The following is a 114,705-nucleotide window of genomic DNA, read 5'->3' on the forward strand; positions in this document are numbered from 1 at the left end:
CCGCGCCGACCAGGGTGGGCAGGGCGAGGCCCACGCCGATGCCGGTGACCATCATGCCGGGGAGGAAACCGCTCGCGTAGTGCGGCGCCGTGTCGAGCGCGACGGCCCACCAGGCGAGCCCGCAGCCGAACAGCAGGCAGCCGAGCGCCGCCGTGCGGCCCGCCCTGAACCTGCGGACGACCGGTCCCGAGAGGACGGCGAGCACGGGCACGACCAACGGCCCCGGCGCGATGGCGAGTCCGGTACGGATCGCCGAGTACCCCCACACCTGCTGGCACCAGAGCACCGAAGTCAGCAGCATCGCCGCGAACGCGACGGTGAAGAGCAGCGCGGCGAGGGTGGCGGTCGCGAAGACCCGGGAACGCAGCATCGGCAGTTCGACGACCGGGGCCGGGTGCCGGGCGGACCGTATCCAGAAGCCTGCGGCGAGAACGGCCGTCGCGATCAGCGGAACCAGGACCCCGGGCGAACTCCAGCCCCAGGCATCGGCCTTGACCAGGGCGAGCGCCAGCGCGGCGATCGCGAGGGTGAGCAGCACCGCCCCGACCAGGTCGGGGAAGGGGCCCTCGCGGTGCGGGCGGGCATCGGGCAGCAGCCGGGCGCCCGCGAGCAGCCCGATCACTCCGACCGGCACATTGACGAGGAAGACCCAGCGCCAGTCGGCTTCCACGAGCACGCCCCCGACCACCGGACCGAGGCCGGCCGCGATGCCGCCGATCGCCGCCCAGCTCCGGATGGCCCTGGGACGGCGCTCCGCCGGGGTGTTGACGAGCAGGAGTGCCAGGGACGTCGGCATGAGTGCGGCGGCTCCGGCGGCCTGCAGCGCCCGGGCGGCCACCAGCCAGCCGACGCCCGGGGCCACGGCACAGAGCGCGGAGGCGACGGTGAAGACCGCCAGCCCGAGGAGGAAGCCGCGGCGGTGACCGTACCGGTCGGCGAGCCTGCCCGCGACGACGAGCAGGGCGGCGAAGACGATCGCGTACGCGTTGAGCACCCAGGACAGCGAGGAGAGAGAGCTGCCGTCGAAGGCGTCGCCGAGCGCCGGGACCGCGACGTTGACGATGAACAGGTCGAGATTCACGACGAAGACACCGGCCGCGATGATCCAGACGGAGGCGCGGGATGCGGCGGCGGGAGGGGAAGCGGAAGGGGCCGGGGCGGCTCCGTGAGCAGCTGCCCGACCGACCCCGGAGGCGAGTGAGTTTGATTTTCCAACTGTCATGGCCGCAAGGTAGCGCCAGTGAGTTTGAGATGGCAACCTTGTGGTGATGAGTGCTGCACAGGAACCCCACGCCCCTACTGCCCCGACGGTCACGCTGCCCGGCCGGCCCTGCTCGGCCGCCGCCGCGCTGCACGTGGTGGGTGAGAAATGGGCGCTGCTCGCGGTGCGCGAGATCTTCTTCGGCAACCACCGGTTCGAGGCGATCGCCCGTAACACCGGCGCGCCCCGCGACCGTCTCGCGGCGCGGCTGCGCTCGCTGGAGCAGGCGGGAGTGGTCGAGCGGCGGCCCTACAACGAGCGCCCGCCGCGGTACGAGTACCACCTGACCGAATCCGGACGCGATCTCGCGCCGGTCATCCGGGCCCTGCTGGAGTGGGGCGACCGGTGGGTGCTGGAGGACCGGCCGGTGGTCATGGTCCACGAACCGGCCGCGGATGCCCGTACGCCCTGGGACGCCGGTATGCCCGGGGGTACGCAGTCGCCCGCGCACGCGCACGATCTCGATGCGGCGTGGATCTGCCGCACCTGCGGCGAGGAAGTCGTGATGAACACGCTGACGGTCGACGTCCGCGCCCCGGGATGGGACCGCTCGGGCCCCAGCGAGCCGAGCCCGTCCGACGTCTGAGTGCGAGGGCAGCGCCCGGGCGCGAGGCCGATACCGCGCAGTACGAGGTCGACGCCGCGCAGTACGAGGCCGATGCCTCAGTACGAGGCCGCAGGGGGCAGTGCGAGGCCGGCAGGGATCAGCCGACAGGGATCAATCGGCAGACAGGAGGGTCAGTACCGCTCGACGAGGTGCTCCCGGCCTGCCGGGGGCTCGTACGGCTCGGGCCAGAAGTCGGTGATCCCGCTGATCCGCCCCGTCGCGTCGAACACGAAGAAGTGGACGGCGGGCGACTCCTCGGCGCCGGCCGTGAAGCGCGTACGGACGGCTGCCTGCCGCCCCTCGCCATCGGCCACCACCCGCTCGACGCGGACCCGCCACTCCCCCGGGTACTCCCGGTTGAACCGCAGGTACCGCTCCTTCCCGCGAATGCGTTCGCGGGTCTGCGGCAGGTCGTACAACACTTCGTCGGCGAGCGTCGCGGCGAAGGCGTCCCAGTCGCGGGCGTCGGCCGCGCTCCAGTACGTCTCCACCACGGCGCGCAGATCGGCAGTCGTTGTCATGGTTCCGAGTCTGAACCCCACCACTGACAATCGGCTCCTGTTCAGGAATCGGCTGCCTTCGACGCCTTGATGGAGTACATCAGCGGGATGCGCGGCCGGTCCGCCGGGAAGCGGTAGAAGCCGTCGCTCTGCCGTTCCAGTGTCGGGAAGCGGGCGAAGAGCGAGGCGTCGTGCTCGTGCAGGAACTCGATCCGCAGCCCGGCGGCGGCCAGTGCCGACACCACCTCGCCGATCGGGTGCTGCCATTCGACGCTGCGGTTGTGGACGGTGGGCGCGTCGAAGTCCGCGTACGTGCCCGGCGTCTCGTCCACCCATGCGTCGCGGCTGAAGTAGTCGTGCTCGACCTTCGTCCCGGTGGCGTCGTCGAGGCAGTCCGTCATCGGATGGAATTCCGCGAGGTAGAGGAATCCGCCTGGCGCCACGAGCGATGCGGCGGTCTCGGCCCAGCGGCGGGTGTCGGGCAGCCAGTTCAGCGCGCCGATGCCGGTGTAGACGATGTCGTACGACGAGTCGGGGACGGCTTCCGCGGCGTCGTGGACGTCGGCCGCGACGAACGCCGCCCGGTCCTGGCCGAACCCGAGCTCGCGGGCCAGGGCGCGCGCGGTCTCGACGGCCGGTTCGGAGAAGTCCAGGCCGACGACCTGCGCCGCGCCGTGCCGGGCCCAGGAGAGGGTGTCGACGCCGATGTGGCACTGGAGGTGCAGCAACGACTTGCCCGTGACGTCCCCGACCTCGGTGAGTTCGAAATCGCGCAGGGCGTCCTTCCCGGCGCGGAACGATTCGAGGTCGTAGAAGTCGCTCGTGGCGTGTATCGGGACGCGCTCGTCCCAGTGCGCACGGTTTGCCTCGTGCCAGTCGGCAGGGGTCGGTACATGCATGACGGGAGGTTATCCACAGGCTGAGGACGAAGCGAACGGATTGTCGGCGTTCCGACGCAGAATGGGGGACATGACTGAGATCACTGGCCACACGACGGACCCTTCCGCCCAGGACCCCGCTGCCGCGGCGGCGGCCACTTCCGCACCGGAGTGGGAGCAGCGCTTCCGGGCGCCACGGGTGTCGTTGCCCGACTGGGCGGAGGACGCCCCCGACCGTGCGCTGTTCGTCTCCAACGCCACGGGTACGTACGAGCTGTACGCGTGGGACCGCGCCACCGGCGAGCAGCGCCAGGTGACCGACCGGCCGAACGGCACGACGGACGGGGTGCTGACGCCCGACGGGGAGTCGGTCTGGTGGTTCAGCGACACCGACGGCGACGAGTTCGGGGTGTGGATGCGCCAGCCGTTCCACGGCGGCCAGGACGGGCAGCCGGGTGACGAGCCGGCCACGCCCGGTCTCGGCGCTTCGTACCCGGCCGGGCTCGCGATCGGGCGGGACGGCACGGCGGTGGTCGGCCGCTCGACCGACGACGACGGGACGACGGTCCATGTCGTGCGGCCCGGTGCGGCTCCCGTGGAGATCTACCGCCACCGCGAGTCGGCGGGCGTCGGTGACCTCAGCCATGACGGGACGCTGATCGCCCTGGAGCACACCGAGCACGGCGATGCGATGCACTCCGCGCTGCGCGTGGTGCGGCCGGACGGGACGACGGTCGGCGAGCTGGACGACACCGAGGGCGGTACGAAGGAGCTGGGCCTGTCCGTGCTGGGCTTCGCCCCCGTGGCCGGGGATCCGAGGCTCCTGGTCGGACACCAGCGGCGGGGCCGCTGGGAGCCGATGATCTGGGATCCGACGACCGGCGCGGAGACGGAGCTCGCGATCGACCTGCCCGGCGATGTGGTCGCCGAGTGGTATCCGGACGCCTCCGCGCTGCTGGTGGTGCACGAGTTCGAGGCCCGCAGCGACCTGTGGCGGTACGAGCCGGAGGCGGGCGGCGCCCCCGTCCGGGTGGAGACCCCCGCGGGTTCGGTGTCGGGTGCCACGGCCCGGCCGGACGGCACGGTGGAGTACCTGTGGTCCTCGGCCGCGCAGCCGCCCGTCGTCCGGTCGACATCGGGTGCGGTGGTGCTCGATCCGCCCGGCCTGAAGGCGCCGGCGTCCGTTCCGGTGAAGGACGTGTGGGTGGACGGGCCCGGGGGCCGCGTCCACGCTCTCGTCCAGCGGCCGGCCGCCCCGGCGGAGGGGCCGTTCCCCACCGTCTTCGAGATCCACGGCGGCCCGACCTGGCACGACAGCGACGCCTTCGCCTCCGGCCCCGCCGCCTGGGTGGACCACGGCTACGCGGTCGTACGGGTCAACTACCGCGGTTCCACCGGCTACGGCCGTGCCTGGACGGACGCGCTCAAGCACCGGGTCGGCCTGATCGAGCTGGAGGACATCGCCGCGGTACGGGAGTGGGCGGTGAAGTCCGGCCTCGCGGACCCGGAGAGGCTGGTCCTGGCGGGCGGTTCCTGGGGTGGCTATCTGACTCTGCTCGGCCTCGGTACGCAGCCGGACGACTGGGCCCTCGGCCTGGCGGCGGTCCCGGTCGCCGACTACGTCACGGCGTATCACGACGAGATGGAGAACCTGAAGGCGATGGACCGCACGCTGCTGGGCGGTACGCCGGAGGAGGTCCCCGAGCGTTTCGAGGCGTCGTCCCCGCTGACGTACGTCGACGCGGTCCGGGCGCCGGTCTACATCTCGGCGGGCGTCAACGACCCGCGCTGCCCGATCCGCCAGGTCGAGAACTACGTCGACCGGCTGAAGGACCGGGACGCGGTGCACGAGGTGTACCGGTACGACGCGGGACACGGTTCGCTCGTCGTGGAGGAACGGATCAAGCAGGTCCGCCTGGAACTGGACTTCGCCCGGCGCCACCTGGCCACGGGGACGGACCCGTCCGCCGCGTAGCGGGCAGACCGACGGGCACCTGTTCCACCCCGCACGGGGACGAGGGCGGGTACGGATACGGGGCCAGGCACAGAGGCGGGAACGGATACGGGGGGCAGGTACAGGGGGCGGGAACGGGAACAGAGGCAGGAAGAGGAACAGGGCAGGACCGACGGCAGGACTGGGGCGGGAACCGGAACGGAGTCAGGGCCGAGGGCAGAGCCGGAGTCAGGAACGGAGTCAGGGCCGAGGGCAGAGCCGGAGTCAGGACCGGGGTCAGGGCCGAGGGCAGGGCCGGTGGCACGGTCGTCAGTCGGCACCCCGCTCCGGGCGGCCGGAGCGGGGACCGTACCGTGGAGGGGTGTACCGGTTCCTGCTGACCCCGCGATGGTGGGGGATCAACCTCTTCGTCGTGCTGGCCATCCCGTTCTGCGTGTTCATGGGCACCTGGCAGCTCGGCCGCTTCGAGGACCGCGTGCAGACGCACGACGCCGCCGAGAAGCAGCCCGCCCCCGGCACCAGGCCCGCCAAGCCGATCGACGAGCTGCTGCCCGTCGACACGGTGACCTCCGGCCGCCCCGCCACCGCCACCGGCCGGTACGCCGATCAGTTCCTGGTGCCCGGACGGAAGTTGGACGACAGGAGCGGCTTCTACGTCCTGGACATGCTCCGTACGGACAGCGGCAAGGCCCTGCCGGTGGTACGGGGCTGGCTGCCCGGCAAGCCCGGCCGGACCCCCGTGCCCGCCGCGCCGACCGGCAAGGTCACGGTGACCGGCGACCTGCAGGCGTCCGAGAACGCGGGCACCACGGGCGTCGAGACGACGGGCGGGCTCCCCGACGGCCAGTTGGGCATGATCAGCGCCGCGTCGCTGATCAACCTCGTCCCGTACGACGTCTACGACGCATGGGTGACGCTCCAGGACACGGGAGCCGGCGAGCTGCGTCCCGTACCGGCCGCCGCGGCGCAGGGCACCGGGCTCGATCTGAAGGCGTTCCAGAACCTCGGCTACACCGGTGAGTGGTTCGTCTTCGCCGGGTTCGTGCTCTTCATGTGGTTCCGGCTGGTCCGCCGCGAGGCCGAGGCGGCGCGCGACCTGCAACTGGGCCTGGTGGAGGAAGCAGCCGCCGCTCCTGAAACGGAGCCCGGCAAGGACCCTGTGAGTACGGGCACGGGCACAGGGACCGGCGCCGCCTGACGCGGACGACACGGACGACACGCGAGGGGCCCGCCGGATCGGTGATCGATCCGGCGGGCCCCTCGCGTCATGTCTCGGTCCGTCCCGCCCCGCCCCGCTCCCGCGTCATGTCGTGGGAGCCAGCACCCCGGTCCGGTAGATCGTGCCCGAGCAGGCGTTGGCGATCTTCGTCTCGGCGACCGGCGCCCCGGGCTCCGGCGTGTGCATCACCGCGACGCTGCCGTCCTGCGTACCGCCGCCGTCCTCGCTGCCGAACTGCGTGACCGTCTCCGACGTCCCGTCACCGCTCCCCGTACCGGCACCGGCCGCCGCCGCGCCACTCGCACCGCCCGCGTCGTCGGTCGGCGTCGGGCTCGGCGAGCCGCCGACGGTCGGGCAGGTGTCCTTGGGCACCCAGGCGAACTTCACCTCGTACGACATCGAAGGCTTCAGCAGCACCGTCTCCTGCTCCTGCGAGGGGTCGGGCAGTCCGGCCGCCGCATCGCCCGCGGTGTGCTGGACGACCGCGATCCGGGCCGGGTCGGCCGCACCGATCGCCTGGAAGTCCACGCTGCCGCTGCTGCTCACCGAGCAGTCCGTGCCGGAGACGTTGGAGATCCGGAAGGTGCCGTAGACCGTGCCGTCGGCACCGGCCGCACCGGTCTCGGCCGAGGCGACACCGAGCTGTCCCGGGTCGCAGGTCCGCATCGCGACCATCGCCGAGCCGGACGGGTCGGCGACCCCGCCGGACAGGTTGCCGTCGGCACCCTGGCCACGGCTGTCGGAGGGACTGCTCGTGCTGGTGGGATGGTTCCGGCCACCGTCGGCCTGCCCATCGGTGTTGCCGCTGCTGTTCTTCCCGCCGGACTGCGAGTCGGTGTCGGTGCCGTTGCCGCCCTGCGCCTGCTCGCCGTGTCCGGCTATCGCGGGGTTGGCGGCGTTCGAACCGTCGGAGTTCGCGACATGGACGAAGGCGGGAACCGCCGTGCCGATGAGCAGTGCCGCGGCCGCCAGTCCGACGACGGCCTGGCGTCGCTTGGCGCGCCGGGCGGGAACCGCGCGTTGCAGATGATCGAGCGTGCCGTCACTGGGCTCGATGTTCCGGACGGCGCCCTGCAGCATGCGGCGCAGTGCGACCTCGTCGAGATCCGCGCCGGCACCGGCGCCCGGGCCGGCATCCTGGCCGGTACCCGGACCGCCGTCCCGCCCGGCCCCAGAGCCGAAGAGGCTGCTCAGACTGCCGAGCTCGGCAGTCTCGCCGGTCTCGCCGGCCTCGGAAGCTCTGTCGCCCTCGGAAGCCCTACCAACCCCATCAGCCCGGCCACGGCCACCAGCCCCGCCAGCCCCATCAGCCCCGTCAGCTCCGGCCGCCCCAGCCGTTCCAGGGTCGTGGTTCACAATTCCGTTTCCAGTCCGGTCATTCCGACGCTCACGCCGATGCTCCCGTTCGGGACCGTTCCCGCCCTCGGGACCGTTCTCGTGCTCGGGACCGTTCTCGTACTCGCGCCGGCTCATCCCTGCGCCTCCATCACGACGCGCAGGGCCGCGATCCCGCGGGAGCCGTAGGCCTTGACCGAGCCCAGGGATATCCCGAGCGTCTCGGCCACCTGGACCTCCGTCATGTCCGCGAAGTAACGCAGCACCAGCACCTCCCGCTGGCGCCGTTGCAGCCCCCGCATCGCCTTGATCAGCGCGTCCCGCTCCAGTTGGTCGTACGCGCCCTCCTCCGCGCTCGCCATGTCCGGCATGGGCTTGGAGAGCAGCTTCAGCCCGAGGATGCGGCGGCGCAGCGCGGAGCGCGAGAGGTTGACGACGGTCTGGCGCAGATACGCGAGCGTCTTCTCCGGGTCACGCACCCGGTTGCGCGCCGAGTGCACCCGGATGAACGCCTCCTGCACCACGTCCTCGCAGGAGGCCGTGTCGTCCAGGAGCAGGGCCGCGAGCCCGAGCAGCGAGCGGTAGTGGGCCCGATAGGTCTCGGTGAGATGGTCGACCGTGGTTCCGGCAGCCACGCCCTCCTCAGCGCCCTCGCGCTGCGCGGGCAGCCGTGCGGGGCGCGCAGCGGGCATGGGCGCAATCACCGGCATACCGCCGGGTGCGCGGGGCCGTCGGAGCGGACGCACCGAAGCGCCGCGCAAGGGGCCCACCACCGTGATATCGAGAACCTCTGCCACGCCAGTTGGACACGTTTCCCCCCGTCAGGGTTGTACGCGCGCGGCACCGCGTTCGCCGCTGTGCGACATGCCCTCATACGTACCTGCACTTCCCCGGATACCCTGAATGCCCCGAATTTTTCGCCCCGCCGCGCCAGAGGTGACCGCATAGACGCGTAGTCCCCGGTCAGCGGTTGCAGCAGGCCGAAAGTCATCGTCGGATACCCCGACACCCCATCTCAAGAGGTTGAGACCTTCAACTTACTCACAGGACGTTCACAGAGAGGACAAAACAGGTTCGATCAGGACCTTGGGAACTCGGCGGCCACCGATTCGGCGATCTGCGCCACGTTCAGCGCCGCCCCCTTGCGGAGGTTGTCGCCGCAGACGAACAGCTCCAGGCCCCGGGGATCGTCCAGTGACCTGCGCACTCGTCCCACCCAGGTCGGATCGGTGCCGACCACGTCGGACGGTGTCGGGAAGTCTCCCGCCGCCGGGCTGTCGTAGAGCACCACGCCCGGGGCCGTCGCCAGGATCTCGTGGGCCCGGTCGACCTCGATCTCGTTCTCGAACCGGGCGTGCACGGACATCGAGTGCGTCGAGATGACGGGTACGTACACACAGGTCGCCGCGACCCGCAGGTCCGGCAGGTCCAGAACCTTGCGGCACTCCTCGCGGATCGCCAGTTCCTCGGAGGACCAGCCGTCCCCGGCCTCGGTCCCGGCCCAGGGCACCACGTTGAGGGCGACCGGGGCGGCGAAGGGGCTGCCCTCGGTGTCCCCCAGGGCCCTGCGTACGTCCCCCGGCTTCGTGCCCAGTTCCGTACCGGCGACCAGTGACAGCTGTTCGCGCAGCGCCGCGACACCGTCCCGGCCCGCCCCGCTCACCGCCTGGTAGGAGGAGACGACCAGTTCCTGCACGCCGAACTCGGCGTGCAGCGCCCCGACCGCGACGATCAGCGCGAGCGTCGTGCAGTTGGGGCTCGCGACGATGCCGCGTGGCCTGATCCTTACGGCGTGCGGATTGATTTCGGGCACGACCAGCGGAACGTCCGCGTCCAGCCGGAACGCGGCGGAGTCGTCGATGACGACCGCGCCCTTGGCGGCGGCGATCGGCGCCCACTGCGCGGACACCTCGTCGGGCACCAGGAACAGCGCCACGTCGACGCCGTCGAAGACGTCCTCGGCGAGCTGGAGGACCTCGCTCTCCTCACCGCGCACGACCAGCTTGCGGCCGGCCGAGCGCGGCGAGGCGATCAGCTTCACCTCGCCCCAGACATCCGCGTGCTGCGAGAGGATCTGGAGCATGACGCCGCCGATCGCCCCGGTCGCTCCGACGACCGCGAGCGAAGGGCGGCGCGCGGTCATCGGCCGGTGCCCCCGTAGACGACGGCCTCGTCGGAGTCGCTGTCGAGACCGAAGGCGGTGTGCACGGCGCGCACGGCCTCGATGACGTCGTCGGCGCGGGTGACCACCGAGATGCGGATCTCGGACGTCGAGATCAGCTCGATGTTCACTCCGGCGTCCGACAGCGCCTCGAAGAAGCCCGCCGTGACACCCGGGTTGGTCTTCATGCCGGCGCCGACCAGGGAGATCTTCGCGATCTGGTCGTCGTAGCGCAGCGACTCGAAGCCGATGGTGCCGCGGTTGCGCTCCAGGGCGTCGATGGCCTTGCGGCCCTCGGCCTTCGGCAGCGTGAACGAGATGTCGGTCAGACCGGTCGACGCGGCGGAGACGTTCTGCACCACCATGTCGATGTTGATCTCCGCGTTCGCGATGGTGCGGAAGATCGCGGCGGCCTCGCCCGGCTTGTCGGGAACGCCGACGACGGTGATCTTGGCCTCGGAGACGTCATGGGCGACTCCGGAGATGATCGCGTGCTCCACCTTCTGGTCCCCTTGCGGCTCGTTGCTGACCCAGGTTCCGCGCAGTCCGGAGAAGGACGAGCGGACGTGGATCGGAATGTTGTAGCGGCGTGCGTACTCCACGCACCGGTGCAGCAGGACCTTGGAGCCGGACGCGGCCAGCTCCAGCATGTCCTCGAAGGAGATCCAGTCGATCTTCCGGGCCTTCTTCACGACCCGCGGGTCGGCGGTGAAGACACCGTCCACATCGGTGTAGATCTCACAGACCTCGGCGTCCAGCGCGGCCGCGAGCGCGACGGCGGTGGTGTCGGACCCGCCGCGGCCGAGGGTGGTGATGTCCTTCTTGTCCTGGGACACACCCTGGAACCCCGCGACGATCGCGATGTTCCCCTCGTCCAGCGCCGTACGGATACGGCCCGGCGTCACATCGATGATGCGCGCTTTGTTGTGGACCGAGTCGGTGATGACGCCTGCCTGGCTGCCGGTGAACGACTGGGCCTCGTGGCCCAGGTTTTTGATCGCCATCGCCAGCAGGGCCATGGAGATCCGCTCTCCGGCGGTCAGCAGCATGTCGAACTCACGCCCGGCAGGGATCGGGGATACCTGCCCGGCGAGATCGATCAACTCGTCCGTCGTGTCGCCCATCGCTGACACCACGACAACCACCTGGTTGCCGTTCTTCTTGGCATCGACGATTCGCTTGGCGACGCGCTTGATGCCCTCGGCATCGGCTACGGAGGAGCCTCCGTACTTCTGCACGACAAGGCCCACGTGCGCTCCTCGCTCAGTCCATTACTGCGGTCGGCTCAGTTTAACGAGCAGTCCGGAATCGCCCCGCTGATACCACATGGTGAGATGTCCCGCTCAGCACGTGATCATCGGCGTGTCGCTCCGGACTGCTCGTACAGGTGTGCTGCCCGCCGAACGGGCTCGCATGCCCGATGTGGCCCAGCCCACACGACTGGCGGCCCGGCTCCACGATTCACCGGTCCCGCACCTCTAGCGTGAACCGGAACCCGACCATCCGCCCACCGGAGGCCCGCCATGCGCAAGCCGCTGCGCGCACTGCCCCTGCTCCTGGCCCTCGCCGCACTCACCCTGACCGCGTCCCCCGCCCGCGCGGGCGGCACCTGCTTCGCCACCCACGCCGACGCCCCGATCTACGCGGGCGCCAACCCCTGGACCGACATCGTGGGCTACCTGGACCCGGGCATCCCGGTGAACGCCACCCGCCAGGGCGCGGACGAGCTGTGGCGCGTATCGCGCACGGACAACGGCGCACCGCTGGGCTTCATGCGCGACGGCGACCTGCGGTGCGACGGCGGGTGAGAGCCCCCGAGAACAGCGAGACAGCTGGACAACGGGACGGCGGACGCGGGACAGCGCCTACTACACCTACTGCACCGGCCGCAGCCCCAGCGGTCCCGCGATCTCCTCGGCCATCACCCGGCCGGCCTCCTCGGCGAGGTCGTCGTCGAGGGTTTCGGTGTCGGTGTCCAGGCCGTCCAGCTCCTGGAGGGGCTGGTTGAGCCGGATGTGGGCGATCAGGGACTGGAGGGCGCGCAGGGTGGCGGAGGCGGTGGAGCCCCAGTTGGAGAAGTAGGAGAACTGCCACCACCACAGGGCCTCGGTGGTGCGGTCCTCCTCGTAGTGGGCCAGGCCGTGGCGCAGGTCGGTGACCAGGTCGGCCAGGTCGTCGGAGATCCGGGCCGGGACCGGGGCCTTGCGGGGCTCGTACGGGTCGAAGACCTCGGAGTAGACGTCGATCGGCTCCAGCAGGGCGGCGAACCGCTCGCGCAGCCCGTCTGCGTCCGGCTCCGCACCCAGGTCCGGCTCGTAGCGCTCGTCGGGGACGATGTCCTCGTACGCGCCGAGCCGGCCGCCCGCCAGCAGGAGCTGGGAGACCTGGAGCAGCAGGACGGGGACGGCCTCCTCGGGCTCCTCGACCTTGGACACCTCGGTCACCGCGACGATGAACGTCTTGATCTGGTCGGCGATCTGGACGGCGAAGTCGTCCGGGTCCTGCTTGACGGAGTTCAGCGTGGCGTCAGACATCGAGGGGACCTCCCGTGGGCACGGTCGCGAACGGTGAGTAGAACATAGCGTCGCTGAACGTAAAGCCGCCGTGAGTCGCGGGAACGGTCCTCGAAACGGTCACGGGAAGAACATCGGAAGACGTAAAGGCGTCACACATCGAGCAGGCGCCTCCCCTCGAAGGCGCGGCCCAGGGTGACCTCGTCCGCGTACTCCAGGTCGCCGCCGACCGGCAGGCCGCTGGCCAGTCTGGTGACCCGCAGGCCCATCGGCTTGACCATCCGCGCCAGGTACGTCGCGGTGGCCTCGCCCTCCAGGTTGGGGTCGGTCGCCAGGATCAGTTCCGTGATCGAACCGTCGGCGAGGCGGGCGAGCAGCTCGCGGATGCGCAGATCGTCCGGGCCGACGCCCTCGATCGGGCTGATCGCGCCGCCGAGCACGTGGTACCGGCCCCGGAACTCACGGGTCCGCTCGATCGCGACGACGTCCTTGGGCTCCTCGACCACGCAGATCACCGACGGGTCGCGGCGCGTGTCCCGGCAGATGTTGCACTGCTCCTGCTGGGCGACGTTGCCGCAGACCGAACAGAACCGGACCTTGTCCTTGACCTCCAGGAGGGCATGGGCGAGGCGCCGCACATCGGTCGGCTCGGCCTGAAGGATGTGGAAGGCGATCCGCTGCGCGCTCTTGGGACCGACGCCGGGCAGCCTGCCCAACTCGTCGATGAGGTCCTGAACCACGCCTTCGTACAACGGGAACGCCTTCCTTTCCTGTCCTTAGGGGCCGAGCCGGAGGATTCAGCGGGTCAGAAGGGGAGGCCGGGCATGCCGCCCAGGCCCTGGGCCAGCGGGCCCAGCTTCTGCTGCTGGAGCTGCTGCGCGTTCTCGTTCGCGGCCTGGACCGCGGCGACGACGAGGTCCGCGAGCGTCTCGGTGTCCTCCGGGTCGACGGCCTTCGGGTCGATCACCAGATTGCGGAGCTCTCCGGAACCGGTCACGGTCGCCTTCACGAGACCGCCACCCGCCTGACCCTCGACCTCGGTCCTGGCAAGTTCCTCCTGGGCCGCGGCGAGGTCCTGCTGCATCTTCTGGGCCTGCTGCAGCAGTTGCTGCATATTGGGCTGACCACCACCGGGAATCACGGTCACTCCTGGCAATTCGACGACAAAATGTTTCGGTACGCCGAGCCTACGTGGTCACCGGGCAGCTCGCCCCACCCACTGGCGCGCAACTCTTTCGAGTGAGTTTCAGGCAGCCCTTGCCAGCCTCCTATACCTGATCACAGGCCCCGCGCACCCGGGAAGACCGCGTTTTCTACCCCATGGCCCACCATTCGGCGGTAGGAAGGGCGTGCGCATCAGGTCACACAGGCACACCGGTCGTCACGCAAGGTTACCTACGCGGGACTGTCGGCCACGCCGGAGAGCAGTGAGCACCCCGCCGTCGAAACACGTCGCCGTTTCAGGCATCGCTACGCAGAATGCAGAGGAGTACCCGGTGAGTCAGCCGGAGATGCAGCCCGAAGGGCCGCCCCGCAACGAGCCCGGTCCGGCCGGCTCGGCCGGTTCCTCCGGTTCCTCCGGTTCGGGCTCCGGCGCACGCGGCCGGGATACCCGGGGCGGGGGCGGCCGGGGCGGGGATCTGACCGGTACGCCGTTCCCGCTCGGCGACTGGGGCGAACCCGCCGACCGCCTCGACGAGCTGTACCGCTGGGTCGAGACCGACGCGCTGCGCACCGCCGACTGGTACCTGAGCGACCGGGTGCGCAAGCGCCGCGGCGCCAGGGCGCTGCGGATCGGCACCGCCATCGGGACGGTCGCGGGCACCGCGCTGCCGTTGCTCGATCTGACCGGGGCGCTGCCCGGGGCGGCGGGCTGGGGCTATCTGTCGCTGCTGCTGGGTGCCGCGTGCATGGCGTGCGACCGGTACTTCGGCCTCACCTCCGGCTGGATAAGGAATCTCGCCACCGCCCAGGCCGTGCAGCGGCGCCTCCAGGTGCTGCAGTTCGACTGGGCGTCGGAGTGCGTACGGGAGGTGCTCGGCCCGACCGAGGGGACGGCCAGCGAGGCGGCCGAGCGGTGCCTGGGGGTGCTGCGGCGGTTCTCGGAGGACGTCACGGAGCTGGTGCGCACCGAGACCGCGGACTGGATGGTGGAGTTCCGGGCCGGGCCCGCGCCGATGGGGATGCAGGCGCTGTCCTCGGGCACCGGGAACAGCGGGCGTTCGGATCAGGGGGTGCTGTCGGGGCGGTTCCCGCTCCAGACGATGACCCGGCCGAACATGCCGCGCCAGCGCCCGCCGGAGTCACCGCGATGACCTCGCTGTGAACCCGGCGGCGCCCGGACGGCAGAGCAGCCGTCCGGGCGGCCTCGGCGCAGAAGTGCGACCTCGGCGCAGAAGGTCGGCCTCGGCACAGAAGTGCGACCTCGGCACAGAAGTGCGACCTCGGCACAGAAGGTCGGCCTCGGCACAGAAGCGCGGCTTCGGCCCAGAAGGGCGGCCTCGGCCCTAGCTGAAGATGATCATTGAGCCCTGGGCGAGGCTGCGGGTGGCCGCCGCGTGCAGGCCCAGCCAGACGTGCCGCTCGCGGGCAAACGGACTGTGGTCGTACGGGATCGGCGCCGCCGGTTCCTCCAGGGAGGTCGGTGCGGCGGGCGGCAGCGGGGCGGCCGGCGGGTTCGCCGGGTCGATGCCGATGGACGGGGCGACGTACTCCAGCTCCCGCAGCAGCCCGTGCGAGGAGCCGAGCGGGCCGCCGCCCGCCAGCAGGTCGTCGTTGGAGAGCGGGGCGGCGAAGTCCAGCGGGACGTACGCCCCGGCGTGGTCGTAGTGCCAGACCAGATGGGACTGCTGGGCCGTCGCCTCGAACATCTCCAGCAACTGCTCGTAGTCCCCGCCCAGTTCGCCGACCGGTGTGACGGCCAGTCCGCTGAGCTGGAGCAGGAAGGCGCGGCGCAGGAAGTGCAGGGCGTCGTAGTCGAAGCCCGCGACCGGGGCGACGTCGCCCGTCAGGCCCGGCATGTAGGCGTACACGGGGACGGGCGGCAGTCCGGCCTCGCCCAACGCGTTGTTGTAGACGGCTATTTCTTCGGCGAACGGATTGTCGGGGCTGTGGCACAGCACATCGACGAGGGGGACCAGCCACAGGTCACAGGCCACGAAGTCTCGCTCTCCCCTGGGTGCGCATGGAACGTTCGGGATGGTCGGGACAGCGTAATGCGGTGTGCGCGTTGCGCACAGTGGCCAGTACCGATGAGGGCCCTACGCCCCCGGTGCCCCGGGGTCCGGCTCCTGTCCGCCGCGCCCCGGATGTTCGAGCTCACCGACCGCGAGCCGGTCCGCCCAGTTCAGCGCGTGGGCGCTGTAGTCGTCCAGCACCGCGCGCACCGCGTCGTGGTCGCCGAGGGTGATCGCCGCGACCAGGTCCGGATGACCGTGCCAGAGCCAGTCCCGGGCCCGCGCGTCGTGGCGCAGGTACGGCACCGCGAACACCCAGGCCTGGACGCGCAGTCGGTGCAGGAAGTCGTTGATGTAGGCGTTGCCCACCAGGGTGCCCAGCTCGCGCCAGAACCGCAGGTCGTAGCCGATCAGGATGTCGAGGTCGCCGCCGAGCGCCGCGCGTGCGGCCTCCTGGGCCCTGCGGCGCACGGGGACCAGACAGTCGCGGTACCCGGTCAGTTGCGCGGTCGAGAGCGAGGGGCCGAAGAAGATGCCGCGGACGACTCCGTCGATGACCAGGCTGCGGGCCTCGACCAGCGACCGGTAGTCGGCGACGGTGAATTCCCGTACCCGGAAGCCCCGGTGCTGGTCGGATTCCAGCAGTCCCTGCGCGGAGAGGTCGAAGAGCGCCTCGCGCACCGGGGTCGCCGATACGCCGTACTGCTCGGCGATCTGCTTGACCGTGAATTCCCGGCCCGGTTGCAGACGCCCGGCAAGCACTTCGTCACGCAGCGCGTCCGCGATCTGCTGCCGCAGCGTGCTGCGGGTCACAGCTCCGCTCGCGCCCATGGCGCCCCTCCCCGTTTTTCGCTTCCGGTCACCTTAAGCCAGGGCCGCTGTGCCCGGATCCGGGCAGGGGAGGGGCGTCGTGCCGCGGGTGCGTGCTAGGCGGCCCGCGGCACCCGGGTCACGCTGTGTGCTCGTCCGCGACCGAGAGCGCCGCGTCGAGGGCCGCGAGGCCCTCCTTGGCCTCGGCCTCGGTGATGTTGCAGGCGGGGACTGCGTGTGTGCGGTTCATGTTGATGAAGGGCCACAGGCCGTTCTTCTTGGCCGCGGCACCGAAGGCCGCCATCGGCGCGTTGGCCTCGCCCGCCGCGTTGTACGGGACCAGCGGCTCGCGGGTCTCCTTGTTGCGGACCAGGTCCAGCGCCCAGAACGCGCCGAGGCCGCGGACCTCGCCGACCGACGGGTGGCGCTCGGCGAGCTCGCGCAGGCCGGGGCCGAGGACCGTCTCACCGATGTGCGCGGCGTTCTCGATGACCTTCTCGTCCTCCATCACATGGATGGTGGCGACGGCGGCGGCGCAGGCCAGCGGGTGACCGGAGTACGTGAGTCCGCCCGGGTAGGCGCGGGTCTCGAAGGTCGCGGCGATCTCGGCGGAGATCGCGACACCGCCGAGCGGCACGTAACCGGAGTTGACGCCCTTGGCGAAGGTCATCAGGTCCGGCACCACGTCGAAGTGGTCGGCGGCGAACCACTTGCCGGTGCGGCCGAAGCCGGCCATGACCTCGTCGAGGATGAAGACGATGCCGTACCGGTCGCAGATCTCGCGGACGCCCGCGAGGTAGCCGGGCGGCGGCATCATGATGCCCGCGGTGCCGGGGATGGTCTCCAGGATGATCGCGGCGATCGTGCCGGGGCCCTCGAAGGCGAGGGTGTCCTCCAGGTGCTGGAGTGCGCGGGCGCACTCCTCGGCCTCGGTCTCCGCGTGGAACGGCGAGCGGTAGAGGAACGGCGCCCAGAAGCGGACGACGCCCGCCGAGCCGTTGTCGGACGGCCAGCGGCGCGGGTCACCGGTCAGGTTGATCGCGGTGGAGGTGGCGCCGTGGTACGAGCGGTAGGCGGAGAGCACCTTCGTACGGCCGGTGTGCAGCCGGGCCATCCGGACGGCGTTCTCGACGGCCTCGGCCCCGCCGTTGGTGAAGAAGATCTTGTCCAGGTCGCCGGGGGTGCGCTCGGCGATGAGGCGTGCGGCCTCGGAGCGCGCCTCGATCGCGAACGCGGGGGCGAAGGTGGCGAGTTTGCCGGCCTGCTCCTGGATCGCGGCGACGACGGTGGGGTGCTGGTAGCCGATGTTGGTGTAGACGAGGCCGCTGGTGAAGTCCAGGTAGCGGTTGCCGTCGTAGTCCCAGAAGTACGCCCCCTCGGCGCCGGCGACGGCGAGCGGGTCGATCAGGCCCTGGGCGGACCAGGAGTGGAACACGTGCGCGCGGTCGGCGGCCTTCACGGCCGCGCCGGCAGCGGGGTCGACATGCGGGGCATGCGGGGCATGAGGGGTCATGCGGCGAGCGTAGGTCGTGCCGGGAGCCGCCCGACATGGCCACCTTGTATGGCATGGGGCCCTTCGCTGGGCAGGGTGTCGGGTTCCCGGCATACGGGGGCAGGCCCGGCCAAAGCCCGGGGCGGGGCGCCGGGCGGCTTCCGCGCGATACCGGCCGAAGCCCGCAACCGGCCCCGCCACGTGCTGCGTGGATCCCTATGATCGAGCGAGCCACGCCAGGCATCGCTCAGTTCGAACCCCGGGGAAGGACGTTCAGCGCCATGCAGAGCCTGACGCCACAGGATCCGCGTGCCATCGGCGCGTACCGGCTGCTGGGCCGTGTCGGCGCCGGCGGCATGGGCCAGGTCTATCTGGCCCGGTCCGACCGCGGCCGCACCGTAGCGATCAAGCTGGTACGGGGCGAACTCGCCGAGCAGCAGGAGTTCCGCGACCGCTTCCGCCACGAGGTACGGGCCGCCCGCCAGGTCGGGTCCGCCTGGACCGCCCCCGTGCTGGACGCCGACACCGAGGCCGCCGTGCCCTGGGTCGCCACCGGTTACGTCGCCGGGCCCTCCCTGCAGGCCACCGTCACCGGCCCGCGCACCCCCGTGGGGGTGGCCTCCGGAGCGTACGGTCCCCTCCCCGAGCGTTCGGTCCACATCCTGGGCTCCGGTCTCACCCACGCCCTCCAGGCGATCCACTCCGCCGGGCTCGTCCACCGCGACCTCAAGCCCTCCAACATCCTGCTGACGATCGACGGGCCGCGCGTCATCGACTTCGGCATCGCGCGGGCGCTGCACACGGTCTCCGACGGCGGCGTCACCCGCACCGGGGCCCTGGTCGGTTCGCCCGGCTTCATGTCGCCCGAGCAGGTGCGGGGCGAGCGGGTGACCCCGGCGTGCGACGTGTTCTGTCTCGGCTCGGTACTGGCGTACGCCTCGACCGGCCGGCTTCCGTTCGGGACGTCCGACAGCGGTGCGCACGCGCAGATGTTCCGGATCGCGCAGGAGGACCCGGACCTGACCGGTGTCCCCGTGGGCCTCGTCGAGTTGATCAGCGACTGCCTGCGGAAGGACCCGGCCGCCCGCCCGACGACGGACGAGCTCCTGGAGCGCCTGGCCGACAGCGACACGGCGGAACCCTGGCTCCCCGGCGCCCTCATAGCCCAACTCGGCCGCCACGCGGTCGAGTTGCTGGACTCCGAGGACCCGGAGGACCCGGAGGACTACCCGATCGCCCCGGCGCAGACGGCGCAGACGGCGCCCGTACCGGACCCGACTCCCCCGGCGCCCACGACGGCCGCCACGACCGCCGCACCCCCCACGGCCGCGCCCACCCACGTGCCCGCACCGGCACCCGGCTACGGCTACCCGCCCCACCCCGACCAGGGCTTCGGCGCCCAGCAGCCCCCAGCCCCCGCCGCCTACGGCTACCCGCAGCAGCCGTACCAGCCGCAGCAACACCAGCACCAGCAACCGGGATTCGGCCCCACGCCCCCGTACGGCCCGGCCTACCCCACCGCCCCGCAGCAGCCCGGCGCCGAACCGGCCCGCCGCCGACGAGGCTCCACCATCGCGCTGGTCGTCGTCGCCGTGCTCGTGGCCATAGGCGCGGGCGGATCCGTCTACGCACTCATGAACGGCAAGACGCCGGGCTCCACACCGGGCCCCACCGGCTCCCCGTCCACCAAGGACAACTCGACGGACTCCCCCACGACCGACGACCCGTCCTCGCCGGACCCCTCCTCCACCGAGGACAAGCAGAACGGCGACGGCCCCGTCCCGTCCGGCTACCTCGGCACCTGGTCGGGCTCCATCGAGAACGCGTCCGGTCGCTCCACCCGGAAGCTCGTCATCCAGCAGGGCACGGTCGGCCAGAGCGTCCTCACCCTCACCGCCGACGGCCCGCTCGACACCGGCGGCTCGTACCACTGTGTCTTCCAGGCCGATCTGACCGCGGAGCCGTCCTCGGGCGGCCCCATGGAGATCGGCCCCTCCACGGTCACGGTCGGCGAGCCCATGACGTCCTGCACCGCGGGCGGGGCCACCACGCTGACCCTGCTCCCGGACGGTTCGCTGCGCCGCACGAACAACGACAGCGGCGATCAGCTCACGTACACGAAGGTCGACTGATCACGCGCGACCAGCCCAGCAGGGCGGTCGCGGCGTGCAGCAGCAGAAGCGTGTGGACGAACCGGCCCGGCGTCGTGGGCGGGAAGTGCCAGGCCAGCGGCCAGGTCCGGCCGCTCAGCGCGGGGATCGGTACGTAACTGATCCGGCCCGCCGCCGCATTGAGCGGCGTCGCTCCCGCCGGCCACGGTCTGCCCTCCGTGCTCCCGTCCGGGACGAGGAAGTACACCGCCCGCCGCCCGTTCGCCTCCGCGACGACGGGGCCGGGCTCGCCACCCGCGATCGCCTCCATCAGCAGGGCCAGCCGACGCCCTTCTTCTCCGTCCACGCGTACGGCGTCGAATTGCACGCCCACTTTGCGCAGTTGAAATCCGGAGTACGGAATCCACTCAAGGTTCAGTTCACTTTTCGGCGCATTCACAGGACCAGTCTGACCCTTGTTGGTTACCGTTTTACGTGACTGACGAGGGGCGTCGCATACCCGTTGACCTGCGTGAACTGCCCTGAAACTCAGTCGAGTTCGGCGGGTCCGGGTAGTGACCGGTTGAGACCGGTTGAGTCGAAAAGGGATCGCAATGGCGCGAGCGGAGAACAAGGAAATGGCGAGTCCGACGGCCCGGTTGGTGGCCGAGGTGGCACGCACGATGCGCGGCAGTCGCGGGTGGACCCAGGAACAGTTGGGGGAAGAAATCGGCTACTCGGCGGCAGCAGTGAGCGCGATGGAAACATGCGCGCAACCTGCCAGTGACGACATGCTGGCGGCGCTGGAGCGGGTGCTCGGTGACAGCTCCCGCGTCTTCGAGGCGGCGCGGAAGTACATCCGGATGGAGAAGTATCCGGATGAGTTCAAGGCCTATGTGCCTCTGGAGCAGGCGGCAGTAAGAATCGAGCTGTACGCAATGGACTTCGTCCACGGGCTCTTCCAGACTGAGGCATACGCTCGGGCGCTCATCGGCGGAGGGTACCCCCCGCTCCCCGATGCACGAGTGACCGAACTCGTGGAAGCGCGAATGGCTCGCCAGGCCCTCTTTGATCGGGATCCGACGGCACTCATCCAGCTGGTACTGGAGGAGTCGGTGCTCACCCGGGTGTTCGGTGACAAGCAGATCATGCGCGAGCAGATGCGACACCTCGCCAAATGTGCCCGGCGTCGCAATGTCACGCTTCAGGTGCTGCCTTCGGACCCCGGCCCAGGCGGCGAATATGCCGGAGGACACGGCAGCTTGAACGTATTGGAGACCCCGGACCACCAGCACCTCGCCTACGTGGAGGTACAGGAGGAGAGCTGGCTACTCAGCGACCCGGCAAAGGTGAGCAGGTACGCCCAGCGCTGTGCGAAGATCCGGGCACAGGCCCTGAGTACTCGTGAATCGCTGAATTACATCGAGCGGTTGGCAGGAGATCAGCAATGAGCAGCACACCCCGTTGGTTCAAGTCCAGCTACAGCGACAGTGGCGGCGGCAACTGCATCGAAGTGGCCTTCGACTGGCACAAGTCCTCGTACAGCGCGGCCAACGGCGGCGACTGCATCGAGGTGGCCACCTGCCCCCACTCCGTTCACATCCGGGACTCCAAGATGCCCGAAGGCCCCACCTTCGCGGTCGCCCCCGATGCCTGGACGACGTTCCTCACCTGGGCGGACTGACGTTTCGCCGGGCCGGGGAGGCTTCCTGCCCCGGCCCCGCAAATGTGTAGGACCTGTGGACGCCATGACATACCCTGCGTTCGTGGGCCGCACCCCTCTCATCTCGGGTGCCAGGGCCCTCTCTTACCGTGGGGGTAAACCTTTTGCGTACGCGCAGAATCTCGGCCGCGACCTCGCTCGCGGTCCTCTTCAGCTCAGTGGTTCTGGTCGGCGGGGCGGCGAATCCGGCCGCCGCCGACTCCAGCAAGGTCCTTCCCGCCGCGTCGGTCGGCGACATCGTCGCGGACGGTGTGCACAAGCGGGTCTTCATCAGTGACCCGACCGGCGGCAAGGTGCTCGTCACCGACTACAACGGCGCGGTCGTCGGCACCATCGCGTCCCTGCCGGGTGTGACCGGCCTCGAACTCTCCGCCGACTCCGGCACGCTGTACGCCGCCGTGCCGGGCGTCGACGCGATCGTCACCATCGACACGGCCGGGCTCAAGGAGTCCGCCCGGTACGCGACCGGCGAGGGCACCGACCCGAAGCACCCGGCGCTGGCGGGCGGCAAGCTCTGGTTCGGGTACGGGGCGGCGGGCGAGGGCAACATCGGATCGCTCGACCTGTCCGGCGCCGAGCCGGTCGTCACCCTGGACCAGGACCAGGACCGCACCTGGTTCTCCGCGCCGACCCTGGCGTCCGCGCCCGGCGCACCGGGCACGCTGGCCGCCGGCATCGAGACGCAGAGCCCCGCGGAACTCGCGGTGTACGACGTCGCCTCGGGGACGGCCACCCGGACCGCGCACGCCTCCGTCGACGGCGGCAACATGCGCGACCTGGCGCTGAGCCCGGACGGCAAGCAGATCGTGGTGGCCAGCGCGGCCCCGCACCTGCACCAGGCGTACAACACGGCGGACCTCTCGCGGGGGGCCGCGTACCCGTCCACCTCGTACCCCAACGCGATCGACATCGCCCCGAACGGCACGGTCGCCGCGGGATCGTCCGCCTGGTACGACCCGGACGTCTACGTCTACAAGCCCGGCAGCACCACCAAGGCCGTCCGGACGTACGAGTTCCCCAACACCGGGAACAGCAGCGGCGCGGACACCCTGATGGACGCGGGGCTGGCCTGGGCGCCGGACACCAGCAGGTTGTTCGCGGTCACCGCGAACAGCCTGGGCGTCCGTTCGCTGCGGGTGCTCACCGACGCCGTGAAGTCCGCGAGCACCGTCACGGTCAACGCCCCGGCGAAGTCGGCGCTCAACAAGAAGATGACCGTCACGGGGCGGGTGAAGTCCGAGGGCGCGTTCCCGGCGGGCGCGAAGGCCACGATCACGCGCACCGACATCGAGTCGCCCAAGGGCAAGGCGCTTCCCGCGGTGGCGCTGAAGTCGGACGGCAGCTTCTCCTTCGCCGACACCCCGACCGCCGGCGGCCAGGTCACGTACAAGGTGTCGTACGCGGGCGACGCGACCCACTCCGCGGCCTCCGGCTCCGACAAGGTCGCCGTGCCCCGGACCGTCACCTCGCTGACCGTGAACCACAACAAGGCGCTGTACTCGTACGGCACCGACGTGACGTTCACGGCCCACCTCGGCAAGACGTACAAGAACCGCACCGTCGAGCTGTGGGTGGACCCGTTCGGCTCGGACAAGCCGAACAAGCTGGTGAAGACCGGCAAGGTCGACTCCAAGGGCAACCTGTCGACCAAGGTCGACATGGCCCGGGATACCACCGTCACCGCGGTCTTCAAGGGCGACGGCCGGTACACCTCGAAGAAGGTCACGTCGACCGCGTACGCCAAGGTGAAGGTCTCGACCTCCATCTCGAAGCAGTACAGGACGGCGAAGATCGGCAAGACGTCGTACCGGTACTTCCACAAGAAGACCGACCCGGTCTTCACGACGTCGATGACGTACTACAAGAACCGCTCGCACAAGCTGTCCCTGGAGCTGTACTACCAGGGCAAGTGGTACGACGCGGGCTCGCAGTACTTCAAGCTCGGCACCAGCGGGAAGTCCATCGTGACGCTGCAGGGCACCCACGACACGGGCTACCGGATGCGCGTCCGTGCCTCGTACGTCAACGGCACCTCGGGCGACACGGTGAACTCGACCACGCACGGCGCCTGGCAGTACTTCATCTTCACGAAGTAACCGCCCGGCGCCCCTGCCCCGCCCGCGCTACACCAGCGGCTTCGCCGACATCAGAAGGTGCTGGTGAGCGGGGCGGCCGCCGTCCGGCTGCGCGTCCCCGGCAGCCGGACGGCCGGTCACCATCGCCCGCTGCCCCGGTCCCATCAGCTCGAACCGGATCACGGGGGCGTCGAACGAGCCCAGCGCGTCCATCAGATACGCGGGGTTGAAGGCGACCGTCAGGTCCGCGGCGCCCTCCAGCACGGCGGGCAGGCGCTGGGAGGCGACGTCGTCCTCGTAGCCCGCCTGGAGCAGCACCGAGCCCTCGGAGAAGGCGAGTTGGAGCGGACTGCCGCCCTCCGCGACGACGGCCACCCGCTTGACGGCCTCGACCAGGGGCGCCCGGTCCGTCTCGGCGGTGACCGCGCCGGTCATCGTGAACAGCTTGTCGTGGCGCGGCAGCCGGCCGTCGAGCAGCCGCACCGTCGTACGCGTCCCGGCCTGCTCGAAACCGGCCGAACCGCCGTCCAGGGCCAGGCTGACCATGCCGCCCCGGCCGAAGGAGCGGGCGATCTCGGTGAGTCTGCGGGCGGAGACCACGACATCGGCCGAGACACCGTCCCGGCCAGGCTTCCAGGAGAGCGTGCGCACCGCGAAGCGGTAGCGGTCCGTGGCGGCGAGCGTCATCCGGTCGCCGTCCAGCGCCAGCCGGATGCCGGTCAGCGTCGGCAGCGTGTCGTCCCGGCCCGCCGCCACCGTCACATGGGCGACGGCCGCCGCGAACTCCTCCGCGTCCACCGCGCCGAGCACCTCCGGCAGCGACGGCAGGGACGGGTAGTCGTCGAACGGCAGCACCGAGAGGCCGAACCGGGCACCGTCACTCGCCAGCGAGAACCGCGAGCCCTCGACCGCGCACTCCACCACCTTCTCGGGCAGCACCTTGCAGACGTCGAGCAGCCGGCGGCCCATGACCAGCACCTTCCCGGCCCGTACGGTCTCCGCCGCCACCTCGATGTGGGCGGACGCCTCGTAGTCCAGCCCCGAGATGCTCAGCCGGCCGTCGGCCGCCTCCAGCAGCAGCCCGCCCAGCACGGGAACGGGCGAGCGCGTGGGCAGCACCCGGGCGGCCCAGGCCACGGCATCGGTCAGTGCGCTGCGCTCAATGCGGAATTCCATGGCGGCGGCCTCTCCCGGTCGACTCCGATCGCGGACGCGATCGCGAGCCGACACTAGGGGCCGCCACTGACAACGGAAGAAGTTGAACGGTTGCGGCCGACGCGACAGCGGCCACCCCCGTGAGCCGCTGCTGTCGCCCCCGTACCCCTCCCCCGAGGGTGCCGCAACCGTGTTCGGACTCTAGGTCTTCGGGTACGTACCCGAAAGCTTCAATTCGCACTGTGTGGACCGTCGTGGGTATCAGTCCGCACAATCAAACCGGTAGCCTTGATTCCGGTTTTTTGGCAGGCGATTCCGGTTTTCGGCAGGAGTGGAGGACTTGTGCGCGCGCGGGAACGGGCCGATGACGTACTGCGGATGTACCGGCTGGCCCGGTCCGGCGGATCCCAGAAGCTGCTGCACTGGGTGTCCGGCCGGGCAGCGGGCTGGGCCGGGCTGCTCGACGGGGACGGCACGGTGCTGCACGGCGTGACCCGGAGCCAGGACGGCACGGGTGTGGAGGCGGCCTCGCTGGCGCGCGAGTACGCGAAGAAGCTGCCGGGGCTCGACGCCCGCTCCTTCTCCTTCGACCGGGGCACGCACACCGCGCTGCTGTTCCCGCTGGACGGACCGCCGGACGCCGCCGCCCCGATCCTGGCCGTGGTCGCGCCCCACCCGCTGCCGGACGGGCTCGCCGTCCTGCTCGCCGACGTGGCGATGCCGCTCGCCATGTGCTGGGCGGCGGAGGCGGTGGAGCGCAAGCGGCGCCGCGTGGACCTCGCGGAGTCCCGCAGCCGGGAGGCGGTGCTGCATCTGCTCATGACGGGTCAGCTGTCCATCGCCCACCAGGTGGCGGGCGCGCTGAAGCCCAACCTGCCCGACCCCGTCCGGGTGTACGTCGTGGAGTGTCCGGCCGGCCGCCGGGACGAGGTGGCGCGGATCTGCACGGAGCTGTCCGGCGGCCGGTCCTGGATCGTCCGCTGCCCGGTGTACGCCCGCCATCTGATCCTCGTCGTGCCGGCCGACGCGGGCGTCGCCGAACAGCGGCTCGGCCTCCGGGTCGCCGGGGCGGTCACCGAGTGCGTCGCGGGGGTGAGCGAGGACGTCCCGCTGGCCGACACCGCGACCGGCTACCGCCAGGCGTTCCACGCGCTGGCCGTGGCCCGCGGGCTGCCCGCCCGGCACGCCCGCTTCGGCTCGGCGCCGGACCCGGCAGTGGCCGCCGGGGCGGCCGGGGCGCGGTGGGCGGACGAGCTGCTGCACCCGCTGCTCACGTATCTGCCGCGCCGCAGCCAGGACCCGGGCAGCCAGGAGCTCGCGGCGACGCTCACCTCCTGGCTGGCCTTCTCCTCGCACGCGACCCAGCATCTGAAGATCCACCGCAACACCCTGGCCGCCCGGCTCCGGCTGATCGGCGAGCTGCTCGGCCTGGACCTGAACCGGGTCGGTGACCAGGCCGCCCTCGACCTGGCCCTGCGGATCCGCGCCACCCCCACCGCGCCCGGCAGGACCGGCCGGGACCAGCGGGCGGCCCGGACGCCGCTCGGCCTGGACGACATCCTGGGCGGGCCGGCCGTACGGGAATGGGCGGCCCAGCAACTGCGCCCGCTCACCGGCCCAGGCCCGGCGAAGAGCTCCGCCGACCCGCGGGAGACCCTCCGTACCTGGCTGGAGTGCGAGGGCCACCTCGCCTCGTCCGCGCAGTCGTTGGGGATCTCGGTGCCGGGTGTCCGCAAACGCCTCACCCGGCTCGAATCGGTCCTGGGCCGTTCACTGCTCCAGACGCCCAGCGCCCGTTACGACCTGTGGCTCGCCTTCCGGGCCCTGGACCTCGCGGAGCCCGGCACCGCCCGCTGAACCCGAAAGGGGGCGCGTCCGGCCGGAGCCGGGCACGCCCCCGCCGGGTGGGGGACAGCGGGAGCCGCGGGTCAGCAGCTCAGGTTGGAACCGGGGGTGGTGCCGAGGATCTGCACGAACGCCTGGTAGCGGTCGATGCGGCTCTGGACCTGGGAGGGGTTGCCTCCGTTGCACTCCAGGGTGCCGTTGATGGAGCGGATGGTCTCGCCGAACCCGGCGCCGTTCACCATGGCGTTGTGGGCGGTCATCGTGCCGGGGCCGTTCTGGGTGTTCCAGTACCAGAGGCCGGTCTTCCAGGCGACCGAGGCATTCTGCTCGACCAGGTACGGGTTGCCCAGCAGGTCGATGCCGAGCGCGTCACCGGCGGCCTTGTAGTTGAAGTTCCAGCTGAGCTGGATCGGGCCGCGTCCGTAGTACGCGGCCTGGCCGGCCGGGCAGCCGTAGGGCTGGCTGCTGTCGCAGTAGTGCGGGTAGTTGGACGTGTTCTGCTCGACCACGTACACCAGACCGCCGGTCTCGTGGCTGACGTTGGCGAGGAACGCCGCCGCCTCCTGGCGCTTGACGGTGTCGCTGCCGGTGTTCGCGAAGCCCGGGTACGCGCTCAGGGCCGCGGTCAGCCCCTCGTACGTGTAGAACGAATTCCGGTTCGGGAACATCTGGTTGAACTGCGCCTCGCTGACGACGAAGCCGGACGGGGTGCCCGGGTCCGTGCCGCCGTCACCACAACTGCCCTGGTCCGCCCAGACGTCCGAGCTGCCGGGGGTCTCGTTCTGGGTCCACCACTTGGCGGTCCAGTTGTGCCCGTTGTAGGAGGCGGACCCGCCCCCGGTGTAGACGGACGAGGAGTTCCAGGGGGTCGCGCAGGCGGCCGCCGCGGCGGCGTTGGCGGCGGTGACCGCGGGGAGGAAGACGACCGTTGCGGCGACCGCGGCCAACGCGGTCAGCAGGCCCATGAAGCGCCTGATCATGCGATCACTCCTTCGGTGCGGCGCACCGGTCCGAGCGGTGCGCCGCCATGGGGGGTTGCCCGTCACTCAAGCGGCACTGGTCTGAACCTGTCAAGGTCTAGACCAAAAGAGCAGCCCGTGCAGGGAAGCATCCAGGGGCGCACGGACGGCGCATCATGCTCATCACGCGCATCGCGTGACGGCGTATGACGGCATTTGACGCCGCGTCAACAGGTCAGTCCGGAGCCCGGTGCCGTGCCGAGGACGGACGTGATCCGCTCGTACTTGGCCACCCGGGCCGCGACCGAGGCGGGGTTGCCGCCGTCGCACTCCAGGGCCCCGTTGAGCGAACGGATCGTCTCGCCGAAGCCCGCACCGCCGACCATCGCCTCGTGCGAGGTCATCGTGCCGGGGCCGTTCTGGGTGTTCCAGTACCAGAGCGCGGTCTGCCAGGCGACGGACGGATCCCGCTCGACGAGCCAGGGGTCGCCCAGCAGATCGAGACCGAGCGCGTCGCCCGCGGCCTTGTAGTTGAAGTTCCAGCTGAACATGATCGGGCCCCGGCCGTAGTACGCCTTCTGCCCGGCCGGGCAGCCGTACGGCCGGCTGTAGTCGCACTTGCGCCAGTAGTTGTCCTCGTTGATCTCCTTCACGTACTGGAGCCCTACCGACTCGAAGTCCGCGTGGGTCAGGAACGCCGCCGCCTCCCGGGCGCGGGTGGCAGGCGTGCCGGTGTTCGCGAAGCGCGGGTAGGCGTGCAGGGCGTCGATCAGCCCCTGGTACGTGTAGAAGGGGTTGCGGTCCGGGAAGATCTCGTCGAACTGCGCCTCACTGATGGCGAAGTCCGAGACCCCGCCCGTACAGGCCCCCCGGTCGTCCCAGACGCCCGTGGCGCCCGGATTCTCGTTCCGCGTCCACCACTTGGCCGTCCAGTTGCGGCCGTGGTGCGAGACCGTGCCGTCGGCCGTGTAGGCGGTCGACGCACTCCACAGGGGCGCGCACGGTGCGACCGGCCCGGTGGTGGCGGAGGCGGCGGGGGCGAGGGCGACCGTCGCGACGAGGGAACTCAGCACGACCAGAAGGCTCTTGATCCGTTTCAGCGCTGCTCACTCCTTCGACAGGGCACGCCGAACCCCTCGGCGGGCCGTCCGGATGTCCCGCCACTCAAGCCTCACTGGTCTGGACCTGTCAAGGTCTGGACCAGTCGGAGAACAACGGGCGAACACCACCCGACAGGACCCTCGGGCGCCCCCAACTCCCCGTGCCCCGTACGTACGGTGGCCGAAGGTTTCCTCAAGGGGGTGCGAGGACCGTGGAGTGGCTCAGCGCCGAGAACATCGTGGCCGTGGCGACCGCCGTACTGGGTGTCCTGGCCTCCGTCGGGGTGCTCTGGTACGAGCGCCGGGTGCCCCGCCGCAAGCGGATCGGCTACCGCGTCCAGATGGACACCCCGATCGGCAGCGAGGCGGGTCTGGGGCGGGCCAATGTGCGGCTCGGCCTCTTCGGCGAGACGCCGGACATGGACGATGCCACGCTCGTCCTGCTCCGGATCGAGAACGACGGCTCGCAGTCCATCGCCGACAACGACTACACCGGACGCGGACTCCACGGGCTGACCGCCGAGTTCACCGGCCGCACGGTCCACAGCGTCGCCGTCACGCACGCGCCCGGCGCCGACCATCTGATGGAGCACTTCACCCCGGACGGCGGGCTGCGCCAGAGCGGATCGCGGATCCGGCTGCCGCGCGTACCGCTCAACCGGGGCGAGCACTTCAAGCTGCTGGTGCTGCTCACCGGGGCGCCCGTGGACAGCCCCATCCGCATCGTCGGCGGCATCCAGGACGGCGAGGTCGGCCCCAACCGGGCGGTCCGCCCCGACGACAAGCCCCCGCTGTTCGGCCCGGCCGCCCGGCTGATCACCGTCGCGCTGACCGTCTGCGTCGTCACGCTGGCCTCGATCATCCTGGTGCGCGACGACACCCCGCCCCCGATGGGCTGCCGGCGCGGCACGCTGGTCGTGACCGGCTCCACCGCCTTCAGGCCGGCCCTGCTGGACCTGGCAAAGAAGTACGAGCGGGAGTGCGAGGGCGCCGACATCCGCGTGCAGGTGCACGGCAGCAACGCCGGGATACGGGACCTCGCGGACCGGGGCGCCGAGGCCGGGAGTTCCGGCGCCCCCGCCGTGATCGCCTTCTCCGACGGGCCCAGGCCGGACGGCTTCCCGCAGCTGCGCGAGAGCCGGGTCGCCGTCTCGCTCTTCCGCCTCGTCGTCAACGACCGGGTGGGGCTGAGGAATCTGAGCCTCACCGACGTCCGGCGGATCTACCGCGGCGAGATCCGCAACTGGAAGACCCTCGGCGGCCCCGACCTGCCCGTGCTCCTGGTCAGCCGGGACGCCAACTCCGGCACCCGCGAGGTCTTCCAGCGCCGCGTGCTCGGCCACAACGAACCGGCCCAGTCCTCCCGCGACTGCACCACCAAGGACGACGAGCGGGCCCGGGTGGTCCGCTGCGAGCTCGACTCCACCGAACAGGTCCTGGCCATGGTCGGCCGGCGCGACGGCGCGATCGGCTACAGCGAACTGCGCCTGGGCACGCCGCTGCGCGGCGCCCACCCGCTCGCCATCGACGCGGCCACCCCGTCCGCCGACACGATCGGCTCCAGCACGTACCCGTACCGCGAGATCGAGTACGCCTACACCTACGGCCGGCCGCCCACCGGCTCACTGACCGCCGGCTTCCTGGGCTACCTCACCCGGGGCGACGGCCAGGACGTGATCCGCGCCCGCGGCCACCTGCCGTGCGCGACGCCGGAGGCGCTGCGGATCTGCGGCGAGAGGTGAGCGCGCGAAGGGGCCGGGGCGGCTCTTGCGGGCCGCCCCGGCCCCTTCCTTCTGTCCTGCTTGCTTTCCCGCCTGCGGTCCCGCTTACAGGAAGGAGTTGATCTCGATGGTCTCGGTGCGGCCGGGGCCGACACCGATCGCGGAGATCGGGGCGCCGGACATCTCCTCCAGCGCCTTCACGTACGCCTGCGCGTTCTTCGGCAGGTCACCGAAGGTCTTGGCCTTCGTGATGTCCTCGGACCAGCCCGGCAGCATCTCGTAGACCGGCTTCGCGTGGTGGAAGTCGGTCTGGCTGTACGGGAGCTCCTCGACGCGCTTGCCGTCGATCTCGTACGCCACGCACACCGGGATCTGCTCCCAGCCGGTCAGCACGTCCAGCTTGGTGAGGAAGAAGTCGGTGAGACCGTTGACCCGGGTCGCGTACCGTGCGATCACCGCGTCGAACCAGCCGCAGCGACGGTCGCGGCCGGTGGTGACACCGCGCTCGCCACCGATCCGGCGCAGCGCCTCGCCGTCCTCGTCGAGCAGCTCCGTCGGGAACGGACCGGCGCCGACGCGGGTGGTGTACGCCTTGAGGATGCCGATGACCCGGCTGATCTTCGTCGGGCCCACGCCGGCACCGGTGCAGGCGCCGCCCGCGGTCGGGTTCGACGAGGTGACGAAGGGGTACGTGCCGTGGTCGACGTCGAGCAGCGTGCCCTGACCGCCCTCGAAGAGGACGACCTTGCCCGCGTCGATGGCGTCGTTCAGGATCAGCGTCGTGTCGGCGACGTAGGGCTTGATCTGCTCCGCGTACTGGAGCATCTCCTCGACGATCTTGCCGGACTCGATGGCACGGCGGTTGAAGACCTTGGCCAGGAGCTGGTTCTTCTGCTCCAGGGCCGCGTCGACCTTCTGTTCCAGGATCGACTCGTCGTAGAGGTCCTGGACGCGGATGCCCACTCGGTTGATCTTGTCGGCGTACGTCGGGCCGATGCCACGGCCGGTCGTGCCGATCTTGCGCTTCCCGAGGAACCGTTCCGTCACCTTGTCGATCGTGACGTTGTACGGGGTGATCAAATGGGCATTGCCGCTGATCAGCAGCTTGGACGTGTCCACGCCGCGGTCGTTCAGCCCACTCAGCTCGGAGAGCAGGACGGCCGGGTCGACGACGACACCGTTTCCGATGACCGGGGTACACCCCGGCGAAAGGATTCCGGAGGGGAGGAGATGCAGTGCGTACTTCTGGTCACCGACGACCACCGTATGGCCGGCGTTGTTGCCGCCTTGGTAGCGCACCACATAGTCCACGGATCCACCGAGGAGGTCGGTGGCCTTTCCCTTGCCCTCGTCACCCCACTGAGCACCGAGCAGCACAAGTGCGGGCACAGGCGTACACCCCTTCCGGGCGGGGCATGTCCAAGGTCAGGGGGCGTACGTAAACGTCGTACATGCCGTACGACGATGTACGACAAGGCCTGAACCGTCGAACCGGGTGCCCCGGAATAGACGAAGCCCCTGGCGCAATAGCGCAAGGGGCTCTTGCACCAAGATGCTACCCGAGGAAGGACCGAGGTGTCGGCTGCCCAGCCCCCCGGCGACGGTGCGCACCAGCTGCTGGTGGTCATCGACCCGGTCGCCCGCCGGACCGACGGCGAGTCCGTGCGTATCGCGAAGGACGTGCTGAGCGCCGGTTCGCACGCCAAGATCTGCCTGCCCGACGGGCCCGAGGAGTTCGCCAGGGCCCTGTCCCGCCGGGGTGGCCGGCGGCCGGTGGTGGTCGGCGACGACCGTGCGCTGCGGCGGGCGGTGGCCCAGCTGTACCGGGAGCGGGAGCCGGACGGGAGCGTGCTCTCGCTGATCCCGGTCGGCACCGCGGCCGCGCTGGAACTGGCCCATTCGCTCGGCGTGCCCACGGGGGCGGTGGCGGCGGCGCGCACCGCGCTGGACGGCGCCGTGCGCAGGCTCGACCTGCTGGTCGACGACAGCGACGGCGTGGTCCTGGGCGCGCTGCACATCCCGGCGCTGAGCACGCTGCCGGGCGCGGCGGCCGCGCACACGGGGGTCACGGCGGTCTGGGACACCTGCCGCAATCTGGTCCGCACCCTGGTCCGCCCCGCCCCGTCGGCACCAGCCACCCCGCCGCCCACGCACCGGCTGCGGATCGAGGCCGACGGGGTGCTGCTGAACGACCTGGACCACCCGGTCGAATCGGTGACGGTGACCTCGCGATGCGGTGACGGGGGCCTCGCGGAAGTAGTCATCCGCCCGCCTTCGGCCGATCCGGTGACGACGGAGGCGAAGGCCGTCACGGTCTCGGGCGCGGACTTCCGCTACCGGGCGGACATACAGGTCGGCGGCCCGGTCCGGACGAGGACGTGGACGGTGCGGGCGGGGGCCTGGGGGCTGATGCTGCCGGTGGCGGAAGGATGACGGGCGTGCTGCCGGTGGCGGAGGGATGACAGACGTGCTGCCGGTGGCGGAGGGATGCGGTACACCGTTGTCGTAGCCGTTGTGTGCGCGGTCATGGGGGCCGACACGGTCCCGGGCGCGCCGAGGGCCCTCGCGGTCCTGACCGGGATCGTGGGCGCCTACCGGGCCTGGCGGACGCTCACCTCGGGCATCCCGTCGGCGCGCCGGACGGCCCGTGCCGCCACTGCTCCGGAGCCCCGGACGCGGCGGTACGCGCTGCTGTTCGACGTGGGCGACGCGGCCGAGGGGGCCCTGCTGGTGATCTTCCCGGCCGAAGGGGCGGACGCGCTGCCGGAGGGGCTGGCGCGGATCGTGCCGGAGGGGCTGGCGCGGATCGTGCCGCCGGGGCCGGACAAGTGCCCCTGGGCGGGGCTGCCCGCGCCGACCGGGACCGTCGAGCTGCGCGGGTGGCCGGACGGGGAGCGGGTGGTCGTCGCCTGGATCGAGGGGCGGCCGTACTGGCCGCGGGACGTGTACCAGGACGTCGACCCGTCCGACCCCGAGGCCCTCGAAGCCGTGTCGGAGCTGCTCCCCGGCCCGATGTGACGGTCACATGGGGCGGTTTCCCCGGCCCTGTGTGACGGTCACACGGGGCGGTTCGGGAGGTCGAGCGTCTTGCGGTGCTCGTGCCAGCGGCCCATCATCCCGACCAGCTCCGCCTGCAGGAACTCGAAGAACGCCACCGTCTCGGCGATCCGGGCACCGGCCGGGGTGTCCTCGCCCAGGATGCGGACGCCCTCCTTCAGGGTGTTCTCCCAGCGGGTCAGCACCCGGTCCCGGCTGGCGAAGGTGGAGAACCAGACCTCGTCGATCAGGCGGTAGCGGTCGCGGCGCGAGCCCGGGTCGCGTTCGCGGCCGACCATGCTGACCTGTGTGAGGTAGCTGACCGCGCCGGACACGGCCGCCGGGCTGATCTGCAGCGCCACGGCGAGCTCCGCGGAGGTCATGGACCCGTCGTCGTCCGCGAGGAGCGCGGCGAAGACCCGGGACGCCATCCGCTGCATCCCCGCCTCGGTCATCTCGGACGCGAACCGCTCCACGAACCGTGACACGGCCTCCTCGTCACGCCCGGAGCGCGTGTTCTCTTCGGTCTCGCTGGTCATCGCCCGATCGTCTCCCCTGATTTCCGGCCCCCGGTCTTTCGGCCCTGCCGTGACATCAACTTTATACGCTTCCTTAACTTCACAAATTTGTGAAACTAGCGTAGCTTCAAAACATGACGAAGGCGATCACGGTGGCCGGACTGCACAAGTCGTTCGGCCGCACACACGCGCTGGACGGCCTCGACCTCACCGTCGAGACCGGCGAGGTCCACGGCTTCCTCGGGCCCAACGGATCCGGGAAGTCCACCACCATCCGGGTGCTGCTGGGGCTGCTGCGGGCCGACTCCGGCGCCGCCCAGCTGCTCGGCCGCGACCCGTGGCACGACGCGGTGGAGCTCCACCGAAAGGTGGCGTACGTCCCGGGTGACGTCACGCTGTGGCGCAATCTCTCCGGCGGCGAGGTGATCGACCTGTACGGGAGCCTGCGTGGCGGCCTCGACCGGACCCGGCGCGCCGACCTCGTCGACCGGTTCGAGCTCGACCCGACCAAGAAGGGGCGTACGTACTCCAAGGGCAACCGCCAGAAGGTCGCCCTGGTCGGCGCCTTCGCCTCCGATGTGGATCTGCTGATCCTCGACGAACCCACCAGCGGACTCGACCCGCTGATGGAGGAGGTCTTCCAGGACTGTGTGGCCGAGGAGCGTGCGCGCGGGCGGACGATCCTGCTCTCCAGCCACATCCTCAGCGAGGTCGAGACGCTCTGCGACCGGGTCAGCATCATCCGCCAGGGGCGGACGGTCGAGACGGGATCGCTCGCGGACATGCGCCACCTGACGCGTACGAACATCAGCGCCGAGCTGGCCGCCGCGCCCAACGGGCTCGCCCGGCTGCCCGGCGTCCACGACCTCGATGTGCAGGGCCTGCGGGTCACGCTCCAGGTCGACACGGACAAGCTGGACGCCGTCCTCAAGTCGCTCACCGCCTCTGGCGTACGGACGCTGACCAGCACTCCACCCACCCTGGAGGAGCTGTTCCTGCGCCACTACGCGTCGGACGCCACGGACGCCACGGACGCGTCGGACGCCACGGACGCCGCCGACAACGGCGAGGGTGCGGGGGTGGTGGCGCGATGACCGCCGTGACCATGACCACCCCGGCCGGTGCCCGGCGCCGGACCGGGGCCACGGCCGGGCAGCTCGCCGGGACGTGGCGGCTGCTGCGGCTGGCGCTGCGGCGCGACCGGATCATGATGCCGGTCTGGGTGCTCGTGCTCGGCGGCTCCTTCGCCTCCGTCGCCGGCTCCCTCACCTCGCTCTACGACACCGCCGGACAGCGCGCCGAGCTGGCCGCGTCGATGAACGGCAACAGCTCGCTCCGCGCCATGTACGGACCGGTCTTCGGCGACTCGGTCGGCGGGCTCGTGAGCTGGCGGATGGCCGCCTTCGGAGCGGTGCTGGCGGCCGTGATGAGCCTGATCGTCGTCGTCCGGCACACCCGGGAGGAAGAGGAGACCGGCCGTCAGGAGATGCTCTCCTCCGCGATGGTGGGGCGCCGCGCCCCGCTGACCGCCGCTCTGCTCGCCGCCGTGATCGCCAACGCGGCACTGGCGCTGGTCATCGCGGCGGGTCTGGCGGGATCGGGGGCGGGCGGTGCCGGGGCGGTGGCGCTCGCCCTGGCGGTCGCCGGGACGGGTGTGCTGTTCGCCTGCACGGCGGCGATCGCCGCACAGTTCACCGAGAGCGCCCGGCTCGCCAAGGGGGTCACGGCGGCGGTGATCGGTGCCGCGTTCGTCCTCAAGGCGGCGGGCGATTCGGCATCGGACGACGGCTCGTCCGTGCTGACCTGGCTCTCCCCCGTCGGCTGGGCGGAGAACGTCCGGGCGTACGCGGACGAGCGCTGGTGGGTGCTGCTCGTCTTCGCGGCGGCCGTCGCGGTGCAGGCCCTCCTGGCGTACGGGCTGGCCGGCCGGCGCGATGTCGGGATGAGCTTCCTGGCGACGAGACCGGGCCCCGCGCAGGGGCGGATCTCCACGGCGTTCGGGCTCGCGCTGCGGCTCCAGCGCGGTGCGCTGACCGGGTGGACGCTCTCCTTCGCGGTGGTCGGTGTCGCCTTCGGCGGGCTGACCGGCGGGGCGGCCGATCTCGTCGGCGACAACGCGAAGACCCGGGAGATCTTCGAGCGGATGGGCGGACAGGCCGGGCTGACCGACGCGTTCCTCGCCGCGATGGTCTCCGTGCTCGGGATGGTCGCGGCGCTGTACATCGTCGCGTCGGTGCTGCGGCTGCACGGCGAGGAGACCGGCGGGCGCGCCGAGCCGGTGCTGGCGGGCGGGGTGGGCCGGATCGGCTGGGCTGCCGGTCATCTGGTCATCGCGTTCGGCGGGGCGGCCCTGCTCATGACGGTCGGCGGCCTCGGCCTGGCCGTGGGCTACGGCCACGACCTCCCGGCCGTGCTGGGCGCGTCGCTGGTACAGCTGCCGGCGATCTGGCTGCTGGGCGGGGTGACGGTCCTGCTGTACGGGGCGTTCCCGAAGGCGGCGGTGGCGTCCTGGGGCGTCGCCGGAATCTGCCTGGCGCTGGGATGGCTCGGGCCCGCGGTGAACATGCCGCAGGCGGTGATGGACATATCGCCGTTCACGCACCTGCCGAAGCTGCCGGGCGGTACGGGAATGGAATGGGGCCCGGTGCTCGCGCTCACCGCCGTCGCGGTGGTGCTGGTCGGGGCCGGGGCGGTGGCACTGCGCAGGCGCGATGTCCAGACGTGACGGTGACGCGGGGGCGGGCGGGAGTGCCGGGAAAGTGCAACCTCACCGCGGTGTCCCCGCGTCACCTCGATCATGGAGAACCGAAAGGAAGCCGTCCGCGGGGTCGTGGGGTGCGCGGTCGTCGCCGCGGGCGGGGCCGCCGGGATGCTCGCCTGGGTGCCGTACGGCCGGCGTGGCATCCTCGGCTTCGAGGGCGAGTCGGAATGGGACGTGTTCTGGTTCGGGCTGCCCGTCATGGTGCTCGGCGGCATCGCGACCGGGCTCGTCCTCATCAACCTCGCGCGGCGGAAGTGGCGGCGGACCCTCGGGGCGACGGCGCTGCTCGCCGCTCTAGTCGGTGTCGGAATGGTCTTCGACGTGCTGGAGGACCCGTACACGTACTGCGAGATGGGGTGCTGAACGCGGAGGGCCCCGAGCGCCGGGCCCCGGCCCCGCCGCCCGACCCCGCCGCCTAGGCCCCCGGCCCCCGGCCGGCCCCGCTCACAGCTCCACGCGGAGTTCCTTCAGGCCCCTGATCACATAACCCGGGTTCCACTCCGGCTCGGCCGCCAGCCGCATCCCGGGGGCGCGGCGCAGCAGTTCCCCGAAGGACGCGGCCAGTTCGACCCGGGCCAGCGGGGCGCCCAGGCAGAAGTGGATGCCCGCGCCGAAGGTGATGTGCGGGTTGTCCTGCCGGGCCAGGTCCAGGGTGTCCGGGTCGTCGAAGCGGGCCGGGTCACGGTTGGCGGAACCGAAGAGCAGGGCCACCTCCGAGCCGCGCGGGATGACCGTGCCGTCGATCTCGATGTCGTCGAGGACCCAGCGCTCGAACATCTGCAACGGGGTGTCGTACCGCATCAGCTCCTCGACCGCCGTCGGCAGCAGCCCGTGATCGGCCCGCAGGGCCGCCAGCTGTTCGGGGTGGCGCAGCAGCGTCCACCAGCCGTTCACGGTGGTGTTGACGGTCGCCTCGTGGCCCGCGTTCAGCAGCAGCACACAGGTGGAGATCATCTCCTGTTCGCTCAGCCGCTCCCCCTCGTCGTGGGCGGCGATGAGCGCGGAGATCAGATCCGTACCGGGGTTCTTGCGCCGTTCCTCGATCAGCTCGCGCAGATACCCGGAGAAGTCGAGCGAGGCGCGGACGGCGGCGCGGGCGGTCTCCTCGGACGGGTTCAGTTCGAACATCCCGCAGATCGCCGCCGACCAGGGCCGCAGCGGGCCCCGGTCGGACTCCGGGATGCCGAGCATCTCGGCGATGACGGCCACCGGCAGCGGCTCCGCGACCGCCGTGAGCAGATCGCCGCCGCCCGCCTCGACGAAGGAGTCGACCAGCTCGGCGGCCAGCCGCCGCACGGTCGGGACGAGCTGCTCGACCGTACGCGGGGTGAACGCCTTGGAGACCAGGCGCCGGATCCGGGTGTGGTCGGGGGCCTCCAGATCGAGGAGCCCCTGCCCGTTGAGGGTGTGGAAGGGCTCGTGCCCGTCGGGCGGCGGGGTGCGGCCGAACTCCTCGTGGGTGAAGCGGTGCAGATACGTGCGGCCGAGGCGGCGGTCGCGCAGCAGCGCGGACACATCCGCGTGGTGCGGGACGAGCCACTGGTCGGTCGGCTCGAAGCGGTGCACCCGGCCGGTGGCGCGCAGTGCGGCGTAGGCGGGGTACGGGTCGGCGACGAAGGCCGGTGACCAGGGGTCGAAGGGGGCATCGGCCGCGGAACGGGGAGACGGGTGCATAGCCGGACGCTAACCGCATCCCCCGCCCACCGGCCACCCCTCAGGACGTTGTGACCAGGGACGCCCCGCTCAGGACGGCGTGACCGGGCCCGACCGCTCAGGACGGCGTGACCGGGCCCGAACGCTCAGGACAGCGTGACCGGGCCCGAACGCTCAGGACAGCGTGACCGGGCCCGGACGCTCAGGACGGCGTGACCAGCCGGGCCTCGTACGCGAAGACGGCCGCCTGGGTGCGGTCGCGCAGCCCGAGCTTCACCAGGATCCGGCTCACATGCGTCTTGATGGTGGACTCGGCGACCACCAGATGCGAGGCGATCTCGGCATTGGACCGGCCCTGCGCGATGAGGACGAGCACCTCCGTCTCACGCTCGGTGAGATCGCCGACCCGGGCCAGCGCGGGCGAGCGCGGGGCCTCCGCGAGCTTCGAGAACTCGTTGATCAGCCGCTTGGTCACGGTCGGCGCGAGCAGCGCCTCGCCCGCGGCCACCACCCGTACCCCGTCCGCGAGCTGGCGCGCCGAGGCGTCCTTGAGGAGGAAGCCGGACGCCCCGGCGCGCAGCGCCTGGTACACGTACTCGTCGAGGTCGAAGGTGGTCAGCACCAGGACCTTGGCGTCCGCGTCGGCGGCGACGATCTCGCGGGTGGCCTCGATGCCGTTGAGTTCCGGCATCCGGATGTCCATCAGGACCACATCGGGGCGCAGCGCCGCGACCTGTGCGATGGCCTGCCGGCCGTCGACGGCCTCGCCGACGACCTCGATCCCCGGCATGGCGTTGAGCAGCACCGAGAAGCCCTCGCGGACCATCATCTGGTCGTCCACGATCAGCACCCGGATGGACGGGACGGTGGGAGTGCTCATGCCAGGTCCGCCTGTTCCCGGGGCTCGGAACCGGCCTGTACGGGGATGAACACCGTGATCTCGTACCCGCCCTCGGTGGTCGCGTCGGCCGTCATGTTCCCGTCCAGCATCGCGACCCGCTCCCGCATCCCGGTGATCCCGTGACCGGCCCCCGGCGAGGGCTTCACCGGACCGGTGGGCGGCCCGTTGACGACGCGCAGACCGAGCCCGCCCAGCACATAGCCGATCTCCACCTTGGCGGTGGCGCCCGGTGCGTGCCGCAGCGTATTGCTGAGGGCCTCCTGAATGATCCGGTACGCCGACAGCTCGACGCCCTGCGGCAGTTCGCGCACCGCACCGGTGATGGTCTTCTCCGTCGGCAGGCCCGCCTCGCCGACATTGGCGAGGAGCCCGTCGAGCTGGGCGAGTGTCGGCTGCGGGGCGTCCGGCGCCTGGTAGTCCTCGGCCCGTACGACACCGAGGACCCGGCGCAGCTCGGTGAGGGCGGCGACGGCGTTCTCTCGGATCGTGACGAAGGCCTGCTCCAGCTCGGGCGGCGGATTCTCCACCCGGTACGGGGCGGCCTCGGCCTGGATCGCGACGACCGACATGTGGTGCGCGACCACGTCGTGCAGCTCACGGGCGATGGTGGTGCGCTCCTCCAGCAGCGTGCGCCGGTCGCGCTCGACGGCGGTCACGGTGCGCTGCACCGTCACCTCGCGCTCCGCGTCACGGCGGATCTGCACCATGGAGACCACCAACAGGGCGAACGCCGAGGTCAGGGCCATCCCGAAGGTGGTGGGACCGGGCCGCCAGACGAGGTACTCCATCGCCACACCGAGCAGTACGGTCAGACCCCACATCCAGGCGGCGGTGCGCCGATCGGTCCTGGCCGCGACGACGATCAGCACGACCAGATGCGCGAAGAACGTGACCGGCCCCCACGGCCACCCGCCCTCGCCGAACACCGCGGTCACCGGGGTCAGCAGCAGCGACAGCCAGAACGCGCCGACCGGCCTGACCAGCGTCATCAGCACGCTGATGGCCGGGAACAGCGCGACCAGCTGGGTGAGCGGATGGTGCGTCGAGGCGATCCCCAGCAGGAAGGTGATCAGCGCGACCAGCACCACGAACGCGTGCACGGCCCAGGTGGCGCGCTCCTGTACCCGCTTCGGCAGCCGGCGGATCACCGGCGCGTCGGTCCGCAGCCGGGGCAGCGGACGGTAGGCGAACGCATCGTGGAAGAGGGCCTGCCGGAGGCCGCCTATCGCCCCCGCCGCCAGCTGGAACTCCGGGCTTCTGCTCTTGGTCTCGGTCACGCTTCCACGTTAGGCGGCGCGCCGAACCCGGTCGTCAGCAGTGATACGGATTCCGGGCCGTCCATCGCAAGTACTACGGACTCCGCCGAGCGGCCGGACCCGCGCTCACCAGGCGAGTTGTGCGAGCTCCTCCGCCACCACCGCGCAGGCGTCCGCGGCCGGGTCGATCAGCGGAAAGTGGCCGACGTCCGGCAGCAGGGTCAGCCCCACCGTCTCGCCCGCCTTCGCCGCCGCGTCGACGAACGCCTCCGAGACCGCCTGCGGCACATCGACATCGGTGGTGCCCTGCACCACGGTGGTCGCGATGCCGGTGGGCAGCAGCGCGGCCGGGTCGGCGTACGGAGAGCGTTCGGCGAAGTCGACCTCGCTGCCCAGGAGTTGACCGACCGCGCCGGAACACACGTCCAGCCCGACGGCGGTGGCGAAGTCCGCGATCGGCGCGAGGGCGACGACGCCCCGCAGCTGCGGCGGCGCGGGCAGCCGCCACGGCGACCCCTCGGGCAGTACGTGCCGGGCGGCGGCCCACAGCGCCAGCTGCCCGCCCGCCGAGTGCCCGGTCACCACGATCCGCCGGGCATCGGCCGCCGGGAGTTCCCGGGCCAGCAGCGCCGGCAGCGCGTCCATCGCGGCGGCGACATCGTCGAAGGTCTCCGGCCAGCGGCCCGCGACCGGGCCGGAACCCCGCTGCTGCGGGATCTCGCTGCCGCGCCGGTACTCGACGCTGGCGACGGCGAACCCGCGCCGGGCCAGGAAGTCCGCGAACGGCGACACATGCCGCCGGTCGTACGGCGCCCGCCAGGCCCCGCCGTGCAGGACGACCACGACCGGCGCCCCGGTCCGCCCGTCGCGCGGGGCGTAGAAGTCGATCAGCTGGTCGGGGTGGCTGCCGTAGGCGGCGGACGCGTCGGGGGCGACCGGTGGATGCGAGAGGGCCGACTCGGTCTCGGCTGCGTCCCGATCACGCGCGGCAGAATCCGACATGCTGCTCCAACCGTCCTGTAGCTGAGCCCAACTGGCCTGACCTGCGGGGACGGTACCAGTACGGAAGGTTCCCGTCCCCGCCCAGGATCAGGGCGCTAGCGCCGGGCGACGACCTCGCCCAGCACCCGCGCCGCCCGCTCCACGTCCGCGAAACCGACGTACAGCGGGGTGAACCCGAACCGGAGCACGTCCGGCCGGCGCAGGTCCCCGACCACGCCCCGGGCGATGAGCTCGCTCATCACCGGCTCCGCGTCCTCGCAGCGCAGCGCGACCTGGCTGCCGCGCTCGGCGTGCGCGACCGGGGTCACCGGGACGGCCCGGCCCTCGGGCAGGTACCGCGCGACGCACTCCAGGAAGAAGTCCGTCAGCGCCAGGGACTTGGCCCGTACCGCCTCGACGGACACCCCGTCCCACACGTCGAGGGACGCTTCGAGCGCCAGCATCGAGAGGATGTCGGGGGTGCCGACCCGGCCTCGTACCGCGCCGTCGGCCGGGGCGTATCCGGGGGTCATGCCGAACGGGTCGGCGTGCGACGTCCACCCCGGCAGGGGCGAGTCGAAGGCCGCCTGGTGGCGCTCGGCGACGTAGATGTAGGCGGGCGAACCGGGGCCGCCGTTCAGGTACTTGTACGTGCAGCCGACCGCCAGGTCCACGCCGTGCTCGTCGAGACCGACGGGCAGGGCGCCCGCGCTGTGGCACAGGTCCCAGATCGCGATGCCGCCCGCCGCGTGCACCGCGGCGGTGAGTCCGGGCAGGTCGTGGAGCCTGCCGGTGCGGTAGTCGACGTGGTTGAGCAGCACGGCCGCGGTACGGGGGCCCAGCGCGCCGGGCACCTCGGCCGGGGTGACCGGGACCAGGCTGTGGCCGGTCATCCGGGCGGCGGACTCGGTGATGTACCCGTCCGTGGGGAAGGTCGTCGCGTCGACGAGGATCTCGTCGCGCTCCCGGGACGCCAGCCGGCTCGCGGCGACGACCGCCTTGAAGACGTTCACGCTGGTGGAGTCGCCCACCACGATCTGCCCGGCGGCGGCCCCGACGAGCGGGGCGATCCGGTCACCGATCCGTTCCGGCGCGGTCCACCAGCCGCTCTCGTCCCAGGACCGGATGCGCAGCTCGCCCCACTCGCGGGTGAGGACCTCCTGCACCCGGGCGGGCACGTGCGCGGGCAGCGCGCCGAGCGAGTTGCCGTCGAGATAGACGGTGTCGTCCAGGACGAACAGCTTCCGCCGGTCCGCGAGCGGGTCGGCGGCGTCGAGTGCCGCGGCACGCGCGGCGAGGTCCTCGGACCTGGTCACGGAGGTCTCAGACATGGCTTCGCGCCGTCCACAGTTCGGGGAAGACGTTCTTCGTGGCCCGCTTCTCCAGCCAGGCGACCCCGGCGGAGCCACCGGTACCGGTCTTCGAGCCCATCGCGCGCCGGGTGGCGACCAGATGGTCGTTGCGCCAGCGCCACACCAGCTCACCGACGTCGGTGAGCGCCTCACCCAGCCGGACCAGCTCGTCGTGGTGCTCGGGGTCCGCGTAGATCTCCGCCCAGACCGCCTCGACCTCGGGGGACGGCTCGTACTTCCGCGTCAGGTCCCGGCCGAGCACGGCCTGCGGTATCGCGAACCCGCGCCGGGCGAGCAGCGCCAGCGTCTCGTCGTACAGACCCGGCTCGGCGAGCGCCTTCTCCAGCTCGGCGTGGACACGCGGCGCGCCCCGGTGCGGCACCAGCATGGACGCGGACTTGTCGCCGAGCAGGAACTCCATCCGCCGGTACATCGCCGACTGGAAACCGGAGCCCTCGCCGAGCGCGGAGCGGTAGGAGTTGAACTGGGCGGGGGTGAGCTGGGCGAGCGGGGTCCAGGAGGCGTTGAGCGCCTCCAGCTCCCGCACCGACCGCTTGAGGGCGTCGCGCGCGACGTTCAGCCGGTCCTCGCGCAGGGCGTGCGCGGCGGTCTCCCACTCATGGACGATGACGGTGAACCACAGCTCCATGACCTGGGTGGTGACCAGGAAGACCATCTCGCCCGGATCGTCGGAGCGAGGGTGCTGGAGATGGGTCAGGACATCCGCCTGGACATAGTCCTCGTACGGAGTCGTTCCCGCGAAGTCGAGGTGCGGGGTCTGCGCACCGGTGGCTTCGGGGTCGGGGTGGATCGTCGACATTGCTGTCTCCTCGACACGAGCTTCCGGGTAGCGGTCCGCCCCTTCCATGAGGTGATGGAGCTCCGGTCCCCTGTCGGCATCCTAAACGGACGCCCCACAAGCGCGCAGACCCCGCAGACGTACCACCGTCCACGGGGTCCGACCCGTCCGGGCCCGGGCTGCTAGGGCCTCTCGTTTGGATCCTGCCGGGCTCGAACCAAACGAAAGACCCTAGCCGAGCGTCTCGGCCGCGGTGGGCGAGGAATCGCGCAGGAACGTCGAGCAGCGCTCGTACTCCTCCTGCTCGCCGATCGCCCGCGCGGCCCGCGCCAGGGCGTGCAGGGCGCGCAGGAAGCCGCGGTTCGGCTCGTGCTCGAACGGCACCGGGCCGTGGCCCTTCCAGCCGGCCCGGCGCAGCGCGTCGAGGCCGCGGTGGTAGCCGGTGCGGGCGTAGGCGTACGACTCGACGACGCGGCCGCCGTCGTACGCCTCGTCGGCGAGCTGCGCCCAGGCCAGGGAGGAGGTCGGGTACTTCGCGGCGACATCGGCGGGGGCCGTGCCGTTCGCCAGCAGCTCGCGCGGCTCCGGGTCGTCGGGCAGATGGGTCGGGGGAGGTCCCCCGAGCAGGTTCTCGTGGATCGACATGGGTTCAAGTGTGCCTGGCGCCCACCCGCCGGGGGTACCCGGGCACCGGCGTGCGCGGTCAGCTCGCGCCCGGTTTCCGCTCCTCCTCGTGCGCCGGTTCCAGGGGCGGTGCGGCGATCCCGCAGTGCACCGTGCACTCGGGCCGCGCCTGCTCCTCCTCGTCCGCCGTGACCAGGGGTCTGCGTACGGTCGCCCAGGCGATCGCGGCCCCCAGCACCAACAGCCCGGCACACATCGGCATGGCCCGGCGGAAGGTCGCGGCGAACTCGCCGGCGTTCCGGTAGGCCTCCGGGCCCATTCCGGCGAGCAGCGGCAGCGCGGCCACCGCGATCAGCCCCGCGGCGCGGGCGGCCGCGTTGTTGATCCCGCTGGCGAGACCGGCCCTGGCGGTGTCCACGGAGGCCAGGACGGTCGCGGTGAGCGGTGCGACCAGGGTGACGAGCCCGACGCCGAGCACCGCGACCGCGGGGAGCACATCGGTGAGGTAGCCGGAGAGGGTGTTCGACCCGGGCCCGACCCGCAGCATCAGCAGCATTCCCGCGGCGGCGATCAGCGGCCCGGCGGTGAGCGGGATGCGGGGCCCGATGCGCTGGCCCAGTTCGCCCGAGGCGGCCGAGAAGAACAGCATCAGGACGGTCGTCGGCAGCAGCGCCGTACCCGCGCCGAGCGCCGAGTACCCGGCCACCACCTGGAGCTGGATCGCGGAGAGGAAGAAGTAGCCGCCGAGCGCCGCGTACACGCAGAGGGTGATCACATTGACGGCGGTGAACTGCCGGGACGCGAAGACCGAGGGCGGCAGCATCGGTTCCGCCCGGGTGCGTTCCACCCGTACGAAGACCGCCCCGAGCAGCACCCCGCCGACGGCCGTCCCGATCACCGCCCCGGACGCCCCCTGCGCCGGCGCCTCGATCAGCGCATAGGTCACCAGGGCGAGGGCCAGCGCCGCGAGCACGGCGCCCAGCACGTCGAAGCGCCCGTGCGCGTGCGGGTCACGCGATTCCGGCACGTGGCGCAGCGCCACCGGCACACAGACCGCGGCGAGCGGCACATTGAGCAGGAACACCCACCGCCAGCCCGGCCCGTCGACCAGATATCCGCCGACGAACGGCCCGACGGCGGCCCCGCCCAGTCCCGACCACAGCCCGACCGCGCGGGCCCGGTCGTCGGGGTGGAAGCTCGCCTGGATCAGGGCCAGCGAGCCGGGCGTGAGGAGCGCCCCGCCGATGCCCTGGAGGGCGCGGGCGGCGATCAGGACGACGGCGTTCGGCGCCAGTCCGCACAGCACCGACGCGGCGGCGAACCAGACGACCCCGACGACGAAGACCCGGCGCCGCCCGTACCGGTCGCCCAGGGCGCCGCCGAGGAGGATCAGCCCGGCGAGGGTCAGCATGTAGGCGTTGACGGTCCACTGGAGGGCGGCCATGTCGGTGCCGAGATCCTTGCCGATGCGGGGCAGCGCGACGTTGATGACGGTGGAGTCCAGCATGGCCATGCTGGAGCCGAGGACGGTGGTCAGGACGACCCAGCGCCCGGGGGCGGAGGCGACGCGGATGGCTCCCGGGTCCGCCGCACCGGCCGCGTCTGCTGCATTGGCTGCATCGGCTGCGTCAGGCATACGAGCAGCATCCCCGCTCCGCTGCGGGAGGGCCATCGGGCGGCGGCCCCTTCCGCAGCGGGTCAGCCGGCCAGGTGGACGGAGGGGCGGCGGTCGCCCGTGCCGTCCCAGTCCACCCGGAAGCCGGCTTCGCGGAACGCCCCTGCGACGAGTTCACCGGCCTGCTTCATCTTCCGGGTGGAACCGTCCGGGGCGCCCCAGAACGCCAGGAAGAGGCGCCCCGTCTCCCGGGCACGCTCGGCGTCCTGGCGCGTGTAGTAGCAGAACCCCACCAGGCCGTCCGGGCCGTGGCCCCGCCGCTCGGCGGCGTCGGAGCAGTCGTCGAATCCGTCGGACTGGGTGGTGCCCGCGCCGGCGAGGGCGACGAACCCGGCCGCGTCCAGCCCGTCCAGCACCTTCCCGATCCGTTTCCTCGCCTCGCGCCACTGCGCCCGCGACAGCTTCCGCTCCGGCGCGGGAGCCTCCTCGTCGGGTGCCGGCGGCTCGATCCCGGCGGCGGCCGCCAACAGCGCGGCGACCTCCGGAACCCAGGCGTTGACGGTGATGTGGTTGCCGTGGCCGTCGGTGATGTCGGGCTCCGCCCCACGGGCGATAAGCAGCTCGACCGCTTCGGGCGACTGCGAGAACTCGGCGGCAAGGTACAGGGCGGTGCGCCCGTCGCCGCCCGGATGCTCGACGGGCGCACCGGCGTCCAGCAGCGCGGCGAGCACGGCGGCCGCACGGACCGGGTCCGCCTCCGCGCCCATCGCGGCCCGGTGCAGCAGACTCCACCCCTGCTCGTCGACCGCGCCGGCGTCGGATCCGGCGTCCAGGGCGGCCCGTACGGCCGCGAGATCACCGTTGTGCGCGGCCTCGAAGGCGTCCATCGGCGGCATGTCTACGACGCCCGTGCCGTCACCGTCCGCACGCCCCGGATCAGCGCCTCCACCCCGGCCTCCGCCTTGGCCCGCGGGCACCCCACGTTCAGCCGGACGAAGCCCTCCGCGCCGTACACCCCGCCCGGCATCACCGCGACCTTCTCCTGCTCGATCAGCACCCGCTGCAACGCCTCGTCGTCCTCGATCCCGGCGGGCCGCAGATCGATCCAGGCCAGATAGCCGGCCTGCGGCGGCTGCCACCCCAGCTCCGGGAACGCCTCGTCCAGCCTTCGTGCGACCAGCGCCAGATTCCCGGCCACGTACTCCCGCAGCGCGTCCAGCCACGCCGCCGACTCCCGGTACGCGGCGATGTGCGCGGTCAGCGACAGCACCGCCGGGGAGGCGAGCCCCTCGGCCGTCTCCATCCGGCGCAGGAACTCCGTCCGGTCGGCCGGATCGCCGATCAGCCCGTACGAACCGCTCAGCGCCGGGAAGTTGAACGCCTTGGACGCGGAGGTGATCAGCGCCCAGCGGCCGTCGCCCGCGACCCGGGTCCACGGCACATGCGTATGCCCCTCGTGCACGAAGTCCGCGTGTATCTCGTCGCTGATCACCGCGACCCCGTACCGCGCGGCGAGCGACGCCGTCTCGTCCAGCTCGGCCGCCGTCCACACCCGGCCGGTCGGGTTGTGCGGGGAGCACAGGACCAGGACCTTGCTGTCGGGGCGGGCCAGCTCACGTTCCAGCGCGGCCCGGTCCCCCACCGGCACGCCCCGCAGCTCGCGCCCGAGCCCGGTGATCGCCTTGCGGAAACCGTCGTACGTGGGGGTGTGGACGACCACCCCCTCGCCCGGCGACGTCCACATCTGCAACAGCTGGGAGAGCTGGCTGAGCACGGAGGGCCCGTAGACCAGCTGCCCGGTGTCCACCTCCGTGCCGTACCGCGTCGCGTACCAGTGGGCTATCGCCGAACGGAAGTCGTCCTGCCGCCAGTCGGTGTAGCCGAACACCCCGTGGTCGAGACGGGAGCGCAGCGCGCCCAGCACCTCCGGGGCGGTCTCGAAGTCCATGTCGGAGATGGTGAACGGCAGCAGCCCGTCCACCCCGAACCGGTCCGCCACCCCGTCCCACTGGACGCACCAGGTGCCCCGGCGGTCGACGACGGTGTCGAAGTCATAGCGCGCGCTGGAACTCACAGCGACCCCTTGAATATGCGTCTGTCGGAGATTGGACATGTGTCTGCCGGACATGCCGTGGGCCCGGCACCCCGAGGGGTACCGGGCCCACGGCCACACTTCGTACCGGCTGCTACTTCAGCTTGGTGCCGGTGGAGCGCAGGTTGGCGCAGGCCTCCGTGACGCGCTTGGCCATGCCCGCCTCGGCGGACTTGCCCCAGCTGCGCGGGTCGTAGACCTTCTTGTTGCCGACCTCGCCGTCGACCTTCAGCACACCGTCGTAGTTGCGGAACATGTGGTCCACGATCGGGCGGGTGAAGGCGTACTGGGTGTCGGTGTCGAGGTTCATCTTCACGACGCCGTTCTCCAGCGCGGTGGCGATCTCCTGCTCGGTGGAGCCGGAACCGCCGTGGAAGACGAAGTCGAACGGGGACGTCACGCCGTACTTGGCGCCGACGCCCTCCTGGAGGTCCTTCAGCAGCTCGGGACGGAGCACGACGTTGCCCGGCTTGTAGACGCCGTGGACGTTGCCGAAGGAGGCGGCCAGCAGGTAGCGGCCCTTCTCGCCCAGGCCGAGCGCCTCGGCGGTGCGCAGCGCGTCGTCGACGGTGGTGTACAGCTCGTCGTTGATCTCGTGCGTGACACCGTCCTCCTCGCCGCCGGTCGGGGTGATCTCGACCTCAAGGATGATCTTGGCGGCGGCGGCCTTGGCCAGCAGCTCCTGGCCGATGGCCAGGTTGTCGGCGAGGGTCTCGGCCGAACCGTCCCACATGTGGCTCTGGAACAGCGGGTTCTCGCCGCGGGCGACGCGCTCGGCGGAGATGTCGAGCAGCGGACGCACGTAGCCGTCCAGCTTGTCCTTGGGGCAGTGGTCGGTGTGCAGGGCGACGGTGACGTCGTACTTGGCCGCGACGATGTGCGCGAACTCGGCCAGGGCGACGGCGCCGGTGACCATGTCCTTGTTGTACTGGCCGCCCAGGAACTCCGCCCCACCGGTGGAGATCTGGACGATGCCGTCGCTCTCCGCCTCCGCGAAGCCGCGCAGTGCAGCGTGCAGGGTCTGGGTCGACGTCACATTGATGGCCGGGTAGGCGAACTTGCCTGCCTTCGCCCGGTCGAGCATCTCGGCGTAGACCTCGGGGGTTGCGATGGGCATCTGACCGCTCCTTGGGATATGCGGGTGTGCGTGCTGGTTCCCTGACCTGGGGGCGACGTCATCGTCGCCCCCATCTTCCCAGACTCTCGCTCCGGCTCCACCCGGCCCATCGCCCTGGCGTTCGGGCGCACCGGGCGCAGGCATGTGGAAGGGGCGGGCCGTTTCACGTGAAACCACCCACCCCCGGAAGAAACCGCAGGTCAAAGCCCGATGTCGGCTCAGGCCAGGTCGAGATCGGCCACCGAGTAGACGTGGACGTACGGCAGCCCGGCCTCGGCGATGGCCCCAGCCGCGCCCCGCTCCACGATCACGGCCACGGCCACGACCTCGCCACCGGCCTCGCGCACCGCCTCGACGGCCGTCAGCGGCGAACCACCGGTGGTCGAGGTGTCCTCCACCACCAGGCAGCGGCGGCCCTTCACGTCCGTGCCCTCGATGCGGCGCTGCATCCCGTGCGCCTTCTGCGCCTTGCGGACGACGAACGCGTCCAGCTCCTGCCCGCGCGCGGCGGAGGCGTGCAGCATCGAGGTGGCGACCGGGTCGGCGCCCAGCGTCAGCCCGCCCACGCAGTCGTAGTCCAGCTCGGCGGTGGCGTCGAGCATGACCTGACCGACCATCGGAGCGGCCTTGCCGTCCAGCGTGATGCGGCGCAGGTCGATGTACCAGTCGGCTTCAAGACCCGAGGAGAGGGTCACCTTGCCGTGTACCACGGCCTTGTCCTTGATCTGCTGGAGCAGCTCAGCACGTACGTCACTCATGGCTACGAGCTTAGAGGCTGTCCGGCGGACCGCCGCCGGGGTCGGATCCGGGGTCAGAGCCGGCGCCAGCTCCACGTCGTCGCGATCTCCAGCGGATCGATCGGGGTGACGTAGCGGGGCGCGGTGTTCAGCCCGTTCGGCGGGCCGGACTGCGGTTCCACGCAGACCGCCTCGTCCTGCTCGTCGTAGATCACGACCCACTCGGTCCGGCTCTTCACGGTCAGCTCCAGCTGCTCCGGCCAGGTGAGTGTCACCTCGACACCGTCCGGCATCCCGAAGCAGTCGTCCCAGGGGCCGCCCAGGGGCGGGATGCGGCGGCCGGTCGGCAGATGGTTCTCGCCGCGCTCCTCCTGCCAGGCCGCGTCGAAGGCCAGCTCCACGTCCTTGCCACCGCCGCCGAGGTTGCGCAGGAACCACGGGTGCCAGCCGGCCTGCGCCGGGAACGAGTCCCCGTACGTCTCGATGCCGAAGGCGAGGGTGAGCGAATCCTCGGCCAACTCGAATGTCTGGGTCACCCGGCCCGGATACGGCCAGGGCTCGGCGAGGTCGTAGTAGAACGACGCCTCCCGCTCGCCCAGCCGGGCGGTGCGCCAGGCGGTGTCCCGGCCGGTGCCGTGGATGGCGTGCGGCGGGGAGTTCAGCGGCAACCGGTGCGGGACGTCGCCGTTGTGGAACAGCCCGTTCTCGGTGCGCCCGCACCACGGCACCATCGGGAAGCAGCCGTACCGCTCCCCCTGCCGCAGCAGTTCGGTGCCATCGATCCGCAGGCTGTCGATGCGACAGCCGTTGGCGGGATTCACGGTCAACTCTGCGTCGCCGACGGACAGCCGGACGTCCTTCTCGCTGCTACTCACCCGACCGACACTACTGGCGCGAGGGCTACCGTCGCCGCCTCAGCGCCCGGGTCACCACCACGGCGGACGCCAGCGCGAGCGCGGCGGCCGGGGCGACCCAGCGGAGTGTGGCGCCCGCAGTGGTCGAATCGGGTGACGGGACGGGGGCGTACCGGCCGCGCGGCGGCGCGTGGTCGACCTCCTCTGCGCTGCGGCCGATCATCGTCCGCCTGGCGTGCGCGGCCTCCGCCGGGAGGTCTTCGGGGGTGGTGAACTCCGCCTCGGACGCCGGGTCGAGGGACGGCGGGGGCACGGGCGCATCGAAGACGGAGCCGGTGCCCGGGGGGTTCCCCGGGACCTCGGGCCCTCCCGCCGCGGGCGCCTCGTCGGCCGTGGCGTCATGGGTGGGCGGCACGTCGTCGGTGCCGCCGGTGCCACCGGCCTCCGGGACGGCGTCGTGGGCGGTGGCCGCGCCGGTCGTGTCGGCCTCCTCGGCCGCCTCCTCGATGGCCTGCTCCACGGCCTCGCCGAGCGGCCCGTCCGGTTCACCACCGGTCGCCAGCGTCTCCGTCACCAGCTGCTGGGCAAAGCGGTCCAGCAGCCGGTGGGCCGCCGCGAGCACCGCCGCCGCGTCCAGCTCCAGGAGCCGGCCGTCACCGCTCGCCGTACCCGTGAAGCCGATCGCCGTACCGCCGTCGCGCTCGGTCAGCCCGATCGTCAGGCTCAGCTTCACCGAGCCGCCGCCCCGGGCCTCGGCGCCCTCGCCCGTCACCAGGACTCCCGCCCCGGGCGCACCCTCCGGGCCGTCCTGCGGCGCATCGGTGAGCCGCAGCGCGCCGCGGTAAGTGATCGTGTGGCCGTCGACCCGGATCCGGAGCCGGCCGGACAGCGGGCCCGCGGACGCGTCGGCGTCCTGCTGCAGCCCCGGCACACAGCGCGCGACGCGGGCGGGGTCACCCAGCGTCCGCCTCAGGGACGGGACCGGAACCGGAACGAACACCTCATGCTCCATGGAAACCGAGCCTACTCAGCCCCGGCCGTCACGTCAGCGGTTCCGCCTCCCGAGCCCCCCGCCGACCCGGATCACCACCACCGGCCCACCGGCCCTCCCGAGACCCCCCACCGACCCCGACCACCACCACCGGCCCACCGGCCCTCCCGAGACCCCCCACCGACCCCGACCACCACCACCCGCTCACCGGTCCTCCCAGTACCGCGGATGCACCAGCGTCGACGGCTCCAGCCCCGGCAGCCGGTCGCGCTCCGTCCGCCGCCCCGATTCGACCAGCTCCGGCTCCGTCATCGACCGCAGCTCCGGCGCCTTCCGGGCGAGACCGAGCTCCGGTTCCTTCCCCGGACCGGCGAGGACGAAGCCCCAGCCGTGCGCGCGCTGCGCCCGGTGCGTGGCCCGGTCGGGTCCGGCCGCGGAATCGGCCGGCCGGCCACCGGTCCGGTACGGGCAGGTACGCAGGCCCGCCGCCCGCATCGACGCCTCGACCGTCCAGAACGTGCGCGGCCGGGACACCGATGGGCCTCCGTGCACCACCACCCGGCCGCCGGGCGCGAGCGCCTCGGCGACCAGGCCGTAGAACTCCGCCGAGTAGAGCTTCGTGCTGGTGGAGATCCCGGGGTCGGGCAGATCGGAGATCACCACGTCGTAGCTGCCGTGCGCCGCCCGCAGCCAGTTGAAGGCGTCGGCGGTGACGGCGGTGAGCCGGGGGTCGCCGAACGCGTGGCCGTTCAGCTCCGAAAGCGCCGGGTCGGTACGGGCCAGCCGGGTGACGCCCCGGTCCAGCTCGACCACGGTGACATCGCGTACGTCCGGGTAGCGCAGCACCTCCCGGGCGGCCAGGCCGTCACCGCCGCCCAGGATCAGCACGCGGGCGTGCGGCCCGTTCATCGCGGGGTGCACCAGCGCCTCGTGGTAGCGGTACTCGTCGCGCGCGCTGACCCGCAGCCGGCCGTCCAGATACAGGTCCAGCGAGCTGCGGCCCGACCCCGTCAGCACCACCTCCTGGACCTCGGTCTGCACCGCGACCCGCACCCCGTCCCCGTACACCGCGCGCCGCGCCGCCCGCTCGAAGTCGTCGACAAGCGCGGTGGCGACCGCCAGCACCGCGATCACCGCCACGTTGAACACGATCAGCAGCCAGCGCGAGCGCGGGCTGAGGTCCCGCCGGAACACCCACAGCACCAGCGCCCCGCCCGCCGCCGCGTTGACCGCGCCGGTGAACAGCGCCCCGGTGAGCTGCCCGAGCATCGGCAGCAGCAGGAACGGGAAGGCGAGCCCGCCGACCAGCGCGCCCACGTAGTCGGCGGCGAAGAGATCCGCGACGGCCCCGCCCGCGTCCTGCCGGTCGACGCGCTGGATCAGCGTCATCAGCAGCGGGATCTCCGCACCGATCAGGATCCCGATCGTGAGCGAGAACCCGACCAGGGCGTACCGCGACTCCCCGATCCAGGCGAACGACGCGTACAGCACCAGCGCCGAGGAACCGCCGACGAGCGCGAGCGCCCCCTCGATCAGCCCGAAACCCACTGCGGCACGGCTGCGTAAACGTTTCGCGAGAAGCGAGCCGACGCCCATCGCGAAGACCATCACGGACAGCACGACCGAGGCCTGGGTGACGGAATCACCGATCAGATACGAGGCGAGCGCCACCAGTTCGAGCTCGTACACCAAGCCGCAGGCGGCACAGATGAAGACAGCGGCGAGCACGAGATACCGACCGGTCCTCGGCCGTACGGGAAGACACGCCGCGCCCCCTCGCAGCGACACCTGCTGGTCGATCATGATGCGAACGCTACGTCACGATTACGTGGCAGCCTGTCACCCACAAGGGTGTAAGTGGTGTGCTCACAACGGAGTTGGGGCTACTCAGAACGCAGCCGCCGGCATCCGCACTCCCACTCGGGTGCGTGTCACCACCAACTGCCCCTCCTGCGGGTACGCGTGCCAGGTGCGCCAGCGCACCTGGCCCTCGGCCCGCTGGGCGAGCATGGCGGTGAAGGCGTGCGGGCTGCCGGGGAACGTCCCGGCGAGACCCTGCGGATGGTCGGCCACCAGCGCGAGCAGCTCCTGCGCGCGCCCCGCGAACGAGCCCTCCGAGAGCGTCTCGACGCGCGCAGCGAATTCGTACTCCCATTCCCCGAGTCGCTTGGAGACACCGAGCGGGAGCGGGGTGCTGCTCCCGGGGATGCAGGCGACGGTTTCGGAGCAGGTGCCGCGGTCCTCCTCAAGAAGCACCTGGTGGGAGGCGCCGAGCAGGCGCATCTGAAGCCTGGCACCCGCGAGATCGAGGTCGAGCACGGCCAGGGCGGGGAGCGGTTCGCGCCCCAGCGCCCAGGCCAGATCGGCAGCACGGGTATCGGAATAAGCCGTCTGGAGGGTCGTGAGCATGAGTCGGCTCCGCAAGCAAGCATGGACACATGGACAGGGGACGCCCCCGGCGCGATGCGCGTGGGAGGTGGGTAGCGCCCGATCAGGTCCAACTGGGGTCCGAGGGCTGAAAGTTCTCTCAACCGAGGGAACCACGAATAAGTCACATCCACAGCGTTTTTATCCAACTTGCCGTGGTTTCCATCCCCTCGGGGGCCCCTCGGTTCATCTGTTCACCGCCAACCCGCGAAAAGCCCCAACAAAAAGGTGCCCGGCGGGAGTTCACCCGCCGGGCACCTCCGGAACCAGCCGTCCGGATCAGCTTCCTCCGCCGCATCCGCCACCGCCGCCGCACGAGGAACCGCCACCGCACGAGGAGTGTCCGCCGCCGCAGGAATGGCCACCGGAGTGTCCGGAGTGCCCGCTTCCGCAGGACGAACCACCGCCCCCGTCACCCCCCGCCCACCAGCCGCCACCCGCGCTGCCGCCGGCGGCCCCCCGCCGCACACCGCGCCTGCCCGCCTTCGACCGGTTCCCGGCGCGGACCAGGACCGAGACGAACAGCACGATCAGAACGACCGCTACCACCACACCGACGAAAACACCCATCGACCTCACGACCTTCCGTCCCCCGAAGCGAGGTCCCCCGCTTCCATGCGCTTTCTACGTGTGTGGGGGATGCCCCCACCCCCGAACGGCCAAAGCAGACTTGAGCAACTCCAGAGCTTTTGCGCAGGATGACAGCCATGACACAGGGACGACCGCTGCTCAACCGCCGCCTCGCCGAGTTCGGTACCACGATCTTCGCGGAGATGTCGGCGCTTGCCGTACGGACCGGCTCCATCAACCTCGGCCAGGGCTTCCCCGACACCGACGGCCCCGAAGAGATCCGCGAGGCCGCGGTCCGGGCGCTGCGCGACGGGCACGGCAACCAGTACCCACCGGGCCCCGGCATCCCCGAACTGCGCACCGCGATCGCCGACCACCAGCAACGGCGCTACGGCCTCGCCCACGACCCCGACACCGAGGTCCTGGTCACCGCCGGGGCCACCGAGGCCATCGCCGCGTCCCTGCTGGCGCTGCTGGAGCCCGGCGACGAGGTCATCGCCTTCGAGCCCTTCTACGACTCCTACGCCGCCTGCATCGCCATGGCGGGCGGCCGTCGCGTGCCGCTGACCCTCCGCGCCCCGGACTTCCGCCCCGATCTCGACGCCCTCCGGGACGCGATCACCCCCCGCACCCGGCTGCTGCTGCTGAACAGCCCGCACAACCCGACCGGCATGGTCCTCACCCGCGAGGAACTCACCACGATCGCCGAACTGGCGGTGGAGCACGACCTCCTCGTGGTCACCGACGAGGTCTACGAACACCTGGTCTTCGAGGGCGAGCACATCCCGCTGATCTCACTGCCCGGCATGCGCGACCGCACGGTCTCCATCTCGTCCGCCGGCAAGACCTTCTCGTACACCGGCTGGAAAGTGGGCTGGGTCACCGCGAGCGCCCCGCTGGTCGCCGCGGTCCGGACCGCCAAGCAGTATCTGACCTACGTCAGCGCGGGCCCGTTCCAGTACGCCGTCGCCGAGGCGCTGCGCCTGCCGGACTCCTACTTCGACGGCTTCCGCGCCGACCTCCGCCACAAGCGCGATCTGCTCGGCGAGGGCCTGCGCGCGGCCGGGTTCGACGTCTACCAGCCGCAGGGCACGTACTTCATCACCACCGACATCACGCCCTTCGGCGAGAAGGACGCCTACGCCTTCTGCCGCGCGCTGCCCGAACGCTGCGGCGTCGTCGCCGTCCCCAACTCCGTCTTCTACGACGACCCGGACGCCGGGCGCAGCCAGGTGCGCTTCACCTTCTGCAAGAAGGAGGACGTCCTGCGGGAGGCGGCCGGCCGGCTGGGGCGCCTGGCGCCCTGAAACCGGCCCACCCCGGGGCGGCGGTCGTGAGGACCGCCGCCCCGGGGTGGGATGTCACTGCCGTACGAGGGCTCAGGCGCCCGGGGGGACGTCGCCGTCCTCCGGTGCCTTCTCCTCGGCCGGGGCCAGGCCCAGGCGCTCCTGCAGCCACTTGTCGAACTCGATCGAGGCGCGCACCCAGCTGACCGTCGACGAGACGAAGTGCTCCAGGCTGACGCCCGTACCGATGAGCATCTGCGCCTCACCGATCAGACGGACCGAGACCTCGGTCTCCTCGGAGCCCTCCTCGGGCTCGTGGGTGTGCGTGTAGACCTTGGGCCACAGGGTGCGGCGGTTCCAGTCGTCGATCGCGTCGAGCAGGACCGGGCGCTGGTCCGCGGCGTGCGGGCGGTCGTAGAACGTACGGACCGAGAAGACCTGCTGCTCGTCCTCGCCCCGGAACATGAAGTACGTCCGGAAGTCCTCCCACGGCGCCGCGAGGTCGCCCTCGTCGTCGACGACGAACTTCAGCTCCATCTGTTCGAGGAGCTGCTTGACGAGGTCCTGGTCAGGGACAACGGGGCCCTCGGGTCCTGCCGCCTGCGGTTCGGGCTGGCCCCCGAAATTCGGAATCGAGGACGGATCGATAGACATCGCTGGGTACTCCTGTGGATCGCACGTGGTTTCCTGTCGACGACCCTAGCCGCGTTTCGCGGCCAGGGGGTCTTCCAGGGCCTGCCGGTCGTGATCGGCCGGACACGCCCTAAGCACTACGGGGAGTCATCTGCCCATCGGACACCCGTGCCCGCGCCCAGGCGGCGGCGGCGAGAATCGCGCACAGCACCCCGAGGAGTCCGGACGCGCCGATGGTGTTCGCCGAGGAGCCGGTCAGCTCCGTCGCCACGCCCCCCGCGGCGACACCGATCCCCTGCATGGCGGTCACCCCCGACCTGGCGAGTCCGAGCGCCTGGCCACGCCGGTCGACCGGGGTCAGGAGTACGAAGGTGGCCCCGGCGGTGATCTGGTAGGCGGAGCACACCCCGGCCACCAGCAGCAGGAACATGGCCACGCCCACACTGGGGTCGAGCCAGTAGGCGAGCAGCGGCAGATTCGCACCGATCGCCAACGGCCCGAGCAGGCGGCGCCGCGACTCGTCGCCGACCTTGGCGCGGCCCAGCAGCGCCGCTCCCAGCACCATTCCCGCCGGATGCGAGGCGAGCAGGAGTCCCACCGAGTAGGCGCCGCCGCCGGCCTCGTCCGCGAACGGGGCCGCCAGCCCCTCCGGCAGGACGACGAAGCCCGCGAGCCACCCCAGCGCCAGCAGGGACCGGAGCCTGCGGTCCGACCAGATCAGCGCGGCCGCGCCCCCGACCTGTGCGCCGAGCCGCGTCTTGCGGGCGTCGGCACTCGCCGAGGGACGGGCCTTCACGCCGACCCTGATCAAGGTCGCCGAGAGAAGGAAGGTCGCCGCGTTCACGCCCAGGGAGAGGTTGCTGCCCAGCCACGCGGCCAGCAGACCGCCGCCGGCGAAGCCGACCAGCTGCCCGACCTGGTTGGTGATCTGCATGACCCGCTGGCCGCGTTCGTATCTCTGCGTGCCGAGCACGGTGGGCAGCAGCGCGCCCTGGGCGGCGCCGAAGGGCGCCTCGGCCAGCTGCGCCAGCACCAGCAGCCCGGCCAGCAGCGGCAGGGGCATCCCGGGCAGGGCCATCAGCCCGACCAGCACCATCCGCAGCAGGTCGCAGCTGATCATGACCGTACGCCGGGGGAAACGGTCCGCCAGGCCGGACAGGAGCACCCCGGACAGCAGCGCGGGCAAGGTGGTCAGCGCGTACGTCGCAGCGGTCCACCCCGGCGAGTCGGTGCGTTCGAACACGAGCAACGACAGTGCCACGCGTGCCAGTTGGTCGCCCAGGATCGACTGGGCGTAGGCAGCCCAGAGGGTACGGAATTCGCCAAGGTGAAAGAGATTGTCAGATCTGGGCTTTTTGAGCCCCGGATTTATCTCATCGCCCATCCGCTCGTTCATGCGGGCACGCTACCGACTGTCGAATTCGGCCCCCAAACCTGCTCGCGAGCAGGCCACGGAGGACGCTCCGGGGTGTCCTGATTATTCGCGCACCGTCGGGCGAGCACTGTCCGCACCCGGGCGGAACTCCCTTGTCAAAGACGGGTGATACGTCCCGGGCGGAGCCGGTCCGGGAGAGGCCGCCCCCCGGTGCGGAGCCGGGCGTTTGGCGCAATATCGATGTTGAACGATGGATCACCAATGACGGCGATGATTCCCTCCCATCCCGTTCCTTACGGAATCACCGCTTTCTCGCGGAATCACCGCGATGTCTCCGTCCCGCGCGGGCGGCGCCGATGGCAGGGCCCCGGCCGGGGACACCTGGTCCTCCGGCCGGGGCCCGGCACCGATCGGGCCGGGTGCCCGCTACAAGGCGCCGTCCGCGGTCGCGGGGCCGACGAGCAGGTCGTCACCGACCCGGTCCACCCGGACGGTGTCCCCGTCCTTCACCTCGCCGGAGAGGATCTCCTTCGCCAGCCGGTCGCCGATCGCCGTCTGGATGAGGCGGCGCAGCGGCCGCGCCCCGTACGCCGGGTCGTTGCCCTCCTCGGCCAGCCAGGCCAGGGCGGCCGGGGTGACGTCGAGCGTGAGCTGCCGGTCGGCCAGCCGCTTGGCGAGCCGGTCGATCTGGAGCTTCGCGATGTGCGCGAGCTCGTCACCGGACAGGGCGGAGAAGACCACCAGGTCGTCCAGCCGGTTGAGGAACTCCGGCTTGAACGAGGCCCGTACGAGCTCCAGGACCCGTTCCTTCTTCTCCTCGGGCTTGGTCAGGGGATCGACCAGGAACTGGCTGCCGAGGTTGGAGGTCAGGATCAGGATGGTGTTGCGGAAGTCCACCGTCCGGCCCTGCCCGTCGGTGAGCCGGCCGTCGTCGAGCACCTGGAGCAGGATGTCGAAGACCTCGGGGTGGGCCTTCTCGACCTCGTCCAGCAGCACGACGCTGTACGGGCGGCGGCGGACCGCCTCGGTGAGCTGGCCGCCCTCCTCGTAGCCGACGTATCCGGGCGGGGCGCCGACGAGCCGCGCCACGCTGTGCTTCTCGCCGTACTCGCTCATGTCGATGCGGACCATGGCCCGCTCGTCGTCGAAGAGGAAGTCGGCGAGCGCCTTGGCGAGCTCCGTCTTGCCGACACCGGTCGGGCCGAGGAAGAGGAACGAGCCGGTGGGCCGGTCGGGGTCGGCGATTCCGGCGCGGGTGCGGCGTACCGCGTCCGACACCGCCCGCACGGCCTCGCCCTGCCCGATCAGGCGCCTGCCGAGCTCGTCCTCCATGCGCAGCAGCTTCTGCGTCTCGCCCTCCAGCAGACGCCCGGCCGGGATGCCGGTCCAGGAGCCGACGACATCGGCGATGTCGTCCGGGCCGACCTCCTCCTTGACCATCGTGTCCTTGGCGGCCTCCTGCTCGGCCTCGGACGCCTCCGCCAGCTCCCGCTCCAGGCCGGGGATCTCCCCGTACAGCAGCTTGGAGGCGGTGTCGAAGTCACCGTCGCGCTGGGCGCGTTCGGCCTGGCCGTGCAGTTCGTCGAGGCGCTCCTTCAGCTCACCGACGCGGTTGAGGCCCTGCTTCTCCTTCTCCCAGCGGGCGTTGAGGCCGCGCAGCTCCTCCTCCTTGTCCGCGAGGTCGCGGCGGAGCTTCTCCAGGCGCTGCCGGGAGCCGGGGTCGGTCTCGTTCTTCAGGGCCAGCTCCTCCATGTGGAGGCGGTCCACGGCACGCTGGAGCTCGTCGATCTCGACCGGCGAGGAGTCGATCTCCATGCGCAGCCGGGACGCCGCCTCGTCGACCAGGTCGATCGCCTTGTCGGGGAGGAAGCGGGAGGTGATGTAGCGGTCGGAGAGGGTCGCGGCGGCCACCAGCGCCGAGTCCGCGATGGAGACCTTGTGGTGGGCCTCGTAGCGGCCCTTGAGCCCGCGCAGGATCGCGATGGTGTCCTCGACGCTCGGCTCGGCCACCAGCACCTGCTGGAAGCGGCGCTCCAGGGCGGGGTCCTTCTCGATCCGCTCGCGGTACTCGTCGAGCGTCGTCGCGCCCACCATGCGGAGCTCGCCGCGGGCCAGCATCGGCTTGAGCATGTTGCCGGCGTCCATGGCGGAGTCGCCGCCGGCGCCCGCGCCCACGACGGTGTGCAGCTCGTCGATGAAGGTGATGATCTGCCCGTCGCTCTCCTTGATCTCGGAGAGGACGGTCTTCAGCCGCTCCTCGAACTCGCCGCGGTACTTGGCGCCCGCGACCATCGCACCGAGGTCGAGCGAGACGAGCCGCTTGTTCTTCAGGGACTCGGGGACGTCGCCCTTGACGATGCGCTGGGCGAGGCCCTCGACGACGGCCGTCTTGCCGACGCCGGGCTCGCCGATGAGCACGGGGTTGTTCTTGGTGCGGCGGGAGAGCACCTGGACGACCCGGCGGATCTCCTGGTCACGGCCGATGACCGGGTCGAGCTTGCCCTCGCGTGCGGCGGCGGTGAAGTCCGTACCGAACTTCTCCAGCGCCTTGTACTGGCCCTCCGGGTCGGGTGTGGTCACCCGGCGCCCTCCCCTGCTCTTCTCGAATGCGTCCAGCAGCCTCTTCGCACTGGCCCCCTGCCCACTGAGGATCTCACCGGCGCGGCCGCCCTCGGCCGCGATGCCGATCAGCAGGTGCTCGGTGGAGATGTAGTCGTCGCCGAGCTCCTTCGCGCGCTGCGCGGCGTCGTTGATGACGGCGAGCAGCTCACGGTTGGGCTGCGGCGGGGCGACGGTGGACCCGGTGACGCTGGGCTGGGCGCCCAGCAGCCGCTCGGTCTCGGTGCGTACGGCGATCTGGTCGGCCTCGACGGCGGCGAGCAGATCGGTGATGTTCTCGTTGTCCTCGCCCGCGAGCAGCGCGAGCAGCAGGTGCCCGGGGGCCAGATCGGGGTGCCCGTCCTTCACGGCCCTGCTGGTGGCCGCGTTGATGGCGTCCCGGCTCTTGTTGGTCAGCTCGGCGTCCACGTGCGCTTTCTCCTCCTTGCGGTGACTACCCTCTCGGCAACACTGACTAGATCGACGTGCGTAAAGTTGAGTCTACCCCACTCAAGCCAATATTGAGTCCACTCCACTCAACTTGATGCGGGAGGGTCGCACGCGTCAGGGCCCCTTGTCCCGGCACTTCGAGTGAACCGGCCGCCCCGGCCCTCCGCCACCGCAGCGGGGCTGCGGACCGGGCCGCCGCCCGCGCTGCCTACGCTGTCCGCATGGCAGTCGACGTGACGAATCCCGGCCCCGAGTACCTCGCCTTCTGGCGCGCGCGGCATGTGTGCACCCTGACCACGCCCCGCCCCGACGGCACGCCGCACGTGGTGCCGGTGGGCGTGACGTACGACCCCGAGACGAGGCTGGCGCGGGTCATCACCGGAAAGAACACCAGGAAGGCCGCCAACGTCCTGGCCGCGGGCCCGGACGGGGCACGGGTCGCGGTCTGCCAGATCGACGGGCGCCGCTGGGCGACGCTGGAGGGGCGCGCGACGGTGCGCACGGAGCCGGAGGCGGTGGCCGACGCGGTACGCCGCTACGCGGAGCGCTACGAGCGCACGCCGGCGCCCAACCCGGACCGGATCGTCATCGAGATCGCCGTCGACCGGGCGCTCGGCAGGGCCTGAGCACGGCTCCGGACCGTACCCGGCCGGAAAATGCACAACGGCGCCATCGTGTTCAGGTCACGATGGCGCCGTTGTGTGGGGGAGTGACTGAGCGACATGGAACGACGGGGGATCGCTCAGGCACTGCGGGGGGTGGCGGAAATAGTCTCTGGCTCGAACAGCTGGTGGTCACGCCGGTCGAGGTTGACGAAAATCATGTCGTACCGGATCGCACAGCGAACGGGCTGCGGGGCTCCACGCGGCTTGCGGAGGCATCGGTAGGCACGTACTTCGTCGTCTTCTTCACGTGCGACAACGATGGGGTCGCCGAACAGAGTGACCATCAACGAGTCGCCACAGTGGGGGATGGCAGTGACGAGATCGATGAAATGCCAGCCTGATCGGTAGGCCGTGGCCATCTCGCGCCGGAAGGTCCGGTCGTCCGGCGGGATGGTCATGCGCCCGGCTGGGCCGTGGCGGAGCCGATACGGGTGGGCGAGACCCAGCCGATGTCGGACGACTTGGCAGGTGCGACCCAGCCGATGTCGGACGACTTGGCAGGTGCGACCGGCCACCCGATGTCACCGTCGGCCGAGGCCTGGACGACCCAGCCGATGTCGGACGACTTGGCAGGTGCGACCGGCCACCCGATGTCACCGTCGGCCCCGGCCCGGACAGCCCACCCGATGTCGCCACCGGCAACACTGTCCTCGCTCCAGCCAATGTCGCTGCCGCCCAGCAGCCCGATGCCCAGGGCCGCGACGAACGAGACGGCAAGCGCCGAGCGATGCATTCGCTTATACATAGTCGGCTTCGTCCTCACTTGTGGATTCTTCTCCCCCGCACCTAAGACGATGTCTCACCTGGGCACGCGAGCACCACCGAGTAGATGCATCATGTTCCTGCATGTTCAGGAACCTGGGGGGTGACGATATGACCACAAGCAACACAAAGCCGACACATTCTCATGGGATCACCGAACTGTGCGACGCGGGGGCACGCCTTTACGCCAGCGCTTTGCGGTTGGGACGCATCGCCCGCGCCGAAGTGGAACCGGCGCCCTGTCTGATGGAGTTCGCGCTCCTGCATCCCGATCCGGATGACCCGGACTGGCTCCGGCCCGTTCCGCCGACCATTGCTCTCGCGCAGCATCTGCATCCCATCGAGCGGGAGATCCTGGAGCGGCGCCGGCACTCGGTCGAACTGACGGAGTCGTTCGAGCCATTCATGGACATCAGCACTCTGGGGCCGCCCAGCACCCACGCCATCACCGTGCTGGAAGGCGCGAACCGGATCAACGCGGCCCTCGATCTCGCCACCGCAGAGTGCCGCACCGAAGTGCTCACCGTCCAGCCCGGCGGCGGCCGGACCGAGGATCGTCTCAGCAAGTCGCTGGAACGCGGCCTGTCCGTGATCCACCGCGGCGTCAGCATGCGCACCCTCTACCAGCACACCGCGCGCCACAGCCCCAGCACGCTCGCGTACGCGGAACGCATGACCGACGACAACGTGGAGATACGCACGCTCGAAGAGCTGATCGGCCGCCTGATCGTGTTCGACCGGACCGTCGCCTTCATCCCGGCCAGCGACGACGACCAAGTGGCCCTGGAACTCCGCCATCCCGGGCTCGTGCAGTACCTGGTCAACGTGTTCGAGCAGTTCTGGACGAGGGCTGCTCCGCTGCGGGAGGAGGTCAAGTACGAACCGACCTCCCTGGGCATCAGCGGGGTTCAGCGCTCCATCGCCCAGCTCCTCGTGGAGGGCCATGTGGACGACTCGATCGCCCGCCGGCTCGGCATGAACGTCCGCACCTGCCGCGCCCACGTCGCCAAGCTCGCCGCCGCGCTCGGCAGCAACAGCCGGGCCCAGCTCGGCTACCTGATAGCGCGGTCGGGAATCCTGGAGGAGGAGCAGAGCTGACCGGGCCCCCACGCGGCACCGCACCGGCGTACGGCGAAGGGCCGGGGAACCGACCCGTAAGTCGGCTCCCCGGCCCTTCACCGTCGGCTCAGGCCTTCGGCTCAGTCCGTCAGCCAGTCCTTCGACTCGGCCTCCGGCTCAGTCCTTCGGCCGCTTCGGCCGCCAGACCACCAACGCGCTGGTCTGCTGGACGTCCTGATACGGCACCAGATCGCGCCGGTAGGAGGCGTGCACCTGGGCCTCGCGCTGCTGCATGGCCTGGGCCGCGCCGTCCACCGCCGCCGACAGCTCGGCGACGCGCTGCTGGAGGGCCGCGACCTGGTTCTCCAGCTCGATGATGCGCTTGATGCCGGCGAGGTTGATGCCCTCGTCCTGCGACAGCTGCTGCACGGTGCGCAGCAGCTCGATGTCGCGGGCCGAGTAGCGCCGGCCGCGCCCGGCCGTGCGGTCGGGCGAGACGAGGCCGAGACGGTCGTACTGGCGCAGTGTCTGCGGGTGCAGGCCCGAGAGCTGGGCCGCGATCGAGATCACGTACACCGGGGACTCGTCGGTCAGTTCGTACGGATTGCGTCGTCGGCCGTCCACCTCAAGCTCCCTTCGCTGCCTGGAACAGCTCCGCCCGCGGGTCCTGGCCCGCGGTCGCCTTCCGGTAGGCCTCCAGGGCGTCCCTGGCCTCATTGCTGAGGTCGCCCGGCACCTTCACCTCGACGGTGACCAGCAGGTCGCCCCGGGTGCCGTCCTTGCGTACGGCGCCCTTGCCGCGGGCGCGCATCGTACGCCCGTTGGGAGTGCCGGCGGGCAGTTTCAGCGTGACCGGCGGGCCGCCGAGCGTGGGCACCTTCACCTCGCCGCCGAGCGCCGCCTCCGTGAAGTCGACGGGCACGGTGACCGTGAGGTTGTCGCCCTTGCGGCCGAAGACCGGGTGGGCGTCGACGTGGACCACGACGTACAAGTCGCCGGCCGGTCCACCGCGCTCGCCCGGGCCGCCCTTGCCGCGCAGCCGGATCCGCTGGTTGTCCGAGACGCCCGCCGGAATCCTGACCTGCATGGTCTTGGAGGACTTCGCCCGCCCGCTGCCCTTGCAGACATCGCACGGGTCCTGGGCGATGAGGCCCCGGCCCTTGCAGTCCACGCAGGGATCGGTGAGCGAGAAGCCGCCGCCGGTGCCACGCGACACCTGGCCGGTGCCGAGACAGGTCGGGCAGACCCTGGGGGTGCCGTTCTTGTCACCGGTGCCGGAGCAGGCCTTGCAGGGCGCCTGGCTGGACATCCGCAGCGGGACCGTGGCCCCCTCGACCGCCTCGGTGAAGCTGAGCGTCACCTCGGACTCGATGTCCTGGCCGCGCCGCGGCTGCACCCGCGTCCCCGTGCCGCCCCGGTTGAACAGGCCGCCGAAGACATCGCCCAGACCGCCGCCGCCGAAACCGCCGGCCGCGCCGCCCTGGCCCCCGCCCTGGGTGCCCCCGAAGAGGTCGCCCAGGTCGAAGTTGAAGTTGCCTCCGGCGCCGCCGGGTCCGGCCCGGAAGCCGCCGTTGCCGAAGAGGGCGCGCGCCTCGTCGTACTCCTTGCGCTTCTTGCTGTCACCGAGGACGTCGTTCGCCTCGGAGATCTCCTTGAAGCGCTCCTCGGCCTTGTCGTCGCCCTTGTTGGCGTCCGGGTGGAACTCGCGGGCGAGCTTCCGGTACGCCTTCTTGATCTCGGCGTCGGTGGCGTCCTTGGGGACGCCGAGGACCTTGTAGTAGTCCTTCTCGACGAAGTCCTTCGTGCTCATCGACGTCCCTCCTTCCGGACGATCGGCCATGCGACCGGCCCGTGGGCCGGTCGCATGGCCGGGCGGTGGGCCGCGAGGTGGTCGGACGGAATGTCAGACCTCCTCGGTGCCACCGCTCTCCTCGTCGGTTGCCTTCTCTTCCTTCGCTGCGGCCGGCGTCGCACCCGGCTGGGGTTCGGCCACCGCCACCCGCGCGGGGCGGATGGTGCGCTCGCCGATCCGATACCCCGGCTGCAGGATCGCCACGCAGGTCGTCTCGGTGACGTCCGGCGCGTACGAGTGCATCAGGGCTTCGTGGATCGTCGGGTCGAAGGGCTCGCCCTCCTTGCCGAACTGCTGCAGGCCCAGCTTGGCGACGACCGTCTCCAGAGACTCGGCCACCGACTTGAACCCGCCCACGAGCTCGCCGTGATCGCGAGCCCGGCCGACGTCGTCGAGCACGGGCAGGAGCTCGGACAGGAGACCCGCGACTGCGATCTCCTTGACCGTGGCCCGGTCCCGCTCGACGCGGCGGCGATAGTTCTGGTACTCGGCCTGGAGCCGCTGGAGGTCGCCCGTGCGCTCGTTGAGCGCGGTGCGGACCTGGTCCAGCTGGGCCGTCAGGCCGACTGTCTGTACTCCGTCCCCGGCCGGGGCCGCCCCCTCCTCCGAAGAGGGGGAGGCGTCCTTCGGCTCAGCTCCGTCAGGGGTGGCGCCGGAGGGGACGTCGGGCTTCTCCTCGAAACCCGGAGTCTCCTCGGTCACACCGCACCGCCCTTGGCGTCCTTCTCGTCGTCCACGATCTCGGCGTCGACGACATCGTCATCGGCCTTGGCCTGCTGGGCACCCGGCTGCGGGTCGCCCTGCGGAGCGCCGTCGGCCTGGGCGTTGGCGTACATCGCCTGGCCGAGCTTCTGCGAGACGGCCGCGACCTTCTCGGTGGCGGTACGGATCTCGGCGGTGTCCTCGCCCTTGAGCTTCTCCTTCAGCTCGGTGAGCGCGGTCTCCACCTCCGTCTTCACGTCGCCGGGGACCTTGTCCTCGTTGTCCTTGAGGAACTTCTCCGTCTGGTAGACGAGCTGCTCGCCCTGGTTGCGCGACTCGGCGGCCTCGCGGCGGCGGTGGTCCTCCTCCGCGTACTGCTCGGCCTCCTCACGCATCCGGTTGACCTCGTCCTTCGGCAGCGAGGAGCCGCCGGTGACGGTCATCTTCTGCTCCTTGCCGGTGCCGAGGTCCTTGGCGGCGACGTGCATGATGCCGTTCGCGTCGATGTCGAACGCGACCTCGATCTGCGGGACGCCACGCGGGGCCGGCGGCAGGCCGGTCAGCTCGAACATCCCGAGCTTCTTGTTGTACGCCGCGATCTCGCGCTCGCCCTGGTAGACCTGGATCTGCACGGACGGCTGGTTGTCCTCGGCCGTCGTGAAGATCTCGGACCGCTTGGTCGGGATCGTGGTGTTGCGCTCGATGAGCTTGGTCATGATGCCGCCCTTGGTCTCGATACCGAGGGACAGCGGGGTGACGTCGAGGAGCAGGACGTCCTTGACCTCGCCCTTGAGGACACCGGCCTGGAGCGAGGCGCCGATGGCGACGACCTCGTCCGGGTTCACACCCTTGTTGGCCTCCTGGCCACCGGTCAGCTCCTTGACGAGCTCGGCGACGGCCGGCATACGGGTGGAGCCACCGACGAGAACGACGTGGTCGATCTCGGAGAGCGCGATGCCCGCGTCCTTGATGACGTTGTGGAACGGGCTCTTGCAGCGGTCCAGGAGGTCGGCCGTGAGCTGCTGGAACTGCGAGCGCGTGAGCTTCTCGTCCAGGTGCAGCGGGCCCTCGGCGGACGCCGTGATGTAGGGCAGGTTGATCGTGGTCTCGGTCGAGGACGAGAGCTCGATCTTCGCCTTCTCCGCGGCCTCGCGCAGACGCTGGAGAGCCATCTTGTCCTTGGACAGGTCCACGCCGTGCCCGTTGGCGAACTGCTTCACCAGGTAGTCGACGACGCGCTGGTCCCAGTCGTCACCACCGAGGTGGTTGTCACCGTTGGTGGCCTTCACCTCGACGACGCCGTCACCGATCTCCAGGAGCGACACGTCGAAGGTGCCGCCACCGAGGTCGAAGACGAGGATCGTCTGGTCGTCCTTGTCGAGCCCGTACGCCAGCGCGGCGGCGGTCGGCTCGTTGACGATGCGCAGGACGTTGAGGCCCGCGATCTCGCCGGCCTCCTTGGTCGCCTGACGCTCGGAGTCGTTGAAGTACGCCGGGACGGTGATGACCGCGTCGGTCACCTTCTCGCCCAGGTACGACTCGGCGTCGCGCTTCAGCTTCTGCAGGATGAAGGCGCTCATCTGCTGCGGGTTGAAGCTCTTGCCGTCCAGGTCGATCTTCCAGTCAGTGCCCATGTGGCGCTTGACCGAGCGGATGGTCCTGTCGACGTTGGTCACTGCCTGGCGCTTGGCGACCTCGCCGACCAGCACCTCGCCGTTCTTCGCGAAGGCGACGACGGACGGCGTGGTCCTGGCGCCCTCTGCGTTGGTGATGACGGTGGGCTCGCCGCCTTCGAGAACGCTGACGACGGAGTTAGTCGTGCCCAGGTCGATGCCGACCGCACGTGCCATTTCAATTCCTCCAGCTTGACTACTTGAGTGGATCTGACTCAAGGATGCACGACCGTCGCCCCACTGTCAACAGACCTGAGTCGAGGCGACTCAACTATCGTGCACAGACCCCGCGCGGACCGCTATTTCCCGGCCCCGCGGGCCGATCGCGCACACCCCCGACCGCGACACTCCCTGCCCCCGGGCGGCGCAGCCCTTCCTCATCATCGCCCCATGGGATCGTTCTTTCACAAAATGCCGTGAGCCACGCAAAACCGGCACTCGATCCGCCGCGAACCCAGGCAGGTGCGAACGATGCAGACACAGGGACAGAGGGGAAACGCGAGGCGGTACGGGCCACCGCCGGCCCGGAGCACGTGGCGGTACGGGCCGCCGCCGGCCCTGTCAGCGGTACGCGCACGGGTACGGCAGTGGGAGCCCCCGCCGGCCAAGCGCGTACTGGACCTGACCCTCGGCTCGGCCCTCCTGACCCTGGCCACCCCGCTGCTCGCCGCGGGCGCCGTCGCCCTGGCGGCGCGGCGGCCCCCCGGCGGCGTACTGACCCACTCCCGGCGGGTCGGCCTGGACGGCCACGTCTTCGTACTGCGCTCACTGCGCACCCGGCGGCTGCGGCTGGACCTGCTCTCCCGGCTGCCGTACGTCGTCCGGGGAGACCTCTCCCTGGTCGGCCCGGAACCCCTGGCACCGGACGACCCGCGGTCCGGCACCGACCCCGCCGGAACCTCCGCCTCCCCCGGCGCGAGACACTGGCGGCAGGAACTGAAACCGGGCCTCACCGGCCTGGCGCAGATCCGCTCCCGTTCCGGGATGCCGTGGGACGAGCCCGCCCTGCTGGACCAGCACTACGCCGAGCACCACGGGGTGCGGCTGGACCTGGCCATCCTGGCGAGCGCCGCACACACCCCGCTGCGCGAGGCGACCCGAGGGCTCGCCCGGCGCGGCAAGGCACGCCTGAGCGACACAGATCACCGCCTCTCCGGCTACAGCGCGGCGGAAGAAGTGGGTAGTGTCGGCACAGACTGATTAAGTTACTGCTTAGTAATCCCGGATAATCGCCAGTACTCGTCCCATTGACGCTGGATCTGACCCTCCCCACCCTCGCAGGCCCGAGGAGCCCTCAAATGCAACTCGCCGCGATCATCGTGTCGCTGGTTCTGATCGTGGTCGGCGTGGCCCTGTTCGTCCGCGCCCTCCTGCAGATCTACAACTTCATGCGGCTCGGCCAGAACGTGCCCGCGGGCACCCGCACGGACGAGCCCGCACAGCGCACCGTCACCGTGGCCAGGGAGTTCCTCGGTCACACCCGGATGAACCGCTGGGGCATCGTCGGTGTCGCGCACTGGTTCGTGGCGGTGGGCTTCTTCTCCCTGCTCCTGACGATCGTCAACGCCATCGGCCAGCTCTTCAAGGCCGACTGGCTCCTGCCGATCATCGGCGACTGGGCGCCGTACAACGTCTTCGTCGAGTTCATCGGCACGATGACCGTGCTCGGCATCCTGGCCCTGATCGTGATCCGCCAGCTGTCCCATCCGCGCAAGCCGGGCCGCAAGTCCCGCTTCGCCGGGTCCAACTTCGGCCAGGCGTACTTCGTCGAGGCCGTCATCCTCATCGTCGGCGTCTGCATCTTCATGCTGCACGCCCTCGAAGGCGCCCAGCACCACGTCGACGGCTACGAGTCCTCCTTCTTCATCTCGTACCCGGTCGTCAGCTGGCTGGAGGGCATGGACGTCTCCACCCTCCAGAACCTCACCTACTTCTTCGCCGGCCTGAAGATCGCGACCTCCTTCATCTGGATGATCACGGTCGCGCTGAAGCAGGACATGGGTGTCGCCTGGCACCGCTTCCTGGCCTTCCCGAACATCTGGTTCAAGCGCAACGCCAAGGGTGAGACCTCGCTCGGCGAGCTGCTGCCGATGACCTCCGGCGGCAAGGAGATCGACTTCGAGGACCCGGGCGAGGACGACGTCTACGGCGTCTCGCAGATCGAGCACTTCTCCTGGAAGGGCCTGCTCGACTTCTCCACCTGCACCGAGTGCGGCCGCTGCCAGTCGCAGTGCCCCGCCTGGAACACCGGCAAGCCGCTCTCCCCCAAGCTCCTGATCATGTCCCTGCGCGACCACGCGCACGCCAAGGCCCCGTACCTGCTGGCCGGCGGCGGCAAGGACATGGAGGGCAACGAGAAGGCGACCGAGGAGCAGCTGAAGGACGTCCCCGCCGCGGCACTGGCCGAGGCCGAGCGCCCGCTGATCGGCACGGCCGAGGAGAACGGCGTCATCGACCCGGACGTGCTGTGGTCCTGCACCACCTGCGGTGCGTGCGTGGAGCAGTGCCCGGTCGACATCGAGCACATCGACCACATCGTCGACATGCGCCGCTACCAGGTGATGATCGAGTCCGCGTTCCCGTCCGAGGCGGGCACGATGCTCAAGAACCTGGAGAAGAAGGGCAACCCCTGGGGGCTGGCCAAGAAGCAGCGCGTCGAGTGGACCAAGGAGGTCGACTTCGAGGTCCCGATCGTCGGCAAGGACGTCGAGGACCTCACCGAGGTCGACTACCTCTACTGGGTCGGCTGCGCCGGCGCCCTGGAGGACCGCGCCAAGAAGACCACGAAGGCCTTCGCTGAGCTGCTGCACATCGCGGGCGTCAAGTTCGCGATCATGGGCGGCGACGAGAAGTGCACGGGTGACTCGGCCCGCCGCCTGGGCAACGAGCCGCTGTTCCAGCAGCTCGGCCAGGAGAACGTCGCGATGCTGAACATGGCGTTCGGCGAGTCCGCCCCAGGCGAGGAAGGGGAGGACGACTCGACGAAGAAGGCGAAGGCGTCGAAGAAGATCGTCGCGACCTGCCCGCACTGCTTCAACACCATCGCCAACGAGTACCCGCAGCTCGGCGGCGAGTACGAGGTCATCCACCACACCCAGCTGCTCCAGCACCTCATCGACGAGGGCAAGCTGATCCCGGTGACCCCGGTCGAGGGCCTGATCACGTACCACGACCCCTGCTACCTGGGCCGTCACAACAAGATCTACACCCCGCCGCGCGAGATCATCGCGAAGGTCCCGGGCCTGCGCAACGAGGAGATGCACCGCCACAAGGAGCGCGGCTTCTGCTGCGGCGCCGGTGGTGCCCGGATGTGGATGGAGGAGCGGATCGGCAAGCGCATCAACAACGAGCGCGTCGACGAGGCTCTCTCCCTCAACCCCGACATCGTCTCCACCGCCTGCCCGTTCTGCCTGGTCATGCTGACCGACTCGGTCAACGGCAAGAAGAACGACGGCAAGGCCAAGGAGTCGATCCAGGTGGTCGACGTCTCGCAGCTGCTGCTGGACTCCGTGAAGACCCCGGCCGACCCGGCCGGGGAGGCGGAGTCGGCGGACGCGCCGGAGCCGGAGCCGGTGAAGTAACCCGGCGAGCCGCACGACGGAAGCGGCCGGACCTGCCCACGGGCGGGACCGGCCGCTTCCGCTTTGCTCCGCGACTCCCCCATGCCCTGGGGCGGTCCCCCCGGGGTTCCCCTAGGGGATGTCACAGCTCGGCGGCAATGGCGGGCAGGTTCCCCAGGCCCCCTGACCGCACCGGCCCGGACCAGGTACGTTCGATGACGTGGCTGGATTCAGGATCGGACGCGGCCGGGACAACCGCACCCCGCAGCAAGCGCAACAGCAACCGCGGCAGCAGCCGTACGGCACACAGGAACCACCGCCGTACGGTCAACAGCCCTGGCCGCCGACAGGAGGCAACACGGCCCCGCCGCCGTACAACAACGGCGGCCACGGCGGTCACGGCGGTCACGGCAACGGCGGCTACAACGGCGGTGGCTACAACGGCGGCGGCCACGGCGGTGGTTACAACGGCGGTGGGCAAGGCGGCGGCCACGGCGAACCGGAGTACTTCGGCGACCCGTACCAGCAGCCCCAGCATCCCCACCAGCCCCAGAACCCCCACGGTTCCCCGCAGCACGGCGACCCGTACGCCAACTCCCCCGGCCACACCCAGGCATTCAGCATCGGCGAGGACCCGTACGGCCCCGGCGACACCTACCGCGCCGGCCAGCCCCCCGCCCAGCCCGCAGGCCCCCGGCTGCCGTGGAAGCAACTGCTCAGCGGCATCGTGCTCCGCCCGGGACCGACGTTCTGGCAGATGCGCGACTACCCCGTCTGGGGCCCGGCGCTCATCGTCACGTTCCTGTACGGCCTGCTCGCGCTCTTCGGCTTCGACCAGGCCCGGGACGACGCGATCCACGCGACGATCTCCACAGCGGTGCCCTATGTCGTCATCACGGGCCTCGGCTTCGTCATCGGCGGTCTGGTCCTCGGCGCGGTCACGCACACGCTCGCCCGCCAGCTGGGCGGCGACGGCGCGTGGCAGCCGACGGTGGGCCTGTCCATGCTGATCATGTCGATCACGGACGCGCCCCGCCTGATATTCGCGGTCTTCCTCGGCGGCGAGAACTCCCTGGTCCAGGTCCTCGGCTGGATCACCTGGCTGGCCTCGGCCGCGCTGTTCACCTCGATGGTGAGCAAATCGCACGACCTGCCCTGGCCGAAGGCACTGGGCGCGTCCGCGATCCAGCTGATCGCCCTGCTGTCGATCATCAAGCTGGGCACCATCTGACGCCCGCCCGCGCACACCCCCGAAACCCCCGGCACACCCAGTGCGCGGGGGTTTCAGAGTTCTTGGCGAACAATTTCGAGATCCATGGGCGCGTGATGTCGAGAACCCGTGGCGTGCTCCGTCCCAGTGGTGAGCGCGACCACAATGGTCCGCACCGACCCGAGGAGAACACGATGGCCAAGTACCTGCTTCTCAAGCACTACCGCGGCGCTCCGAGCGCGGTGAACGATGTCCCCATGGACCGGTGGACCCCGGAGGAGATCACCGCGCACATGAAGTACATGAACGACTTCGCGGCCCGGCTGGAGAAGAGCGGCGAGTTCGTCGACGCCCAGGCACTCGCCCCCGAGGGGACCTTCGTCCAGTACGACGGCGAGGGCCGCCCGCCGGTCACCGACGGCCCGTTCGCCGAGACCAAGGACCTCATCGCCGGCTGGATGGTCATCGATGTCGACAGTTACGAGCGCGCCGTCGAGCTGGCCGGGGAGCTGTCGGCAGCCCCCGGGGCGGGCGGGAAGCCGATCCACGAGTGGCTGGAGCTGCGCCCGTTCCTGACCGCGATGCCCACCATCACCGAGTGACCTCGTCGATGAACGAGGCACTGCTCCGGAGCCTCACACCGAGCGTGCTCGGGATCCTCGTCCGTCGCGGAGCCGACTTCGCGGCGGCCGAGGACGCCGTGCAGGACGCGCTGGTCGAGGCGGTCCGCGTCTGGCCGGCCGATCCTCCGCGCGACCCGAAGGGCTGGCTGATCACGGCGGCCTGGCGCAAGTTCCTCGACGCGACCCGGGCGGAGACCGCCCGCCGCCGGCGCGAGGACCTCGTCGACGAGGAACCGGCGCCCGGCCCCGCACCCTCGGCGGACGACACGCTCCAGCTCTGCTTCCTGTGCGCCCACCCGTCGCTGACCCCGTCGTCCGCCGTCGCGCTCACCCTTCGCGCCGTCGGCGGGCTCACCACCCGCCAGATCGCCCGGGCCTACCTGGTGCCCGAGGCGACCATGGCGCAGCGCATCAGCCGGGCCAAGCGCACCGTCTCGGGCGTACGGTTCGACCGGCCCGGCGATGTCGCCACCGTGCTGCGCGTCCTCTATCTGGTCTTCAACGAGGGCTACTCCGGCGACGTGGACCTCGCCGCCGAGGCCATCCGGCTCACGAGGCAGCTCGCGGCCGCGATCGACCACCCCGAGGTGTCGGGGCTGCTCGCCCTCATGCTGCTGCACCACGCCCGGCGCGCCGGGCGGACCGCGTCGGACGGCAGCCTGGTCCCGCTCGCCGAGCAGGACCGCACCCGGTGGGACACCGGGTCGATCGCCGAGGGCGTCGAGATCCTCCAGGCGGCCCTCGCCCGCGACCGGCTGGGCGAGTTCCAGGCCCAGGCCGCCATCGCGGCCCTCCACGCCGACGCACCCACCGCCGAGGAGACCGACTGGGTGCAGATCGTCGAGTGGTACGACGAGCTCGCCGGCCTGACCGACAACCCGGTCGTCCGCCTCAACCGCGCGGTGGCCATCGGCGAGGCGGACGGACCACGCGCGGGACTGGCAGCACTCGCGACGCTGGACGACTCACTCCCCCGCCACACCGCGGCGGCGGCCTACCTCCACGAACGCGCCGGCGACCTGACGACAGCAGCACGCCTCTACGCGGAGGCGGCCGGAAAGGCCCCCACTCTCCCGGAACGCGACCACCTGACCCGCCGGGCAGCCCGCCTCAACGCCCGGTAACGCCCCTGACCGGCCCGCGTACTGCCTTGTCCGGCCCCGCCCGGGCTCAGGCGTCCAGAACCTGCCCGCTGCGCCGTACGACGGGCTTGTCCACACTCCACGGGAAGTTGATCCAGCGGTCGGTCTTCTTCCACACGTATTCGCACTTCACCAGCGAATGCGACTTCTCGTAGATGACCGCGCTGCGCACCTCGGCGACATGATCGATACAGAAATCACGCACCAGCTTCAGCGTCTTCCCGGTATCGGCGACATCGTCGGCGATCAGGACCTTCTTGTCCGAGAAGTCGATGGCATTCGGAACGGGCGCCAGCATGACCGGCATTTCCAGGGTGGTGCCCACCCCGGTGTAGAACTCCACGTTCACCAGATGAATGTTCTTGCAGTCCAGCGCGTAGGCCAGCCCGCCGGCGACGAATACCCCGCCCCGCGCGATGCTGAGCACCACATCGGGCTCGAACCCGTCGTCCGCCACGGTCTGCGCCAGCTCACGCACGGCGCGGCCGAACCCCTCGTAAGTGAGGTTCTCCCGCACATCGTCCACGTTCGGTTCGCCGCTCATGGTCATCCCGCCGTCACACCTGGGTCCGATGGAAATTCATGAAGGAACGCGACGCGGTCGGCCCGCGCTGGCCCTGGTACCGCGACCCGTACCGCTCGGAGCCGTACGGGAACTCCGAGGGCGAGCTCAGCCGGAACATGCACAGCTGCCCGATCTTCATTCCCGGCCACAGCTTTATCGGCAGCGTCGCCAGATTCGACAGCTCCAGCGTCACGTGCCCGGAGAAACCGGGGTCGATGAACCCGGCGGTCGAATGCGTGACGAGCCCGAGCCGCCCCAGCGAACTCTTGCCCTCCAGCCGCGACGCGAGATCGTCGGGCAACGAAATGACTTCGTACGTCGAAGCGAGCACGAACTCACCGGGGTGCAGGATGAACGCCTCGTCCCCGTCCGGCTCGACCATGCGAGTCAGATCGGCCTGCTCGACGGCCGGATCAATATGCGGATAGCGGTGGTTCTCGAACACCCGGAAGTAGCGGTCGAGCCGCACATCGATGCTCGAGGGCTGCACCATCGACGCGTCGAACGGATCAATGCGCACACGTCCGGCGTCGATCTCGGCCCGGATGTCCTTATCTGAGAGAAGCACGCCCCGAGGATACGCAGAACGCGCGGGCCCACCCCAATCCGGGACCACCCGCGCGCCCTGCCACCGCCACTACCGCCGCTCGGACACCACGGGCACGGCATGCCGCAACCGCGCACAACGCGGACAGCGAATAAGCCGCCCGGGACCGATCCGCCCGGACCCGAGCTGCTGCATCGGGAACGAAGCGGTAGCGAAAACGTGCCCTTCGGCACAGCGGACGACGGTGCGCTCCATGGAGTCCATCAAGTCCCTTCCCCAACAAGCCTTGGACGAGAAAGCCACATTAGGGGATGAACAGGACGCCACTCCAGGCGGCACTCCGACCACCCACGCTACGCCCCCAACTCCCGCCCACGGCACACGCATCCACCCTCCCCGCACAACGAAAAGGCCCCACGGCGCAAACGCCGGGGACCTGGCATGGGGTACAGTATGGGACGGTAGACGCCGCTCAGGCGACATACCTCGCGGGTGTAGTTTAATGGTAGAACATGAGCTTCCCAAGCTCAGAGCGCGAGTTCGATTCTCGTCACCCGCTCTTCGAAGAAGGCCCAGGTCAGCGACCGGGGCCTTTCTTGTTGCCTAGACCACTTTTAGGGCGCGTGCCATTCGCGTGCCATAACGACTCTCCCGGCCTGCACCAATCGCGGATCCGTCACCCCTCAGGGCGAGCGCCTCACTACCGGGTCCCGCATCGCGAGATCGCTTCCAAGTGGCCTGCGTCACATGCACGGTGCGGGCTGTCCACTCCTGCGCGATCAACGCCGCGCGGCCCGTGGGGCGGATGGTCCGGGCGGGCGCGGCACCAGCGGGTGAACGGTCGCGCCACCACTCCCCGTGGCGGCGGCCGACTGCTGGCGGCGTACGTCGAGATCGATGTTGGCGGCAAGCCTGCGCTGGTGTTCCTTGGTGGAGTGCTGGTAGATCAGTTGCGCGCGCTCGGAGGACTGGCCGGCTCGGACCATGAGGTCCTTGAGCTTGGCACCGGTGTCGGCCGCGAGCGTGTTGCCTGTGTGCCGTAGGTCGTAGAAACGGAAGCCTTCGGGCAGCCCGGCCTTGTCCCGGGCCCTGCGCCACTTGCGGCCGAACGTAGTGCCGCGCAGTACCGCCCCCCTCTCGCCGACGAAGACAAGCCCCTCCGGATCCGGCTGGGCGAACCATTCCAGGTGCCGGCGAACGTCCTCGTGGAGGAATGACGGCAGCACGATCTCCCGTCGGCCCGCCCGGGACTTGGGAGCGCCGACCACACGGCGACCTGTGTTGAGCTCCGGTGCGGCACGGCGAACCCAGAGCGCACTGGAGTCGAGGTCCACGTCCCGCCGCCGAAGCTCGGCGAGTTCCTCGAGTCGCATCGCGGCGAAGGCTCCGAGCAGAACCATGAGGCGCCAGCGCAGGCCGATCACCTCTGCCGCGGCGAAGACCTGCTCGGCCGTCGCCACGGGTCGCTCGTCAGCATCCTCGCGACCTGCCCCGCGGATACGGCAGGGGTTCTTGCGCAGCATGTCGTCCTCGACGGCGGTCTCCATCACGGCCTTGAGAAGCCGGTACGACTTGGCCACCGTGGTGGCACCGGTGGCGGACAACCTCTCCGCCCGCCAGGCTCCGACCCGAGCGGGGCTGATCATGTTGACGTTCATCTCGCCGAACGTCGGCTCCAGGTGAAGCCGGAACAGCCGGCGGTACAACTCAGCCGTGGCCGGGGCCAGGCCGCGTTCCGCGATCCAGCGCGTGGCGTAGTCGGCGAACAAGACTTCCCCGGCGGTCGGGTCGAGCCAGTCGCCCCTCATCTGGTCCGCTTGGACCTGGATGAGGAACGCCTCCGCATCGCGCCTGGTCTCGAAGGTTTCCGGCGCGGGCCGCAGGGTGTCATCGGCCGTGCTGGGGTAGCGGGCCTATCGGTTTCCCGACTGGCTCATGAGCTGGCGTGGACAAGCGAGAGGGTGCAGAACCTGCTGGATGTTCAGGAACAGAAGCCGGTGCTCCGGCTGGTCCAGTAGCCGCGCCGCTCGACCCGAGGAGACGCGGGCGCGGCTCGTTTTCCGTTACTACTTCCAGGGCGTGCGGCATCTAGCCGACGTTAAGCCATTAGCTCGTACGGACGTCATCAGGGCCGGGTCATCTCAGAGTCGGCCCTGATGGCGTGCTGACGCACTCGAAGGCTCAGAGCGATGCCTCGACTCCGAGGCTTCCGGCCCTGATGGCTCCCCGTAGGACGTGGGCGATCTCCTCGGGCTTTAGGTCGATGCCGTCGAGCCCCTCAATGGTCAGCGGAATCTCCTCCAGCTCGTATTCACCGCGGCCTTCGGCGCTGAACTCGGGACCGGTGCGGTCGTCGAAGGACCAAGTCGCGATGCGGGCAAGGTAGAAGAGTTGCCGCTCATCGTCGGACTCCATCGTGTGGAGGAGGCGGATGATGTCGGCCTTCCCCGCGATCTCCTCGTGGATCTCCCGGTGGAGGGCCGCCTCCCGGGACTCGTCGCTGGGTTCGACGCCGCCGCCGGGCAGGACCCAGTATTCGGGGATGCCGGGCCGGGTACGGCGGATGACCAGCATCGTGTCGTCTGCAGTGACGAGGACGGCGCGGACTCGTTCCATCATTTCGGTTTGTCTCCTTGCTTGTTGGTGGTCTCAGTGCAGCAGCCAGCCGCCGTCGACGTGGACGGACTGCCCCGTGATGAACGAGGCGGAGGGGCCCACGAGAAACGCCACCAGGGCCGCGACATCCTCGGGCCGACCACGACGCGGGACACACTGGCGCTTGATCTGGTCCTCCGGCCGCGCACGGTGCTGGGCGGGGAGGGTGTTCTCGGCCTCGACCTGGATGGCCCCGGGCATAACGGTGTTGACGCAGATTCCGTACGGGCCCAGTTCGCGGGCGAGAGAGCGGGTAAGTCCCAGCAGCCCGGCCTTCGCGGTGCTGTAGGCGACGAGGTTCGTCCGGCCGACGCGGGCGTTGACACTGCCGATATTCACGATCCGGCCCCAGCGGCGTTCGATCATGCCAGGGGTGAGCACGTGGCAGGTGCGGAAGTGAGCGGTGAGGTTCACGTCGAGGGAGTAGTTCCAGGCGGTCTCGTCGGTGTCCTGCCAGGCAACGCGGGGGTAAGAACCGGCGTTGTTCACCAGGATGTCGACGGGTCCGATCTCGGCCCGGACGAGACCGGCCACGGTCTGGACGGAGTCTGGATCGGTCAGGTCGGCGTTCACCGCGATCCCGGGGCTGCCCGCGCGCTCGAAGGCGGCGAGGAGGGCGTGGGCGTCGGGGTCCTGGCCGAGGTGGTTGACCGCCACGGTTGCTCCGGCGGCCGCGAGCGCCCGCCCGATCTCGGCGCCGATGCCGGTGGCCCCGCCGGTGACGAGGGCGGTGCGCCCTTGGAGCGGCCGGGTCTGGAGAGGAGTCTCAAGCAGGGGCAGGGACATTACTGCTCCGTTCGCCGGGGTGAGGGTGAGGGGCCGGAGTGGTGGTGAAGAAGGTGTCGAGCGTCGTGTGCGGGTCCTGGCTCTCGGCGAGTTTGATCAGGACGAGCAGGAGGTCGTGTCCGGTGAGCCGGGAGGGCGGGATGACGCCGAGGACGCGCAGGGCGAGAAAGGCACGGATCTCCTCCAGGCCGCCGCCGTTCTCCCTGCGGAGGCCGTCCAGGGCACGGGTGATGGCCGCAGCGCGGCCGGGGCTGGTGTTCCAGGAGTATCGGACATCGATGTGCCGACTGGTCCGGTGCAGTTCCAGGTACTCGATGCGCGGGCGGGCCAGGGGCGGCAGGGCGAGGCGGAGGGTGCGGGCGTACACATCGGGCTGGTAGCGGGGAACGAGCCAGCCGCCCAGGGCCATCAGGTACCAGAGCAGGTTGGCGGCCTCGCCCGCGACGGTGTTGCGCCCGGCGAACTCGAAGTCGAGCCAGCACAGCGGGTCGGCGATGTTGGGTTCCGTGGGGTCGCCCTGCGTCAGACCGGCGAGCCTGCGGCGGTCGGGAGCCAGGGCAAGGCGGAGGTTGTCGATGGTGTCGGCGACGTTCAACGTCAGCGGTCTGCCGTTGGCAGTGAGGGTGAAGCCAGCCAGTTCCCGGAGGCTGAGGGTCGTATCGGTGTGGGGCAAGGTAAGTGGCTGGTCGCGGCGCAGGTACCAACGGTCCAGTCGGCTACCGGGGCGGATGCGTTCGAGGTAGAGGTCCGGGACGCACTCGGCCAGCGGCACGTTCCTCCCGGTCTCCTCAGCCGCTGCTCGCAGGTCGGCGCAGACCCCGTCCACGAGGCGGGCCAGGCGGAGCTGGACGGCCGGATCGCGGTCGGCGAGGGCGATCACGTCGCCCATCAGCAGCTCGCACCGCCCGGTGGCGAAGACGTCCTCGTAGACGAGGAGCTGCCTGTCCGGTAACGCGATCTGCCCGTGAAGGGCCGGAACTGCCATGCGGGAGGCGAGCCGTGCCCATCCCTTCGCCTCGGCTTCGGCCCGCTCCCGGGTGGCCACCGGCTTGCGGAAGACACCCGTTGTTGCCATGGACCGTCGGACGTTCGCGCTCACCGCGTCTCTCCAGGAAGGGTGTCCAGCCAAGCCTGGAGAACGAGGAGTGCGAGCGCTTCGGCAGCGAGCGGCTCGGTGCGGGCGGTGGTGACCAGGCTCGTGTCCTGCCGTGAGGCGTCGAGGAGGACGGTAAGGGCGTCGCTGTCGGAGGGGCACTCGATCCCACTGAAGCGGAGCTGAATCTTCGCGAGCAGCGCGGTGACCTTGTAGAGGGCGCGGAGGTCGGGGCTTCCCTTGAGGAACTGGCGGCGGATCTCGATGGCGGCCTGGATGCCGTCGCGCAGGCTTGCAGCGACGTCGGTGGCCGCGTCCGGAGCGGGCAGAGCCAGGCCGGGGGTGGACCACAAGGGGACCAGCGACCCGCTGCCGATGAGAGCGAGGACGTGAAGGAGTCGAGAGGTGATGGCGCCGGCCCGGCACTCGGCGCGGGTCAGTACGGTCATGCCCAGCTTGACCCCGCCGAGTTCGGTCTCCAGATCCGCGAGGATCTGGCGCATCTCGTCGAGGGAGGACGTGTCGGCCACGACAAGGACGTCGAGGTCGCTCCAGCCGTGCTGGTACTTGCCCCGGGCGCCGCTGCCGGTGACGGCCAGCAGATCGATCAACGGGCGCAGGCCGGTGGTGCGGTCGAGAAATTCGGCCAGGTAGGACTCCAGGTGTACGGGGAGTCCGAGCGCGTTGACCGGCATGGTGGAGGGCTGGTGCTCCGGCCAGCGGCGGTCGAGCGCAATGCGGTCCAGCCGCCGCTCCAACTCCAAGCGCGGCCCGTCGTTGCCGATGACCTTGTGGGCGATGGAGACGATCTTGTCTGCGCCTCGTGCGCTTTTGATGACGTCGCGGTCCGCGACGTCCTGGGCCCCGGCGGTGCCCCGCCGGGTGCGCGTGGCCTCGCAGGCGTCCAGGTAGACGATGGTGAGCTGAGGTCCGAGCATCCGGGCGAGTTCGGCGGTCGAGTCGAAGTCGTGCAGCGACTCGATGCTGACGGAGTCGAGGAAGTGGTGGGCCTGGCAGAAGCGGTCCAGCGCGTCCACGATCAGCTCGGCCTGCACGACCGATCCCAGCCGGTACGGATCGTGAATCCCCGCCCGGCCAGCCGCATCCTCGATGAGGTACCCGATCTTGAGGCGGGCGTGGCCGTGCTGGGTACGCAGGTACTCGCCGGCCGTGCTCTTGCCGCTCTCCGACATGCCGCCCAGCGCGGTGACATGCACTCCTGCCAGAGCCCTCCCGGGCACCTCCGGATGCAGGGGTGCCAGGAGCCCGCGGACCTCGTCCTGGACGGCGATGGTCGGCCGGTCGCCGATGCGGATGGACATCGGGAAGCGACCGTCGTCGACGAGCCGGTTGATCTGCTCGTGGAGGTGGCGCTGGTACGCCGCGTAGATCCCAGTGACCGTCGCCTCGTGGGCCAGGCTCCGGCGGGTGCCTTCTTCAGGGTCGTCGCAGTGCAGAAGGACGAGGGCGTGCTCGCCCTCCTCAGCGGCACGCAGGTCGGTCTCATACGAGGTCAGCAGGAGTCGGGCCCGGTCCGCGGCCTGCTCGGCGCCCAGATCCTCCCGTACGGCGACCGTCGCGGCGACGGACGCCTCCAGCATCGGGATGCCCCGGTCCAGCAGGCGCACCGGCGCGGAGAAGGGGTGCCGGGAGCGTTCCAGGTAGGAGGTGGCGAGGACGTCGGCGACCTCCTCGACCGGATCGGTCTCGAACCACCAGCGGGCCATGCCGCCGGCCTTGATGGCGGCCCAGCGGGGGTCGTAGTGGTCGAGCGAGCCAGCAGAGGTCGCGGCCCGGCCCATGCGCCGGGCGAGGATTCCGATCTGCTTGGTCTTCCCCGTGTTGTCGGGGCCGCTGAACGCGACCGACACGGGGAGGGGATACGTATCGCTGTTGTACGGACTGGACATCGGCTTCCCTTCACTGGTGATGCGGAGCGGGTACGCCTGCAAGGCGCCGTGAACGCCCTGCGGCGGGAACTCGATGGGGCTCCGACCTCGCCCCCGGGTCGAGAGGCAAGGACGGGCCGGAGTGCCTATACGGGGCCGTCGGCCAACGGAACGTCCTCGGCGCTGAGCGTCGCCTGCGCCAACGGGACCTGTGCGGAGGAGTCGGTGTGGGCCAGAAGTCCGACCCTGGCGAGCCCGGCAGCCGTGCCGAGGGCCCACACCCAGCTCAGGGCGGTCTCCAGCGGGTCGGGGACGTGGGAACGGCTCATCGGACCGCCTCTCGGACGGCGGAGCCTTGTGCCGCACTGGGCTGGCGCGAGAGCGGAATCGTGCGGGTCCGTGCGTTGTCAGTGGGCATCGCCACCGTCGGTTCCTCTCAACGTGTCCGGGCAGGCGCCAACAGGCCCTGAACAGGGCCTATTCGAGCCATTCGGAGTTCTGCGGAGTGATGTTCAGTGAACGACGGGCCGCGCTCCCGGGACAGGGCCCAGGATGTAGTCCTGCGTAATCCCGCGTAATCCAGGTGGGGAGGGGTGACGGGTGCCGAGGAACCCGGCCGTCGCGGAACTGATCAAGCGGGCCTGCCAAGAACGCGGCTGGGGCCCCTCGGAGTTGGCGCGTGCTCTCGGCGTCGCTGAATGCGGCGACCCGCGCCGCCTGCAGCGCCAGCACGCCCGGCGGTGGATAGAAGGCGAACGAACTCCCGGCCACTGGTGGCCCTACATCGCGCAGGTGCTGGCACTGAATCCCGAGGCGATCAACCTCTCGGAGCCCACGCCTGCGGCACCCCGCACAGATACCGTTGCATCAGTCCTGCACCTGGGAAGGAGCGACGTGGAACGCCGGGAGTTCATCCTCGCCTCCAGCGGATACGCGCTGTCCGCACTCGGCCTGCCCGACATGGACAGCATCACCCGCCGAACTAAGACCGCCCTTCCCGGAGCGGTCCGCGTCGGCCAGGGCGAGGTGGCCGCCGTACGCCACATGGTCAAGGCCCTCGGCGACTCCGCCTCCGAACTCGGCGGCGGGCACGCCCGCCACCTGGCCGTCCGCTACCTCACCCAGGACGTCGCCCCCTGGCTGGAGGGCCGCTTCACCGAGGCCACAGGCCGCGACCTGTTCGCCGCCACCTCCCAGCTCGTCCACCTCGCCGGCTGGATGGCGCAGGACGAGGGCGACACCCCAGAGCTGCGCGGCCTCGCCCAGCGCTACTACGCCCACTCCTTCCGCCTGGCTGCTGAGGCCGGTGATCCGGAGCTGTCTGCGACAGCTCTCCGCGGCCTCGCCGTGCAGTGCGTCGACCTCGGCTATCGCGCCGAAGCCGTCCAGCTCGGCGAAGCCTGCGTGGAGTACGGTCACCAGCTCGACAACCCGCGGGCCGTCGCCTACTACGAGGCCACCCTCGCCAACGCCGCCGCCCAGGACGACGACCGTCGCATGGCCACCAAGCACCTCGCCCTGTCCGAGACCGCCATCGGCAAGCCGACCGCCGCAGCGGGCGACTCCTGGGCCGCCCACTACTCCCCCGGCCGCTGGGCCCACGAATCCGGCATGATCCTCTCCCGCCTCGGCGACCTCGACGCCGCCGAGGAACACCTCCACCTCGCCCTCGACATCCATGGCCTCGACCGCCGCCGCACCCGAGCCATCGTCCTCGCCGACCTAGGCGGCGTGCGCCTGCGCCAAGGCGACGTGGACGGCGCCATGGCCACCTGGAGCGAGTTCCTGGACTGCGCGGACGGCATCCGCTCGGTGAAGGTCCAAGCCGCGCTCCAGGACATGCGCGTCCGCCTTCGCAGGTACAGCGGCGTTCCCGAGGCCCAAGACCTCCGCGAGCGAGCAGCCCGTTTCGCTGCATAACCACGTCCTGCCGCCACAACAGAGCGATCTGACCATCTTGCCTCGCACCACCCCAGAGGCCGCGGCTCAAGCGACCTCTCTCCAAAGGCGTACTGCTGGGGCTCCACGCAGCTATCCGCGCTGTCAATCACCACTGGTGATCGCAGAGCAGGAGCTGCGGTCCTAGTCACAAGGGGCTAGCGGACAACCTGGCCGGATCGGGCCATCGAAGAACCATCGGCGCAAATGCGTGTGGGCTATGACGCAGCCTAGTACACCTCCAACACGCTTTCCCAGCGCCTGCGTCCAACCCAAATGCCAGCACGCGAAGCAACACGGCGAGCCACCGGGAGCTCAATCGCGCGAATCCTCAATCCACCTAGAAACCCAACGATTCAATCGGCCAGTACTATTTTCCGCAGCAACATATTCACCCGTCGGGAGAATAGCCAATTGACACTTTTTTGCAATCAACTTCAGCTTCTGCCCAGATGAGGCGACAAGGCGGGTTTCCAGCAGGCGGTTGCGCACGTCGCAAAATTCAACCCCTCGCGACTCTAGCCATGCGAGCATCTCCGGGTCATCGCAACGCACCTCCCTCCCTTGACAAAGCCGCGTGAGCAAAACAAATTCCTCCTCGCCGATAAAATTCGGACTCCATTGCTCCGTCGCTGAAGTCACATCAAGCGCTTCATCACCAGCGTTGTGCACTTGAACTTGCCAGCCGCCTCTTCCGTCGATGCGGGCAGCACGACAACTCAGTAGAGTCCTGGTGATCTCAGTTTCAAGATCCTCTCCCCAAATCTCTCCCCCAAGTCCGTACACCTCATCCAGCCGCGTCCAAATGAACTCCAGCAACAGCCTCAGCGGGTTCTCTGGTGTCGAGAAGTAGAACGGCCACCACTCATCGATCAGAGGCGCCATGAATGGCCGACCGTTGGCCTTAACGAGGGAGCACGCACCTGAAACGATCAACTGAGGGAAATTCGCCGGACCGAATCCGTGGTTTCCAATATTCTGCTCAAGGTAGTTCGCCATCGACAATCTAAATGCCCGCTCGCTTTTAAATCCATGCATCCCGAGAATGACTCGAACCGCAGAAATCTGCTCCATGAGAAGCGTTTGAAGCAGAGCATCCTCTTCGTACGAGAGGGCGACAGCCCCCTTCCCATCCCAAGCCAACTTTCCAGTCATCTCCGCGAACGTTCTAACTGACGGAGCCATATTTCGATCAGGATCGTCTGACACCTCATCATCACCTTGATAGTAGGCGTGCTCGATTTCACTGACTGAATTAAGCTGACCAAACGCATCGCAAGCTCGGCCGAATGGAGATTCTTCTTAACTTCGACGACGGCAACAATGTCCCTAACATGCCATACGTAAGAGTCGGTATATGGCAGCCTCTCTCCCTCGCCCCGAACCACCATGCAATCGAGTTGGCCGGATAGGCGTCCGTGACCATCACGAGCAAATCCGGATACCACTCGCAAACCCAATCCGTCCGGCAGGGCTCGATTCAATACATCTGAAGACAACCCCTCATACATGTCTCCGATTGTCGGAGCATGCTTTACAGGAGCATCGTCGAGCTTAGGAAGCTCGTCTCGAATAATGCCCGACAGAAGGTCGGCAACCGTGCGAATCACTAGACCTCACTCACAAGTTGACGCAACTTACGCGCCCGAGAACAGCATTGAGGGCATTCATTCATAGCCAGTGGCGCACCGAGACAACCACCGGCGCACCCCTGTATCCCGTAGTCCGCTCCCGCTCCACCTCGGCCTGGACACTTCACAGCCCGCCTTCGGCAACTGCCAAGAACTGGCGCCTACCTCTCGCTCCCTCGGACGGTCCCGACGGCGACCTCCTGAGCGCACAGGCACGCGGCTGCCGGAACGCCCCGCCTCATGCTGCCGGCCTCGCGAAGGTATGAGATGCCGCCGTGGCCCGAGCCCCTCCACATATGACTGCGCCACTGGGGCATAACGAGGGCCCGTGCCATAACGTGCCAGTAGAACCGGGGAAAAGCGGTCAACTCGGGGGGCGCCAGGACCAGCAGACACCACACAACTGCGAGACGTTTCCGCAGCTCAAACACCACATACGTATCCCGGGGTCGGGTGATTCCCAAGCTCGGACCGCGAGTTCGATTCTCGTCACCGCTCTCTTCGATGAGACCCCAGGTCAGCGACCTGGGGTCTCATCGTCGTCTAGACCTGATCAGGAACCAGTGACCCTCGACCAGCAGGAGAGCAGCACCGGTTCGGGGCTGTGCAGACCGGTCGTGTCCACGTCGAAGACTTGGAGGGCACGAAGGATCCGAATGGCGTCGACGGCTTCCGGCCCAGGGTCCAGGCCGGCGGCGCTGGCGGCTGCTCCCAGGTCCTCGAACGGCAGTCCCTGCTCAGTCATGAACTCCAGCACAGCGGTGAACGCCGACCATCGGAACGTCTCCGGTACAAGACCCACCTGGGCCAGGAAGTCGGCCGCACCCTCGATGCTCTCCAGCCGACTGCGTACCGACTTCAGGGCAGCGCCCTCCGAGTCGCCTCGGGATACCTGTTCGGAGAGTTGATCGATGAGCAGCGGCCAGCCGCCCGTGGTCTCCGCTACCCGTTGCAGCGCCGCCTCCGACGTGAAGGAGTTCTGGTCGAGGGACCAGGTGCGCAGTCCGTGCCGGGTGAAGCGCCGCAGTGGGACGACTCCCACGCCGGACGTCTGTTCGTCCGACAGCAACGACGCCCACAGGGTGAGCTGCTCCAGCCCTGCCACGACCACGGCGGAGCGAGTGACCCCTGGGCCGTCGGGCAGTCGGGTGGTCGCCAGTTCCGGGGAGATGAGGCAGGACTGCTCGCCGGGAGACTTGACGGTCAGGTCGGAGACCACGAGTCGGCTCATCCCCGGCTCGCCGCCGACGAGCTCCCGCTCGAAGTCGGCCCTTCGGGCCACATGAGGCATCTTCCAGCCGGTGGTCTCAGCGATCTCGCGCAGCGCGGTGGTGACCCGGTTCACGCCGGTGGCGGGAGAGCCGAGTACCACCCGAGCCAGATTCCGGCGACCCGGTTCGGAACCGGAGACCTGCCTGCCCGGCAGGATGTCCGCGATCTGTGCGGCGGTCAGTGGACAGTGCGAGTGGGATTTCGCGGACTTGTGCCGTGTCTCCAGGGCGGTCAGCCGCTCGGTCACCTGCCGACTGGAGGTATTTTCCAGCTGCGCGTCAACGTCCTCCAACGTGCCGATCATGCTCAAGGCGTTGGCGCTCCGCAGATGCCAGCCCCGGTAGTCCGGGTCGGGGGCGAGGACACCGAGGCCCTCCATCTCCGTGAGGTAGGCGCGGAACTGGTCCGGGTCCAGGTCCCTGAAACCCTCTGCCCACCAGTAGGTGCACTCGTCGCGCAGTTCGGCATGGGTCATCCGGGCGTCGATCCCGTGGTGATGAGCGTGGTGCGCCACCACGTTGGCGATCATGTTGTACCGGGAATCGAGCCGCAAGGTGTCATGGAAGGCGGCGGTGATGCTCCGCTGGAGGTCCTTGTCGGACTGTACGCGTTCGACGTCGTCGCGGGCGATGAAGTGCAGCGGCCCCGACTTCGCCTCCCGCCTCTTGGCGTGCATGGTCTGCACAAGCCGGTGGGCGAACATCTGTAGCAGGAACGGCTGGTACGAACAGTGGCCCAGGATGCGGTGCACCAACTGCGGCTCCAGGAACTGGTATCCCAGTGCGGCCAGCGGTTTGAGAAGTAGGTTCGCCGCGTCCTGGGGCTGGAGCGGGCCGATGACTGTCGGGTGCTGCGAGAGGTGGCTGAACGGATTGTTCGCCGCCAGGGTGGCGTATCGCTGTACCGAGTGGAGCCCGGCAAAGACGATCTTGACTCCGTCGTTGGTCTCGGAACTGAGGTCACGCAGCCGCCGGGTCTCGGTGAACCTCGGCGAGTCCGACTCGAAGAATCCGTCCGCCTCGTCCAGCATGATGAGCATCCGCCGGCTGTTGTCGGCCTTTAGCCAGGCCCTGATGCCGGTCAGCACGTTGTCGTAGGTGAGGGTCGCATCGGCCCGTACACGCTTGGGCAGCGGAAGGGCTCCCTCCTCCAGCAGCCTGCGCCCGATGAGATTCCACACGGCCGAGGACTGGGCACTGGTGCCGTTGTAGGTGGAGTCCAGGCTGAGAGCCATGCTGATGTGAGCCGTGGGCGCCTGTGCGGTGAACTTCCGGCCCGCTTCCTTCAGCAGCGCCGACTTGCCGAGCCCTCGGCCCCCGAACACCACCTGGTTGCCCACCGGGTTCTGTACGGAGCCGAGTTCCTCCAGGCGTCCGAAGAACATTTCCTCGGCCACCCGGCCGCGCTTCTCACTGACGTACGGATTCACGGCCGAGAACGGCAGCAACACCCGCATCGCCGGGTCGAGCAACTGGTTTCCCCGGGCGGCGAGATAGGCGAGGGCCGCGTCATCGAGCACCACCATGGGCCGACGTCCGACGCTGAGCGCGGCCAGCGATGTCCGGGCGTGCGCGGAAAGGGTGCCGAAGTACGCGACGAGCAGGCTCTCCTGGCTGGGGTCCTGTTGTACGCGGGCCATCAACGCTTCCGGAGTCGGCTGGCCCCACGCCAGCATGACCCGCAGCCTGCCGCGCAGGGCGGACCCGAAGGACGGCACCAGGGCTTCTCCCGTGTACCGGACCTCCTGGAGGTCCAGGAAGCGGTGTTCGGGGGTGGTGCTGCGCTGACGGTCACGTTGCGGTTTGCGCAGGCTTCGGTATCCGATGAGACGGAGCGCCGGCATGAGCAGGTTCTCCTCGCTCAGGCCCTCCGTCCTCCTGACGCCCCGTCGTAAGGCCATCTCTCGCCAGCCCGACAGACCATTGGCTGCCTGATCGGTGAACTCCTGGGACATGGTGGAGAAGTCGAGTGCGTCAAGGTTCTGGAAGCGCTCCCGGTCCCGTACCGCCCGAATGAGTTCCTCGGTGATGCCATGGGGCAGGGCATCGGGCACCGACGGGAAGAAGGCGTTCAGCGGGTGGTCCCCGTAGCGCGTGTCGGGGATGCTCTCGCCGTTGGAAAGGTGAGAGATCAGCTCCTCGGCGGTCAGCAGGTCGCCATCGTCGAGGAGGGGAGTCACCCGTGCGACGTCCTCGGTCCTCAGGCCGGGGATCTCCATGAGCCGCGCCCGCAGTTTGGCGGTGGCCGTCGCGTGGGCACGTTCGAGCTCCTCCGACAATCCGTCGAGCCGTTGCCGTGCGGAGGCGAGGTCGGATTTCGTGGTGAGCGCGGGCGCCTGGAGCCGGTGTTCAAAATCGCGCTCCTCCTCTTCCTTGAAGACGCCGTTGACGCGCGTGCGGCGCAGCGAGTCCTCCAATACCCGCCGCTTGCCTTCCAGGGCGGCCACCGTGTGCCGTGCCGCCTCCCCCACCGCAAGGTGCACGCTCTCGTCGGTCAGCTCTTCGTGGCCATTCGGGCCAGGGGGCAGCAGACGCATCTCGGAGAGACCCAGGAGGTGAGCCGCGAGGTCGAACCGTTCGGCCACCCGATGGCTGTCGATGACGTCCAGCCACGATCGTTCGGTGCTCTCAACGATGCTCTCGGCGGTCAGTTCCGGCGGAATCACGCGTCCGGTCGCCTCTTCCACCCGCACGCCGGGGAGCTTGAATAGGTCCATGCCCAGAACGACCTCCGCCGGATACTCGGCGGGATCGAGCCGGGTGTCGCCCGACAGCAGATCGAAGGTGAGCCGCAGCGAATCCGCTGCCGCTCGCATGGCGGACCGCGTGTAGGCGTCGTCGGCGAGCGACTGTGCCGCCAGGTCGTCCAGCACGTGGTCGCGCAGAGCCAGCACGGCCGCGCGCATCGCCTGAACCTGGTCGACGCTCCAGTCGTTCGCTCCGACGTCGAGCGCGCGAGCGGCGACGACCCACTTGTCGGCCGAGCGCAGCCGGTCGTTCATCAGCCGGAGCAGGTTCTGCCTGGCTGGTCCTTCCAGGCGGCTCCTGCTGGATTTCATCAGCCTACGGCGACCTCGTTGAGTTCGTCCTGGAGAGCGGACCCGTTGGCCAGCGTCCGCACGCCGTCCGCGACCTCGTCCAGGCCGTCCCTGTCGTCGTCAGCGGCCCGCCGGAGCAGGCTGCCGATGAGTCCGGAGGGCGCGAGCCAGAGCCGTGTGATCTCGGTGGCCCGGTTGAACCGGATGCGGGGCAGTTGGTCCAAGCCCTGCCGGCATTCCTCGCGGGCCTCCTGCAGGGAACGTTCCAGTTCGGCCGTGCCACGCGCCAGGGCGAGCGGCGGCGAATGCAGCAGCATGGACTGGAGCGCGCACCGGGAGACCTCGTCGGCCACGGACACGAGGCTCGGCGGCAGTACGGCGGCCACCTGCTGGAGCGGAGCACTGGTCTCGGCGTCCCCGGTCACAAGAACGACCCGCAGCAGAGCGGCCGTGACGAGAGCCGCGTCGGGGCGGCTTCGGACGAGGGCGTCGACGTCCATCCCGGCCAGTTCGGCGCGTACCCGCGAGGCGCACTCTCCGCTGGAGGAACGCAGCGCGAGGGCGTACGCGGAGATCCGCAGGGCGGCGGTACGGAATCCGGGTTCGGCGTTCTGCTCGGCCAGCGCCGCGGCGGCGCCGTAACGGTGTTCGGCCACCAAGGGGGCGAGGACGGCATCCGGGGACTCACCTGACCCGAGTGCTGTGTCCGTCTTCACGGCCGTGTCGCCAGCCGGGTGCGGGAGCTGCTGCGGCAAGAAGGCGCTCGAAGCGGCGGGCTGCGCGGAAGCGGGGGCAGGGGCAGGGGCAGGGGCAGGGGCAGGGGCAGGGGCAGGGAGCGGGGTCTGCCGCCGACCGGCAATGAGCGAGGAAGCTGGAGCAGGGGGCGGGGTCTGCCGCCGACCGGCAGTGAGCAGCGGACCGTCCGCCGCTTCGGCGGAGCGGGACGGCGCGTCTGGCTGTTTCGGGGGCTCGACGGGCTGCCGGTCTTCCCCCGGGGCGGGTCCCCGGCGCGGCCCGGATGCGACGTCATGGTCTGCGGGACCCTCGGTCCTCTGTGAGCAAGGCTCCGTCGTACGGGGGCTCCCGTGCGGGTGCAGGCCGCCGGGGCCGGAGGCACCGCGGGCCCCGTGAGCCCGTACGGCATCAGCGTGGGCTGCTTCGCCAGGCTCTGGGTCCGCTCGCGTTCCCCCGCCCTCGGCCGGCTCGACGACCGCTCCCGCTGCCACGTCCGCGGTCGTGTCCCGGGCCGGCTCCGAGCCGGATTCGGGGGAGGATGCGAGGTCGGCGTCCGGGGCGGGCCTGAGAGTCAGACCCCCGTACTGCGCGGCCAGCACAAGGAGGGCGGGGGCCTTCGCGGACATCTCCTGGAGAAGCCCGAGGATTTCAGCCGAACGTTCCTCGCCGCTGTGGGCGAGTTCCACCATTCTCAGCAGAATCCCGAGGGCCTCGGCGTCCGACCGGTCCTGCTGGGACCAATCGGCTCGGGCCAGCAGCGCACGGGCGGCCCCCCGTGCTTCGGACACGGCGGCGGCGGACACGGTGGACGCCGGAGCGCGGCGCAGCTCGTCCACGTCGGCAAGCCGGGTGCGCAGTGCTTCGGAAGCGAGCGTCTCGGCCACCGACACCGTACATTCGCGAAGGCTGCCGAGGTCGGACCCGGGCTCCGCACCGTAGGCCCTGAGTCCCGCCAGCGCATCGTCGAACGCCGCCGTGAGCTCGTGGAGCGAGACGAGGTCCGCGTCGGCCGGCCGGCTCTGCGCGGACACCGAGCCGGCAAGCCGCCGGACCGGCTCGCGGGCGGCCGTCAGCGCCCGTTCCACGCGCTCGACGGCTACGGTGAGCGCGGCGGCGTCGGGCTGGAGCTCCACGGTCCCGCCGTGGTCCGCAGGCTCCTGTGGGGCTGCGGTCACGGCCGGTTCCGTCCCGGTGCCGGTGGAATCGTCCTCTCCTCGCAGAGGCTGAGGCACCAGGGCGAGTTCCGCTACCCGTCGGGCGGCCTCACGCACCGCCGCAATCGACTTGGCCGGCAAACCGTCTGTCATCCAGGTCTGGTCAAGAGCCCAGAGCCACAGCGCCCCGTCCTCCGCACTGACCTGCAGATGCGCCCACCCGGTCAGCCGGAGCAGACCCGGACTCCAGCGCCGGGTGAGTGGTTCCGCCGAATCGGCGGCCAGCAGCAGGTCATTCAGGATCGGCTGGGTCAAGTGACCGGCGGCGTGCCGCGACTTGGCAGAGGAAGGATCCCGGCTCATCCGCGTGAGCACATCACGGCACAGGGCCGGGCTCACGCGGGTGCCCGCTATCGGAATCCGCAGCGCGCCGAGAATATGGCGTCGCCACTGCATCGGTGTGGAGTTCAACGCATGTTCGACGTCGGCCTGATGCAGCTGTTCGACGGCCGCGCCGACCGGCGACGGCATGGCACGGAGCGCTTGCGCCAGTGCTTCCAAGGCGTCGGTGAGAGCCGGCGTGTCCGACGCCCCCTCCACCACGGAGAAGGGCATGTCCGACTCTCCGCACAAGTGCATTCCACGACGGGGTGATGTCACACGAACTCCTGCGAACTGAATTGCTGGGAGCGGCCGTTCAGCAGCCCCGTTGATGCGGCCGTACGTAGGTGTAGCCGGGGGGCAGCTCAGAGCTGCCGACGAGGCCGAACTTCAGAAAGTCCTGTCGGAACAAGCGTCGCTGTTCCGGGCTCGCTTCGTACCCCAAATGGCCTATGTAGCGCAAAAAACCCGGCACATGGTGCACGGCCTTCGCACGGACCGGCGACGTGCCGCCCTCCGTCTCTCCGTGACCTCTGGGCCGGTCTTCCACTACCTGCGGTGTGTAGCAGAGCAGCTCGACGATGCGTTCGCCGAGTCGTGTCGGGTGGTGCGGCCGCCCATCGTCGCCCCGGCTGCCTTGCAGGCGGGTCAGTGCTCCGGCGGCGAGCAGTTCGACCACCGCCGCGCCCACCAGCTCGGCCGTGGGGTCCTCCGGGGCATCGGTCATGACCAGAGGCAGGGCGGAGGCCAGCAGTTCGCGGGCCAGCATGGCCCGGCCGACGACATCCAGCAGGCCGAACCTCCGTACCGCCGTCATGACCAGCCACCGGGTTCGGCCGAGGGATGTGTCATCCGGTGGCCGCTGCCACGCACCGTCCCTCGTGCGCACCCGCTGGTCGTACCGATGCTCGATCGACTCCCCGTCGACGGTCCTCGGCCGGAGCAACGCGGTCGTCCTCGCTTGCACGGTCCGGCTGCCGCGCTGCCAGGCGAGGTCGAGCAGGATGCCGGGGAAGCAGGTGGACGGCCACTGCAATCCGACGAGCCGTCCCTCCTCGTCCATCCGGACGCGCTGTACGGACGGCGGATGTCCGTCGTGCTCCAGCCGGAAGACGATGTCCGGACTCGGCCGCAGGACCGGCCCGTCGAGTAGTGCGCGATCCGGCGGTTGCGCGGTGCCCTGCCCGGTCGTCACGGCCAGAGGCATCGGCAGGTATCCGCTCTCCAGTTGTCGGGCGCGCAGGGGCTGCTGCCACTCCAGCCGACCCGGCCCCTCGTGAACCAGAACGGGTTCCCCGAGATCGGGCTCGTCCGGCCACGGCATCACGGGGTACGGGGCTGCAGGCTCCGGCTCCACCACGGGCACCCCCGGAGCCTGGCGCTCCCGGCATTCCGCCCAGCCCCGCCCGGCCGGCTCCTCCGAGGCCCCCCGGAGCACGTCCCACGCCGAATCGTCCCCCACATGCTCGGCCCGCCACACTCCGCCGCCCTGCCAGCGGTCGTCGAGGGCGACCCGTACGCCGGTGGGCAGCAGGCCCGTCTTCTCATCGGCTTCACGCCGTACGTAGTCCATCAGTACGACGTTGGCGTGTAAGAGGGCCGAGGGGTACCTCGTGCCCCGCATCAGCCTCGCGGCCTCGGGCAGGGAGCACAGTGCGGGCCCGAGAGCGGTGTAGACCGGCAGCCTCCGCACGGCTGCCCCGCGGCTGGCGATCGGCGCGGCGCCGCGCGCCACGGACCGAGCGAGTGTCTCCAGGGCGTCACGTCCTAGCGATCCTCCGTCTGCGAGGCGGTCCGCCATCGAGGCACGGGTGAAGGCGTACTCCCCCCACAGGCGAATCCCGGGCAGCGACGCGAGAGCGCGCCGGACCACGTTCACGAGGTTCCGCAGTCCGGCCTCCTTGTCCTGCGAAGTGGCACCGGGAGGCAGCATCAAGGGCAGTGGCATGGGGGCGAGGGAGCTGTCCAACTGGCCCCTGCCGCGCGTCATGAGGTAGCGCAGGTAATACGACGTGTCGTCGAGGTCGCTCTCGGGCAGGCCGTCACCGGACCGTTCGTACAGACTGTTGACGACCAGGGACCCGTACGCGTCGATGGTGCCGCGGTGGCTCAGCCTGTGCAGGCGCGCACCGGAAGCAGCCAGCCCGGGCCCGAACGCGTCGGCGTCGAAGACCAGTCGCTCGCGCAGCGAGGTGGCCTTCGTCCCGTCGAACTGGTTCGGACCCTGTGCGCCGGCGGGGGCGCCCGACAGCCAGCCCGGTATATCGCCCTCGACGCCGAGTGCCTCGTGGGCGCCCTCCTTATAGACGATCTCCGCAGGCAACAGATCGCCGCCGGTCCGTACGTTGATCATCGCGCCGACCGGCAACGCCTCCATCTCGTCGCCGAGGGCGACCGAGGGGAAGTCACCGATGTCCAGCGGCCCCCCGGCGTATCCGGCGGCGTCCGTGTCGAAGCCGAAGTACACGGCGTTGAAGGCGACGGCAACGTGGACGGGGGCGGCTCGCCGCTCGACGAGAGCAAGGAGATAACGACGCAGCCGCGCTTCGTCCGCCGGCTCGCCGGCTCCCGGCCTGATCATCCAGGAAGTGATCAGCGGAGGGTCTACATAGGGCCGCCAAACCCCGTCCGAAGTCCCCTCCGACGAAGCTCCGGTCACCGGTGTTCCTCGCATATGCCCTCATACTCACGCCTCATCGGAGGAAAAGAAAGAGCCGGGACTCGCGCATATTCGCCTCTTGGCCGCCCAAGGAGACTCAGTCACAGTTAATCAGGTCGTCATGGCAGGGGGCGATCCAGTCGCCGGCCAAAAGGTGCGTTCGGAGGTCGTGACCAGAAACCCAAGGCACATGCATGCCATCGGCGCCACGGCGGCCGAGGGCGCTGCGCCAGCCGAAACCGGACGCCCTCCTGACGACCGACAGCGACGACGTGACCAAGCTCTGCGGCAACCTGCCTCCTCGTCCACCCCTGACCTGCCAGATCACCCGGAACAATCCCATACCGGGGTGCGTGCCCCATCCATGCCCAGCAGAGCGGACAACAGCGGTCAGGTGCGGTCTCAGAACCTGTAGCCCTACACCCCGCCCACCGAGAAAGCGCAGGTCAAAGGCCCTCCAATCGCTCAAGGACCGTTGATTCCCAAGCTCAGAGCGCGAGTTCGATTCTCGTCACCCGCTTCACAATGAAAGCCCAAGTCAGCGACTTGGGCCTGTTTGTTGTCTAGACCTGTCTAGGTGTCTCGTGCCCGCTCCGTGCCCGATGCCTGTTCATCGGCCTTGGCCGCAGCCTTCCGACGTTCAGCCTGCATCAGGGAGTCGAGCCCGGAAGCGACCTCACGTTGGCGCTCGGAGTCCGAGTGCTGATAGATGCGCGCGGCCCTATCCGTGGACTGGCCGACACGCACCACCGTGTCCTTGAGCGTCGCGCCCAATCGGGTGGTCAGGGTGTGTCCGGTGTGACGAAGATCGTAGAACCGGACATCGGCCGGCAGTCCGACCACGCTACGGGCCTTGCGCCACTCCCGGCCGAAGGTCGAACGACGGAAAGGCTTGCCCCGCTCGCCCACGAACAACAACCCGCCCGGGGTCTTCTCCGCGTACCAAGCGAGCCAGGCATGGATCAACATGAGTCGATTGAGAGTGGTGGCGCCCTCCCGTACCTTCTGGAACATGGGAGAGGGACGGGACGTCACCAACAACGTAAGTAACGGCGTGAGCGGCCATGTCAACGGGCCCGTGGTCCAGGCTGGATCCATCAACGGCAATGTGATCCTGCCTGCAACGCCGAGCCCAGAGGAGGCAGAGTTACGTGCTCGCTGGTCGGCACGCACGAAACGAATCCTGGACGCCGAAGATGCAGAACGTGCAGCACGCTACGCCCAGTCTCAGTTTCAAAGACAGAGATTCCTCAAGAAGGCACGTCGCGGAATCTACGGGTCTGTCGTATGGATCCTTTTCGGCCTGTTCCTGGTTGTCGGTGGTCACGGATCCGGGGGCGACAGCACGCGAGTGATGTGGGCGTCGATTGGGTGGTTCGACGTGGTGATCGGTTTCGGATTCCTGGCGAAGCGCTGGTTGGCTCTTCGACGCTACCGCTGAGTCCCGGATTGAGCAGCTGATCAACCGCTGTCCTTCAATACATCTGACACTTGGCGCCACACGTGCGCAGTCGAGTGGATCACGTACCGCAGCCCGTCGCAGGAGTGGTCGTGGCACTTGATCGGCTTGTCCTCGCCGCGTGCTGTGGTCTCTTCTGGCCAGGCGTAACCGGGCAGCTCGTCGAGGAGTCCCCGGCATGATCGATGTACGCGCAACAGCCCCGAGCCGAGCGCAGTCGACACGCTGCGGATGCCGTTGAGCACCTCGTTGTTCGCAAGGGCGACGACGGGATGCCTGTCTGTCCACAATTGAGTGGAAAAGCTCGTCGCGGACGGGTCAATAAACGTCCACTCGGGAACGACCTGCTGCTCGTCGAGCCATGCGCTCACGGCGCGGCTGAACTGCGCGTCGGTCATCTGTCGGTGTGCGGCTCACGAGTTGGGGCTCCACTCGTTGACCGCGTACAGCCGGTCGTTGGCGCCGAGGCCGTACAGGATCGCCGAGAACTGGTTCGCGGTTCCGTAGTCGATGGCGACCCAGTACCGGCGCATCGGCGGCAGTTCGTCGACGACGATCCGCTGCTCGTCGAACATGTCGTAGACCGCGCCCTCGGCGATCACCCAGGTGCCCTCGATCATCCGGCGGCGCCAGAGTCCGACGCACTCGGCCCGCAGCGCGTCGATGTAGGCCGCGGAGAGGCTCGGGTTGTCGTCGAGCCGGATGTGCCGCGAACGCACGTCGACACGGTGCACAACCAGCCGGTTCCCGCCGAGCCGTGCAGCGACGTTCGCCTGCCCGTACCCGGTCACAGCGAGGTACCACTGCGTTTGCGGCGTCGGCCCGTCCGGCACACCGGCGAGCCACTCATCGAGCTGGTACGCGCTGCAGGGTTTGATCTCCAGCAGGCTGGACGGTCGAACCACGAGCGCTTTCGAGAGGGGTTGTACGAACGGTTGCCGAGGTTCTGGGACGAAACCAGGAAAGTACGAGAGGCCAATCCTGCATAGCTGATGGGCGAGCAGGTGGCGCCAATCGTGTGCCGTGGCATGGACGGCGTAGCACAGGGCGTCGACGCTGTGGTCGTCGAGTGTCAGGGGGTACGGTGGCGGCCTCAGATGCTGCAAAGGTGGTTCGATGGAAGCGGAGTTGGTGGCACTTGCTGCCGCAGGCGCTACGACATTGGTTCAGCAGATGGCGGTGGACTCCTGGGCACAAGCTCGTGACCGGATGGTGTCGTTCTTCTCGCGTCGCGGTGGTGGTGAGGAAGACGTGATCGAGGGGGAGCTGGAGACCTCGCGCGGAGAACTGGCGGCGGCAATGGAGGCCAGCGACGAACAGACCGCCTTGGATGTCCAGGCGGAGTGGCGTACACGATTGCGGCGCACTTTGCTGGCAAATCCGGCCGCGGCTGCCGAACTGCGGTCAATGATTGATGACTTGGCGCCCCCAAAGGGTGATCAACAGGTCGCGGATGTCCATAACACGATCAGTGGGGGCGTACAGCACGGCCCAGTGATTCAGGCTGGCAACGTGGGCTCGCTGAGCTTCGGGACACCTTTCGGTCAGACCTGAGCCTGGCGGCAGTACGGGGCCCACACCGGCGACGGCCACGGTACGCCGCTCTCCGGGAAGGCGAAGGGGGCGGTCACCAAGTGTGCTCGCGGGCATTGGCATCGGCCGCTTCGATGGTGATCTTGTGAGTCAAGCGCGTATCTTCCGCCTCATGAGCGAACAGCCGTCCATCCGCAACGAGTTGAGTGGAAGCGTCGGGGGCCACGTCGTGCAGTCCGGTGCTATTCACGGCGACGTTGTGTTCACTTCGCCCGCTGCGCCGGTGGACCCGGAGGCAGTGGAGACGCAACGACGTTGGAGCGAACGTCAGCGGCGCATCCTCGATGAAGGGACCGCCAAAGAGGCGGCAGAGCAGCGCAGGTTTGAAGACTACGTCAGGGTCATTCACAGGAAGCGACGTTGGAACTTGTGGTTGCTGTTGGTTGAGGGTCTGGCCGTGGCGCTGGGGTATCTGCGCGCGTTCCCCTCGGCTGCGCTCGTTGGCGCCTTGGGTATTCTGTTTGGGCTGATCTCCCTGTTCGGCTGGGTCCACTGCTCCGTGCTCTTGTGGAGGGCCCGGACGGGGCGGACTATCCCAGTTCCCCGGCATCGGTGGATGTGGTGAGCCGGTGGCGTCACTCGTGCGCATTGGAGTGCACGACGTAGCGCAGCGCGTCGGCGCTGTGGTCGTCACGCTTGATCGGCTGGTCCTCGTCGCGGTCGGATGCTGCGGGGTCCCATGCGTAGCCCGGTAGCTCGTCGAGCAGCCCGGTGCATGGGCGGTGGATACGCATCAGCCCGGAGTCGAGGGCGGTCGACACGGATCGGATGCCGTCGAGGACGTCGTTACGAGCCGGGGCAGTGCCGAGGTGCCCGCCATCGTCCCGCTTGATTGCGGGGCGCCGGTGGTGCTTCTAGGTTGCGTCTGGCGATGTGTCCCGTGTTGTTGCTGTGGGGCGCGTTACTGCTTCAAGGCGGCCTTGAAGATCTCGGCGACCTCGTGTTTGACGGCGTAGGCCCACAGCGGATCGGTGTCGGCGATCCGCATGGAGGCGGGAAAGTCCCTAGCCATAGGTCGTCCGACCTTCCTGTTTCGGCAGCACTGGCAGGGAGCGCGGGAAGTGAGGTCGGCCGCCAAGCTTGGGCGGGGCTGGCTGCCTTGGTGCGACGCCCGTTCCAGCGCAGGACGGTTCCGGAGCCGGCTGGGAATGGGCCGCCCCGGGCCAGCTCCGGCGAACTGGAGCTCGCCGCGCTACAGGAAGACAGCACCGATCTGAACCGGGCGCAGGTACTTGTGACAGCCCTTCACGTACGGGCGGCTCTAGACGAAAAATTCCGCGTCCGCCTCGAAGAGTGGTGGCAGAGGGCACAGGCAGCCGGGGGCGAGGTGCACCACAGCGTCTCGGGAGGTACGCAGAACGGTCCGGTGATCCAAGGCCGCGACTTCTCCAACCTCACCTTCCACATGACCTGCGGAACGGAGAAGCCGGATCGCGAGTAGCCGGATCGGTCTCACCACGATGCCCGCCGCCAACGGCCTGGTGCGGGACAAAGCACCACCCCCCTGCCTGGTCCGTCACGTCCATCACATCTTGCGGCGAATCGCGCACGCGCCCCGATACTGCTGATGCACGATAGTCGTCTCGAACGATGCGAACGGGAGTGGAGTGGTGGAAGAGCACCGCACAGACCGCAACCACCGGCGGCAAAGTACGGCATCTCAGACCAACAACGAGGCCAGCGGCGGTACCTTTCACGGTCCTGTGATCATGGGTGGTCAGGTTCAATTCGGGCAGAACCAGATTCCGGTCCGGAACGGAACCAGGCTTGGGGCACATGAACAGATGTACTCCTGCGGGGAGTGGGTCGACCTGGCCTACGATCCTGTACCGGACGCGGGCACCGGCGACTTCTATGACGATCTCCGCGCGGCAGAATTCGATCCTTGGCTCGCCGCAGACGGATTCGCGGACAAGGTCGACAGCCGCTACGCCCACGACCGTCACGTGCCGCTGAACTTGGTCGTGTACGAGAGGCACTCGCGTGTGCCCCGATTCGTCATCGTGTTGACGGGCAACACCTACGGATCCATACTCACCACCTACGCTGCTTCTCTGCCCGACCTGATGGATCTCCTGGCCAAATGGACTCCGACCATAAATCTCTTGGCCCAGATCGACGGTTTGGCAAAGGATCAAAGGGATTCGACGGGGGCCGACGAGCATTCCGCCGCGGCACTCTCTCTGCCCGCGTCCTCCCACCTGTCACGCATCGTGAGCCCGAATGGGCCTCGTACCCCGCGACGGGCCGACTAACGAGACCCTGAGGTCCGACTGCGCCTCCATCCAGTTCCGAGCCATCCTGGCCCAGAATCTGCACGGGTGACCCGATCCCTCCCATCGCACGTAAGGTCGTGCCACAACGTGCCAGTAGGGGCGGTAAGCAGCGGTCATCAGGGGCTACACAGGAGCTGGCCGCAAACACCGCAACACTAACCTTGCCGCAGGTCAGAGGCTATTCATGGGTCGAAGTCCCGGGTGCTTCCCAAGCTCAGAGCGCGAGTTCGATTCTCGTCACCCGCTCCATGATGAAGGCCCAGGCCGAGCGCCCGGGGCTTCTTTGTTGTCTAGACCACTTCAAACGTCCCGCACCAGAAGGATTCTCGTCGGCCTTCTCGCGGGCGGCGCGCACGAGGTCATCCAATCCGCTCGCGACCTCCTGCCGTCGTTCGAGATCCGAGTGCTGATGGATCGGCGCGGCCTTCTCCGGCGGCTGCCCGGCGCGGACCATCGCTGCGGCTTCCGTGATGGCCTTGAGCGGCCGGCACGGCTTGGCCGCGGTCGTGGCAGTCCCGGTGGACGAGAGCTGTTCGGTCCGCCAGGTACGAACGCGGGGACACTGCACCAGGAGGTCGGCTGGCTCCTCGTAACAGGTGCAGGATGCCCATTCCCGACAATCTCGTCGAGCACCTCATGGTTCGGCAGGCACGCGCAGAGCTCGGCCTGTCGGTGAGCCGAGACGGACGGGCATGCGGTCAGTCCGCGGCCGCTGGCCCGGGGCCGTAGTCCGCCTTGAATCCGCCCAGGGTGTCCGCGAGGTGGGCCAGCCAGCCGCTCGGGGAGTACGGCTGGGGCGGGTCCACCTCCATGCCGAGCTCCGCCACCGCGAGGGCGTATTCGGGCTCCTCCAGGGCCAGGGCGAACAGTTCGTGGAGTTCGCCCGTGAGGCGGGCGAGCAGCTGTGGGTGCGTGGTGGTGGTGTAGTCGTGTACGGCCGCATCGTGGTCGGGGAACTCGTCCGGCATGTCCTGGGAGAACCAGCCGCCGAGGAACTGGCCGAGCTCGGGGAAGCGGGCGTGCCACTCCCAGTGGGTGCCAGGGGCGGCCGGGGGCGGGACATCGCCCTCCTCGATGGACCGCTTCAAGTGGTTCGCGATCACGATCAGCCAGTCCTGGATGGCCGATTGGGGCAGGCCGACGTCCGGCACGGGGTAGAACTCACCGAGGCTCAGGCGCAGCCGGCCCGGTGGGTTTCGGGCGTACTCGCGGATCTGGCGTTCGGCCGTGGCCAGGGCCCAGGGGCGGGTGTGCCAGGTGTGGCGGAGGTAGGCCCGGAGGGCTTCGCTCGGCTCGTCCGGCTCGTCGTCGGCCGGCATGCCGGTGTACGCGCTGATCACCTGGTCCAACTCACCGTAACGGCGGTCGAATTCGAGCGGCTTCATGGACACGGCGCTGGACCTCTACAGGTAGATCGGGACGGTGGCGAGCACGACGAAGCCGTGCGGGCTGCTCGGCTCACGCCTGAGGACGACACGTGCCGCGCGCACATCGACGGGCTCGCGCCCAGCGAGCATCATCGCCTGCAGCAGTACACGGCCGACGGGCGCCTCGCGGGAGGGCCAGGCGGCCTCAATGACGAGGCGGGCGCGGGTGCCCTGGGCGAGCCAGCGGTGAATCTTCTGCTCGTTGCCGGTCACCACCTGCTGGGTGGCCCAGTGAGCGGTCTCTCGGCCGGGGTAGGTGGCCGAGCGGGTCCGTACGGTCATGTCTGTCCACTTCAGCTTGCGTCGAACGACCAGATGAGGCCGACTTCCTCGTGGGACACCGCGAGGAGGCCGAAGTCCCAGGCGTACTGAGTCATCGGCCAGCAGCCGGTGACCCGTTCGTAGAAGTCGGGGCGGTCATCACCGTGGCGGGTGTTCGTGAAGAACCGCGAGCCCTCCGGGAAGCGCGACAGGATCACCTGCGCGTGTTCCTCCATGCCCGGCCTGCGCTCGGCGAAACCGTACTGCCGGGACACGTCCATGGCATCCGTAGCCAGCATCACGAGCAGCCGTACGACGGCGGAACGCGGAATCTCGAACAGCCGGCTGCGCCACTGCGCGGCCCCGGTCCCGTCCGTCGGCGGGACCCGGAACGGAAAGGCGGGGTCCTCCTCCAGTTCCTCGTCACCCTGCTCGGGATCCCTGCCGCGCCAGCCGCGGGGATCGGCCACCTCGCGGCGCATAACCGCGGCCACGTCGGGCAGCCAGTCCTCGTGGGCGCGCGGGCCGACCGCGACGAAGGAATACCGGTTGCGGTACATCTCCACCGCCATCGCCCATGTACCGGCGTCGGGACCCGGCTGCGGACCGCTCTGCCGGGCGGGCTCGATCTCGCTGTTCATCCGGGTCCTTCTCACTTGGGCATCGAGCTGAAGACGACGAACGGCGGGTTGAGGTCGGGCTCGTACATGAGGCGCAGCGAGACCCCCTTCGTGTCCCGTACTTCCGTGACCTTTCCGTCGACCAGCATGGTGCCCCGTCCGGTCACCGCGTCGCCCGTCAAGGGCCCTTGCAGAGGAACGGACGTGGTGTCGAACTCCGCCATCGGCCGCGGCGGGTCCTCGCTCAGCCACTTGTTGATCTCGTTCGTGTTGTCGCGCAGAGCGTACTGGGTGAGTCTCTGAGCGGATTCCATGTCGGCGTACGTCGATGCACCCGGGATCTTCGGTGTCCCGTCCGCCTTGCTCTCGTCCCTCATCCGCTGCAGCAATTGCTCGTCGGTCTTCCCCACATGCTTGTCGAGGGTATGGCCGTTCCCCATCCCTTCCGCTGCGGCAAGGTCCACCGAGTACATGTACGGGAACCGGCTTTCCGGCAGCTGCCAGCTGTGCTCCTTCTTGAACTCATTCAGGGAGCGCGCACCGAACCCCTGCGCCCGAGCCCGTTCCGCCTGGAACGTGGGCACGCCCAAGAGTGCCTCGTCGAGCTCGAACTCCAGCATGTACAGCTTGCCCGCGGCATCACTGAACGCCTCGTGATAGGCCTCGACCGCCGCGTCCATGGCCGCCTGGTCCATATGGGACCGGAAGGTCAGGACGACCTCCGCGACTATGAGGCCGGCCGCGATTTTGGTGAGTTCGAAGAGGTCGAGACCCGAGGTGAGGTCCTTCACCGTCTTTTCCGCGGCCTCCTTGGCCAGGCGCATGGTGGTTTCCGTGGTCCTCTGGCCCACGTCGGCCAGTTCGTCGAGCAGCTTCTGAATGGTGTTCGCGCTCTTGTCGAGGACCTCGATGATGGGACGCCTGGTGGCCGGGTCCATCTTCCCGTGGGTCTTCCAGCTCCGTGCGCCCTTCTTGGCCGTCACCTCGGCCCGCTGGTCACGGACCTTCCCCCATGCCGTGGTTCCCCAGATCGTCTGGCAGAAGGACCTCATCGCGGCCTGCCATTCACCGTTGCCCGTGGGGTCGGTGATGTAGGAGATCGCGTCCGTGAACTCGTCGGCCGACTTCTTCACGTCCTTGGAGGCGTCCCGCCACGCCCCGGCGATGTCGCGAAACTGCTCTTCTTCGACGCCCGGCGTGATCTCGTGGATGCGGCCGAGTCTCAGCCCTTCGTCGACCACGGGTTTCATGATGAACATGAGGAAGTCCGGGACCTCTCCGAGGATTCCGGAGATCGCCCACGAGTAGTGATACTCGCCCTCCCCCCGCCACGTCAGATCGTTCGGCGGACCGTACTTGGGCGCGCTGTCGATCACCGCCGGCGGCTGCTTCTCCTCCGGTGGCTCTCCCTTGCCCTTGCTCGCCGCCCAGTCCGCCTGCGCGTAGTTGTTCGCGGTCTGCGTGAAGCCCACCGCCACACCGCCCACCGCCACCACGCTCTTCGCCCAGAGCTCCAGGAACTTTCCGGCGACGATGCCGTACTGGTCGGCGAAGGAGTCCGCGCCCCAGCCAGTTCCCGCGGACTGGCTGTACTTGTCCAGCGTGCCCGTCAACGCCTTCGCCCTCTTGTCATAGGCGAACTGGCCGTCGCGCACGACGAGCGAGGTGAAGTAGAGGTGCTGCGGCTGCACATCGAAGCTGCCCACACCTCGGTTGGGTGGTGCGGTCCTGGCCTGGTCCTGTTCCCGTTGCCGCTGCTTGTCGGAAGGCAGATCAGCCATCAGGCTGCACCCCAGCCCCGCAGCACCGCCCTGTGTGCCGCCGCGTAGTTGATCTCCCCGTTGACCACGACGTCGTGCAGCCACGCCTGGGCCGCCTGGAGGTCGGACGCGGACCGGTCCCACTCGTCCAACTTGTCGACGAACACCTCGCGGGCTTCGCCCTCCCAGGTCAGGACCACCTTCTCGGCGCGCCGGTAGAGCAGGTCCAGCTGCTCGTTGAGGTGCTTGAGAATGTCCTCCAGATCTCCGGAGAGTTCCTGCAGCGTCGCGAAGTCGACGGTTATGCGGTCGTCGTCCACCATGTGTCCCCCGTTCACACGTTGTCTCGGAATTCGCCGGTCGGCGTATGGGACCTCAGAGGTCGGAGAGGGTGCTGCGCGGCGCCGCGTGCACATCGGTGTTCGGCGTCGACAGCGCGTCCGTCTCGCCCTTCACATCCGTCTCGGCCTGGACCTTCCGCAGCTGCTCCATGACGTCCAGGTCCTGCTCCGAGAACCCGTCCCGGCTCAACCGCACGGCCTGTTCGAGAGCCTGGATGACCATGCGGATACGTACGGCGTCCTCGGCCGCGCCACGGTGGAGGTCCCGGTAGGCACGGGCGGCCGGACCCCGCCATCCTGCCTCGATCCGGTCGACGATCGCGTCCATGCGTCTGACCTGCTTGTCCAGGTGGTCCTGCATACCGTCGAGGTCATTGGCCAGGTCCGTCAGCCGGTCGGCCTTCACCCGAAGTCGTGGATGCCCGCCTGCGCCGCTCATCGCATCCCCGATTCCGACATCGTCAACGCCGCTCCCGCACCCGTTACTTGAAGCACCTGCGTCAGCCTAGCAACGCTCCTTCGTCCCCTGCGGCAGCGAAGAGGAGCCGATCGCCCGGGGTGCGTACCACGTCGACGATCGGCTCCTTGAGGTCTCCGCCGCCCCACCCTCGATGCGACCGCCCTGCCCACGGGCTCCGCCCGGCCTGAAACCCGCCGCGGCACCAGGGGCGCATCCCCTGCTCAACCTCTCCCCCCGCAGCTGTGGTCACAGCCCTCGGCGACGCCATCTGTTTCCTCCACAGCCGAACTCCACCCCGGGTGTGCCACAACGTGCCAGTGAAGGCGGTGAACAGTGGTCAGCAGCAGCGTTCATCGGAGCGGCGGGAGCCGCCGCTCGATGGCGTTCTCGCAGTTCAGCGGCTACCTGCCCCTCAAGTGCTGGGTGATTCCCAAGCTCAGAGCGCGAGTTCGATTCTCGTCACCCGCTCCACGATGAAGGCCCTGGTCAGAGACCAGGGCCTTGTTTGTTGTCTGAGACCTGCTCCATGCGTCGCGTGCCATATCCGTGCCAGATGCCCAGTGGTCCGCCGCTGTGCGCCGAGCCCGTACGAGCTGGTCGACGATCCGTGTCCGAGTACTGATCGGCAGTGTGGCGCTGGACCGGGCAGAGAGGGTCTGGCCTGTGAGCCGCGGGACTCCCTCCTCCGCCACGAACAGCAGCCCGTCAGGCTCTTCCTCCGCGAACCGGTCGAGGAGCCGCGCCGAGCTCCCTGCGGAGGGTGGCCGGAAAGTGGATCGCGAGGACATCCACTGTCGACTTGGTGTCGCCCTCGCCACCAGCCCCGGAGCAGCCTTGGCGAACCGTCCGGCGAGCGGGGCGTGAGCGCCGAACTCCGGCGCAAGGCCATCTGCCCTTCGGAGCGCATCGGCCCGCAGGCGCGGAAGCAGCCAATCAGCCGCCGCCGGCCCAAGGCCTTGTCAAGATGGCGGAACAGGACCTGCCCAAGTGCATGGGCAGGCTCCCGCCGAGGTCAGCTGCCATATCGTCCCTGCCGAGCGCGGCTGCTCATCTGTCTGGCCGAGCCGCACTTTGCCGCAACTGCATTGCAGCGGTGGCTGATTCCATGATGAATACCACTGCTACGGCAAAAGGTATGTGGACGTTCCTCTATCCACTTTGCAAGTGGTAATGCGCTGTTGATAGACATGACACACCGGTGCAGGCCGTGGTGATCGGACGGCGGGCCCTGGGAAGCGACGGTGTCCAGCTCGTGAAGTGAGGTGTGATCAAGCGGTGTTGACCGGATCGATGACTGACACGAGATGGCGACCGAGACCTGCTTGATCATCGCGCGCTCGACGTTGGGGTACAACGACGGCACGGCGCACCAGGCGCCGGTCAGGGCCACGGCCGCCGTCGAGGCCATCGGCGGACGCCGGGGCACTGGAAAGAGACGATTACGGAGCGGGGGGGACCGTGTCCAAGTGGGACATCAAGCCGGATGGCGTTCGTGGAGTCCTCAGCAGGACAGCCGAGGTCGGCGGCGAGTTCGAGGAAGAGTTCACGTCGTACGGCGAGGGCTTGCTGGGCGCCGCGACGTGTGCGGGGACGATGGTTCTGGGCGGGACCGAAATTCCCAAGGGGGGCGCGTTCGGCCCCGTGGCTCAGGCGTTGCAGGAGTTCCAGGACCATACGAACGGCGAATTGAAATTTCTTGCTGTTCGGACGGGGAAGTCCATCACCGGGGCGCGCCTGGCCACTGAGGAGTACATCAAGGGCGATCTGGAGATGGCAAGGAACAAGCAGAAGGAGTACTCCAAGGCTCCGACTCCGGAAGAATTGAAGGGTCTCAAGAAGTGATTGACCTGGAGAAGATACCGACCTTCACGGGCGATCTGGAGGCCTTGGAGACGCAGGCGACTTCACTGAAGACGACTGCCTCCAGCATTCGCGGTACGGGCAAGGACACTCACAACGCTTTCCAAGCCTTGGACGCGGTCTATGACGCTCCCGAGCAGGAGGAGTTGCTCAATTCGACCGTCCCGGTGCGGGACAAGGCGGATGAGTTCGCGAAAAAGCTGGAGTCCGTCAGTGGTGCGTTGACCGAGTTCGCGTCGACCGCCCGTCCGCTGGTGAACAAGATGAAGCATCTCCGCGAGGATGCGGAGAAATTCGTCGCGGAGAACAAGGAAGACGACGACTGGCAGAAGGACCAGGACAAGATCGACGAGAACGCGCGTCTTGTCCGTGAGGTCGGCACGACATGGGTGGCGTTCCAGGGCGTCGAGCGTGATGCGGCCAACAAGATCACTTCATTGGTGGGCGGTACGCGCTTCGTTGTTGATGACGGGTCACACAAGGCCGGCATGTACGGCTTCAAGGAAAGCGACGTCAAGGACGCCAAGGAAACACCCTGGGGGACGGCCGACGAGCGTGAGTACACGGGCCTACGGGCTGCGTGGGAGTGGACGAAGGACCACGTCGGCGGTGGGCTGAAGGGGTTCTTCGTCGACGGCGTCTGGGGCACGATCAAGGGCCTGGGCAGCATGGTCAACGTGTTCGACTGGGACAATTTCAAGAAGACCTGGTCGGGCATCGGTAGTGTCTTCGGCGGTATCAGCGCCTACATCATCACGCCGTATGACTGGGCGATGGACAAGATGTTCGGCCCGGTCGACCACAGTGACCGTGAAAAGCAGAAGGCGGCTCTGCGCAACTTCGGCAAGTCGCTGGTCGCGTGGGACGAGTGGGACAAGGATCCCTCGCGGGCGTTCGGGGCCGTGCTTTTCAACGGTGCGACGCTCGGTTCGGGCTCATTGCTCAAGCTCGGCAAGGCCGGAAAGCTGGGTGTGGGCGCGGAGGCCGCGACCGTGCTGGGCAAGGCGGGCGCACTCGTCGATCCGATGAGTTACCTCGGCAAGGCGGCGGGTGTCACCAAGCTGAAGGTCGGCGACTTCATGGAGGGCCTGAAGGCCAGCCAGGCCGGTATCGACGACATGGCCCGCAACGCACCCACCGGGGCTCCGCCTCATACAGGTGGGGTGGACGCGCCCCCCGGCCATGAATACGTCGACCACGCGGGCAACAAGCGCATCATCGGCGATGATGCGTACATCAGGGACGAACACGGCAACGTCGTTCCCGATACCCAACCCGTCCGGGAGCCGCACAAGGACGACCTGCCCAACACGCACGAGACCACCCCCGGCGAGGAGAAGGTGCTCGAGGGCGCGGGCGGACCCAGCCGCGCGGAGAACTCGGCGGGCCACCCGACCGGCTCGGCGCACCCGGGCGGTGGTTCCCACCTGACGGATGGCGGTGGCACACACCACACGCCGTCCACGGGCGGCCACGCCGCGGACCACCCGACGACCGGTCGAGGCTCGGGCAGCGCCGCGGGTTCGTACACGCCTTCCCGCGGCGGTGGTCATGGCGAAACCCCGGGTACTGGCGCGAGCGGCCACTCGGAGAACACCCATGGCGGCGACGGAGCCCACAGCAGCGACGCGGGCGGCGACAACCCTGCGTCCGGTTCCGCCGATCATGGATCCGGTGACGGTGCCGATGGCCAGGTGGAGAAGCACACGCCCGGCGGGGAGACGCAGGAGCACGAGGGAACAGGAACGTCGGATACTTCGGGTGAGACGGGCACGACGCCCGGCGATCGTGTGAACGAGCCGATTCCGGAGTTGACGGCGGAGGAAAAGGCAGCGCACTGGGGCCATCTGGAAGACGTGGAAAAGCGGGCTCCGGAAGAATTCGATCACCTGAAGCACGACCCGGATCACAAGAATCAGATCGATGACAAATCGATGGATGAGGCCCGGGTCGGTCTCGACCTCCGGGAGAGCGGACGTCTCCCGGAGGACATCCGCCGTCCGGAGCTAGCCGATAAGGGCGAGTTCTATTCCGAAACCACCGGTGAGTATTATGACATCAAGGGCGTCCACTCCGACTATCCTCCATTCAATAATGTGCGCGACAAGTCCCAGCCGTTCAAGGGTGCGTACGACCCGGCCAATAATGAGGCATGGGTCAACAAACAGCTGGCGAAGCAGATCGAAAAGCGTGGACGTATAGTAATTATTGACATCCGGAATGCAAATCAAGCAGCAATCGACAGCGTCAAGGCAGCTGTTGAAAGCCGCGGTTGGGGAGATCGTGTCATCTGGTACCCGTAAGAACTGGAAGCCGATCGTGCTCCCCACTGATCCGGAAGCCACGCGGCAACTGCAGGAATGGCTTGCCTCGGGGGAGTACAACCTCAATGGCATGGAGCGTGACTTCCGGGGCGCCGACCTCTCGGGCGGGGACTTCTCGAATGCATGGTTCACCGACGCAATCCTGGTGGGCGTACGACTTGTCGGCACGTCCTTCTACCGGGCCGACCTTCAGTCGGCCGATCTGACCGGAGCGGATCTGACCGGAGCGGATCTCGTCAGGGCGAACCTGGACGAGGCCGTGCTCCGATCGGCGCGGCTCGACGGGACGGACATGGTCCGGGCTTCGCTATGCGATGTCGACGCGTCGGGAGCGAGCTTCCGCAGAACACGGTTTCTCGGTGCTTCGCTGATCGACACCGATATGAGGGGAGCGGACCTGACTGATGCTGTCCTTGACGAGAACTTCTTCGAGATCAAAGTCGACGACGCTACAGTGGTGCGCGGCCTGACCGGCACCGTTTTCGGGCCGATCACCGTTTTCAGCGGCGAATCGTCCCGAGAACTGGCCGACGCAGAACTCGAGGCGTGGATCGGTGCGCGAGGCGGACAGGTGCGAGTGATTCCTCCGCGCCGCCCGTCACAATAGGGCCTGGCATGGCCCATTAGCCGAAATCCATGAATTCCGCAGCAGGTGACTGGTTTCGCCGAGCTGCTCGTTCTTCTGGTTTCGAAATCGAGCGGCTCTTCGGGCGACGAACTCAGAGGAGCCAGGAGCCATCCCATGCATCGCCATCGTGAATTGTGCGGCACGGATTTCGACGGCCGACCGACGGACGGCATCGACGACGTGATCCACGACGCGCTCGAAAGTCCCCGTCACACCGGACCCGCGTCCCCGGCCTCGTCGCCTTGATGAACGCCCCCGGAGCCGCCCGAGATCGAGCGGTTGCCGGCTCGCGTGGTGCGGACGCCCTGGGGCCATGCGGCGGGATACGGGACGGTGATCCGTGCCGCCGCGGACGGCGGCATCGAGACGACGGCCGACCACGCATGATCGGAGAAAACATCGCATGACCAAGGACGTGATCGCGCTCACCAGGCGAATGCCGGACGCGTTGAGTATCTTGGCGGGCCTGCTTGCGGGTGGCCCGGACCTGCTGGTCGAGACCGCCGGCGAGGGTGCCGTGGTCCAGCTGTGTGACGCCGAAGGGCGGCCGCTCGTCTCGATCGAGGTGCCGCTGCTGCTCCAGGTGCAGGGTGAGGCGGCCCGGTTGCTGGGGCCCGACGTCGAGCCGCCGGGCGACGGTCCGGCGTGGTGGGTCGAGGCCCGCGCCGCCGCGGGCGTCCCCCAGGCCGAACAGCTCGCAGGTGCCTTCGCAGCCCGGCTGACCATGCTCCTGGGCGGCAGGGTCTGGCCACCGGATGCCCCCGGCACCGTCGGTGCGGCCCGCCCGGTCGATGTCTCCGGCATCACCGCCGTACCGGCTCCCGCTGCTGCCCAGCCGGCCGTCGACATGCTCACCGACAGGGCTGCCGTCGTTCTCCAGGACCGACCGGTCGTCCCCATGACCAGCTGGCTCTCCGAGGCGCTGCGGGCCACCGTGGACAGCGACCGGTCCCTTCAGATCGTCACCCCACCGCACTGCCGTCTCTCCCTGCCCACCCGCATGCTGCTGCAGTCCACACCCTCGCGCTGGGTGGTCCAGGACGAGCGGTGCGGCTATTACGACGGGCTGACCGGCGCGGTACTGCGCTGGCAGGACGACGCCTTCTCCCCGGCCCGGGACGAAAGCGGTGAGACTCCGGTGGCAGAGGCCTTCGCAGAGGTTCGGCCCAGCGGCGAGCGTCAGCTCGTCGTTTCCTTCCGGACCCTGCACCCTCCCAGGGCGGACCTCGTTCTCGGCGGCGCGCTGGAAGCCGCCTGGCAGGCGCTGGCCGGTGGCCCGCCGGCCAGCTGGGGGACATCGGAGCCGGCCGGTCTGGCCTGGTCGAGGCGGCAGCTGACCGAGCTGGCGTACGAACGTGCCCCACGGCCCACCTGGACGGTGGTCGTCGGTGCCCCAAACCGGCCCGCCGTCGCCACCCTGCGCGTGATCCGCACCCCGGAGGGTGTGGAGGAGGACATCACCCTCACCATCGGCTACGGCCCCGGTGAGAAGCCGGCCCTGGAGGCACTGCCGGAGCTGGCCGACGAACTCGTGACCCGACACGGACTGAAGACCATGCTGTGCCAACTGCGCGCGGCACGCCGGGACCTGAGCACCCCGCCCCACTTCGAGCACCCGCCGCTGCCCTACGCCTTCGTGCTGGGCCCCGCGGAGGGCCGGGAAGCAGGACGCGACACCGCGAGCAGGACACCGCTCAAGGAACGCCCGGTGCGACTGGGCCCGAACGCCCGGCCCGGCTTCTACTACCCGCTCGGCGACGGAGAGTCCGCCGAGAGCTGGTACGCACTTGAGCAGCTCATGCGTCATCTGCGAGGGGCGCCGCCCGCCTGAACGATCACGCATGGTGCGCTCGGTCGCGCGCTGCGTCCGACCGGAAGACGGACATGCTAGTGCCGGTGTGCCCCGCACAGGAGCGACACCCCGCTTCCCGGCTCTGCCGCCCACCGGCCCGGCAAGGCCCTCGGATCGGATACGTGAGCGGCGGCACATCGAGCTATCGCTCATACAACCGGGCATCCTGCCGAGTCCCACCACCGCGCCGGGCAACACGACTTTCCTCCCGCCCAGCGTCTCTCCCGACGCCACGCAGGTGGCCGTGCCACAACGTGCCAGAAGGGGCGGTAATCAGCGGTCACCAAAGGGCTGAAGCCGCTATCAGGACGAGGCCATCAACGCGCGTTCCCGCAGTTCACAGGCTATGCACGGACCAAGTGCCGGGTGATTCCCAAGCTCAGAGCGCGAGTTCGATTCTCGTCACCCGCTCCATGGAAAAGCCCCAGGCCAGTGGCCGGGGGCTTCTTTGTTGCCTGGACCAGTTCAAGGGTCCCGCACCAGATCCGCACCAGAAGGCTTCCCCTCGGCCATCTCGCGGACGGTGCGCCCCAGGTCGACCCGCCGCTCGCGGCCTCCTGCCGCCACTCAAGGTCGGCGCGGTGGATGCTGTCGAGGTCTGGGGCCTGGTGGCCGATGGCGACGAACTCGTCTCCTCCGAGGCGTCCGACGATGCCGTGACGGCCGCACCAGGCGGCGAGGCGTTCGGCGTTGACGGCCAGGGCGACGTCCCCGGCGGCGTGGCCGTGGGTGTCGTTGAGGTTCTTGAAGTCGTCGAGGTCGGAAGCGCGCGGGTTCCCGGAATCCTGAACGTTGGTAAGCCGGAACCTGCATGCCAGCTGATGGCTGCGGCGGTCCCACGCGCGGGTTCCGGCCTAGGCAGTTTCGTTTGGATCAGTTGGTCGTTGGTCCGAGTGTGTCGTTGACTGATGCGCAGTGGGCGCGGATCGAGCCGTTGCTCCCGGATCGGACGTCGAAGCGGGGTGGCCGTTGGCGGGACCATCGAGAGGTGATCGACGCGATCGCCTTCAAGTTCCAGACCGGCACGCAGTGGGTTCACCTGCCGGAGAAGTACGGCAACTGGCGAGGCTTCTACAACCGGCTGCGGATGTGGGCTGTCGACGGCACGTGGGAGCGGGTCTTCACCACTCTGGTGGCCCAGCCTGACGCGGACGGGGACCTCAACTGGGCCGTGTCGGTGGACTCCACGATCGTGCGGGCTCACCAGCACGCGGCCGGGGCCCGGAAAAAGGGGTCCCGGCCGACGAACCTGACGACCATGCCATCGGCCGGTCCCGCGGCGGACTGACAACGAAGATCCACCTCGCCGCCGACGACCGCTGCCGCCCACTGGCCTTTCACCTCACCGCCGGACAGGCCGGTGACGCGCCCGCCTTCACCGACGTCATGGCCCGCCTGCGCGTTCCTCGTCGGCGAGGACGGCCCCGCACCAGGCCGGACCTGGTCCTGGCCGACAAGGCGTACTCCTCCCGCGCGATCCGCGAGCACCTGCGCAAGCGCGGCATCCGGGCAGTGATCCCCGTCCCCGCCGACCAGCGCGGACACCGGCTACGCCGGGGCAGCCGGGGCGGCAGACCACCGGCCTTCGACCGTGAGACTTACAAGTGGCGCAACGCTGTCGAACGGTGTATCAACCGCCTGAAGCAGTGGCGCGGGATCGCCACCCGCTACGAGAAGACCGCCACCGTTTATCTGGCCGGACTCCACATCGCCGGTATTTTCCTCTGGTCTGCCCGATCCTTCGTCCTCAGACGTGACTGTGGACGTTGATGACACTTCCGTCGGGTGCCTGAACAAAGAAGCGTCGGATTCCCCATGGTTCCGTGGTCAAGGGATAGACCACCTGGTACCCCTGGCGCTCGGCTGCGGCGTACGCGGCGTCAACGTCCTCGACTTCGACCGCCAGTGTCGAATGGGCGGTATGCGGGTCCCATGAGTCTGCGGCAGGGGAGACCAGGGTCATCTGTGCCGTCGGGTTACCGGGCGAGGCCAACATCAAGAAGCCGGGCTCGTCCATGCGCACGTCCATGCCCAGGAAATCGCTGTAGAAGCTTCGGCTCTCTTCGATGACATGGGTGACGACGTTGGGCATGATGCGACGGATCGTCATCCTCGCACTGTAGCGGAGGACCGCTCCAACAGCTTGATCCAAACGAGAGGCTCTAGGTCTGTCATTTGGATCATCGTGCGGACCAGAGGAAGGGCGGGTGTCGCCGTGTCGAAGGACGACAGCAGGACGTAAGTGAGGCGGTAGCCAGACGTAAGCGGCGGGCGGAATGCTTCACGTGTCAGCAGGTCAAGTGGGGTAGCGGCTCGCCGCGCGTTCCGGGCCGCTACTGCACCTCCGTACTCGACCGCCATATATTCGGGGAATTCACATGCGTACGACGTTCCACTCCCGCAAGCGCACCGCCACCATCGGCGCAGCACTCACCGCCGTCGTCACTCTCGCCCTCACCGCCTGCAACGGCGACAACAGCGCGTTGGGCAGCACGCAGGCCAGCCCCACCGCGTCGGCGGACAAGGCGGGCGGCACGGTCGGGGCGGGCAAGGCGGACCAGAGCGTCGGCACCGGCACCGGCGGGAGCGACCAGAGCGCCGACACCGGCACCGGTGACACCAGCGAGGGCAAGGTCGACATGTGCCGCTCCGGCGTGCTCGACGCCACTGCCGCTGACAACACCACGGACAAGACGGACGGCATCGTCACCGTCACCTTCAAGAACGTCGCAAGCGCCGACTGCCGCATCAGCGGCTTCCCGGGTGTCGATCTGAAGACGTCCCTGGGCGACACCTTCTCCGTGGACCGCAACGGCGAGCAGGCTGTGCCGCAGATCCTCAAGGAGGGCGAGACCGCCGCCTTCAACATCACGTTCCCGGTCAACAACACCGGCGGCTCCGGCGTGCGGCTGACCGACATGGTGGTGACGCCCCCGAACGAGATCGAGCCCTTCACCCTGAGGTGGCCGGCGGGCACGCTCGCCGTCACCGACGGCGAGGGCGACGGGAGGATGGAGGTCAGCCCGGTGAGCAAGGTCAGCGACTCACCGGCTG

100 protein-coding genes, 1 tRNA gene and 5 pseudogenes (1 of these 106 running past the window's edge) are annotated in these 114,705 nt (G+C 69.6%); 36 read left to right on the forward strand and 70 right to left on the reverse strand.

Annotated features, from left to right (window positions below; genetic code table 11):
- On the reverse strand, positions 1 to 1,081 hold a 1,081-nt coding region (locus tag EES42_RS19675; protein ID WP_241196475.1), incomplete at its 3' end, for an MFS transporter.
- Positions 1,082 to 1,268: 187 nt separating this feature from the next.
- Between EES42_RS19675 and EES42_RS19680 the strand changes: the two genes are divergently transcribed.
- Positions 1,269 to 1,847 (forward strand): winged helix-turn-helix transcriptional regulator, encoded by a 579-nt coding sequence (locus EES42_RS19680; protein ID WP_124719573.1) that lies wholly within the window; start codon positions 1,269 to 1,271, stop codon positions 1,845 to 1,847.
- A gap of 152 nt (positions 1,848 to 1,999) precedes the next feature.
- On the opposite strand, the gene EES42_RS19685 is transcribed toward EES42_RS19680, so the two are convergent.
- Both EES42_RS19685 and EES42_RS19690 read right to left on the reverse strand, forming a co-directional pair.
- Entirely contained in the window at positions 2,000 to 2,389 is a 390-nt protein-coding gene (locus EES42_RS19685; RefSeq protein ID WP_206433519.1) for a nuclear transport factor 2 family protein, read from the reverse strand.
- 41 nt (positions 2,390 to 2,430) lie between these two features.
- Entirely contained in the window at positions 2,431 to 3,267 is an 837-nt protein-coding gene (locus EES42_RS19690) for a methyltransferase domain-containing protein (RefSeq protein ID WP_124719574.1), read from the reverse strand.
- 61 nt (positions 3,268 to 3,328) lie between these two features.
- On the opposite strand from EES42_RS19690, the gene EES42_RS19695 reads away from it, so the two are divergent.
- The gene (locus EES42_RS19695; RefSeq protein WP_124719575.1) at positions 3,329 to 5,221 is read left to right on the forward strand and encodes a S9 family peptidase; all 1,893 of its coding nucleotides are present in this window, start codon (positions 3,329 to 3,331) and stop codon (positions 5,219 to 5,221) included.
- A gap of 340 nt (positions 5,222 to 5,561) precedes the next feature.
- On the forward strand, positions 5,562 to 6,398 hold the full coding sequence (locus EES42_RS19700; RefSeq protein ID WP_124719576.1) for an SURF1 family protein: 837 nt from the start codon (positions 5,562 to 5,564) through the stop codon (positions 6,396 to 6,398).
- Positions 6,399 to 6,503: 105 nt separating this feature from the next.
- On the opposite strand, the gene EES42_RS19705 is transcribed toward EES42_RS19700, so the two are convergent.
- The 4 genes from EES42_RS19705 to EES42_RS19720 all read right to left on the reverse strand — a co-directional run bounded on the left by EES42_RS19705 (position 6,504) and on the right by EES42_RS19720 (position 11,165).
- Positions 6,504 to 7,499 carry a hypothetical protein gene (locus EES42_RS19705; protein WP_323138519.1) on the reverse strand — a complete coding sequence of 332 codons (996 nt, stop codon included), beginning with the start codon at positions 7,497 to 7,499 and terminating at the stop codon, positions 6,504 to 6,506.
- A 389-nt stretch (positions 7,500 to 7,888) separates the two neighbouring features.
- A complete protein-coding gene (locus tag EES42_RS19710; RefSeq protein WP_124719577.1) occupies positions 7,889 to 8,464 on the reverse strand; it encodes a SigE family RNA polymerase sigma factor in 576 nt (191 codons plus the stop codon).
- Positions 8,465 to 8,832: 368 nt separating this feature from the next.
- Entirely contained in the window at positions 8,833 to 9,897 is a 1,065-nt protein-coding gene (locus tag EES42_RS19715; RefSeq protein WP_124719578.1) for an aspartate-semialdehyde dehydrogenase, read from the reverse strand.
- Positions 9,894 to 11,165: an aspartate kinase gene (locus EES42_RS19720; protein ID WP_124719579.1), complete on the reverse strand. Its 1,272-nt coding sequence runs from the start codon at positions 11,163 to 11,165 to the stop codon at positions 9,894 to 9,896. The genes EES42_RS19715 and EES42_RS19720 overlap by 4 nt, the downstream gene beginning before the upstream one ends.
- 273 nt (positions 11,166 to 11,438) lie before the next feature.
- Between EES42_RS19720 and EES42_RS19725 the strand changes: the two genes are divergently transcribed.
- The gene (locus EES42_RS19725) at positions 11,439 to 11,723 is read left to right on the forward strand and encodes a hypothetical protein (protein ID WP_124719580.1); all 285 of its coding nucleotides are present in this window, start codon (positions 11,439 to 11,441) and stop codon (positions 11,721 to 11,723) included.
- A 66-nt stretch (positions 11,724 to 11,789) separates the two neighbouring features.
- Here the strand turns inward: EES42_RS19725 and EES42_RS19730 are convergent, their stop codons facing one another.
- The 3 genes from EES42_RS19730 to EES42_RS19740 form a co-directional block, all read right to left on the reverse strand.
- Positions 11,790 to 12,449, reverse strand: a complete 660-nt coding sequence (locus tag EES42_RS19730; RefSeq protein ID WP_124719581.1) for a DUF5063 domain-containing protein — start codon at positions 12,447 to 12,449, stop codon at positions 11,790 to 11,792.
- A gap of 131 nt (positions 12,450 to 12,580) precedes the next feature.
- Positions 12,581 to 13,180 carry a recombination mediator RecR gene (recR, locus tag EES42_RS19735; RefSeq protein WP_124719582.1) on the reverse strand — a complete coding sequence of 200 codons (600 nt, stop codon included), beginning with the start codon at positions 13,178 to 13,180 and terminating at the stop codon, positions 12,581 to 12,583.
- Positions 13,181 to 13,233: 53 nt separating this feature from the next.
- On the reverse strand, positions 13,234 to 13,569 hold the full coding sequence (locus tag EES42_RS19740; RefSeq protein ID WP_072487886.1) for a YbaB/EbfC family nucleoid-associated protein: 336 nt from the start codon (positions 13,567 to 13,569) through the stop codon (positions 13,234 to 13,236).
- Between the two features lie 355 nt (positions 13,570 to 13,924).
- On the opposite strand from EES42_RS19740, the gene EES42_RS19745 reads away from it, so the two are divergent.
- Positions 13,925 to 14,743, forward strand: a complete 819-nt coding sequence (locus EES42_RS19745; protein WP_241196477.1) for an SLATT domain-containing protein — start codon at positions 13,925 to 13,927, stop codon at positions 14,741 to 14,743.
- Between the two features lie 192 nt (positions 14,744 to 14,935).
- Here the strand turns inward: EES42_RS19745 and EES42_RS19750 are convergent, their stop codons facing one another.
- The 3 genes from EES42_RS19750 to EES42_RS19760 all read right to left on the reverse strand — a co-directional run bounded on the left by EES42_RS19750 (position 14,936) and on the right by EES42_RS19760 (position 17,927).
- Complete coding sequence (locus EES42_RS19750; RefSeq protein WP_124719583.1) at positions 14,936 to 15,586, reverse strand: hypothetical protein; 651 nt, start codon at positions 15,584 to 15,586, stop codon at positions 14,936 to 14,938.
- A 102-nt stretch (positions 15,587 to 15,688) separates the two neighbouring features.
- Entirely contained in the window at positions 15,689 to 16,435 is a 747-nt protein-coding gene (locus EES42_RS19755) for a GntR family transcriptional regulator (protein WP_124719584.1), read from the reverse strand.
- Positions 16,436 to 16,553: 118 nt separating this feature from the next.
- Positions 16,554 to 17,927 carry an aspartate aminotransferase family protein gene (locus tag EES42_RS19760; protein WP_124719585.1) on the reverse strand — a complete coding sequence of 458 codons (1,374 nt, stop codon included), beginning with the start codon at positions 17,925 to 17,927 and terminating at the stop codon, positions 16,554 to 16,556.
- Positions 17,928 to 18,187: 260 nt separating this feature from the next.
- On the opposite strand from EES42_RS19760, the gene EES42_RS19765 reads away from it, so the two are divergent.
- Positions 18,188 to 20,038, forward strand: a complete 1,851-nt coding sequence (locus EES42_RS19765; protein WP_124719586.1) for a serine/threonine-protein kinase — start codon at positions 18,188 to 18,190, stop codon at positions 20,036 to 20,038.
- On the opposite strand, the gene EES42_RS19770 is transcribed toward EES42_RS19765, so the two are convergent.
- On the reverse strand, positions 20,016 to 20,384 hold the full coding sequence (locus EES42_RS19770; protein WP_241196528.1) for a hypothetical protein: 369 nt from the start codon (positions 20,382 to 20,384) through the stop codon (positions 20,016 to 20,018). The genes EES42_RS19765 and EES42_RS19770 overlap by 23 nt on opposite strands.
- A 226-nt stretch (positions 20,385 to 20,610) precedes the next feature.
- Between EES42_RS19770 and EES42_RS19775 the strand changes: the two genes are divergently transcribed.
- The 3 genes from EES42_RS19775 (at position 20,611) to EES42_RS19785 (ending at position 23,815) form a co-directional block, all read left to right on the forward strand.
- Positions 20,611 to 21,447 (forward strand): helix-turn-helix domain-containing protein, encoded by an 837-nt coding sequence (locus tag EES42_RS19775; protein WP_124719587.1) that lies wholly within the window; start codon positions 20,611 to 20,613, stop codon positions 21,445 to 21,447.
- A complete protein-coding gene (locus tag EES42_RS19780; protein ID WP_124719588.1) occupies positions 21,444 to 21,680 on the forward strand; it encodes a DUF397 domain-containing protein in 237 nt (78 codons plus the stop codon). The genes EES42_RS19775 and EES42_RS19780 overlap by 4 nt, the downstream gene beginning before the upstream one ends.
- Before the next feature lie 143 nt (positions 21,681 to 21,823).
- Positions 21,824 to 23,815 (forward strand): Ig-like domain repeat protein, encoded by a 1,992-nt coding sequence (locus tag EES42_RS19785; RefSeq protein ID WP_124719589.1) that lies wholly within the window; start codon positions 21,824 to 21,826, stop codon positions 23,813 to 23,815.
- A gap of 27 nt (positions 23,816 to 23,842) precedes the next feature.
- Here EES42_RS19785 and dnaN read toward each other — a convergent pair whose 3' ends face one another.
- Positions 23,843 to 24,970 carry a DNA polymerase III subunit beta gene (gene dnaN, locus EES42_RS19790; protein ID WP_124719590.1) on the reverse strand — a complete coding sequence of 376 codons (1,128 nt, stop codon included), beginning with the start codon at positions 24,968 to 24,970 and terminating at the stop codon, positions 23,843 to 23,845.
- Between the two features lie 357 nt (positions 24,971 to 25,327).
- Here dnaN and EES42_RS19795 point away from each other — a divergent pair, with 357 nt between their 5' ends.
- A complete protein-coding gene (locus tag EES42_RS19795; protein ID WP_206433541.1) occupies positions 25,328 to 26,806 on the forward strand; it encodes a helix-turn-helix domain-containing protein in 1,479 nt (492 codons plus the stop codon).
- Between the two features lie 71 nt (positions 26,807 to 26,877).
- Here the strand turns inward: EES42_RS19795 and EES42_RS19800 are convergent, their stop codons facing one another.
- The gene (locus EES42_RS19800; RefSeq protein WP_124719592.1) at positions 26,878 to 27,774 is read right to left on the reverse strand and encodes a glycoside hydrolase family 19 protein; all 897 of its coding nucleotides are present in this window, start codon (positions 27,772 to 27,774) and stop codon (positions 26,878 to 26,880) included.
- Between the two features lie 206 nt (positions 27,775 to 27,980).
- Positions 27,981 to 28,826, reverse strand: a complete 846-nt coding sequence (locus EES42_RS19805) for a glycoside hydrolase family 19 protein (protein ID WP_124719593.1) — start codon at positions 28,824 to 28,826, stop codon at positions 27,981 to 27,983.
- A gap of 239 nt (positions 28,827 to 29,065) precedes the next feature.
- On the opposite strand from EES42_RS19805, the gene EES42_RS19810 reads away from it, so the two are divergent.
- A complete protein-coding gene (locus EES42_RS19810) occupies positions 29,066 to 30,595 on the forward strand; it encodes a substrate-binding domain-containing protein (protein WP_124719594.1) in 1,530 nt (509 codons plus the stop codon).
- 84 nt (positions 30,596 to 30,679) lie between these two features.
- On the opposite strand, the gene EES42_RS19815 is transcribed toward EES42_RS19810, so the two are convergent.
- A complete protein-coding gene (locus EES42_RS19815) occupies positions 30,680 to 31,963 on the reverse strand; it encodes an adenylosuccinate synthase (protein ID WP_093547661.1) in 1,284 nt (427 codons plus the stop codon).
- A gap of 186 nt (positions 31,964 to 32,149) precedes the next feature.
- On the opposite strand from EES42_RS19815, the gene EES42_RS19820 reads away from it, so the two are divergent.
- Positions 32,150 to 33,007: a diacylglycerol kinase family protein gene (locus EES42_RS19820; protein ID WP_124719595.1), complete on the forward strand. Its 858-nt coding sequence runs from the start codon at positions 32,150 to 32,152 to the stop codon at positions 33,005 to 33,007.
- A gap of 54 nt (positions 33,008 to 33,061) precedes the next feature.
- Positions 33,062 to 33,592, forward strand: coding sequence for a hypothetical protein (locus EES42_RS19825; protein WP_206433520.1), 531 nt, complete (start codon positions 33,062 to 33,064; stop codon positions 33,590 to 33,592).
- A 38-nt stretch (positions 33,593 to 33,630) separates the two neighbouring features.
- Here EES42_RS19825 and EES42_RS19830 read toward each other — a convergent pair whose 3' ends face one another.
- Positions 33,631 to 34,149 (reverse strand): GbsR/MarR family transcriptional regulator, encoded by a 519-nt coding sequence (locus tag EES42_RS19830; RefSeq protein ID WP_124719597.1) that lies wholly within the window; start codon positions 34,147 to 34,149, stop codon positions 33,631 to 33,633.
- A 113-nt stretch (positions 34,150 to 34,262) separates the two neighbouring features.
- Between EES42_RS19830 and EES42_RS19835 the strand changes: the two genes are divergently transcribed.
- From EES42_RS19835 to EES42_RS19845, 3 genes are all read left to right on the forward strand, one after another.
- Entirely contained in the window at positions 34,263 to 35,222 is a 960-nt protein-coding gene (locus EES42_RS19835) for an ABC transporter ATP-binding protein (protein WP_124719598.1), read from the forward strand.
- Positions 35,219 to 36,853, forward strand: coding sequence for an ABC transporter permease (locus tag EES42_RS19840; RefSeq protein ID WP_124719599.1), 1,635 nt, complete (start codon positions 35,219 to 35,221; stop codon positions 36,851 to 36,853). The genes EES42_RS19835 and EES42_RS19840 overlap by 4 nt, the downstream gene beginning before the upstream one ends.
- Positions 36,854 to 36,925: 72 nt before the next feature.
- A complete protein-coding gene (locus EES42_RS19845) occupies positions 36,926 to 37,252 on the forward strand; it encodes a hypothetical protein (protein WP_124719600.1) in 327 nt (108 codons plus the stop codon).
- Positions 37,253 to 37,333: 81 nt separating this feature from the next.
- Here the strand turns inward: EES42_RS19845 and EES42_RS19850 are convergent, their stop codons facing one another.
- From EES42_RS19850 to EES42_RS19925, 16 genes are all read right to left on the reverse strand, one after another.
- Positions 37,334 to 38,563: a cytochrome P450 gene (locus EES42_RS19850; protein ID WP_124719601.1), complete on the reverse strand. Its 1,230-nt coding sequence runs from the start codon at positions 38,561 to 38,563 to the stop codon at positions 37,334 to 37,336.
- Positions 38,564 to 38,744: 181 nt separating this feature from the next.
- Complete coding sequence (locus EES42_RS19855) at positions 38,745 to 39,422, reverse strand: response regulator (protein ID WP_124719602.1); 678 nt, start codon at positions 39,420 to 39,422, stop codon at positions 38,745 to 38,747.
- Entirely contained in the window at positions 39,419 to 40,720 is a 1,302-nt protein-coding gene (locus EES42_RS19860; protein ID WP_124719603.1) for a sensor histidine kinase, read from the reverse strand. The genes EES42_RS19855 and EES42_RS19860 overlap by 4 nt, the downstream gene beginning before the upstream one ends.
- 105 nt (positions 40,721 to 40,825) lie before the next feature.
- On the reverse strand, positions 40,826 to 41,701 hold the full coding sequence (locus EES42_RS19865; protein WP_124719604.1) for an alpha/beta hydrolase family protein: 876 nt from the start codon (positions 41,699 to 41,701) through the stop codon (positions 40,826 to 40,828).
- Positions 41,702 to 41,796: 95 nt separating this feature from the next.
- A complete protein-coding gene (kynU, locus tag EES42_RS19870; protein WP_124719605.1) occupies positions 41,797 to 43,011 on the reverse strand; it encodes a kynureninase in 1,215 nt (404 codons plus the stop codon).
- On the reverse strand, positions 43,004 to 43,852 hold the full coding sequence (locus EES42_RS19875) for a tryptophan 2,3-dioxygenase family protein (RefSeq protein WP_124719606.1): 849 nt from the start codon (positions 43,850 to 43,852) through the stop codon (positions 43,004 to 43,006). The genes kynU and EES42_RS19875 overlap by 8 nt, the downstream gene beginning before the upstream one ends.
- Before the next feature lie 210 nt (positions 43,853 to 44,062).
- On the reverse strand, positions 44,063 to 44,476 hold the full coding sequence (locus EES42_RS19880) for a DUF3151 domain-containing protein (protein ID WP_124719607.1): 414 nt from the start codon (positions 44,474 to 44,476) through the stop codon (positions 44,063 to 44,065).
- Between the two features lie 58 nt (positions 44,477 to 44,534).
- A complete protein-coding gene (locus tag EES42_RS19885; RefSeq protein WP_124719608.1) occupies positions 44,535 to 46,091 on the reverse strand; it encodes an MFS transporter in 1,557 nt (518 codons plus the stop codon).
- Between the two features lie 62 nt (positions 46,092 to 46,153).
- Positions 46,154 to 46,957, reverse strand: coding sequence for an ankyrin repeat domain-containing protein (locus EES42_RS19890; protein WP_206433521.1), 804 nt, complete (start codon positions 46,955 to 46,957; stop codon positions 46,154 to 46,156).
- An 11-nt stretch (positions 46,958 to 46,968) separates the two neighbouring features.
- Complete coding sequence (locus EES42_RS19895) at positions 46,969 to 48,183, reverse strand: MalY/PatB family protein (protein ID WP_164495273.1); 1,215 nt, start codon at positions 48,181 to 48,183, stop codon at positions 46,969 to 46,971.
- A gap of 73 nt (positions 48,184 to 48,256) precedes the next feature.
- Positions 48,257 to 49,279 carry a class II fructose-bisphosphate aldolase gene (gene fbaA / locus EES42_RS19900; RefSeq protein ID WP_124719611.1) on the reverse strand — a complete coding sequence of 341 codons (1,023 nt, stop codon included), beginning with the start codon at positions 49,277 to 49,279 and terminating at the stop codon, positions 48,257 to 48,259.
- 218 nt (positions 49,280 to 49,497) lie between these two features.
- Positions 49,498 to 50,037, reverse strand: coding sequence for an orotate phosphoribosyltransferase (pyrE, locus tag EES42_RS19905; protein ID WP_124719612.1), 540 nt, complete (start codon positions 50,035 to 50,037; stop codon positions 49,498 to 49,500).
- A 53-nt stretch (positions 50,038 to 50,090) separates the two neighbouring features.
- On the reverse strand, positions 50,091 to 50,891 hold the full coding sequence (locus tag EES42_RS19910; RefSeq protein ID WP_124719613.1) for an aldose epimerase family protein: 801 nt from the start codon (positions 50,889 to 50,891) through the stop codon (positions 50,091 to 50,093).
- Between the two features lie 25 nt (positions 50,892 to 50,916).
- The gene (locus EES42_RS19915; protein ID WP_206433522.1) at positions 50,917 to 51,882 is read right to left on the reverse strand and encodes an SRPBCC family protein; all 966 of its coding nucleotides are present in this window, start codon (positions 51,880 to 51,882) and stop codon (positions 50,917 to 50,919) included.
- A 183-nt stretch (positions 51,883 to 52,065) separates the two neighbouring features.
- Positions 52,066 to 53,664 (reverse strand): polyamine aminopropyltransferase, encoded by a 1,599-nt coding sequence (locus EES42_RS19920; protein WP_124719614.1) that lies wholly within the window; start codon positions 53,662 to 53,664, stop codon positions 52,066 to 52,068.
- 84 nt (positions 53,665 to 53,748) lie between these two features.
- The gene (locus tag EES42_RS19925; RefSeq protein ID WP_124719615.1) at positions 53,749 to 54,270 is read right to left on the reverse strand and encodes a DUF2617 family protein; all 522 of its coding nucleotides are present in this window, start codon (positions 54,268 to 54,270) and stop codon (positions 53,749 to 53,751) included.
- Between the two features lie 725 nt (positions 54,271 to 54,995).
- On the opposite strand from EES42_RS19925, the gene EES42_RS19935 reads away from it, so the two are divergent.
- The gene (locus EES42_RS19935; protein ID WP_124719617.1) at positions 54,996 to 56,165 is read left to right on the forward strand and encodes a pyridoxal phosphate-dependent aminotransferase; all 1,170 of its coding nucleotides are present in this window, start codon (positions 54,996 to 54,998) and stop codon (positions 56,163 to 56,165) included.
- A 72-nt stretch (positions 56,166 to 56,237) separates the two neighbouring features.
- On the opposite strand, the gene EES42_RS19940 is transcribed toward EES42_RS19935, so the two are convergent.
- The 3 genes from EES42_RS19940 to clpB form a co-directional block, all read right to left on the reverse strand.
- On the reverse strand, positions 56,238 to 56,798 hold the full coding sequence (locus EES42_RS19940; protein ID WP_124719618.1) for a type III secretion system chaperone family protein: 561 nt from the start codon (positions 56,796 to 56,798) through the stop codon (positions 56,238 to 56,240).
- Positions 56,799 to 56,907: 109 nt separating this feature from the next.
- Complete coding sequence (locus EES42_RS19945) at positions 56,908 to 58,173, reverse strand: MFS transporter (RefSeq protein ID WP_124719619.1); 1,266 nt, start codon at positions 58,171 to 58,173, stop codon at positions 56,908 to 56,910.
- Between the two features lie 405 nt (positions 58,174 to 58,578).
- Entirely contained in the window at positions 58,579 to 61,179 is a 2,601-nt protein-coding gene (gene clpB, locus EES42_RS19950; protein WP_124719620.1) for an ATP-dependent chaperone ClpB, read from the reverse strand.
- A gap of 242 nt (positions 61,180 to 61,421) precedes the next feature.
- Between clpB and EES42_RS19955 the strand changes: the two genes are divergently transcribed.
- Positions 61,422 to 61,826, forward strand: coding sequence for a pyridoxamine 5'-phosphate oxidase family protein (locus tag EES42_RS19955; RefSeq protein WP_124719621.1), 405 nt, complete (start codon positions 61,422 to 61,424; stop codon positions 61,824 to 61,826).
- Positions 61,827 to 61,942: 116 nt separating this feature from the next.
- Here the strand turns inward: EES42_RS19955 and EES42_RS19960 are convergent, their stop codons facing one another.
- Together EES42_RS19960 and EES42_RS19965 are read right to left on the reverse strand one after the other, a co-directional pair.
- The gene (locus tag EES42_RS19960; protein ID WP_072487853.1) at positions 61,943 to 62,263 is read right to left on the reverse strand and encodes a Rieske (2Fe-2S) protein; all 321 of its coding nucleotides are present in this window, start codon (positions 62,261 to 62,263) and stop codon (positions 61,943 to 61,945) included.
- Positions 62,260 to 62,610, reverse strand: coding sequence for a hypothetical protein (locus EES42_RS19965; protein ID WP_124719622.1), 351 nt, complete (start codon positions 62,608 to 62,610; stop codon positions 62,260 to 62,262). Before EES42_RS19965 ends, EES42_RS19960 begins: the two co-directional genes overlap by 4 nt.
- A gap of 101 nt (positions 62,611 to 62,711) precedes the next feature.
- On the opposite strand from EES42_RS19965, the gene EES42_RS19970 reads away from it, so the two are divergent.
- Positions 62,712 to 63,725 carry a helix-turn-helix domain-containing protein gene (locus tag EES42_RS19970; protein WP_206433523.1) on the forward strand — a complete coding sequence of 338 codons (1,014 nt, stop codon included), beginning with the start codon at positions 62,712 to 62,714 and terminating at the stop codon, positions 63,723 to 63,725.
- A gap of 138 nt (positions 63,726 to 63,863) precedes the next feature.
- Here the strand turns inward: EES42_RS19970 and EES42_RS19975 are convergent, their stop codons facing one another.
- The 4 genes from EES42_RS19975 to dnaK all read right to left on the reverse strand — a co-directional run bounded on the left by EES42_RS19975 (position 63,864) and on the right by dnaK (position 68,090).
- Positions 63,864 to 64,310: a heat shock protein transcriptional repressor HspR gene (locus EES42_RS19975; RefSeq protein WP_072487850.1), complete on the reverse strand. Its 447-nt coding sequence runs from the start codon at positions 64,308 to 64,310 to the stop codon at positions 63,864 to 63,866.
- 1 nt (position 64,311) lies between these two features.
- Entirely contained in the window at positions 64,312 to 65,496 is a 1,185-nt protein-coding gene (dnaJ, locus tag EES42_RS19980; protein ID WP_124719624.1) for a molecular chaperone DnaJ, read from the reverse strand.
- Positions 65,497 to 65,589: 93 nt separating this feature from the next.
- The gene (grpE, locus tag EES42_RS19985) at positions 65,590 to 66,240 is read right to left on the reverse strand and encodes a nucleotide exchange factor GrpE (RefSeq protein ID WP_124719625.1); all 651 of its coding nucleotides are present in this window, start codon (positions 66,238 to 66,240) and stop codon (positions 65,590 to 65,592) included.
- Positions 66,237 to 68,090 (reverse strand): molecular chaperone DnaK, encoded by a 1,854-nt coding sequence (gene dnaK / locus EES42_RS19990; protein ID WP_124719626.1) that lies wholly within the window; start codon positions 68,088 to 68,090, stop codon positions 66,237 to 66,239. The genes grpE and dnaK overlap by 4 nt, the downstream gene beginning before the upstream one ends.
- A gap of 294 nt (positions 68,091 to 68,384) precedes the next feature.
- Here dnaK and EES42_RS19995 point away from each other — a divergent pair, with 294 nt between their 5' ends.
- The 5 genes from EES42_RS19995 to EES42_RS20015 all read left to right on the forward strand — a co-directional run bounded on the left by EES42_RS19995 (position 68,385) and on the right by EES42_RS20015 (position 74,430).
- Positions 68,385 to 69,113, forward strand: coding sequence for a sugar transferase (locus tag EES42_RS19995; protein WP_124719627.1), 729 nt, complete (start codon positions 68,385 to 68,387; stop codon positions 69,111 to 69,113).
- 98 nt (positions 69,114 to 69,211) lie between these two features.
- Positions 69,212 to 71,494, forward strand: coding sequence for a (Fe-S)-binding protein (locus EES42_RS20000; RefSeq protein WP_124719628.1), 2,283 nt, complete (start codon positions 69,212 to 69,214; stop codon positions 71,492 to 71,494).
- Between the two features lie 199 nt (positions 71,495 to 71,693).
- Entirely contained in the window at positions 71,694 to 72,704 is a 1,011-nt protein-coding gene (locus tag EES42_RS20005; RefSeq protein ID WP_124719629.1) for a Yip1 family protein, read from the forward strand.
- Between the two features lie 173 nt (positions 72,705 to 72,877).
- On the forward strand, positions 72,878 to 73,285 hold the full coding sequence (locus tag EES42_RS20010; RefSeq protein ID WP_124719630.1) for a YciI family protein: 408 nt from the start codon (positions 72,878 to 72,880) through the stop codon (positions 73,283 to 73,285).
- A gap of 8 nt (positions 73,286 to 73,293) precedes the next feature.
- A complete protein-coding gene (locus tag EES42_RS20015; protein ID WP_124720144.1) occupies positions 73,294 to 74,430 on the forward strand; it encodes an RNA polymerase sigma factor in 1,137 nt (378 codons plus the stop codon).
- A gap of 46 nt (positions 74,431 to 74,476) precedes the next feature.
- Here EES42_RS20015 and EES42_RS20020 read toward each other — a convergent pair whose 3' ends face one another.
- Positions 74,477 to 74,992: a phosphoribosyltransferase gene (locus tag EES42_RS20020; RefSeq protein WP_124719631.1), complete on the reverse strand. Its 516-nt coding sequence runs from the start codon at positions 74,990 to 74,992 to the stop codon at positions 74,477 to 74,479.
- A gap of 13 nt (positions 74,993 to 75,005) precedes the next feature.
- Positions 75,006 to 75,581, reverse strand: a complete 576-nt coding sequence (dcd, locus tag EES42_RS20025) for a dCTP deaminase (protein ID WP_072487843.1) — start codon at positions 75,579 to 75,581, stop codon at positions 75,006 to 75,008.
- Between the two features lie 467 nt (positions 75,582 to 76,048).
- Between dcd and EES42_RS20030 the strand changes: the two genes are divergently transcribed.
- Positions 76,049 to 76,119, forward strand: a tRNA-Gly gene (locus tag EES42_RS20030).
- Positions 76,120 to 76,339: 220 nt separating this feature from the next.
- Here the strand turns inward: EES42_RS20030 and EES42_RS20035 are convergent.
- From EES42_RS20035 to EES42_RS20065, 6 genes and pseudogenes are all read right to left on the reverse strand, one after another.
- A pseudogene (locus EES42_RS20035) lies at positions 76,340 to 77,497 on the reverse strand (tyrosine-type recombinase/integrase).
- A 244-nt stretch (positions 77,498 to 77,741) separates the two neighbouring features.
- Entirely contained in the window at positions 77,742 to 78,179 is a 438-nt protein-coding gene (locus EES42_RS20045; RefSeq protein ID WP_124719634.1) for an NUDIX hydrolase, read from the reverse strand.
- A 30-nt stretch (positions 78,180 to 78,209) separates the two neighbouring features.
- Positions 78,210 to 79,001 (reverse strand): SDR family NAD(P)-dependent oxidoreductase, encoded by a 792-nt coding sequence (fabG, locus tag EES42_RS20050; protein WP_124719635.1) that lies wholly within the window; start codon positions 78,999 to 79,001, stop codon positions 78,210 to 78,212.
- The gene (locus EES42_RS20055; RefSeq protein WP_124719636.1) at positions 78,982 to 80,076 is read right to left on the reverse strand and encodes a hypothetical protein; all 1,095 of its coding nucleotides are present in this window, start codon (positions 80,074 to 80,076) and stop codon (positions 78,982 to 78,984) included. The genes fabG and EES42_RS20055 overlap by 20 nt, the downstream gene beginning before the upstream one ends.
- A 20-nt stretch (positions 80,077 to 80,096) precedes the next feature.
- The gene (locus EES42_RS20060; protein ID WP_124719637.1) at positions 80,097 to 82,004 is read right to left on the reverse strand and encodes a nucleotidyltransferase domain-containing protein; all 1,908 of its coding nucleotides are present in this window, start codon (positions 82,002 to 82,004) and stop codon (positions 80,097 to 80,099) included.
- Between the two features lie 125 nt (positions 82,005 to 82,129).
- Positions 82,130 to 82,312 carry a hypothetical protein gene (locus EES42_RS20065; RefSeq protein ID WP_124719638.1) on the reverse strand — a complete coding sequence of 61 codons (183 nt, stop codon included), beginning with the start codon at positions 82,310 to 82,312 and terminating at the stop codon, positions 82,130 to 82,132.
- A 565-nt stretch (positions 82,313 to 82,877) separates the two neighbouring features.
- Between EES42_RS20065 and EES42_RS20070 the strand changes: the two genes are divergently transcribed.
- Positions 82,878 to 83,903, forward strand: a complete 1,026-nt coding sequence (locus EES42_RS20070) for a tetratricopeptide repeat protein (RefSeq protein WP_124719639.1) — start codon at positions 82,878 to 82,880, stop codon at positions 83,901 to 83,903.
- Between the two features lie 333 nt (positions 83,904 to 84,236).
- On the opposite strand, the gene EES42_RS20075 is transcribed toward EES42_RS20070, so the two are convergent.
- From EES42_RS20075 to EES42_RS20095, 4 genes are all read right to left on the reverse strand, one after another.
- A complete protein-coding gene (locus EES42_RS20075; protein WP_164495274.1) occupies positions 84,237 to 85,076 on the reverse strand; it encodes a hypothetical protein in 840 nt (279 codons plus the stop codon).
- Positions 85,077 to 86,105: 1,029 nt separating this feature from the next.
- Complete coding sequence (locus tag EES42_RS20080) at positions 86,106 to 89,882, reverse strand: nSTAND1 domain-containing NTPase (RefSeq protein ID WP_124719641.1); 3,777 nt, start codon at positions 89,880 to 89,882, stop codon at positions 86,106 to 86,108.
- Entirely contained in the window at positions 89,882 to 91,771 is a 1,890-nt protein-coding gene (locus EES42_RS44770) for a hypothetical protein (protein ID WP_164495268.1), read from the reverse strand. The genes EES42_RS20080 and EES42_RS44770 overlap by 1 nt, the downstream gene beginning before the upstream one ends.
- 676 nt (positions 91,772 to 92,447) lie before the next feature.
- A complete protein-coding gene (locus tag EES42_RS20095) occupies positions 92,448 to 94,712 on the reverse strand; it encodes a hypothetical protein (RefSeq protein ID WP_124719644.1) in 2,265 nt (754 codons plus the stop codon).
- 274 nt (positions 94,713 to 94,986) lie between these two features.
- On the opposite strand from EES42_RS20095, the pseudogene EES42_RS46230 reads away from it, so the two are divergent.
- Positions 94,987 to 95,083, forward strand: a pseudogene (locus EES42_RS46230) (DNA-binding protein); the annotation flags it as partial.
- Between the two features lie 280 nt (positions 95,084 to 95,363).
- Here the strand turns inward: EES42_RS46230 and EES42_RS20105 are convergent.
- Positions 95,364 to 95,741, reverse strand: a pseudogene (locus EES42_RS20105) (site-specific integrase); the annotation flags it as partial.
- A gap of 61 nt (positions 95,742 to 95,802) precedes the next feature.
- On the opposite strand from EES42_RS20105, the gene EES42_RS20110 reads away from it, so the two are divergent.
- On the forward strand, positions 95,803 to 96,231 hold the full coding sequence (locus EES42_RS20110) for a hypothetical protein (RefSeq protein WP_124719645.1): 429 nt from the start codon (positions 95,803 to 95,805) through the stop codon (positions 96,229 to 96,231).
- 20 nt (positions 96,232 to 96,251) lie between these two features.
- Here the strand turns inward: EES42_RS20110 and EES42_RS46235 are convergent, their stop codons facing one another.
- Positions 96,252 to 96,647: a hypothetical protein gene (locus EES42_RS46235; protein WP_241196478.1), complete on the reverse strand. Its 396-nt coding sequence runs from the start codon at positions 96,645 to 96,647 to the stop codon at positions 96,252 to 96,254.
- A 15-nt stretch (positions 96,648 to 96,662) separates the two neighbouring features.
- A complete protein-coding gene (locus tag EES42_RS46240) occupies positions 96,663 to 96,968 on the reverse strand; it encodes a hypothetical protein (RefSeq protein WP_241196479.1) in 306 nt (101 codons plus the stop codon).
- A 397-nt stretch (positions 96,969 to 97,365) separates the two neighbouring features.
- Here EES42_RS46240 and EES42_RS20125 point away from each other — a divergent pair, with 397 nt between their 5' ends.
- Positions 97,366 to 97,803: a hypothetical protein gene (locus tag EES42_RS20125; RefSeq protein ID WP_124719646.1), complete on the forward strand. Its 438-nt coding sequence runs from the start codon at positions 97,366 to 97,368 to the stop codon at positions 97,801 to 97,803.
- 73 nt (positions 97,804 to 97,876) lie between these two features.
- Here the strand turns inward: EES42_RS20125 and EES42_RS20130 are convergent, their stop codons facing one another.
- Positions 97,877 to 98,335 carry a hypothetical protein gene (locus tag EES42_RS20130; protein ID WP_124719647.1) on the reverse strand — a complete coding sequence of 153 codons (459 nt, stop codon included), beginning with the start codon at positions 98,333 to 98,335 and terminating at the stop codon, positions 97,877 to 97,879.
- An 82-nt stretch (positions 98,336 to 98,417) separates the two neighbouring features.
- Positions 98,418 to 98,603, reverse strand: a complete 186-nt coding sequence (locus EES42_RS20135; protein ID WP_069171768.1) for a hypothetical protein — start codon at positions 98,601 to 98,603, stop codon at positions 98,418 to 98,420.
- Between the two features lie 849 nt (positions 98,604 to 99,452).
- On the opposite strand from EES42_RS20135, the gene EES42_RS20145 reads away from it, so the two are divergent.
- Complete coding sequence (locus EES42_RS20145; protein WP_124719648.1) at positions 99,453 to 100,097, forward strand: hypothetical protein; 645 nt, start codon at positions 99,453 to 99,455, stop codon at positions 100,095 to 100,097.
- Positions 100,098 to 100,332: 235 nt separating this feature from the next.
- Here the strand turns inward: EES42_RS20145 and EES42_RS47610 are convergent, their stop codons facing one another.
- From EES42_RS47610 to EES42_RS20180, 7 genes are all read right to left on the reverse strand, one after another.
- Positions 100,333 to 100,572, reverse strand: a complete 240-nt coding sequence (locus tag EES42_RS47610; protein ID WP_323187729.1) for a hypothetical protein — start codon at positions 100,570 to 100,572, stop codon at positions 100,333 to 100,335.
- A 244-nt stretch (positions 100,573 to 100,816) separates the two neighbouring features.
- A complete protein-coding gene (locus tag EES42_RS20155; protein WP_124719649.1) occupies positions 100,817 to 101,509 on the reverse strand; it encodes a contact-dependent growth inhibition system immunity protein in 693 nt (230 codons plus the stop codon).
- A 12-nt stretch (positions 101,510 to 101,521) separates the two neighbouring features.
- Positions 101,522 to 101,827 (reverse strand): RNase A-like domain-containing protein, encoded by a 306-nt coding sequence (locus EES42_RS20160; RefSeq protein ID WP_124719650.1) that lies wholly within the window; start codon positions 101,825 to 101,827, stop codon positions 101,522 to 101,524.
- An 11-nt stretch (positions 101,828 to 101,838) separates the two neighbouring features.
- On the reverse strand, positions 101,839 to 102,447 hold the full coding sequence (locus tag EES42_RS20165) for a hypothetical protein (RefSeq protein ID WP_093547775.1): 609 nt from the start codon (positions 102,445 to 102,447) through the stop codon (positions 101,839 to 101,841).
- Positions 102,448 to 102,458: 11 nt separating this feature from the next.
- Positions 102,459 to 104,207, reverse strand: coding sequence for an RNase A-like domain-containing protein (locus EES42_RS20170; RefSeq protein ID WP_124719651.1), 1,749 nt, complete (start codon positions 104,205 to 104,207; stop codon positions 102,459 to 102,461).
- Complete coding sequence (locus EES42_RS20175) at positions 104,207 to 104,509, reverse strand: WXG100 family type VII secretion target (RefSeq protein WP_124719652.1); 303 nt, start codon at positions 104,507 to 104,509, stop codon at positions 104,207 to 104,209. Before EES42_RS20175 ends, EES42_RS20170 begins: the two co-directional genes overlap by 1 nt.
- Positions 104,510 to 104,561: 52 nt before the next feature.
- A complete protein-coding gene (locus EES42_RS20180; RefSeq protein ID WP_124719653.1) occupies positions 104,562 to 104,966 on the reverse strand; it encodes a WXG100 family type VII secretion target in 405 nt (134 codons plus the stop codon).
- 1,479 nt (positions 104,967 to 106,445) lie between these two features.
- Between EES42_RS20180 and EES42_RS20185 the strand changes: the two genes are divergently transcribed.
- From EES42_RS20185 to EES42_RS20200, 4 genes are all read left to right on the forward strand, one after another.
- Entirely contained in the window at positions 106,446 to 106,829 is a 384-nt protein-coding gene (locus EES42_RS20185; RefSeq protein ID WP_124719654.1) for a DUF6507 family protein, read from the forward strand.
- The gene (locus tag EES42_RS20190; RefSeq protein ID WP_241196480.1) at positions 106,826 to 109,150 is read left to right on the forward strand and encodes a hypothetical protein; all 2,325 of its coding nucleotides are present in this window, start codon (positions 106,826 to 106,828) and stop codon (positions 109,148 to 109,150) included. The genes EES42_RS20185 and EES42_RS20190 overlap by 4 nt, the downstream gene beginning before the upstream one ends.
- Positions 109,131 to 109,778 carry a pentapeptide repeat-containing protein gene (locus tag EES42_RS20195; protein WP_241196481.1) on the forward strand — a complete coding sequence of 216 codons (648 nt, stop codon included), beginning with the start codon at positions 109,131 to 109,133 and terminating at the stop codon, positions 109,776 to 109,778. Before EES42_RS20190 ends, EES42_RS20195 begins: the two co-directional genes overlap by 20 nt.
- Positions 109,779 to 110,202: 424 nt before the next feature.
- Positions 110,203 to 111,630 carry a DUF6177 family protein gene (locus EES42_RS20200; protein ID WP_124719656.1) on the forward strand — a complete coding sequence of 476 codons (1,428 nt, stop codon included), beginning with the start codon at positions 110,203 to 110,205 and terminating at the stop codon, positions 111,628 to 111,630.
- Between the two features lie 638 nt (positions 111,631 to 112,268).
- On the opposite strand, the pseudogene EES42_RS46250 reads toward EES42_RS20200, so the two are convergent.
- Positions 112,269 to 112,412 (reverse strand): annotated as a pseudogene (locus EES42_RS46250) (diguanylate cyclase); the annotation flags it as partial.
- A 134-nt stretch (positions 112,413 to 112,546) separates the two neighbouring features.
- On the opposite strand from EES42_RS46250, the pseudogene EES42_RS20210 reads away from it, so the two are divergent.
- Positions 112,547 to 113,421 (forward strand): annotated as a pseudogene (locus EES42_RS20210) (IS5 family transposase).
- On the opposite strand, the gene EES42_RS20215 reads toward EES42_RS20210, so the two are convergent.
- A complete protein-coding gene (locus tag EES42_RS20215) occupies positions 113,399 to 113,761 on the reverse strand; it encodes a VOC family protein (RefSeq protein ID WP_124719657.1) in 363 nt (120 codons plus the stop codon). The pseudogene EES42_RS20210 and the gene EES42_RS20215 sit on opposite strands and share 23 nt — an antisense overlap.
- 268 nt (positions 113,762 to 114,029) lie before the next feature.
- On the opposite strand from EES42_RS20215, the gene EES42_RS20220 reads away from it, so the two are divergent.
- Positions 114,030 to 114,705 carry the 5' portion of a DUF4232 domain-containing protein gene (locus EES42_RS20220; protein ID WP_124719658.1) on the forward strand. The gene runs 5 nt beyond the window's last position, so 676 of the gene's 681 nt are visible here — the first part of the coding sequence; the start codon lies at positions 114,030 to 114,032; the stop codon falls past the right edge of the window.

The sequence above is a fragment of the Streptomyces sp. ADI95-17 genome, from assembly GCF_003846175.1.
Classification (GTDB): Bacteria; Actinomycetota; Actinomycetes; order Streptomycetales; family Streptomycetaceae; genus Streptomyces; species Streptomyces sanglieri.

Bases quoted from the DNA above. Each gene is read 5' to 3' on its own strand.
- EES42_RS19680 (WP_124719573.1), top strand. From the start codon at position 1,269: ATGAGTGCTGCACAGGAACCCCACGCCCCTACTGCCCCGACGGTCACG.
- EES42_RS19685 (WP_206433519.1), bottom strand. From the start codon at position 2,389: ATGACAACGACTGCCGATCTGCGCGCCGTGGTGGAGACGTACTGGAGC.
- EES42_RS19690 (WP_124719574.1), bottom strand. From the start codon at position 3,267: ATGCATGTACCGACCCCTGCCGACTGGCACGAGGCAAACCGTGCGCAC.
- EES42_RS19695 (WP_124719575.1), top strand. From the start codon at position 3,329: ATGGGGGACATGACTGAGATCACTGGCCACACGACGGACCCTTCCGCC.
- EES42_RS19705 (WP_323138519.1), bottom strand. From the start codon at position 7,499: ATGCTGCAGGGCGCCGTCCGGAACATCGAGCCCAGTGACGGCACGCTC.
- EES42_RS19710 (WP_124719577.1), bottom strand. From the start codon at position 8,464: ATGCCGGTGATTGCGCCCATGCCCGCTGCGCGCCCCGCACGGCTGCCC.
- EES42_RS19715 (WP_124719578.1), bottom strand. From the start codon at position 9,897: ATGACCGCGCGCCGCCCTTCGCTCGCGGTCGTCGGAGCGACCGGGGCG.
- EES42_RS19725 (WP_124719580.1), top strand. From the start codon at position 11,439: ATGCGCAAGCCGCTGCGCGCACTGCCCCTGCTCCTGGCCCTCGCCGCA.
- EES42_RS19730 (WP_124719581.1), bottom strand. From the start codon at position 12,449: ATGTCTGACGCCACGCTGAACTCCGTCAAGCAGGACCCGGACGACTTC.
- EES42_RS19755 (WP_124719584.1), bottom strand. From the start codon at position 16,435: ATGGGCGCGAGCGGAGCTGTGACCCGCAGCACGCTGCGGCAGCAGATC.
- EES42_RS19760 (WP_124719585.1), bottom strand. From the start codon at position 17,927: ATGACCCCTCATGCCCCGCATGCCCCGCATGTCGACCCCGCTGCCGGC.
- EES42_RS19765 (WP_124719586.1), top strand. From the start codon at position 18,188: ATGCAGAGCCTGACGCCACAGGATCCGCGTGCCATCGGCGCGTACCGG.
- EES42_RS19775 (WP_124719587.1), top strand. From the start codon at position 20,611: ATGGCGCGAGCGGAGAACAAGGAAATGGCGAGTCCGACGGCCCGGTTG.
- EES42_RS19780 (WP_124719588.1), top strand. From the start codon at position 21,444: ATGAGCAGCACACCCCGTTGGTTCAAGTCCAGCTACAGCGACAGTGGC.
- dnaN (WP_124719590.1), bottom strand. From the start codon at position 24,970: ATGGAATTCCGCATTGAGCGCAGCGCACTGACCGATGCCGTGGCCTGG.
- EES42_RS19795 (WP_206433541.1), top strand. From the start codon at position 25,328: ATGTACCGGCTGGCCCGGTCCGGCGGATCCCAGAAGCTGCTGCACTGG.
- EES42_RS19800 (WP_124719592.1), bottom strand. From the start codon at position 27,774: ATGATCAGGCGCTTCATGGGCCTGCTGACCGCGTTGGCCGCGGTCGCC.
- EES42_RS19825 (WP_206433520.1), top strand. From the start codon at position 33,062: ATGCGGTACACCGTTGTCGTAGCCGTTGTGTGCGCGGTCATGGGGGCC.
- EES42_RS19830 (WP_124719597.1), bottom strand. From the start codon at position 34,149: ATGACCAGCGAGACCGAAGAGAACACGCGCTCCGGGCGTGACGAGGAG.
- EES42_RS19835 (WP_124719598.1), top strand. From the start codon at position 34,263: ATGACGAAGGCGATCACGGTGGCCGGACTGCACAAGTCGTTCGGCCGC.
- EES42_RS19840 (WP_124719599.1), top strand. From the start codon at position 35,219: ATGACCGCCGTGACCATGACCACCCCGGCCGGTGCCCGGCGCCGGACC.
- EES42_RS19845 (WP_124719600.1), top strand. From the start codon at position 36,926: ATGGAGAACCGAAAGGAAGCCGTCCGCGGGGTCGTGGGGTGCGCGGTC.
- EES42_RS19850 (WP_124719601.1), bottom strand. From the start codon at position 38,563: ATGCACCCGTCTCCCCGTTCCGCGGCCGATGCCCCCTTCGACCCCTGG.
- EES42_RS19855 (WP_124719602.1), bottom strand. From the start codon at position 39,422: ATGAGCACTCCCACCGTCCCGTCCATCCGGGTGCTGATCGTGGACGAC.
- EES42_RS19865 (WP_124719604.1), bottom strand. From the start codon at position 41,701: ATGTCGGATTCTGCCGCGCGTGATCGGGACGCAGCCGAGACCGAGTCG.
- kynU (WP_124719605.1), bottom strand. From the start codon at position 43,011: ATGTCTGAGACCTCCGTGACCAGGTCCGAGGACCTCGCCGCGCGTGCC.
- EES42_RS19875 (WP_124719606.1), bottom strand. From the start codon at position 43,852: ATGTCGACGATCCACCCCGACCCCGAAGCCACCGGTGCGCAGACCCCG.
- EES42_RS19880 (WP_124719607.1), bottom strand. From the start codon at position 44,476: ATGTCGATCCACGAGAACCTGCTCGGGGGACCTCCCCCGACCCATCTG.
- EES42_RS19885 (WP_124719608.1), bottom strand. From the start codon at position 46,091: ATGCCTGACGCAGCCGATGCAGCCAATGCAGCAGACGCGGCCGGTGCG.
- EES42_RS19890 (WP_206433521.1), bottom strand. From the start codon at position 46,957: ATGGACGCCTTCGAGGCCGCGCACAACGGTGATCTCGCGGCCGTACGG.
- EES42_RS19895 (WP_164495273.1), bottom strand. From the start codon at position 48,183: ATGTCCAATCTCCGACAGACGCATATTCAAGGGGTCGCTGTGAGTTCC.
- fbaA (WP_124719611.1), bottom strand. From the start codon at position 49,279: ATGCCCATCGCAACCCCCGAGGTCTACGCCGAGATGCTCGACCGGGCG.
- pyrE (WP_124719612.1), bottom strand. From the start codon at position 50,037: ATGAGTGACGTACGTGCTGAGCTGCTCCAGCAGATCAAGGACAAGGCC.
- EES42_RS19915 (WP_206433522.1), bottom strand. From the start codon at position 51,882: ATGGAGCATGAGGTGTTCGTTCCGGTTCCGGTCCCGTCCCTGAGGCGG.
- EES42_RS19920 (WP_124719614.1), bottom strand. From the start codon at position 53,664: ATGATCGACCAGCAGGTGTCGCTGCGAGGGGGCGCGGCGTGTCTTCCC.
- EES42_RS19925 (WP_124719615.1), bottom strand. From the start codon at position 54,270: ATGCTCACGACCCTCCAGACGGCTTATTCCGATACCCGTGCTGCCGAT.
- EES42_RS19935 (WP_124719617.1), top strand. From the start codon at position 54,996: ATGACACAGGGACGACCGCTGCTCAACCGCCGCCTCGCCGAGTTCGGT.
- EES42_RS19940 (WP_124719618.1), bottom strand. From the start codon at position 56,798: ATGTCTATCGATCCGTCCTCGATTCCGAATTTCGGGGGCCAGCCCGAA.
- EES42_RS19945 (WP_124719619.1), bottom strand. From the start codon at position 58,173: ATGAACGAGCGGATGGGCGATGAGATAAATCCGGGGCTCAAAAAGCCC.
- EES42_RS19955 (WP_124719621.1), top strand. From the start codon at position 61,422: ATGGCAGTCGACGTGACGAATCCCGGCCCCGAGTACCTCGCCTTCTGG.
- EES42_RS19960 (WP_072487853.1), bottom strand. From the start codon at position 62,263: ATGACCATCCCGCCGGACGACCGGACCTTCCGGCGCGAGATGGCCACG.
- EES42_RS19965 (WP_124719622.1), bottom strand. From the start codon at position 62,610: ATGTATAAGCGAATGCATCGCTCGGCGCTTGCCGTCTCGTTCGTCGCG.
- EES42_RS19970 (WP_206433523.1), top strand. From the start codon at position 62,712: ATGTTCAGGAACCTGGGGGGTGACGATATGACCACAAGCAACACAAAG.
- dnaJ (WP_124719624.1), bottom strand. From the start codon at position 65,496: ATGAGCACGAAGGACTTCGTCGAGAAGGACTACTACAAGGTCCTCGGC.
- dnaK (WP_124719626.1), bottom strand. From the start codon at position 68,090: ATGGCACGTGCGGTCGGCATCGACCTGGGCACGACTAACTCCGTCGTC.
- EES42_RS19995 (WP_124719627.1), top strand. From the start codon at position 68,385: ATGCAGACACAGGGACAGAGGGGAAACGCGAGGCGGTACGGGCCACCG.
- EES42_RS20000 (WP_124719628.1), top strand. From the start codon at position 69,212: ATGCAACTCGCCGCGATCATCGTGTCGCTGGTTCTGATCGTGGTCGGC.
- EES42_RS20010 (WP_124719630.1), top strand. From the start codon at position 72,878: ATGGCCAAGTACCTGCTTCTCAAGCACTACCGCGGCGCTCCGAGCGCG.
- EES42_RS20015 (WP_124720144.1), top strand. From the start codon at position 73,294: ATGAACGAGGCACTGCTCCGGAGCCTCACACCGAGCGTGCTCGGGATC.
- EES42_RS20020 (WP_124719631.1), bottom strand. From the start codon at position 74,992: ATGAGCGGCGAACCGAACGTGGACGATGTGCGGGAGAACCTCACTTAC.
- EES42_RS20045 (WP_124719634.1), bottom strand. From the start codon at position 78,179: ATGATGGAACGAGTCCGCGCCGTCCTCGTCACTGCAGACGACACGATG.
- fabG (WP_124719635.1), bottom strand. From the start codon at position 79,001: ATGTCCCTGCCCCTGCTTGAGACTCCTCTCCAGACCCGGCCGCTCCAA.
- EES42_RS20055 (WP_124719636.1), bottom strand. From the start codon at position 80,076: ATGGCAACAACGGGTGTCTTCCGCAAGCCGGTGGCCACCCGGGAGCGG.
- EES42_RS20060 (WP_124719637.1), bottom strand. From the start codon at position 82,004: ATGTCCAGTCCGTACAACAGCGATACGTATCCCCTCCCCGTGTCGGTC.
- EES42_RS20065 (WP_124719638.1), bottom strand. From the start codon at position 82,312: ATGAGCCGTTCCCACGTCCCCGACCCGCTGGAGACCGCCCTGAGCTGG.
- EES42_RS20075 (WP_164495274.1), bottom strand. From the start codon at position 85,076: ATGACTGGAAAGTTGGCTTGGGATGGGAAGGGGGCTGTCGCCCTCTCG.
- EES42_RS20080 (WP_124719641.1), bottom strand. From the start codon at position 89,882: ATGAAATCCAGCAGGAGCCGCCTGGAAGGACCAGCCAGGCAGAACCTG.
- EES42_RS20095 (WP_124719644.1), bottom strand. From the start codon at position 94,712: ATGATCAGGCCGGGAGCCGGCGAGCCGGCGGACGAAGCGCGGCTGCGT.
- EES42_RS20110 (WP_124719645.1), top strand. From the start codon at position 95,803: ATGGGAGAGGGACGGGACGTCACCAACAACGTAAGTAACGGCGTGAGC.
- EES42_RS46235 (WP_241196478.1), bottom strand. From the start codon at position 96,647: ATGACCGACGCGCAGTTCAGCCGCGCCGTGAGCGCATGGCTCGACGAG.
- EES42_RS20125 (WP_124719646.1), top strand. From the start codon at position 97,366: ATGGAAGCGGAGTTGGTGGCACTTGCTGCCGCAGGCGCTACGACATTG.
- EES42_RS47610 (WP_323187729.1), bottom strand. From the start codon at position 100,572: ATGGTCCGCGCCGGGCAGCCGCCGGAGAAGGCCGCGCCGATCCATCAG.
- EES42_RS20160 (WP_124719650.1), bottom strand. From the start codon at position 101,827: ATGACCGTACGGACCCGCTCGGCCACCTACCCCGGCCGAGAGACCGCT.
- EES42_RS20165 (WP_093547775.1), bottom strand. From the start codon at position 102,447: ATGAACAGCGAGATCGAGCCCGCCCGGCAGAGCGGTCCGCAGCCGGGT.
- EES42_RS20170 (WP_124719651.1), bottom strand. From the start codon at position 104,207: ATGGCTGATCTGCCTTCCGACAAGCAGCGGCAACGGGAACAGGACCAG.
- EES42_RS20175 (WP_124719652.1), bottom strand. From the start codon at position 104,509: ATGGTGGACGACGACCGCATAACCGTCGACTTCGCGACGCTGCAGGAA.
- EES42_RS20180 (WP_124719653.1), bottom strand. From the start codon at position 104,966: ATGAGCGGCGCAGGCGGGCATCCACGACTTCGGGTGAAGGCCGACCGG.
- EES42_RS20200 (WP_124719656.1), top strand. From the start codon at position 110,203: ATGACCAAGGACGTGATCGCGCTCACCAGGCGAATGCCGGACGCGTTG.
- EES42_RS20215 (WP_124719657.1), bottom strand. From the start codon at position 113,761: ATGACGATCCGTCGCATCATGCCCAACGTCGTCACCCATGTCATCGAA.